This is a genomic window from Streptomyces sp. NPDC050388 (genome assembly GCF_040655635.1).
Lineage (GTDB): Bacteria > Actinomycetota > Actinomycetes > Streptomycetales > Streptomycetaceae > Streptomyces.
Window position 1 is genome coordinate 1 of the sequence record NZ_JBFAKH010000014.1, and the last position, 114934, is coordinate 114934.

General features: G+C 71.1%; 99 protein-coding genes, 1 tRNA gene and 3 pseudogenes (1 of these 103 cut by a window edge). 47 read left to right on the plus strand and 56 right to left on the minus strand.

All coding sequences use genetic code 11. From position 1 onward, the window contains the following. Window positions 1-64: 64 nt before the first annotated feature. Window positions 65-1018: a heme o synthase gene (locus AB0I73_RS10495; protein WP_363035807.1), complete on the minus strand. Its 954-nt coding sequence runs from the start codon at window positions 1016-1018 to the stop codon at window positions 65-67. Window positions 1019-1360: 342 nt separating this feature from the next. Between AB0I73_RS10495 and tkt the strand changes: the two genes are divergently transcribed. Genes tkt through pgl form a run of 5 tightly spaced genes read left to right on the plus strand, consistent with a single transcriptional unit; the run spans window position 1361 to window position 8104 of the window. Further along, window positions 1361-3463 (plus strand): transketolase, encoded by a 2103-nt coding sequence (gene tkt, locus AB0I73_RS10500; protein ID WP_363035809.1) that lies wholly within the window; start codon window positions 1361-1363, stop codon window positions 3461-3463. 37 nt (window positions 3464-3500) lie between these two features. Next, the gene (tal, locus tag AB0I73_RS10505; RefSeq protein WP_363035811.1) at window positions 3501-4619 is read left to right on the plus strand and encodes a transaldolase; all 1119 of its coding nucleotides are present in this window, start codon (window positions 3501-3503) and stop codon (window positions 4617-4619) included. Window positions 4620-4623: 4 nt separating this feature from the next. Further along, window positions 4624-6147, plus strand: coding sequence for a glucose-6-phosphate dehydrogenase (gene zwf / locus AB0I73_RS10510; RefSeq protein WP_363035813.1), 1524 nt, complete (start codon window positions 4624-4626; stop codon window positions 6145-6147). Next, window positions 6144-7322, plus strand: coding sequence for a glucose-6-phosphate dehydrogenase assembly protein OpcA (opcA, locus tag AB0I73_RS10515; protein ID WP_363035815.1), 1179 nt, complete (start codon window positions 6144-6146; stop codon window positions 7320-7322). The genes zwf and opcA overlap by 4 nt, the downstream gene beginning before the upstream one ends. Beyond that, window positions 7319-8104: a 6-phosphogluconolactonase gene (pgl, locus tag AB0I73_RS10520; RefSeq protein WP_363035817.1), complete on the plus strand. Its 786-nt coding sequence runs from the start codon at window positions 7319-7321 to the stop codon at window positions 8102-8104. Before opcA ends, pgl begins: the two co-directional genes overlap by 4 nt. A gap of 74 nt (window positions 8105-8178) precedes the next feature. Here the strand turns inward: pgl and AB0I73_RS10525 are convergent, their stop codons facing one another. From AB0I73_RS10525 to AB0I73_RS10545, 5 genes are all read right to left on the minus strand, one after another. Continuing rightward, window positions 8179-9018: a carbohydrate ABC transporter permease gene (locus tag AB0I73_RS10525; RefSeq protein WP_065003010.1), complete on the minus strand. Its 840-nt coding sequence runs from the start codon at window positions 9016-9018 to the stop codon at window positions 8179-8181. Next, window positions 9015-10385 carry an ABC transporter permease subunit gene (locus AB0I73_RS10530; protein ID WP_363035820.1) on the minus strand — a complete coding sequence of 457 codons (1371 nt, stop codon included), beginning with the start codon at window positions 10383-10385 and terminating at the stop codon, window positions 9015-9017. The genes AB0I73_RS10525 and AB0I73_RS10530 overlap by 4 nt, the downstream gene beginning before the upstream one ends. Before the next feature lie 5 nt (window positions 10386-10390). Next, window positions 10391-11725, minus strand: coding sequence for an ABC transporter substrate-binding protein (locus AB0I73_RS10535; protein ID WP_363035822.1), 1335 nt, complete (start codon window positions 11723-11725; stop codon window positions 10391-10393). Window positions 11726-11805: 80 nt separating this feature from the next. Next, entirely contained in the window at window positions 11806-13428 is a 1623-nt protein-coding gene (locus AB0I73_RS10540) for a glycoside hydrolase family 13 protein (protein WP_363036002.1), read from the minus strand. Between the two features lie 291 nt (window positions 13429-13719). Continuing rightward, the gene (locus AB0I73_RS10545; RefSeq protein WP_363035824.1) at window positions 13720-14994 is read right to left on the minus strand and encodes an ABC transporter substrate-binding protein; all 1275 of its coding nucleotides are present in this window, start codon (window positions 14992-14994) and stop codon (window positions 13720-13722) included. Between the two features lie 184 nt (window positions 14995-15178). On the opposite strand from AB0I73_RS10545, the gene AB0I73_RS10550 reads away from it, so the two are divergent. From AB0I73_RS10550 to AB0I73_RS10560, 3 genes are read left to right on the plus strand one after another with little or no spacing between them, the layout of a single operon-like run. Then, on the plus strand, window positions 15179-15694 hold the full coding sequence (locus AB0I73_RS10550; protein WP_363035826.1) for a PadR family transcriptional regulator: 516 nt from the start codon (window positions 15179-15181) through the stop codon (window positions 15692-15694). Continuing rightward, a complete protein-coding gene (locus tag AB0I73_RS10555) occupies window positions 15691-16440 on the plus strand; it encodes an ABC transporter ATP-binding protein (protein WP_363035828.1) in 750 nt (249 codons plus the stop codon). The genes AB0I73_RS10550 and AB0I73_RS10555 overlap by 4 nt, the downstream gene beginning before the upstream one ends. A gap of 54 nt (window positions 16441-16494) precedes the next feature. Next, window positions 16495-18777: an FtsX-like permease family protein gene (locus AB0I73_RS10560; protein WP_363035830.1), complete on the plus strand. Its 2283-nt coding sequence runs from the start codon at window positions 16495-16497 to the stop codon at window positions 18775-18777. Window positions 18778-18800: 23 nt separating this feature from the next. On the opposite strand, the gene AB0I73_RS10565 is transcribed toward AB0I73_RS10560, so the two are convergent. From AB0I73_RS10565 to uvrC, 11 genes are all read right to left on the minus strand, one after another. After that, window positions 18801-19745: a hypothetical protein gene (locus tag AB0I73_RS10565; protein WP_363035832.1), complete on the minus strand. Its 945-nt coding sequence runs from the start codon at window positions 19743-19745 to the stop codon at window positions 18801-18803. Between the two features lie 91 nt (window positions 19746-19836). Next, the gene (gene pgi, locus AB0I73_RS10570) at window positions 19837-21492 is read right to left on the minus strand and encodes a glucose-6-phosphate isomerase (RefSeq protein WP_363035834.1); all 1656 of its coding nucleotides are present in this window, start codon (window positions 21490-21492) and stop codon (window positions 19837-19839) included. A gap of 253 nt (window positions 21493-21745) precedes the next feature. Continuing rightward, on the minus strand, window positions 21746-22081 hold the full coding sequence (locus AB0I73_RS10575; RefSeq protein WP_078649359.1) for an RNA polymerase-binding protein RbpA: 336 nt from the start codon (window positions 22079-22081) through the stop codon (window positions 21746-21748). Between the two features lie 221 nt (window positions 22082-22302). Beyond that, window positions 22303-22533, minus strand: a complete 231-nt coding sequence (gene secG / locus AB0I73_RS10580) for a preprotein translocase subunit SecG (protein ID WP_181383631.1) — start codon at window positions 22531-22533, stop codon at window positions 22303-22305. 113 nt (window positions 22534-22646) lie between these two features. Beyond that, window positions 22647-23402, minus strand: a complete 756-nt coding sequence (tpiA, locus tag AB0I73_RS10585) for a triose-phosphate isomerase (RefSeq protein ID WP_219933638.1) — start codon at window positions 23400-23402, stop codon at window positions 22647-22649. Window positions 23403-23441: 39 nt separating this feature from the next. Then, window positions 23442-24653 (minus strand): phosphoglycerate kinase, encoded by a 1212-nt coding sequence (locus AB0I73_RS10590; RefSeq protein WP_363035836.1) that lies wholly within the window; start codon window positions 24651-24653, stop codon window positions 23442-23444. A 148-nt stretch (window positions 24654-24801) separates the two neighbouring features. Beyond that, a complete protein-coding gene (gene gap / locus AB0I73_RS10595; protein ID WP_109380029.1) occupies window positions 24802-25809 on the minus strand; it encodes a type I glyceraldehyde-3-phosphate dehydrogenase in 1008 nt (335 codons plus the stop codon). Window positions 25810-26113: 304 nt separating this feature from the next. Further along, window positions 26114-27103 carry a DNA-binding protein WhiA gene (whiA, locus tag AB0I73_RS10600; RefSeq protein ID WP_279336663.1) on the minus strand — a complete coding sequence of 330 codons (990 nt, stop codon included), beginning with the start codon at window positions 27101-27103 and terminating at the stop codon, window positions 26114-26116. Continuing rightward, window positions 27094-28164, minus strand: a complete 1071-nt coding sequence (yvcK, locus tag AB0I73_RS10605) for a uridine diphosphate-N-acetylglucosamine-binding protein YvcK (RefSeq protein WP_363035839.1) — start codon at window positions 28162-28164, stop codon at window positions 27094-27096. The genes whiA and yvcK overlap by 10 nt, the downstream gene beginning before the upstream one ends. Beyond that, entirely contained in the window at window positions 28161-29171 is a 1011-nt protein-coding gene (gene rapZ / locus AB0I73_RS10610; protein ID WP_363035841.1) for an RNase adapter RapZ, read from the minus strand. The genes yvcK and rapZ overlap by 4 nt, the downstream gene beginning before the upstream one ends. After that, entirely contained in the window at window positions 29168-31324 is a 2157-nt protein-coding gene (gene uvrC / locus AB0I73_RS10615; RefSeq protein WP_363035843.1) for an excinuclease ABC subunit UvrC, read from the minus strand. Before uvrC ends, rapZ begins: the two co-directional genes overlap by 4 nt. A 164-nt stretch (window positions 31325-31488) precedes the next feature. Between uvrC and AB0I73_RS10620 the strand changes: the two genes are divergently transcribed. Together AB0I73_RS10620 and AB0I73_RS10625 are read left to right on the plus strand one after the other, a co-directional pair. Beyond that, window positions 31489-31704 carry a hypothetical protein gene (locus tag AB0I73_RS10620; protein ID WP_363035845.1) on the plus strand — a complete coding sequence of 72 codons (216 nt, stop codon included), beginning with the start codon at window positions 31489-31491 and terminating at the stop codon, window positions 31702-31704. A gap of 286 nt (window positions 31705-31990) precedes the next feature. Further along, complete coding sequence (locus tag AB0I73_RS10625; protein ID WP_363035847.1) at window positions 31991-32938, plus strand: hypothetical protein; 948 nt, start codon at window positions 31991-31993, stop codon at window positions 32936-32938. 31 nt (window positions 32939-32969) lie between these two features. On the opposite strand, the gene AB0I73_RS10630 is transcribed toward AB0I73_RS10625, so the two are convergent. After that, the gene (locus AB0I73_RS10630) at window positions 32970-33389 is read right to left on the minus strand and encodes a Rieske (2Fe-2S) protein (protein ID WP_363035849.1); all 420 of its coding nucleotides are present in this window, start codon (window positions 33387-33389) and stop codon (window positions 32970-32972) included. Between the two features lie 223 nt (window positions 33390-33612). Here AB0I73_RS10630 and AB0I73_RS10635 point away from each other — a divergent pair, with 223 nt between their 5' ends. Together AB0I73_RS10635 and AB0I73_RS10640 are read left to right on the plus strand one after the other, a co-directional pair. Then, complete coding sequence (locus tag AB0I73_RS10635) at window positions 33613-34734, plus strand: LacI family DNA-binding transcriptional regulator (protein WP_363035850.1); 1122 nt, start codon at window positions 33613-33615, stop codon at window positions 34732-34734. After that, on the plus strand, window positions 34731-35639 hold the full coding sequence (locus AB0I73_RS10640; protein WP_363035852.1) for a carbohydrate kinase: 909 nt from the start codon (window positions 34731-34733) through the stop codon (window positions 35637-35639). The genes AB0I73_RS10635 and AB0I73_RS10640 overlap by 4 nt, the downstream gene beginning before the upstream one ends. Window positions 35640-35722: 83 nt before the next feature. Here the strand turns inward: AB0I73_RS10640 and uvrA are convergent, their stop codons facing one another. Beyond that, complete coding sequence (gene uvrA, locus AB0I73_RS10645; RefSeq protein ID WP_363035854.1) at window positions 35723-38704, minus strand: excinuclease ABC subunit UvrA; 2982 nt, start codon at window positions 38702-38704, stop codon at window positions 35723-35725. A gap of 223 nt (window positions 38705-38927) precedes the next feature. Here uvrA and AB0I73_RS10650 point away from each other — a divergent pair, with 223 nt between their 5' ends. Both AB0I73_RS10650 and AB0I73_RS10655 read left to right on the plus strand, forming a co-directional pair. Further along, window positions 38928-39623 carry a maleylpyruvate isomerase family mycothiol-dependent enzyme gene (locus tag AB0I73_RS10650; protein WP_363035856.1) on the plus strand — a complete coding sequence of 232 codons (696 nt, stop codon included), beginning with the start codon at window positions 38928-38930 and terminating at the stop codon, window positions 39621-39623. 10 nt (window positions 39624-39633) lie between these two features. Continuing rightward, the gene (locus AB0I73_RS10655; RefSeq protein WP_363035858.1) at window positions 39634-40290 is read left to right on the plus strand and encodes an MBL fold metallo-hydrolase; all 657 of its coding nucleotides are present in this window, start codon (window positions 39634-39636) and stop codon (window positions 40288-40290) included. Window positions 40291-40335: 45 nt separating this feature from the next. Here AB0I73_RS10655 and aroQ read toward each other — a convergent pair whose 3' ends face one another. From aroQ to AB0I73_RS10690, 7 genes are all read right to left on the minus strand, one after another. Next, window positions 40336-40809 carry a type II 3-dehydroquinate dehydratase gene (gene aroQ / locus AB0I73_RS10660; RefSeq protein ID WP_363035860.1) on the minus strand — a complete coding sequence of 158 codons (474 nt, stop codon included), beginning with the start codon at window positions 40807-40809 and terminating at the stop codon, window positions 40336-40338. Between the two features lie 253 nt (window positions 40810-41062). After that, a complete protein-coding gene (locus AB0I73_RS10665) occupies window positions 41063-42184 on the minus strand; it encodes an ionic transporter y4hA (protein WP_363035862.1) in 1122 nt (373 codons plus the stop codon). A 370-nt stretch (window positions 42185-42554) separates the two neighbouring features. After that, window positions 42555-43538 carry a TerC/Alx family metal homeostasis membrane protein gene (locus tag AB0I73_RS10670; RefSeq protein WP_363035864.1) on the minus strand — a complete coding sequence of 328 codons (984 nt, stop codon included), beginning with the start codon at window positions 43536-43538 and terminating at the stop codon, window positions 42555-42557. Between the two features lie 321 nt (window positions 43539-43859). Continuing rightward, window positions 43860-45875, minus strand: a complete 2016-nt coding sequence (locus AB0I73_RS10675; protein ID WP_363035866.1) for a TerD family protein — start codon at window positions 45873-45875, stop codon at window positions 43860-43862. Window positions 45876-45927: 52 nt separating this feature from the next. Further along, window positions 45928-46506: a TerD family protein gene (locus AB0I73_RS10680; RefSeq protein ID WP_109380045.1), complete on the minus strand. Its 579-nt coding sequence runs from the start codon at window positions 46504-46506 to the stop codon at window positions 45928-45930. Between the two features lie 158 nt (window positions 46507-46664). Further along, the gene (gene uvrB / locus AB0I73_RS10685; RefSeq protein ID WP_363035868.1) at window positions 46665-48809 is read right to left on the minus strand and encodes an excinuclease ABC subunit UvrB; all 2145 of its coding nucleotides are present in this window, start codon (window positions 48807-48809) and stop codon (window positions 46665-46667) included. A 62-nt stretch (window positions 48810-48871) separates the two neighbouring features. Beyond that, window positions 48872-49750 carry an MHYT domain-containing protein gene (locus AB0I73_RS10690; RefSeq protein ID WP_363035870.1) on the minus strand — a complete coding sequence of 293 codons (879 nt, stop codon included), beginning with the start codon at window positions 49748-49750 and terminating at the stop codon, window positions 48872-48874. A gap of 326 nt (window positions 49751-50076) precedes the next feature. On the opposite strand from AB0I73_RS10690, the gene AB0I73_RS10695 reads away from it, so the two are divergent. Next, window positions 50077-50949, plus strand: coding sequence for a glycerophosphodiester phosphodiesterase family protein (locus AB0I73_RS10695; protein ID WP_363035872.1), 873 nt, complete (start codon window positions 50077-50079; stop codon window positions 50947-50949). Between the two features lie 82 nt (window positions 50950-51031). Beyond that, window positions 51032-51595 (plus strand): methylated-DNA--[protein]-cysteine S-methyltransferase, encoded by a 564-nt coding sequence (locus tag AB0I73_RS10700; protein ID WP_363035874.1) that lies wholly within the window; start codon window positions 51032-51034, stop codon window positions 51593-51595. A gap of 37 nt (window positions 51596-51632) precedes the next feature. On the opposite strand, the gene AB0I73_RS10705 is transcribed toward AB0I73_RS10700, so the two are convergent. Then, complete coding sequence (locus AB0I73_RS10705; RefSeq protein WP_109380050.1) at window positions 51633-52061, minus strand: VOC family protein; 429 nt, start codon at window positions 52059-52061, stop codon at window positions 51633-51635. A 100-nt stretch (window positions 52062-52161) separates the two neighbouring features. Between AB0I73_RS10705 and AB0I73_RS10710 the strand changes: the two genes are divergently transcribed. Beyond that, the gene (locus tag AB0I73_RS10710) at window positions 52162-53100 is read left to right on the plus strand and encodes a pseudouridine-5'-phosphate glycosidase (RefSeq protein WP_363035876.1); all 939 of its coding nucleotides are present in this window, start codon (window positions 52162-52164) and stop codon (window positions 53098-53100) included. On the opposite strand, the pseudogene AB0I73_RS10715 reads toward AB0I73_RS10710, so the two are convergent. The 3 genes and pseudogenes from AB0I73_RS10715 to AB0I73_RS10725 form a co-directional block, all read right to left on the minus strand. Continuing rightward, window positions 53067-53456, minus strand: a pseudogene (locus tag AB0I73_RS10715) (SAM-dependent methyltransferase); the annotation flags it as partial. The gene AB0I73_RS10710 and the pseudogene AB0I73_RS10715 sit on opposite strands and share 34 nt — an antisense overlap. A gap of 136 nt (window positions 53457-53592) precedes the next feature. Next, window positions 53593-54021, minus strand: a complete 429-nt coding sequence (locus tag AB0I73_RS10720; protein WP_109380052.1) for a CBS domain-containing protein — start codon at window positions 54019-54021, stop codon at window positions 53593-53595. A gap of 161 nt (window positions 54022-54182) precedes the next feature. Beyond that, entirely contained in the window at window positions 54183-54815 is a 633-nt protein-coding gene (locus AB0I73_RS10725; RefSeq protein WP_363035879.1) for a uridine kinase, read from the minus strand. A 191-nt stretch (window positions 54816-55006) separates the two neighbouring features. On the opposite strand from AB0I73_RS10725, the gene AB0I73_RS10730 reads away from it, so the two are divergent. Beyond that, window positions 55007-55504 carry an anthrone oxygenase family protein gene (locus AB0I73_RS10730; RefSeq protein WP_363035881.1) on the plus strand — a complete coding sequence of 166 codons (498 nt, stop codon included), beginning with the start codon at window positions 55007-55009 and terminating at the stop codon, window positions 55502-55504. 166 nt (window positions 55505-55670) lie between these two features. Beyond that, window positions 55671-57203, plus strand: a complete 1533-nt coding sequence (locus AB0I73_RS10735; protein ID WP_363035883.1) for a glutamate synthase subunit beta — start codon at window positions 55671-55673, stop codon at window positions 57201-57203. An 88-nt stretch (window positions 57204-57291) separates the two neighbouring features. Here the strand turns inward: AB0I73_RS10735 and AB0I73_RS10740 are convergent, their stop codons facing one another. From AB0I73_RS10740 to AB0I73_RS10750, 3 genes are all read right to left on the minus strand, one after another. After that, entirely contained in the window at window positions 57292-58098 is an 807-nt protein-coding gene (locus tag AB0I73_RS10740; protein ID WP_363035885.1) for an SAM-dependent methyltransferase, read from the minus strand. A gap of 121 nt (window positions 58099-58219) precedes the next feature. Further along, window positions 58220-58501, minus strand: a complete 282-nt coding sequence (locus AB0I73_RS10745; protein ID WP_202278730.1) for a DUF397 domain-containing protein — start codon at window positions 58499-58501, stop codon at window positions 58220-58222. Window positions 58502-58531: 30 nt separating this feature from the next. Then, a complete protein-coding gene (locus AB0I73_RS10750; protein WP_363035887.1) occupies window positions 58532-59392 on the minus strand; it encodes a helix-turn-helix transcriptional regulator in 861 nt (286 codons plus the stop codon). A gap of 224 nt (window positions 59393-59616) precedes the next feature. Here AB0I73_RS10750 and AB0I73_RS10755 point away from each other — a divergent pair, with 224 nt between their 5' ends. Both AB0I73_RS10755 and AB0I73_RS10760 read left to right on the plus strand, forming a co-directional pair. Beyond that, entirely contained in the window at window positions 59617-60354 is a 738-nt protein-coding gene (locus AB0I73_RS10755) for an ATP-binding protein (protein WP_363035889.1), read from the plus strand. Window positions 60355-60368: 14 nt separating this feature from the next. Beyond that, entirely contained in the window at window positions 60369-60779 is a 411-nt protein-coding gene (locus AB0I73_RS10760; RefSeq protein WP_363035891.1) for a hypothetical protein, read from the plus strand. Here AB0I73_RS10760 and AB0I73_RS10765 read toward each other — a convergent pair. The 4 genes and pseudogenes from AB0I73_RS10765 to AB0I73_RS10780 form a co-directional block, all read right to left on the minus strand. Beyond that, window positions 60769-60975, minus strand: a complete 207-nt coding sequence (locus AB0I73_RS10765; protein WP_363035893.1) for a hypothetical protein — start codon at window positions 60973-60975, stop codon at window positions 60769-60771. The two genes, AB0I73_RS10760 and AB0I73_RS10765, sit on opposite strands and share 11 nt — an antisense overlap. A gap of 146 nt (window positions 60976-61121) precedes the next feature. Further along, on the minus strand, window positions 61122-63008 hold the full coding sequence (locus tag AB0I73_RS10770; protein WP_363035895.1) for an FUSC family protein: 1887 nt from the start codon (window positions 63006-63008) through the stop codon (window positions 61122-61124). 330 nt (window positions 63009-63338) lie between these two features. Further along, window positions 63339-63551 (minus strand): DUF397 domain-containing protein, encoded by a 213-nt coding sequence (locus AB0I73_RS10775; protein ID WP_363035897.1) that lies wholly within the window; start codon window positions 63549-63551, stop codon window positions 63339-63341. After that, a pseudogene (locus AB0I73_RS10780) lies at window positions 63548-64366 on the minus strand (helix-turn-helix transcriptional regulator). Before AB0I73_RS10780 ends, AB0I73_RS10775 begins: the two are co-directional and overlap by 4 nt. A gap of 209 nt (window positions 64367-64575) precedes the next feature. Between AB0I73_RS10780 and AB0I73_RS10785 the strand changes: the two are divergent. Continuing rightward, complete coding sequence (locus AB0I73_RS10785) at window positions 64576-65049, plus strand: ATP-binding protein (protein WP_363035898.1); 474 nt, start codon at window positions 64576-64578, stop codon at window positions 65047-65049. A 135-nt stretch (window positions 65050-65184) separates the two neighbouring features. Here AB0I73_RS10785 and AB0I73_RS10790 read toward each other — a convergent pair whose 3' ends face one another. Further along, window positions 65185-65808, minus strand: a complete 624-nt coding sequence (locus tag AB0I73_RS10790; RefSeq protein ID WP_363035900.1) for a TetR/AcrR family transcriptional regulator — start codon at window positions 65806-65808, stop codon at window positions 65185-65187. A 94-nt stretch (window positions 65809-65902) separates the two neighbouring features. On the opposite strand from AB0I73_RS10790, the gene AB0I73_RS10795 reads away from it, so the two are divergent. The 3 genes and pseudogenes from AB0I73_RS10795 to AB0I73_RS10805 all read left to right on the plus strand — a co-directional run. Continuing rightward, window positions 65903-66550 carry an NAD(P)H-dependent oxidoreductase gene (locus AB0I73_RS10795; protein ID WP_363035902.1) on the plus strand — a complete coding sequence of 216 codons (648 nt, stop codon included), beginning with the start codon at window positions 65903-65905 and terminating at the stop codon, window positions 66548-66550. Next, entirely contained in the window at window positions 66547-67950 is a 1404-nt protein-coding gene (locus AB0I73_RS10800) for a DHA2 family efflux MFS transporter permease subunit (RefSeq protein WP_363035904.1), read from the plus strand. The genes AB0I73_RS10795 and AB0I73_RS10800 overlap by 4 nt, the downstream gene beginning before the upstream one ends. 11 nt (window positions 67951-67961) lie before the next feature. Then, window positions 67962-68351 (plus strand): annotated as a pseudogene (locus tag AB0I73_RS10805) (DEAD/DEAH box helicase); the annotation flags it as partial. Here AB0I73_RS10805 and AB0I73_RS10810 read toward each other — a convergent pair. After that, a complete protein-coding gene (locus AB0I73_RS10810) occupies window positions 68327-69106 on the minus strand; it encodes a nucleotidyltransferase domain-containing protein (RefSeq protein WP_363035906.1) in 780 nt (259 codons plus the stop codon). The pseudogene AB0I73_RS10805 and the gene AB0I73_RS10810 sit on opposite strands and share 25 nt — an antisense overlap. A 381-nt stretch (window positions 69107-69487) precedes the next feature. On the opposite strand from AB0I73_RS10810, the gene AB0I73_RS10815 reads away from it, so the two are divergent. The 3 genes from AB0I73_RS10815 (at window position 69488) to AB0I73_RS10825 (ending at window position 74177) form a co-directional block, all read left to right on the plus strand. Next, window positions 69488-73048, plus strand: a complete 3561-nt coding sequence (locus tag AB0I73_RS10815) for a S8 family serine peptidase (protein WP_363035908.1) — start codon at window positions 69488-69490, stop codon at window positions 73046-73048. Window positions 73049-73227: 179 nt separating this feature from the next. Then, window positions 73228-73704 (plus strand): RidA family protein, encoded by a 477-nt coding sequence (locus AB0I73_RS10820; RefSeq protein WP_363035910.1) that lies wholly within the window; start codon window positions 73228-73230, stop codon window positions 73702-73704. Then, window positions 73704-74177: a GNAT family N-acetyltransferase gene (locus AB0I73_RS10825; protein ID WP_363035912.1), complete on the plus strand. Its 474-nt coding sequence runs from the start codon at window positions 73704-73706 to the stop codon at window positions 74175-74177. The genes AB0I73_RS10820 and AB0I73_RS10825 overlap by 1 nt, the downstream gene beginning before the upstream one ends. Before the next feature lie 9 nt (window positions 74178-74186). Here the strand turns inward: AB0I73_RS10825 and pip are convergent, their stop codons facing one another. Both pip and AB0I73_RS10835 read right to left on the minus strand, forming a co-directional pair. Continuing rightward, entirely contained in the window at window positions 74187-75152 is a 966-nt protein-coding gene (pip, locus tag AB0I73_RS10830) for a prolyl aminopeptidase (RefSeq protein ID WP_363035914.1), read from the minus strand. 37 nt (window positions 75153-75189) lie between these two features. Next, complete coding sequence (locus AB0I73_RS10835; RefSeq protein ID WP_363035916.1) at window positions 75190-75942, minus strand: uracil-DNA glycosylase; 753 nt, start codon at window positions 75940-75942, stop codon at window positions 75190-75192. Between the two features lie 126 nt (window positions 75943-76068). On the opposite strand from AB0I73_RS10835, the gene AB0I73_RS10840 reads away from it, so the two are divergent. Together AB0I73_RS10840 and AB0I73_RS10845 are read left to right on the plus strand one after the other, a co-directional pair. Then, window positions 76069-76230 carry a toxin-antitoxin system HicB family antitoxin gene (locus tag AB0I73_RS10840; RefSeq protein WP_279336625.1) on the plus strand — a complete coding sequence of 54 codons (162 nt, stop codon included), beginning with the start codon at window positions 76069-76071 and terminating at the stop codon, window positions 76228-76230. After that, window positions 76227-77459, plus strand: coding sequence for a transposase (locus AB0I73_RS10845; protein WP_363035918.1), 1233 nt, complete (start codon window positions 76227-76229; stop codon window positions 77457-77459). Before AB0I73_RS10840 ends, AB0I73_RS10845 begins: the two co-directional genes overlap by 4 nt. A gap of 79 nt (window positions 77460-77538) precedes the next feature. Here AB0I73_RS10845 and AB0I73_RS10850 read toward each other — a convergent pair whose 3' ends face one another. After that, window positions 77539-78864, minus strand: coding sequence for an MFS transporter (locus AB0I73_RS10850; RefSeq protein WP_363035919.1), 1326 nt, complete (start codon window positions 78862-78864; stop codon window positions 77539-77541). Continuing rightward, the gene (locus tag AB0I73_RS10855; protein WP_279336622.1) at window positions 78861-79514 is read right to left on the minus strand and encodes a winged helix-turn-helix domain-containing protein; all 654 of its coding nucleotides are present in this window, start codon (window positions 79512-79514) and stop codon (window positions 78861-78863) included. The genes AB0I73_RS10850 and AB0I73_RS10855 overlap by 4 nt, the downstream gene beginning before the upstream one ends. A 110-nt stretch (window positions 79515-79624) precedes the next feature. Between AB0I73_RS10855 and AB0I73_RS10860 the strand changes: the two genes are divergently transcribed. Then, entirely contained in the window at window positions 79625-80104 is a 480-nt protein-coding gene (locus tag AB0I73_RS10860) for an RNA-binding S4 domain-containing protein (RefSeq protein ID WP_363035922.1), read from the plus strand. Window positions 80105-80151: 47 nt separating this feature from the next. On the opposite strand, the gene AB0I73_RS10865 is transcribed toward AB0I73_RS10860, so the two are convergent. Next, window positions 80152-80856 carry a class I SAM-dependent methyltransferase gene (locus AB0I73_RS10865; RefSeq protein ID WP_363035924.1) on the minus strand — a complete coding sequence of 235 codons (705 nt, stop codon included), beginning with the start codon at window positions 80854-80856 and terminating at the stop codon, window positions 80152-80154. 132 nt (window positions 80857-80988) lie between these two features. Between AB0I73_RS10865 and AB0I73_RS10870 the strand changes: the two genes are divergently transcribed. After that, window positions 80989-81252, plus strand: coding sequence for a DUF6343 family protein (locus AB0I73_RS10870; protein WP_363035926.1), 264 nt, complete (start codon window positions 80989-80991; stop codon window positions 81250-81252). 33 nt (window positions 81253-81285) lie between these two features. Here AB0I73_RS10870 and AB0I73_RS10875 read toward each other — a convergent pair whose 3' ends face one another. The 4 genes from AB0I73_RS10875 to rpsA form a co-directional block, all read right to left on the minus strand. After that, complete coding sequence (locus AB0I73_RS10875; RefSeq protein ID WP_109380614.1) at window positions 81286-81666, minus strand: tetratricopeptide repeat protein; 381 nt, start codon at window positions 81664-81666, stop codon at window positions 81286-81288. 50 nt (window positions 81667-81716) lie between these two features. Continuing rightward, window positions 81717-82337 carry a dephospho-CoA kinase gene (coaE, locus tag AB0I73_RS10880; protein ID WP_363035929.1) on the minus strand — a complete coding sequence of 207 codons (621 nt, stop codon included), beginning with the start codon at window positions 82335-82337 and terminating at the stop codon, window positions 81717-81719. Between the two features lie 50 nt (window positions 82338-82387). Next, a complete protein-coding gene (locus AB0I73_RS10885) occupies window positions 82388-83326 on the minus strand; it encodes a PAC2 family protein (RefSeq protein WP_363035931.1) in 939 nt (312 codons plus the stop codon). Window positions 83327-83563: 237 nt separating this feature from the next. Beyond that, a complete protein-coding gene (gene rpsA, locus AB0I73_RS10890) occupies window positions 83564-85063 on the minus strand; it encodes a 30S ribosomal protein S1 (RefSeq protein WP_363035933.1) in 1500 nt (499 codons plus the stop codon). Between the two features lie 404 nt (window positions 85064-85467). Between rpsA and AB0I73_RS10895 the strand changes: the two genes are divergently transcribed. Together AB0I73_RS10895 and hrpB are read left to right on the plus strand one after the other, a co-directional pair. Further along, a complete protein-coding gene (locus AB0I73_RS10895; protein WP_363035935.1) occupies window positions 85468-86289 on the plus strand; it encodes a class I SAM-dependent methyltransferase in 822 nt (273 codons plus the stop codon). Between the two features lie 4 nt (window positions 86290-86293). Then, the gene (gene hrpB, locus AB0I73_RS10900) at window positions 86294-88816 is read left to right on the plus strand and encodes an ATP-dependent helicase HrpB (RefSeq protein WP_363035937.1); all 2523 of its coding nucleotides are present in this window, start codon (window positions 86294-86296) and stop codon (window positions 88814-88816) included. 12 nt (window positions 88817-88828) lie between these two features. On the opposite strand, the gene AB0I73_RS10905 is transcribed toward hrpB, so the two are convergent. Then, the gene (locus AB0I73_RS10905; protein ID WP_363035939.1) at window positions 88829-90625 is read right to left on the minus strand and encodes a lytic murein transglycosylase; all 1797 of its coding nucleotides are present in this window, start codon (window positions 90623-90625) and stop codon (window positions 88829-88831) included. Window positions 90626-90895: 270 nt separating this feature from the next. On the opposite strand from AB0I73_RS10905, the gene AB0I73_RS10910 reads away from it, so the two are divergent. Continuing rightward, the gene (locus tag AB0I73_RS10910) at window positions 90896-91756 is read left to right on the plus strand and encodes a DUF4184 family protein (protein ID WP_363035941.1); all 861 of its coding nucleotides are present in this window, start codon (window positions 90896-90898) and stop codon (window positions 91754-91756) included. Here the strand turns inward: AB0I73_RS10910 and AB0I73_RS10915 are convergent. Continuing rightward, complete coding sequence (locus tag AB0I73_RS10915) at window positions 91674-92096, minus strand: hypothetical protein (RefSeq protein ID WP_363035942.1); 423 nt, start codon at window positions 92094-92096, stop codon at window positions 91674-91676. The genes AB0I73_RS10910 and AB0I73_RS10915 overlap by 83 nt on opposite strands. A gap of 153 nt (window positions 92097-92249) precedes the next feature. Continuing rightward, window positions 92250-94976: a DNA polymerase I gene (polA, locus tag AB0I73_RS10920; protein ID WP_363035944.1), complete on the minus strand. Its 2727-nt coding sequence runs from the start codon at window positions 94974-94976 to the stop codon at window positions 92250-92252. A 186-nt stretch (window positions 94977-95162) separates the two neighbouring features. Here polA and AB0I73_RS10925 point away from each other — a divergent pair, with 186 nt between their 5' ends. The 7 genes from AB0I73_RS10925 to AB0I73_RS10955 all read left to right on the plus strand — a co-directional run bounded on the left by AB0I73_RS10925 (window position 95163) and on the right by AB0I73_RS10955 (window position 105118). Next, window positions 95163-97475: an FdhF/YdeP family oxidoreductase gene (locus tag AB0I73_RS10925; RefSeq protein WP_363035946.1), complete on the plus strand. Its 2313-nt coding sequence runs from the start codon at window positions 95163-95165 to the stop codon at window positions 97473-97475. 86 nt (window positions 97476-97561) lie between these two features. Then, complete coding sequence (locus AB0I73_RS10930) at window positions 97562-98065, plus strand: hotdog fold thioesterase (RefSeq protein WP_363035948.1); 504 nt, start codon at window positions 97562-97564, stop codon at window positions 98063-98065. A 1263-nt stretch (window positions 98066-99328) separates the two neighbouring features. Continuing rightward, window positions 99329-100561, plus strand: a complete 1233-nt coding sequence (locus AB0I73_RS10935; RefSeq protein ID WP_363035950.1) for a branched-chain amino acid ABC transporter substrate-binding protein — start codon at window positions 99329-99331, stop codon at window positions 100559-100561. A gap of 110 nt (window positions 100562-100671) precedes the next feature. After that, entirely contained in the window at window positions 100672-101604 is a 933-nt protein-coding gene (locus AB0I73_RS10940; RefSeq protein ID WP_279336606.1) for a branched-chain amino acid ABC transporter permease, read from the plus strand. Window positions 101605-101609: 5 nt separating this feature from the next. Beyond that, window positions 101610-103439: a branched-chain amino acid ABC transporter permease gene (locus AB0I73_RS10945; RefSeq protein WP_363035952.1), complete on the plus strand. Its 1830-nt coding sequence runs from the start codon at window positions 101610-101612 to the stop codon at window positions 103437-103439. Between the two features lie 3 nt (window positions 103440-103442). After that, window positions 103443-104405, plus strand: a complete 963-nt coding sequence (locus AB0I73_RS10950; RefSeq protein WP_363035954.1) for an ABC transporter ATP-binding protein — start codon at window positions 103443-103445, stop codon at window positions 104403-104405. Beyond that, window positions 104402-105118, plus strand: a complete 717-nt coding sequence (locus tag AB0I73_RS10955) for an ABC transporter ATP-binding protein (RefSeq protein WP_363035956.1) — start codon at window positions 104402-104404, stop codon at window positions 105116-105118. The genes AB0I73_RS10950 and AB0I73_RS10955 overlap by 4 nt, the downstream gene beginning before the upstream one ends. Window positions 105119-105194: 76 nt before the next feature. Here the strand turns inward: AB0I73_RS10955 and AB0I73_RS10960 are convergent, their stop codons facing one another. Then, window positions 105195-105854 (minus strand): response regulator, encoded by a 660-nt coding sequence (locus tag AB0I73_RS10960; protein ID WP_363035958.1) that lies wholly within the window; start codon window positions 105852-105854, stop codon window positions 105195-105197. Between the two features lie 104 nt (window positions 105855-105958). Between AB0I73_RS10960 and AB0I73_RS10965 the strand changes: the two genes are divergently transcribed. Next, window positions 105959-106033: transfer RNA gene (locus AB0I73_RS10965), tRNA-Leu, on the plus strand. A 105-nt stretch (window positions 106034-106138) separates the two neighbouring features. Further along, window positions 106139-106894 carry a helix-turn-helix domain-containing protein gene (locus tag AB0I73_RS10970; protein WP_363035960.1) on the plus strand — a complete coding sequence of 252 codons (756 nt, stop codon included), beginning with the start codon at window positions 106139-106141 and terminating at the stop codon, window positions 106892-106894. Between the two features lie 18 nt (window positions 106895-106912). Here the strand turns inward: AB0I73_RS10970 and pyk are convergent, their stop codons facing one another. The 3 genes from pyk to AB0I73_RS10985 all read right to left on the minus strand — a co-directional run bounded on the left by pyk (window position 106913) and on the right by AB0I73_RS10985 (window position 111541). Then, the gene (gene pyk / locus AB0I73_RS10975; protein ID WP_363035962.1) at window positions 106913-108349 is read right to left on the minus strand and encodes a pyruvate kinase; all 1437 of its coding nucleotides are present in this window, start codon (window positions 108347-108349) and stop codon (window positions 106913-106915) included. Window positions 108350-108560: 211 nt separating this feature from the next. Then, window positions 108561-111074 carry an aminopeptidase N gene (pepN, locus tag AB0I73_RS10980; protein WP_363036005.1) on the minus strand — a complete coding sequence of 838 codons (2514 nt, stop codon included), beginning with the start codon at window positions 111072-111074 and terminating at the stop codon, window positions 108561-108563. Between the two features lie 104 nt (window positions 111075-111178). Continuing rightward, window positions 111179-111541, minus strand: a complete 363-nt coding sequence (locus tag AB0I73_RS10985) for a chorismate mutase (protein ID WP_363035964.1) — start codon at window positions 111539-111541, stop codon at window positions 111179-111181. A gap of 125 nt (window positions 111542-111666) precedes the next feature. On the opposite strand from AB0I73_RS10985, the gene AB0I73_RS10990 reads away from it, so the two are divergent. The 3 genes from AB0I73_RS10990 (at window position 111667) to AB0I73_RS11000 (ending at window position 114591) form a co-directional block, all read left to right on the plus strand. Then, complete coding sequence (locus tag AB0I73_RS10990; protein WP_363035966.1) at window positions 111667-112584, plus strand: hypothetical protein; 918 nt, start codon at window positions 111667-111669, stop codon at window positions 112582-112584. Window positions 112585-112759: 175 nt separating this feature from the next. Then, window positions 112760-113689 (plus strand): rhomboid family intramembrane serine protease, encoded by a 930-nt coding sequence (locus tag AB0I73_RS10995; RefSeq protein WP_363035968.1) that lies wholly within the window; start codon window positions 112760-112762, stop codon window positions 113687-113689. Between the two features lie 53 nt (window positions 113690-113742). Further along, window positions 113743-114591 (plus strand): chitosanase, encoded by an 849-nt coding sequence (locus AB0I73_RS11000; protein WP_363036007.1) that lies wholly within the window; start codon window positions 113743-113745, stop codon window positions 114589-114591. 160 nt (window positions 114592-114751) lie between these two features. On the opposite strand, the gene AB0I73_RS11005 is transcribed toward AB0I73_RS11000, so the two are convergent. After that, window positions 114752-114934, minus strand: the end of a protein-coding gene (locus AB0I73_RS11005) for a glutamate synthase subunit beta (RefSeq protein ID WP_363035970.1). Its footprint extends 1281 nt past the window's final position; the window shows 183 of its 1464 coding nt (coding positions 1282-1464); its start codon lies beyond the right edge, outside the window — the gene reads right to left on this strand; it ends in the stop codon at window positions 114752-114754.

A 114934-nucleotide genomic window follows, 5' to 3' on the forward strand; every position in this document is an offset into this window, starting at 1 on the left:
GGTCCGTGGCCTTGGCCACGGACCCCGCCCCTCGGAACGTCTCTGAGGTCGCCTGCCGCAGGAACTACCGCAGGAAAGGGTCCACCGCGACGGCCACGAAGAGCAGCGACACATAGGTGATGGACCAGTGGAACAGGCGCATCTCCTTGAGCTTGCTGCCGGTCACCTCGGCCTTGGCGCGGTTGAGGAGCGCGTGCGCCTCCCACAGCCACCAGCCGCCCGCGGCCAGCGCGACCGCGGTGTAGAACCAGCCGGTGTAGCCGAGCGGGGTGAGCAGCAGCGACACCGCGACCATGACCCAGCTGTAGAGCACGATCTGCTTGGCGACGGCCTTGTTGCCGGCGATCACCGGGAGCATCGGCACGCCCACGCGCGCGTAGTCCTCCTTCACCTTCATGGACAGCGGCCAGTAGTGCGGCGGCGTCCAGAAGAAGATGACGAGGAAGAGGATGACCGGTGCCCAGGACATCGAGTTGGTGACCGCGGACCAGCCGATCAGCACCGGCATGCAGCCGGCGATGCCGCCCCACACGATGTTCTGCGCCGTACGCCGTTTGAGGATCATCGTGTAGACGACGACGTAGAAGAGGAGCGCCCCGAGGGAGAGCCAGGCGGACAGCCAGTTGACGGTGAGGCCGAACAGCAGCGTCGAGACGACGGCCAGGGTGATGCCGAAGGCCAGGCACTCGCGCGGGCTGACCATGCCGGTGACCAGGGGGCGCTGCGAGGTGCGGTCCATCAGCGCGTCGATGTCGCGGTCGAGATACATGTTGAGCGCGTTGGCGCCGCCCGCCGACAGGTAGCCGCCGACGCAGGTCAGCAGCACCAGTCCCAGGTCGGGCACACCCTGCTGCGCCAGGAACATCACCGGGACCGTGGTGATGAGCAGCAGTTCGATGATCCGCGGCTTGGTCAGCGCCACGAACGCCCCGACACGGGCCCCGAACGGCCGGTGACTCGGGCTCTGGCTGGTCCCGACAATCCCCGCAGGACGGGATTCAACGGCCGTCACTCGCACCCCTGACAGAGTTCCCAGCAAGCCCTCCCGTATGAGGTGTCGGTAAAGGCTCGCGCGTACCACGCCACCTTAGACGTTGCCCAGACCCGGACAATCGCGGGGGTCCGGTCGTGTTGGCGGCGGCCGCTCACAACGGAGTTCCGAGCTCGATTGAGCAACCGGATGAGCGGCTCCGTATTCATCTGCCGAACAGGAAGACTTCCCGGTCAGGAGGCGGATCGCCGGGACTCCCGGCAGTCTGGAACGGCTCGGGGGATGCACGCCCTCCAGGGGTAGGCTCGACCTCGCCGGTGAGCACTCATCCGGCATCCGAAAACATGTGGAGAGGAGCCCTGACTCAGGGTGAGCACCAAGCCGACCACCACAGACCTCGAGTGGACCGAACTGGACCAGCGGGCCGTGGACACCGCCCGCGTCCTGGCCGCCGATGCCGTACAGAAGGTCGGCAACGGCCATCCCGGTACGGCGATGAGCCTGGCGCCCGCCGCGTACACCCTCTTCCAGAAGGTGATGCGGCACGACCCCGCGGACGCCGACTGGGTCGGGCGGGACCGTTTCGTCCTGTCCGCCGGACATTCGTCCCTGACTCTCTACACCCAGCTGTACCTGGCCGGTTTCGGTCTGGAGCTGGACGACCTGAAGGCGTTCCGCACCTGGGGTTCGAAGACGCCGGGCCACCCGGAGTACGGGCACACCACCGGCGTGGAGACGACGACCGGGCCGCTGGGCCAGGGTGTCGCCAACGCGGTCGGCATGGCCATGGCCGCCCGCTACGAGCGCGGGCTGTTCGACCCGGAGGCCGCCCCGGGCGAGTCCCCGTTCGACCACTTCGTCTACTGCATCGCCGGTGACGGCTGCCTGCAGGAGGGCATCTCCGCGGAGGCGTCCTCGCTGGCCGGCCACCAGAAGCTCGGCAACCTGGTCCTGCTGTGGGACGACAACCACATCTCGATCGAGGGCGACACCGAGACGGCCGTCTCCGAGGACGTCACCAAGCGGTACGAGGCCTACGGCTGGCACGTGCAGCGGGTGGCCCCGAAGCCGGACGGCGACCTGGACCCGAACGCGATCTACGACGCCGTCCAGGAGGCCAAGAAGGTCACCGACCGGCCGTCGTTCATCGCGATGCGCTCGATCATCGCCTGGCCGGCCCCGAACGCGCAGAACACCGAGGCCTCCCACGGTTCGGCGCTCGGCGACGAGGAGGTGGCGGCCACCAAGCGGGTGCTGGGCTTCGACCCGGAGCAGACCTTCGAGGTGACCGACGAGGTCCTCGGCCACACCCGTGGCGCGCTGGAGCGCGGCAAGCAGGCGCGGGCCGAGTGGGAGAAGTCGTTCCAGGAGTGGCGGAGCAACAACCCGGAGCGCGCGGCCGAGTTCGACCGGATCGCGGCCGGTGAGCTGCCCAAGGGCTGGGAGGACAAGCTTCCCGTCTTCGAGCCGGGCAAGGCGGTCGCCACCCGTGCCGCCTCCGGCAAGGTGCTCCAGGCGCTCGGCGCGGTCGTCCCGGAGCTGTGGGGCGGCTCGGCCGACCTGGCGGGCTCCAACAACACGACGATCGACAAGACGTCCTCGTTCCTCCCGGTCGGCAACCCGCTGCCCGAGGCGAACCCGTACGGCCGCACCATCCACTTCGGTATCCGCGAGCACGCCATGGCCGCGGAGATGAACGGCATCGCGCTGCACGGCAACACCCGGATCTACGGCGGCACCTTCCTGGTGTTCTCCGACTACATGCGCAACGCGGTGCGGCTGTCGGCCCTGATGCACCTGCCGGTGACGTACGTGTGGACGCACGACTCCATCGGTCTGGGCGAGGACGGCCCGACCCACCAGCCGGTCGAGCACCTGGCCTCGCTGCGCGCCATCCCCGGTCTGAACGTCGTCCGCCCGGCGGACGCCAACGAGACCGCGATCGCCTGGCGGGAGATCCTCAAGCGCTGGACCAAGGAGTTCGGCAAGGGCCAGCCGCACGGCCTGGCCCTCACCCGGCAGGGCGTGCCGACGTACGAGCCCAACGAGGACGCGGCGCGCGGCGGCTACGTGCTGTTCGAGGCGGAGGAGGCCTCCGGACAGAGCACGGAGCCGCAGGTCGTGCTGATCGCCACCGGTTCCGAGGTGCACGTCGCCGTCGAGGCCCGTGAGCGGCTCCAGGCCGACGGGGTGCCGACGCGCGTGGTGTCCATGCCGTCGGTGGAGTGGTTCGAGGAGCAGGACCAGGGGTACCGGGACAGCGTCCTGCCGCCCTCCGTGAAGGCGCGCGTCGCGGTGGAGGCCGGTATCGGTCTGACGTGGCACAAGTACGTCGGGGACGCCGGGCGCATCGTGTCCCTGGAGCACTTCGGCGCGTCCGCCGACGGCAAGGTGCTGTTCAAGGAGTTCGGCTTCACCGCCGAGAACGTGGCGGCCGCGGCCCGGGACTCACTCGCCGCTGCCCGGCGCTGACGCTCACATACGACACGTAGTAGGAGATGGAATTTCCATGACAGACGCATTGAAGCGCCTTTCCGACGAGGGCGTCGCGATCTGGCTGGACGACCTGTCGCGCAAGCGGATCACGTCCGGCAACCTCGCCGAGCTGATCGACCAGCAGCACGTCGTGGGCGTCACCACCAACCCGTCGATCTTCCAGAAGGCGATCTCCGAGGGCGACGGCTACGAGCAGCAGCTCGCCGACCTCGCCGCCCGCAGGGTCACGGTCGAAGAGGCCATCCGGATGATCACCACGGCGGACGTCCGGGACGCCGCCGACATCCTGCGCCCGGTCTTCGACGCCACCGACGGCAAGGACGGCCGGGTCTCCATCGAGGTCGACCCGCGGCTGGCGCACGAGACGCGCGCCACCGTCGCCGAGGCCAAGCAGCTGGCCTGGCTGGTGGACCGGCCCAACACCCTGATCAAGATCCCGGCGACCGAGGCCGGCATCCCGGCGATCGCCGAGGTCATCGGCCTGGGCATCAGCGTCAACGTCACGCTGATCTTCTCCCTGGAGCGGTACCGCAAGGTCATGGACGCGTTCCTGACCGGTCTGGAGAAGGCCAAGGAGCGCGGCCTGGACCTGTCGAAGATCCACTCGGTGGCGTCGTTCTTCGTGTCCCGCGTGGACACCGAGATCGACAAGCGGATCGACGCGCTCGGCACCGACGAGGCGAAGGCGCTGCGCGGCAAGGCCGCCGTCGCCAACGCGCGCCTGGCCTACCAGGCGTACGAGGAGGTCTTCGCCACCGACCGCTGGAGCGCGCTGGAGCGTGAGGGCGCCAACAGGCAGCGTCCGCTGTGGGCCTCCACCGGTGTGAAGGACAAGGCGTACAAGTCCACGATGTACGTCGACGACCTGGTGGCGCCGAACACGGTGAACACCATGCCGGAGGCGACGCTGTTCGCCACCGAGGAGCAGGGCGAGATCAAGGGCAACGCCGTCGCCGGCACCTACGAGCAGGCCCGCGCCGACCTCGACGCCGTGGAGCGGCTGGGCATCTCGTACGACGACGTGGTGCAGCTGCTGGAGGAGGAGGGCGTCGAGAAGTTCGAGGCGTCCTGGAACGACCTGCTGAAGTCGACCGAGGCGGAGCTCGCGCGCCTCGCCCCTTCGGAGGGCTGACACCTTGTCGAGCAGCAACCCGCTGCGTGACCCCGCGGACCGACGGCTCCCGCGTATCGCGGGGCCGTCGGGCCTGGTCATCTTCGGCGTCACGGGCGACCTCTCCCGCAAGAAGCTGATGCCGGCCGTGTACGACCTCGCCAACCGGGGTCTGCTGCCGCCGGGCTTCTCGCTGGTCGGGTTCGCCCGCCGCGAGTGGGCGCACGAGGACTTCGCGCAGGTGGTGCACGACGCGGTCAAGGAGCACGCCCGCACTCCGTTCCGCGAGGAGGTCTGGCAGCAGCTCATCCAGGGCATGCGCTTCGTCCAGGGCACCTTCGACGACGACGAGTCCTTCGAGCGGCTGCGCGGCACCATCGAGGAACTGGACAAGGCACAGGGCACGGGCGGCAACTTCGCGTTCTACCTGTCGGTGCCGCCGCGGTCCTTCCCGGTGGTCATCCAGCAGCTGAAGAAGCACGGGCTGGCCGACCAGAGCAGTGGTTCCTGGCGGCGCGCGGTGATCGAGAAGCCCTTCGGCCACGACCTGAAGTCGGCCGAGGAGCTCAACGCGCTCGTCCACGAGGTGTTCGCCCCGGACCAGGTCTTCCGGATCGACCACTACCTGGGCAAGGAGACCGTCCAGAACATCCTGGCGCTCCGCTTCGCCAACACGATGTTCGAGCCGATCTGGAACCGGTCCTTCGTGGACCACGTGCAGATCACCATGGCCGAGGACATCGGCATCGGCGGCCGGGCCGGCTACTACGACGGCATCGGCGCCGCCCGTGACGTCATCCAGAACCACCTGCTCCAGCTGATGGCGCTCACCGCCATGGAGGAGCCGGCCTCCTTCGACGCGGACGCACTGGCCGCGGAGAAGACCAAGGTGCTCGGCGCCGTGCGGCTGCCGAAGGACCTGGGCCGGGACACCGTGCGCGGGCAGTACGCGGCGGGCTGGCAGGGCGGCGCGAAGGCGGTCGGGTACCTGGAGGAGGAGGGCATCGACGCCTCCTCGAGGACCGACACGTACGCCGCGATCAAGCTGGGGGTGGACAACCGCCGCTGGGCGGGTGTCCCCTTCTACCTGCGCACCGGAAAGCGGCTGGGCCGCCGGGTCACCGAGATCGCGGTGGTGTTCCAGCGGGCGCCGCACTCGCCGTTCGACACGACGGCCACCGAGGAACTGGGCTCCAACGCGATCGTGATCCGCGTCCAGCCGGACGAGGGTGTCACGGTGCGGTTCGGCTCCAAGGTGCCGGGCACGTCCATGGAGATCCGGGACGTGTCGATGGACTTCGCCTACGGCGAGTCGTTCACCGAGTCCAGCCCGGAGGCGTACGAACGGCTCATCCTCGACGTCCTGCTCGGTGACTCCAATCTCTTCCCGCGCACCGAGGAGGTCGAGCTGTCCTGGAAGATCCTCGACCCGATCGAGGAGTACTGGGACAACCACGGACGGCCGGCCCAGTACCCGGCCGGCACCTGGGGGCCCGTGGAGGCGGACCACATGCTCGAGCGAGACGGACGGAGCTGGCGGCGGCCATGAAGATAGACCTCACGGACACCACGGCCGGCGAGATCAACAAGGCGCTGGTGCGGGCCCGCCGGGCCATCGGCACTCCGGCGGTCGGCATGGTGCTCACCCTGGTCATCGTGACCGACGAGGAGAACGCCTACGACGCCCTGAAGTCCGCCGGCGACGCCTCGCGCGAGCATCCCTCGCGCACCCTGGTCGTCATCAAGCGGGTGTCCCGCTCCCCCCGCGACCGTACGCAGTCCCGGCTGGACGCCGAGGTGCGGGTCGGCGCGGACGCGGGCACCGGTGAGACGGTGGTGCTCCGGCTGTACGGCGAGGTCGCCGACCACGCCCAGTCGGTGGTGCTGCCGCTGCTGCTGCCGGACGCCCCGGTGGTGGTCTGGTGGCCGGTCAACGCCCCGCTGAACCCGGCCGGCGACCCGCTGGGCGCGCTGGCCCAGCGCCGGGTGACCGACACCTACGCCTGCGAGCAGCCGGTGCGGGAGCTCGCGGCCCGCGCCGAGGCCTACGCCCCGGGCGACACGGACCTGTCCTGGACCCGGATCACGCCCTGGCGTTCGATGCTGGCCGCGGCTCTGGACCAGGTGTCCTGCGAGGTGCAGGGCGTGGAGGTCGAGGGCGAGGAGTTCAACCCGAGCTGCGAGCTGCTGGCCATGTGGCTCGCAGCTCGGCTGGGCGTGCCCGTGAAGCGTTCGCTGTCGAGCGGCCCGGGGCTCACCGCGGTCCGGCTGTCGACCGACTGCGGCCCGATCGTGCTGGACCGTGCCGACGGTTCGCTCGCGACGCTGTCCATCCAGGGCCAGCCGAAGCGGGCGGTGGCGCTCAAGCGCCGGGACACCGCGGAGCTGATCGCGGAGGAGCTGCGCCGGCTGGACCCGGACGACACGTACGCGTCGGCCCTGCGGTACGGGGTCGAGCGGCTGAGGAGTCCGGCGACGGGGGCGGGCGCGACGAAGGCGTCGTCCGGTGCGCTGGACGAGGTGTCGCGCGGGCTGACCGAGGCGACGACCGCGCTCGACGAGGTGTCGCGTGCGCTGGACGAGGCGTCGGACGACTCCGGGAAGCCGGCGGGTGAGCCGCCGGCCAAAGGAGCGTCGGGCACCGCTGCCGGCGGACCGGCTGCGAAAGGTCCCGCGGTCGAGGCACCGGCGCAGGCACCGCTGAGGAAGGTGGAGGCGAAGTGAGTACGGCACCGCAGCTGGTCGTGCACCGCGACAAGGAGCTGATGGCGCAGGCCGCGGCGGCCCGGCTGATCACCAGGGTCGTGGACGCGCAGGCCTCGCGGGGTTCGGCGTCCGTGGTGCTGACCGGCGGCCGCAACGGCAACGGTCTGCTGGCCGCGCTCGCGGACGCGCCCGCCCGGGACGCGGTCGACTGGAGCCGGATCGACCTGTGGTGGGGCGACGAGCGGTTCCTACCGGACGGCGACCCGGAGCGCAATGTCACCCAGGCCCGTGAAGCGCTGCTCGACGCGGTGCCGCTGGACCCGAAGCGCGTGCACGCCATGCCCGCGTCCGACGGACCGCACGGCGCCGACGTGGACGCGGCGGCGGCCGCGTACGCCGAGGAGCTGGCCCGTGCCGCGGGTCCGACGGACCACGGCGCGGTGCCGACGTTCGACGTGCTGATGCTGGGTGTCGGCCCGGACACGCATGTGGCGTCCCTCTTCCCGGAGTTGCCCGCGGTGCGGGAGACGGAGCGCACGGTGGTCGGCGTCCACGGGGCGCCCAAGCCGCCGCCGACCCGGGTGACGCTCACCCTCCCGGCGATCCGTGCGGCCCGGGAGGTGTGGCTGCTGGCGGCCGGCGAGGACAAGGCGGAGGCCGCGGCGATCGCCCTGTCGGGCGCGGGCGAGATCCAGGCCCCGGCGGCGGGCGCGTACGGCAGGGCCCGCACCCTGTGGCTCCTGGACGCGGCGGCGGCCTCGCAGCTGCCGCGGGCGCTGTATCCGCCTGCTTCCGCGTGACCGCGTGAACACGCACGGACCCCCGCCTCGTGAGGAGGCGGGGGTCCGTGCGTTTCCGGGTGGGACGGTGGCCGTCACTTCACCGACCCCGCCATCACCCCCTGCACGAAGTGCCGCTGGAAGGCGAAGAACACGGCCACCGGCACCACCAGCGACAGGAACGCCCCCGGCGCGAGCACATCGATGTTGCTGCCGAACTGGCGGATCTGCGACTGGAGTTCCACCGTCAGCGGCTGTGAGGAGCTGTCCGCGAACAACAGCGCCACCAGCATGTCGTTCCAGACCCACAGGAACTGGAAGATGGCCAGGCTGGCGATCGCCGGCCGCCCGACGGGCAGGATCAGCCGGGTGAAGATGCGCCACTCGCTGCCGCCGTCCATGCGGGCGGCCTCCAGCATCTCCTTGGGCATCTCGGCGAAGTAGTTCCGCAGCAGGAACACCGCGAACGGCAGTCCGTACGCCACGTGGAACAGCACGACCCCGGGGATGGTGCCGAACAGGCCCAGCTGGCCGAAGAGTTTGGCCACCGGCAGCAGCCCGATCTGCACGGGCACCACCAACAGGGCGACCACGACGAGGAAGATCGTGTCCCGGCCGGGGAAGTCCAGCCAGGCGAAGGCGTATCCGGCGAGCGCCGCGACGATCACCACCAGCACCGTGGTCGGCACCGAGATCAGCACGGTGTTCCAGAACGCCTGGGTCATCCCCGAGTTCTTCAGCAGGGCCGCGTAGTTGTCGAAGGACAGCTGCCCGGGGCTGGTGAACACCGTCCACCAGCCGCCCTTGGCCGTGTCCTCGGCGGAGCGCATCGAGGACAGGAACAGGCCGGCCAGCGGGGTCATCCACACCAGCCCGATCACGACCAGGAAGGCCTGCACGACCGCGTTGCCCAGGCCGCGCCGGATCGCGTTCATCGCTGGCTCCTTCTGAAACGGCGGACGTTGAAGGCCATGGCGGGGACGACCAGCAGCAGGAGCAGCACACCGAGCGCGCTGCCCAGTCCCTGGTCGTTGCCGCCGCCGAACGACACCAGCCACATCTGGGTCGCGAGCACGGTCGCGTCCTCCTGCACGGGTCCGGGCGCGATGATGTAGACGAGGTCGAAGACCTTCATCACGTTGATCACCAGGGTCACGAAGACGACGGTGAGGACCGGTGCGAGCAGCGGGACGGTGATCCGGCGGAAGATCTGCCACTCGTTCGCGCCGTCCATCCGCGCCGCCTCCAGCGCGTCCCGCGGCAGCGCGGCGAGGCCGGCGCCGATCAGCACCATCGCGAAGCCGGTCCAGATCCACAGGTAGGCCCCGATGATGGCCGGGGTGACGAGCGTCGGTCCGAGCCAGGAGATGCCCTGGTAGGGGGGCGCGAAGTTCTCGGCGGGCAGTTTCAGCGCGTAGGGGCCGTCGTCCAGTCCGGTGAAGCGGAACGAGCCGTCGGCCCCGGTGGTCGTGGTCGCGACCGTGCGTCCGTCGCGGAGCGCCTCGACCTTCATGCCGGGCAGTCCGCTCTCCCCCTCGTCGACCCGGCCCGGCTCTCCTCCCCCGCCGGGGGTGAAGTCCAGGTACACCACGCCGCCGACCTCGTCGGAGGCCGCCTCGCGGGAGGCCGCCGGGGAGGCGGGTGCCGCCTCCCCGGGCAGGTCCTTGGGTGCCACGCCGACCAGGCCCAGCGCCGCCGTGCCGCCCGGCGACACGTCCGCCCCGGTCACGTACGAGCCGTCCGCCTCCTTGGTCAGGCCCGCCCCGTCGCCCTCGCGGGCGCGGGCCGTCGGGTAGGACGAGCTGCCCTTGAAGGTGTCGTGGACCGAGACGACGGCCGCGTTCAGCACGCCCTTGTCCGGGTCCTCGTCGTAGGCGAGCCGGAAGACGATGCCGGCCGCCAGGAAGGACACCGCCATCGGCATGAACAGCAGCAACTTGAAGGCGGTGGCCCAGCGGATCTTCTCCACCAGCACGGCCAGGATCAGGCCCAGGCCGGTGAGCAGGGTGGGGGCGATGACGACCCAGATCGCGGTGTTCCGGACGGCCTTGAGGGTGACCGGGTCGCGGAACATCTCGAGGTAGTTCTCGCCGCCCACGAACCGGGTGCCGGAGGCGTCGAAGAGGCTGCGTCCGACGGAGAACAGCACCGGGTAGACGACCAGCGCGCCCAGCAGGAGCAGGGCGGGCAGCACGAACAGCACGGCGACGATCCGCCCCCGCCGGCGCAGGCGCCGGCGGGGGGCACGATCGGGGTGCGAAGGAGCCGGAGGGCTCGCCTCTTTCACCAGGGTGGCGGTCATGACCGTCAGTTCCCGTAGGCCTTGGCCGCCGCGTTCTCCAGCTCGGCCGCGGTCTTCTTCGGGTCGGACGGGTCACGCAGGAAGTCCTGGAGGATCTTCCACTCGCCCTTGCCCTGGGTGCCGCCGAAGGCCGCCGGGGCCTGGTCCGACATGTCGAAGCGGACCGAGTCGCCGGCCTCGATCAGGGACTCGGCGGTGGCGCGGGTGACGTCGTCGCCGTAGGAGGAAAGGTCCAGCTCCTTGTTCGGGGAGAGGAAGCCTCCGGCCTCGGCCCACACGGCGGCGGCCTCCGGCGTGGCGAGGTACTCGAGGAGCGCCATGCCGGCCTCGGCGTTCTTGCCGTCCTTGAGCACCACGGCCGCGTCGCCGCCGCTGACCACCGGGGCCTCGCCGTCGCCGACCGGCGGGAACGGGAAGAAGTTCGCGTCGGTGCCGATGTTCTTGCCGAACTGGTCCTTGGCGACGCCGGCCACGAAGTCGCCCTCGTAGACCATGGCGGCGTCCGGCTCGGGGCCGAAGACCTTCTCCACCGAACCGGGGAAGTCGGTGTTCAGGGCTTCCTTCTGGCCGCCCGAGACGAGTTGCTTGTCCTTGAAGAGTTCGCCGAGCGTGGTGAGCGCCTTCACCACCGTCGGGTCGGTCCACTTGATCTCGTGCGCGGCGAGGGCGTCGTACTTCTCGGGCCCGGCCTGGGAGAGGTAGACGTTCTCGAACCAGTCGGTCAGCGTCCAGCCGTCCTGTCCGGCGACCGAGAAGGCGGCGAGGCCGGAGTCGGAGATCGTGCGTCCGTCCTTCAGCATGGCGTCGTAGGTCTTCGGCGGGGTGATGCCCGCCTGCTCCAGGGCCTCGGGGCTGTACCAGACGGTCGACTTGTGGGCGGCCTTGAAGTAGAGGCCGTACAGCGTGCCGTCGACGCTGCCGTAGTTCTGCCACACCTCGGCGAAGTTGTTCTCCACGGTGCCCTGGACCTTCTTGTCCAGCGGCTTGAGCCAGCCCGCCTCGGCGAACTGCTTCAACACGCCGACCTGGGGGACCATCACGACGTCGGGGGCGTTGCCGCCCTCGATCTTGCTGCCGACGACGGTGGAGACGTTGTCGCCGGTGGAGACGAACTCCGTCTTGGCGCCGGTCTTCTCGGTGAAGGCGTCGAGCACCTTCTGGAAGTTCTTCTGCTCGCTGCCGGACCAGACACCGGCGACGGAGACGGTCTGGCCGTTGAGCGCCTTGTCACCGTCACCGCCGCCGGCCGAGACGGGCTCGCCGGAGCCGCAGGCGGTGGCGCCGAGGGCGAGCACGAGGGCGGTGCAGCCGGTGAGCAGGGTGGTACGTCGTCGCATCATCGTTGATGTCCCTTCAGAAGCGTTCGGAGATGTTCAGAAGTGCGTCCGGAAGACTTTCGGGTGCGTGAAGTGAGCGGGCGTCAGGAGTCGTCGATCCACCAGGCGGCCGTGGCACCGGGGAGGACTCCGTCCGGGCAGGGGCCGCTGGCCAGCAGCGGTGTGCCGGGGACCGGCGCGGGTACGGGGGCGGTGCCGAAGTTGACGGCGCACACCAGGCCGTCGCCGCGGACGAAGGCCAGGACGTCCGGTTCGGTCTCCAGCCAGCGCAGCGTGCCCTCGCCCAACTGGGGCAGCGTGGAGCGCAGTTGCAGACCGTCGCGGTACAGGTGCCAGAAGGAGCGGGTGTCGGCGAGGGCGCGGTCGGTGGCGTGTTCGGCGAACCACTCGGGCTGCGGCAGCCAGGGCGTGGCCCCCTCGGTGCCGGAGGTGAAGCCGAACGGGGAGGCCTGTCCCGACCAGGGCAGCGGCACCCGGCAGCCGTCGCGGATCCGAGCCCGGCTGCCGGTGCGGCGGAAGATCGGGTCGGTGAGCACCTCGTCGGGCAGGTCGACGACCTCGGGCAGGCCCAGCTCCTCGCCCTGGTAGACGTAGGCGGCGCCGGGCAGCGCCAGCATCAGCAGCGCGGCGGCGCGGGCCCGGGCGGGGCCGAGACCGCTGCCCTCGGGGGTGGGTTCGCCGTAGCGGGTGACGGTGCGGACCTGGTCGTGGTTGTTGAGGACCCAGGTGACGGTCGATCCGGTGCCGGCGATGTCCTGCATGGCCTCGGAGATGACCTTGCGGAAGGCGTCGGCGTCCCAGGGGGCGCCGAGCAGGTCGAAGAAGAAGGCCTGGTGGAGCTCGTCGGGGCGGACGTAGCGGGCGTGTTCGCGGGCGGTCGGCACGGAGACCTCGCCGACCAGGAGCCGTTCGCGGCCGTCGCGGGCGGTGTACTCCTCGCACACCGCGCGCCAGTGCCGCCACACGTCGTGCACCTCGGGCTGGTTCCAGGCCAGCGGGTTGACCGAGTCCCGGGTGCGGGCGTCGGCCTCCGGGTCCGGGGAGTCGGGCAGCTCCGGGTGCTTGAACAGGCCCGCGGCGACGTCGATGCGGAAGCCGTCGACGCCCCGGTCCAGCCAGAACCGCAGGGTCCGGTCGAAGTCGGCGGCGATCTCGGGGTTGCGCCAGTTCCAGTCCGGCTGTTCGGGCGTGAACATGTGCAGGTACCACTGGCCGGGCCGGCCGTCCGGCTCGGTGACGCGGCTCCAGGCGGGCCCGCCGAACATGGCGTGCCAGTTGTTGGGCGGTTCGGCGCCGTCGGGGCCACGGCCGTCGGTGAAGTGGAAACGGGCGCGTTCCGGGCTGCCGGGGGCCGCGGCGAGTGCCTCGCGGAACCAGGGGTGCTCGCTGGAGCAGTGGTTGGGGACGACGTCCAGCAGCACCTTGATGCCGAGCCGCCGGGCGGCCCCGACCAGCAGGTCGAACTCGGCGAGGTCGCCGAAGACCGGGTCGACGTCGCGGTAGTCGGCCACGTCGTAGCCGTGGTCGTGCTGCGGCGAGGGGTAGAAGGGGCTCAGCCAGATCCCGTCCACGCCGAGCTTCTTCAGGTAGGGCAGGCCCGCCCTGACCCCGGCGAGATCGCCGATGCCGTCACCGGTGCTGTCCAGGAAGCTGCGGACGTACACCTGGTAGATCACTGCGTCGCGCCACCAGCGGTGGGTTTCGATGTGCTTGGAGCTCACCGCGTCGACCTGTCTGTGCGTGCGGAGACCCGGGACTCCCGGGCCGACGGCGCCGTCGCCGTTATGCATGCATGTTAGGTAGGTACGTCGTGAGGGTGTCAATGAACGAACGCAACCTGTCGGGCACTTACCGCGGATGAATGCCTACCTATCAGGGCACATCGGGCACAGTTGAGACATCCGCGTTACTTAACGGGTAACTAGAGGCAGCCGGTTGGGGTGCGAGATCCGGGGTGGCCGCGGAGCGGCGGTCCGGGGAGGGGTCCGAAGGACCGTCTAGCGCGTGGAGACGGCGGCGAGTTCGCGCGCCAGCCGCCGCACCGCCGCACCGGGCGTCTGCCGCCCGGCCATCGCGTCGTGCACCACCGCCTGCACGACCAGGCTCACCTGGTCGTAGTGCGGGCTCTTGGGGCGCGGGGCGGCGGCGAGCACGCTCTCGCGCAGCGTCGGCAGATAGGGGAACCGCCGGATCAGTTCCGGATCGTCGTACAGCGCGGCCCGTACGGGCGGCAGCGCGCCCCGGGTGATGACCTGGCGCTGGACGCCCTCGCTGGTGAGGTACGCGATCAGCCGTGCGGCGGAGTCGGGGTGCCGCGCATGGGTGGCGACGGCCAGGTTGGAGCCCCCCAGGACGCTCGTTCCCGGCCCGTCCGGCCCCGGCAGCGGTACGGCACCGACCTTCCCGGCGACCGCGGAGTCCTCGGCGGACGCGGCGACGTAGGCGTAGGGCCAGTTGCGCAGGAAGAGCAGCCGGCCGTCCTGGAAGGCCTGCTTGGACTCCTCCTCCTTGTACGTCAGCGCCTCCTCCGGGATCCAGCCCTCGCTGACCCCGCGGGCGAGGAACCCGATGCCCTCGCGGGCCGCCCGGGAGTTCACCGTGACGCGCTCGCCCTCGTCACCGAGGATGGTGCCGCCCGCCGAGTAGACGGCCTCGGCCGCGTTGACGGTCAGGCCCTCGTAGGGCAGGAACTGGCCCGCGTAACCGTCGAGGCCGTGCCGCGGGGCGAGGGTCTTCGCGGCCCGCTCCAGTTCGACCCAGGTGCGCGGAGGCGCCACGCCCTCCGCGTCGAGGACGTCCTTGCGGTACAGCAGCAGACCCGCGTTGGTCACGTACGGGACGGCGTACAGCCGGTCGTCGTAGGTCGCGGTGTCCACCACGCGCGGCAGGAACGTGTCCAGCGGGAAGCGGTCGCGCGGCAGCGGGCGGATCCAGCCGGCCGCGGCGAACTCCGAGGTCCAGCTGACGTCGATGTTGAGCACGTCGAAGCGGCCGCGGCCGGCGCCGCGCAGCTCGGTGATCATCTGCGCGCGGGTCTCGTCGGCCGAGTCGGGCAGTTCGACGAGGGTGACCTCCTCGCCGGGGTGGGTGCGGTTCCAGCCCTCGAGCAGCGGGCCGAGATAGCCGGTGAGGTCCCCGGCGGTGGCCAGGGTGAGCGGACCGCGACCGCCGGCGGGAGCGGCCTGCTCGGCCCGCGCACCGGAGGCCACGCCCACGGTCAGGAGCACGGCGAGGACGAGGAGGCCCCTACCCGCGGCATGGATCCACCGCATAGGTTCCTCCCTGTGCACCGGCACCCGGGCACCCTTGCCGGGGTCAGAGGCCATGTATACCTGTTAGGTATGGGCGATACTAGGGCCCGCGACACATTGCGCCGGGTGAGACCTCTCGCCGGGCGGGACGCCCGGCATCAGGCACGTGGCACACGGCACGAAGGACGCGGGGAGGAGAGCACGAGTGCGGCAGTCCCTCCTGGCCCTGCTCGCCCGCGGTCCGGCCCACGGCTACGAGCTCAAGCAGGACCTTGAGCAACTGCTGGGCGCCGCGTACCCTCAGCCGAACGTCGGCCAGATCTACGTCACCCTGGGCCGCCTCGAGAAGTCGGGGCTGATCGAGGGCGAGGACGTCGAGCAGTCCAGCCGGCCCAACAAGAAGGTCTACCACCTCACCGACGCCGGGCGGGAGGCGCTGCGCGCCTGGTTCGAGGAGACCGCGAACGAACCACGGGTGCGGGACGAGTTCTTCATGAAGCTGGCCCTCGCACCGCAGAGCGGGCTCGCCGACCAGATCGCCCTGATCAACCGGCAGCGGCGCCAGTACCTGAACACCATGCGGCAGTTGTCGAAGCTGGCCGCCGCCGAAGACCGGGACAACCGGGTCGCCCAGCTGCTGATCGAGGGCGCGATGCTGCACCTGCAGGCCGACCTCGACTGGCTGGAGCGGTGCCAGGAAGAGCTGGAGGAGCTGGAGTGAGCGAGAGTACCGCTCCCGTGCTGCGCGCCGAAGGCCTCGTCAAGACGCACCACGGAGAGGGAGCCCCGGCGCACGCGGTGCGCGGGGTCGACCTGCGGGTGAGGCGCGGCGAGTTCGTGGCGGTGACCGGGCCGTCCGGCGCCGGCAAGTCGACCCTGCTGCATCTGCTCGGCGGGCTCCAGCGGCCCGACTCCGGCAGCATCTGGCTGGACGGCGAGCGCACCGATGCCTACAGCGAGGCACGCTGGGCGGTGGAGCGCAGGAAGCGCATCGGGATCGTCTTCCAGTTCTTCAACCTCGTCTCCGACCTGTCGGTCGCCGACAACGTGGAACTGCCGGCCCTGCTCGCCGGGACACCGCCGAAGAAGGCCCGTGCCGAGCGGGAGGAACTGCTGGCCGAGCTGGGCCTGACCGGCAAGGAGCGGAGCATGCCCGGCGAGCTGTCCGGCGGTGAGCAGCAGCGGGTCGCGCTGGCCCGTGCCCTGGTCAACCATCCGCCGCTGCTGCTCGCCGACGAACCCGCGGGCAGCCTGGACAGCAAGGGCACCCGCGAGGTGATGCGGCTGCTGTCCCGCTTCCACCGGCGAGGCCAGACGATCCTGCTGGTCACCCATGACGCCCGGCTGGCGAGCGCCGCCGACCGGGTGATCAGTTTCTTCGACGGGCGGATCGCCGACGACGCGGAACTCGACGGAGCGCCCTCACGCGGCCGGGGCATCTCCGGGGTGCTGGAGCTCAAGGACTGACATGCGGGTGTACGACGGTCCGGGCGTCCGGCGTGAGCGAAGGGGCTGACACCAGTGCGAGCGACCCTGCGCTGGGCGCACTCCGATCTGCGCACGCACCGCGGTGAGGCGCTGTTCCTGGTCCTCGCCACCGCGGGCGTCGTCGCCTCCCTGCTGCTGGCCACGGCCCTGTTCGGGTACGCGACCAACCCCTGGCAGCGGATCTTCACCCAGGCGCGCGGCGCCCACGTCACGCTGCACACCACCGCCCCGGCCGACGCCGCGAAGCTGGCCGGCCTGGACGGCGTGGAGTCCGTCGCCGGCCCCTACCCCACCGCCGCCGTCACCCTCGCCGCCCGCGGCAGCCGTGCCTCCGCCGAACTGCGCGGCACCGCCGAACAGCCCGGCACCGGCCGCCCGCTGATCACCTCGGGGCGCTGGCTGGACCCCGGCACCCCCGACGGCGTGGTCCTGGAGGGCAGTCTCGCCCGTGCCCTGCTCACCACGCCGGGCGACACCCTCACCGTGCCCGGCACCGCGCGGACCCTGACCGTGGTGGGCGTGGCCGACAGCGCCGAGCCGCGCTACCGGCCGGGGGAACAGCCCGGCCTGGTGTGGGCGCTGCCGTCGGCCGTGACCGACCCCGACGGGCAGGTGACCGGGCTGCGGCTGACCGACCCCGCCGACACCGGGTACGCGGTGCAGCGGGCGGTGACGGTACTGGGCGCGGGCGCCATCGGCGAGGTCTCCACCTGGCAGCAGGCACGGGCCGAGGCGCAGGGCGACAACCGGCTGCTCGGCCAGGTGCTGGGGCTGTTCGGTCTGGGCGCGCTGGTCGCCGCCGGTTTCGCCGTGCACGGGGCGATCAGCACCCGGATCCGGGGGCATCTGCGGGACATCTCCGTCCTCAAGGCGATCGGCTTCACCCCGGGACAGGTCGTCCGCGTCTTCCTGCTCCAGCATCTCGGCTACGCCCTGCTGGGTGCCGTGGCCGCCGCCGCGCTGACCGAGGCGCTGGGCAGCGGCATACCCGGGCGGCTCGGGGAAGCGGTCGGCGTGTGGCAGGGGCTGCCCGGACACACCCTGGCGCTGTTCGTGGTGCCCGTGGGGGCGGTGCTGTTCATCGGCGCCACCACCGGGCTCGCGGCGTGGCGGGCGGGCCGGGTGCCGCCGGTGCCGGTGCCGCGGCCGGCGGCGCCCGAGGCGGGCGGGTTGGCGGGCGTGGCGCGGCGGGCGCTCGGGGCACGGGTGCCGCCCGCACTGGTCCTCGGCTGGCACAAGGCGTTCACCCGCCGCCGGCGTGCGCTGGGCACGGTGGCCAGGCTGACCCTGCCGCTGCTGCTGATCGTGGTGGCGCTGAGCGCGTGGACCACCATCGACCGCTTCCAGGGCAGCCCGGAGCGGATGGGGCTGCCCACCGCGCTCAGTGTCCGTGCGGACACCTCGCTCAGTGACGGGGAGGCCCGCGCCCTGCTGGAGCGCGATCCGCAGGTCGCCGCCGCCCACCCGGGCGTCGAGGTGGCCGCCCTGGTGCCCGGCCAGACCGCCACGATCGCCCTGCGCGGCTACGGCACCCACCAGGAGCCGTACCCGTTCGCCCTGGCCGAGGGCCGCGCGGCGCGCGGACCCGACGAGGCGGTGGCCGGGCAGGGGCTGCTCGACCTGCTGCACGTCCAGGTCGGCGACTGGGTGCGCATGACCGTCGGCGACCGGCCGCAGATCCTGCACATCGTCGGTCGCAGCATCGAACCGGAGAACGCAGGCCGGACCATCTCCACCTCGCTCGACACCCTCCGCGGCAACGACCCCGACCTGCGGCCGACCCTCTACCAGCTCCAGCTGGACCCCGGCGCGGACCCGCGGGCCGTCGCCGACCGGCTGACCGGGGCCGGGGACGGCCTGCTCGACGTGCACACCGTGACCAACCCGGCCGACGGGCTGTCCCCGTTGCGCGCGGTCGTCCTCGGTCTGATCGCCGTCCTCGCCCTGATCGGGCTGATCGAACTGCTCACCGCGATCGGCGGCACGGTCCGCGAGGGCGAACGGGACCTGCTCGCGCTCAAGGCCATCGGCCTCTCCCCGCGGCAGATCACCGCGATCACGGTCACCGCCACCGCCGGTACGGCGCTGGCCGCCGTGCTCGTCGCGCTGGCCCTGGGGCTGCCGTTGGCGCACTGGCTGATCGACGAACAGGGCAGGTCGAGCGGCATCGGCGCCGGAATCGCCCAGGGGCCCTCCCCCGCGCTCCTGCTGCTGCTGGGCGCCGCCGCCGTGCTGGGCGCCGCCGCCCTGGCCGCCCTCCCCGCCGCCCGCGCGGCCCGCCGCCGCCTCGCGGACACGCTGAGCGCGGTGGCCTGACGCCGGTGCCGGGCCCCGGCCGGTCAGCCTCCGTAGGGGTGACGCCGCGGGGGGTACGACGGCTGCGGGGGCGGCGGGGCGTACGGGTGCCGCGGGCCGGGCGCGTACGGGTTGCCACCCGGCGCGGGCGGGTGCGGGTGGCTGTAGGGGTTCCCCCGCGGCGGTACGTGCGGCAGCCCGGCCGGCGGCGTCGGCGGCATCGGCGGGGTGGTGCCGGGGGCGGGCGGAAGGCCTGCCGGGTGGGTGCCGAGCCGGATGCCGTAGTGCCGCCTGAGACGGCTCGTCTCCAGCAGCGCGATGGCCGTGACGGTGACCGGGGCGCCCAGGATGAAGACGACGCCCATGGTGAGGCTGAGCCCGTGCAGATCACCGGTGACCAGGTCGGGGACGGCCATCAGCCAGCTGGTGACGGTGGCGAGCAGGGCCGGCAGCGAACGGTGCACGGCGGCCGTGCCGAAGAAGTTGCCGGAGACCCGCACGGCACCCCAGACCACGAAGACGACCATCCACAGCAGCACCCCGGCGGTGACCAGGGACAGCAGCACGCCCCCCGAGGTGCCCGACCTCTGCGCCAGCAGGACCAGCGCCACCACGCAGCCGATGAACAGCAGGAGCAGCTTGAGGGAGTTGAGCAGCGGGGCCCGCAACTGCCGTACGGTACCGGTGCGCCGCCAGACGAGGAGCATCACGCCGACCGTGAGCGGGGTGAGGACCAGCAGGACCGCGGAGGCGGTCATCGTGTTCTCCAGCAGCTCCGTGAAGTCGAAACCGCCCTGGACGAAGGTGTAGACACCGAGCGACGCGACCACCCCGGCGACGACCCGCATGCGTTTGAGCCGCTCGATGGACGGATCGAGCGAGTCCGGTATCCACGCGGGGTGGAACAGCACCCGGGCGATCTTGTGGGGCTTCAGGAAGGACCCGGCTGTCAGCCTGCCGCCCGTCCAACTACCGCTTGTACGTACCACTTCGTGTTCCCCCGCGAGCACCCGTCTGCATGATCGCCGGGGATTCTACGGGAAGCGGACGGCGCCCTGCCGTCCGCTTCCCGCACCGTGCTCACCGCCGTCCGCGCAGCTCCCGGTAGGTGGCGACCAGGGCCTGGGTGGAGGCGTCCAGGCCCGGCACGTCGGCGCCCTCGGTGAGCGCGGGCTCGACGCGCTTGGCGAGCACCTTGCCCAGTTCGACGCCCCACTGGTCGAAGGAGTCGATGTTCCAGATCGCGCCCTGCACGAACACCTTGTGCTCGTAGAGGGCGACGAGCTGACCGAGGACGGACGGCGTCAGCTCACGCGCGAGGATGGTGGTCGTGGGGTGGTCGCCCTTGAAGGTCTTGTGCGGCACCAGTTCCTCGGGCACGCCCTCGCTCCGCACCTCGTCCGGGGTCTTGCCGAACGCCAGGGCCTGCGTCTGGGCGAAGAAGTTGGCCATCAGCAGGTCGTGCTGCGCCTTCAGGTCGTCGCTCAGCTCGGCGACCGGCTCGGCGAAGCCGATGAAGTCCGCCGGGATCAGCTTCGTGCCCTGGTGGATCAGCTGGTAGTAGGCGTGCTGCCCGTTGGTGCCGGGCGTGCCCCAGACGACGGGGCCGGTCTGCCACTGGACCTCGCGCCCGTCCCGGCCGACGTACTTGCCGTTGGACTCCATGTCGAGCTGCTGGAGATAGGCGGTGAACTTCGACAGGTAGTGCGAGTACGGCAGCACCGCGTGCGACTGGGCACCCAGGAAGTTGCCGTACCAGACCCCCAACAGGCCCAGCAGGAGGGGCACGTTGGACTCGGCGGGAGCCGTCCGGAAGTGCTCGTCGACGAGCCGGAACCCGTCGAGCATCTCCCGGAAGCGGTCCGGCCCGATGGCGATCATCAGGGACAGGCCGATCGCCGAGTCGTACGAGTAGCGCCCGCCGACCCAGTCCCAGAACTCGAACATGTTGGCCGTGTCGATGCCGAAGTCGGCGACCTTCTCCGCGTTCGTCGACAGGGCGACGAAGTGCTTGGCGACGGCGGCCTCGTCCCCGCCCAGCGCGTTCAGCAGCCAGGTCCGGGCGGAGGTGGCGTTGGTGACCGTCTCGATGGTGGTGAAGGTCTTGGACGCGATGATGAACAGCGTCTCGGCCGGGTCCAGGTCGCGGGTGGCCTCGTGCAGGTCGGCGCCGTCCACGTTGGACACGAAGCGGACCGTGAGGTCGCGGTCGGTGTAGGCGCGCAGCGCCTCGTACGCCATCGCGGGGCCGAGGTCCGAGCCGCCGATGCCGATGTTGACCACGGTGCGGATGCGCTTGCCGGTGTGGCCGATCCACTCCCCGGAGCGGACTCGGTCCGCGAAGTCGGCCATCTTGTCGAGGACCTCGTGCACACCCGGTACGACGTTCTCCCCGTCGACCTCGATCACCGCGTCCCGCGGCGCCCGGAGCGCGGTGTGCAGCACGGCCCGGTCCTCGGTGGTGTTGATCCGCTCACCGCGGAACATGGCGTCGCGCAGTCCGAACACGTCGGTGGCCGAGGCCAGTTCGCGCAACAGCCGGAGGGTCTCGTCGGTGACGAGGTGCTTGGAGTAGTCGATGTACAGGTCACCGACCCTGAGGGTGTACGCGGTGCCGCGGTCGGGACCGGCGGCGAACACCTCGCGCAACCGCACGTCCCCGAGCTGCTCCCGGTGCTTGGCCAGTGCGGTCCACTCGGGGGTCTGGTCGAGCCTGGTACGGCCGTCTGCGTTCATCTCGGACTCAGCCTTCTTCCTTGCTGCATGTGCTGCGTATCCGCCCCGCTGCCGGTTCCAACCTAACGGAGCAGCGGTGGACGTAGCCTGTCGTGCCGCCGTCGTGGGACACGACAACAGATACGGCCGTCCGGCCTCCGGGTATCAGCACGGCGACGGGCGGGACGGCGGGCGGGGGCGCGGGCAGGAGGAAGAAGCCGGCCGTGAACAGCGCGACCGACCGTTGGTGCGACTGCGGTGACTACCGCAACTGTCAGATCTCGCCACGCAGTTTGGCGAGCGCCTCGGCGAGGATCGCCTCACCGTCCGCGTCGCTGCGCCGCTCGCGCACATAGGCGAGGTGCGTCTTGTACGGCTCGGTGCGGGGCGGGTCCGGGGGGTTCTCACGGTCCTGACCGGCCGGAAAGCCACAGCGGGGGCAGTCCCAGGTATCGGGCACCTGCGCGTCGCTCGCGAAGCTCGGCTGGGTCTCGTGCCCGTTGGAGCACCAGAAGGAGATGCGCAGCCGCGGCGCGGACTCACCGCGCTCGGCCTCGCCCATCGGCCCCGCCCCGACCCGGCTTCCCCGGATCGCGTTGCCACTTGCCACGGTCGTAACTCCCTGCGTGATGGTGCGGCGAAACGAGTCGGCGTTCCGCTTCGCTGCGAGCGCCTCAGTCTACGTAAGGCCCAACGCGCGTCCAGTCATTGGAGTTACCGCTCCCCCATCCAGACGCAAGCCCCATGATAGGCCGCGCTGTGCTGCGCGTACCGGACATGGGGCCTTACGCGGGGAATGCGTACCCGATGCGTACGGATCGTTCTCCCGGGTCAGCTGTTCGTCTTCATCATGATGCCCAGCACGATGATGCACGCGACCCAGAGCAGACCCACCACGAGGGTGATCCGGTCGAGGTTGCGCTCGGCGACCGAGGAGCCGCCGACGGAGGACTGCATGCCGCCACCGAACATGTCGGAGAGGCCGCCGCCCTTTCCCTTGTGCATCAGCACCAGCAGCATCAGCAACAGGCTGAAGACGATCAGGGCGATCGAGAACCCCAGAACCACGGCTGGACCAACTTCCTCGGATTCGGATGGACGACGCGGGGTCCAGTACAGGACTGGACCCCGCAAGGGTACGACGGATCGCCGCTAGCGCATACTCACTGCTCGGCTCACTGGTCGCGGAACCGGACGATCTTGACGAACTCGTCCGCGTCCAGCGAGGCACCGCCGACCAGGGCGCCGTCGATGTCGGCCTGCGCCATGATCTCGGCGACGTTGCCGGACTTGACCGAGCCGCCGTACTGGATGCGGACCTGGTCGGCGACGTCCTGCGAGTACAGCTCGGCGAGCTTGCCGCGGATGGCGGCGCAGACCTCCTGGGCGTCCCCGGCGCCGCAGACCTTGCCGGTGCCGATGGCCCAGACGGGCTCGTAGGCGATCACGACGGACTCGGCCTGCTCGGCGGGGAGGTCCTTCAGACCGCCCTCGACCTGGGCGAGGGTGTGGGCGACGTGGTTGCCGGCCTCGCGGACGGACAGTTCCTCGCCGACGCACAGGATCGGGGTGATGCCGTGCTTGAACGCGGCCTTGACCTTGGCGTTCACCAGTTCGTCGGTCTCGCCGTGGTACTGCCTGCGCTCGGAGTGCCCGACCGCCACGTACGTGCACTTCAGCTTGGACAGCATCGGGCCGGAGATCTCGCCGGTGTAGGCGCCGCCGTCGTGCGCCGAGATGTCCTGGGCGCCGTACTTGATCTTCAGCTTGTCGCCGTCGACGAGGGTCTGGACGGAGCGCAGGTCGGTGAAGGGCGGCAGGACGGCGACCTCGACGGCCTCGTAGTCCGTGTCGGCCAGGGCGAAGGCGAGCTTCTGGACGTGGGCGATGGCCTCGAGGTGGTTGAGGTTCATCTTCCAGTTGCCCGCCATCAGCGGCGTGCGGCCTTTTTCAGCAGCGGTCATTGAGGGTCAGTCCTCCAGTGCGGCGAGGCCGGGGAGCGTCTTGCCCTCGAGGTATTCGAGGGAGGCGCCGCCTCCGGTCGAGATGTGGCCGAATGCCTTTTCGTCGAAGCCCAGGATGCGTACGGCCGCGGCGGAGTCGCCGCCGCCGACCACGGTGAAGCCCGGGGAGTCGAGAAGGGCCTGGGCGACCGCCTTGGTGCCCTCGGCGTAGTCGGGGTGCTCGAAGACGCCCATGGGGCCGTTCCAGAAGACGGTGGCCGCGTCGGCGAGCTTCGAGGCGTACAGGGTGCGGGTCTCGGGGCCGATGTCCAGGCCCTCCTGGTCGGCCGGGATGGCGTCCGCGGCAACGGTGGCGGGGTGGGCCGGCGCCTTGGTCTTCAGGTCCGGGAACTCCCCGGCGACCAGCGTGTCGACCGGCAGGACCAGCTCGACGCCGGTCTTCTCGGCGCGCTCCAGGTACTCCCGGACGGCCGGGATCTGGTCCTCCTGCAGCAGCGACTTGCCGATCTCGTGGCCCTTGGCCTTGAGGAAGGTGTACGCCATGCCGCCGCCGATGAGGATGCGGTCGGCCTTGCCGAGCAGTTCGTCGATGACGGCGAGCTTGTCGGAGACCTTGGCACCGCCGAGGGCCACCACGTAGGGTCGCTCGACCTCGTCGGTGAGCTTCTTCAGGACGCCGACCTCGGTGGCGATGAGGAAGCCCGCGGCGTGCGGCAGGCGCGCCGGGAGGTCGTACACGGACGCGTGCTTGCGGTGCACCGCGCCAAAGCCGTCGCCCACGTAGAGGTCGGCGAGCGCGGCGAGCCGGTCGGCGAAGGCCCCGCGCTCGGCGTCGTCCTTGGCTGTCTCGCCGGCGTTGAAGCGCAGGTTCTCGAGGACCGCGACCTGTCCGTCGGCGAGGCCCGCGACGGTGGCGGTGGCGGAGTCGCCGACCGTGTCCGTCGCGAACGCCACGTCCGCGCCGAGGAGTTCACCGAGGCGCGCGGCGGCCGGGGCGAGCGAGAAGGCGGGGTCCGGGGCGCCCTTGGGGCGGCCCAGGTGCGAGGCGACGACCACGCGGGCGCCCGCGTCGGCGAGTGCCTCGACGGTGGGCAGCACGGCGCGGATGCGGCCGTCGTCGGTGATGGTGGTGCCGTCCAGCGGCACGTTGAGGTCGGCGCGGACGAAGACCCGCCTGCCCGCGACCCCTTCGGAGAGGAGTTCGTCGATCGTCTTCATGAGGGGACTCCTGGAGAAGAGCTGAAGAGAGCTTGTGTTCGCTCGTGATCGGAAGAGGTCGACCCCTCCGATACGTGCGTCAGGGCTCGGACAGCGCTGTGGCGCGCCGGCCGAGCCCTGCACTCATATCAGGCGGTCTGCTCCACGATCAGAGCTGGTTGCCGACGAAGACCGTGAGGTCGACGAGGCGGTTGGAGTAACCCCACTCATTGTCGTACCAGCCGATGATCTTCACGCTCTTGCCGTCCTGGACCATGGTCAGGGACGAGTCGAACGTGCAGGACACCGGGGCGTTGACGATGTCGGAGGAGACGATCGGGTCCTCGGTGTACTCGAGGAGGCCCTTGAGCTCGCCCTCCGCGGCCTTCTGGAAGGCGGCGTTGACCTCTTCCTTGGTGACCTCGCGGCTGAGCTCGACGACCAGGTCGGTGACCGAGCCGGTCGGGACCGGGACGCGCATCGCGATGCCGTCCAGCTTGCCCTTGAGTTGCGGCAGCACCAGGGCGGTGGCCTTCGCGGCGCCGGTGGTCGTCGGGATGATGTTCTCGGCGGCGGCACGGGCGCGGCGCAGGTCCTTGTGCGGGAAGTCCAGGATGCGCTGGTCGTTCGTGTACGCGTGCACCGTCGTCATCAGGCCCTTGACGATGCCGAAGTTCTCGTCGAGCACCTTCGCCATCGGCGCCACACAGTTGGTGGTGCAGGAGGCGTTGGAGATGACGTGGTGGTTCGCCGGGTCGTACTTGTCCTGGTTGACGCCCATCACGATGGTGACGTCCTCATCCTTGGCCGGAGCCGAGATGATGACCTTCTTGGCGCCGCCGGCGATGTGCTTCTCGGCGTCCGCCTTCTTGGTGAAGATGCCGGTCGACTCGATGACGACGTCGACGCCCAGCTCGCCCCACGGGATGTCCGCGGGGTTGCGCTCCGAGAGCACCTTGATCGTCTTGCCGTCCACGGTGATCGTGTCGGCGGTGTGGGAGACCTCCTGCTTGAGGCGCCCCAGGATGGTGTCGTACTTCAGCAGGTGGGCAGTGGTCGCGGTGTCACCCAGGTCGTTGACCGCCACGATCTCGATGTCTGCGCCCTGCTCGAGCAATGCGCGGAAGTAGTTCCGACCGATGCGGCCAAACCCGTTGATGCCTACGCGGATCGTCACGAACCGATCTCCTCGTTGGTGCGCCGGCTCAAGTCGCCGGCGAGCTGTATGGGATGTCCCCGACCACCCCCGACCCTACCTCTCCGGGGCCCCGGTCGTGACATTGAGTCCACGCATACCCGGCACGACGCCCTTTATCCGCCAGTAGTGCACGGACCGCCCAGCCCGGTGCGCCTCGTCGGACCCGCCACCGGGGCCCCGCGGTCCCCTCCGGCTCGACCGGAAACCTCCGGGCCCCCTTGACGACCGCCGACCTGCCGTGCACACGTCCGTCGCCGGTCGGTCGATCGGTCGGGGGGGGAGGTCAGCCGACGAGGTTGTCGGCGAGCTCCTCGCCGATGTTGGCCTCCGTGCCCGGGATGCCGAGGTCGGCGGCGCGCTTGTCCGCCATGGCGAGCAGCCTGCGGATCCGCCCGGCGACGGCGTCCTTGGTCAGCGGCGGGTCGGCGAGCGCGCCCAGTTCCTCCAGGGAGGCCTGCTTGTGCTCCATGCGCAGCCGGCCGGCCGCGGCGAGGTGCTCCGGGACGTCGTCGGCGAGGATCTCCAGGGCGCGCTGCACCCGGGCACCGGCGGCGACGGCCGCGCGGGCCGAGCGGCGCAGGTTGGCGTCGTCGAAGTTGGCCAGCCGGTTCGCCGTGGCGCGCACCTCGCGGCGCATCCGGCGCTCCTCCCAGGCCAGCACCGAGTCGTGGGCGCCGAGTCGGGTGAGCAGGGCACCGATCGCGTCGCCGTCGCGGACCACGACCCGGTCCACGCCGCGCACCTCGCGGGCCTTGGCCCCGATCGACAGCCGACGGGCGGCGCCGACCAGGGCGAGCGCCGCCTCGGGGCCGGGGCAGGTCACCTCCAGGGAGGAGGAGCGGCCCGGCTCGGTGAGGGAGCCGTGCGCCAGGAAGGCCCCGCGCCAGGCCGCCTCGGCGTCGCAGGTGGCCCCCGAGACCACCTGCGGGGGCAGGCCGCGGATCGGGCGGCCCCGGCCGTCCACCAGGCCGGTCTGGCGGGCCAGCTGGTCGCCGCCCGCGACCACCCGGACGACGTAGCGCGAACCGCGGCGCAGCCCGCCCGGTGCCATCACGATCAGTTCGGAGCTGTGGCCGAAGATCTCCAGGACGTCCCGCTTGAGGCGGCGGGCGGCCATCGCCGTGTCCAGCTCCGCCTCGATCACGATGCGCCCGCTCACCAGGTGAAGGCCGCCGGCGAACCGCAGCATGGCGGAGACCTCCGCCTTCCTGCAGCAGGTCCGGGTGACGGGGAGCCGGGAAACCTCGTCCTTCACCGCTGCCGTCATCGCCATGGGCCGATCCTTCCATGCATCCGAAAAATACGGTCGTACGCGGCGGCCAGCAGCTCCGGGTCGTGCCGGGGGCTTCCGTCGGGCCGGGCCACCGGTGCCAGCTCGACCGCGGCGCCGCCGAACCCCTTCGCGGCCTCGGTCAGCACTTCGCGGTCGGGTACGGCGGCCTCGTCGGCCAACACCACGTCCAGGGCGAGTTTAGGGGCGTGTCGCCCCAAAACCTCCAAATGACGCTGCGGGGAGAAGCCCTCGGTTTCTCCGGGCTGCGGGGCGAGGTTCAGGGAGAGCACCCGGCGCGCCTTCGTCTCGACGAGCGCCTCCAGCAGTTCGGGCACCAGGAGGTGCGGGATGACCGAGGAGAACCAGGAACCGGGGCCGAGCACCACCCAGTCGGCGTCGAGGACCGCCGCGACCGCCTCGGGGACGGCGGGTGGGTCGTTCGGCACGAGGTGCACGGACTGCACCTCGCCGGGGGTGAGGGCGACGGTCGCCTGGCCCCGGACGGTGTCCACGGCGTCCGGACGCTCGGGGTCGTGCCCCTTGACCAGCGCCTGGAGTTCCAGCGGCACGGCGGACATGGGCAGCACGCGCCCGTGCGCGCCGAGCAGCCGGCCGACCAGGTCCAGGGCCTGGACGTGGTCGCCGAGCTGCTCCCACAGGGCGACGATCAGCAGGTTGCCGACCGCGTGCTCGTGCAGGTCGCCCTTGGACTGGAAGCGGTGCTGGATGACCCGGGCCCAGGTCTGGCCCCAGTCGTCGTCGCCGCACAGCGCGGCCAGCGCCTTGCGCAGATCGCCGGGCGGCAGCACGCCCAGTTCGTCGCGCAGCCGCCCGCTGGATCCGCCGTCGTCGGCCACGGTGACGACGGCGGTGAGGTCGCCGGTGATCCGGCGCAGCGCGGCGAGCGAAGCGGACAGTCCCATGCCGCCGCCGAGGGCCACCACCTTGGGCTGGGTGCCACGGCGTCGCGGCTTGGCCCCACGCGCCTCGACCGGCCGGCCGGGGCGGCCTTCGGGCTGCGCCCGGCGCAACCGGTGCAGCCGCGGAGTACGTGCTGTCATTCCCGGCCCATGTCCCGGTGGACGACCACCGTCTCCACGCCCTCCGCGGCGAGGCGGGCGGCGAGCTTCTCCGACATGGCGACCGAACGGTGCTTGCCACCGGTGCAGCCGACGGCGATGGTCACGTAGCGCTTGCCCTCCCGGCGGTAGCCCGCGGCGATCAGCCGCAGCAGCTCGGCGTACCGGTCGAGGAACTCCTTGGCGCCGGGCTGGTTGAAGACGTACGCGGCCACCTCCTCGTTCCGGCCGGTGAAGGGGCGCAGCTCGGGGACCCAGTGCGGGTTGGGCAGGAACCGCATGTCCACCACCAGGTCGGCGTCGACCGGGAGGCCGTACTTGAAGCCGAAGGACATCACGGTGGCCCGCAGCTCGGGCTCCTCGTCACCGGCGAACTGGGCGTCCATCTTGGCGCGCAGCTCGTGCACGTTGAGGCTGGAGGTGTCGATCACCAGATCGGCGTCGCCGCGCAGTTCGCGCAGCAGTTCCCGCTCGGCGGCGATGCCGTCGACGATGCGGCCGTCGCCCTGGAGGGGGTGCGGGCGGCGCACCGACTCGAAGCGGCGCACCAGGGCTTCCTCGGAGGACTCCAGGAACACGATCCGCCGGGTGACGCCCCGGGTGTCGAGGTCGGCGAGCGACTCGCGGAGGTTGTCGAAGAAGCGCCGGCCGCGGACGTCGACGACGACCGCGATCCGGGCCACATTGCCCTGGGAACGGGCGCCGAGCTCCACCATGGTGGGGATCAGCGCGGGCGGGAGGTTGTCGACGACGAACCAGCCCAGGTCCTCCAGACACTTCGCGGCCGTGGAACGGCCGGCCCCGGACATGCCGGAGATGATCACCAGCTCGGGGATCGCCGCCTCGGAGGCCCCGGCCTTTTCCTTGCCCGTACTCACCTGTGCTCCGTCGTCCTGACGCGTTTCGTCGTGTGTGCCCCGGCCCGCGTCCTGTGCGGCGTCACGGGGTGTGTCATGGCCTGTGTTCCGGCGTGTCTCGTGCTCGGTCATCTCTCCAGCCCCCGTCGGTCGTCCGGGGCGCCCGCGGGCACGGGCTCCCCGGGGGAACCCGGCGTCTTCCCGGGTTCTTCCACGTCATCCATGATCTCGCCCGTCGCGGTGTTCACGGCGGGGGCGGCCGGGGCCGCCCCGGCTAGGGCCGCGGCGATCACCTCGGCCGTTTTGCGACCTATACCCGGAACCTCACAGATCTGCTCGATCGTCGCCGAGCGAAGCTTCTTCACCGACCCGAAGTGCTTGATCAGTGCCTGCTTGCGGGTGTCGCCGAGGCCCGGCACATCGTCCAGCGGACCGGACCGGAAGCGTTTGGCCCGCTTGACCCGCTGATAACCGATGGCGAAGCGGTGGGCCTCGTCCCGGACGCGCTGGAGCAGGTAGAGGCCCTCACTGGTGCGGGGCAGCACCACCGGGTCGTCGTCGTCCGGCAGCCACACCTCCTCCAGCCGCTTGGCGAGGCCGCACACGGCGATGTCGTCGATGCCGAGCTCGTCCAGGGCCCTGCGGGCCGCCGCCACCTGGGGGGCGCCGCCGTCGACGACCACGAGCTGGGGCGGGTAGGCGAAGCGCTTGGGGCGGCCGTCGTCCTCGGTGAGCGTGCTCGCGGACGGTTCACCGGGGCCGGCGGCGGGGGTGCCGTCCGCTCCGTCGGTCACGCCGGTGGCCGCCCCGGTGCCGTCGGTGACCCCGGTGCCGTCGGTCATGCCGTCGGTCGCCCCGGTGCCGTCGGTCCACTCGCCGGTCCTCTCCTTGTCGGCGAGGTAGCGCCGGAAGCGGCGGGTGATCACCTCGTGCATGGAGCGGACGTCGTCCTGGCCGGCGAAGCTCTTGATCTGGAAGCGGCGGTACTCGCTCTTGCGGGCCAGCCCGTCCTCGAAGACGACCATGGAGGCCACGACGTCGTCGCCCTGGAGGTGCGAGATGTCGTAGCACTCGATCCGCAGCGGGGCACTGTCCAGGCCGAGGGCGTCGGCGATCTCCTCCAGCGCGCGCGAGCGCGTGGTGAGGTCGGAGGCGCGCCTGGTCTTGTGCAGGGCGAGGGCCTGCTGGGCGTTGCGCTGCACGGTCTCCATCAGGGCCCGCTTGTCCCCGCGCTGCGGGACCCGCAGGGAGACGCCCGACCCGCGCCGCCCGGTGAGCCACTCCTGGACCGGCTCCACCGGGTCGGGCAGCGCGGGGACCAGGACCTCCCGCGGCACGGCGTCGCCGGTCTCCTCGCCGTACAGCTGCTGCAGGGCGTGTTCCACGAGGGCGCCGGTGGTGATCTCCTCCACCTTGTCGGTGACCCAGCCGCGCTGGCCGCGCACGCGTCCGCCGCGGACGTGGAAGATCTGGACGGCCGCCTCCAGCTCGTCCTCGGCGACCGCGATCAGGTCGGCGTCGGTCGCGTCGGCGAGCACGACGGCGCTCTTCTCCATGGCCTTCTTCAGGGCGCCGATGTCGTCACGCAGCCGGGCGGCCCGCTCGTACTCCATGTCCTCGGCCGCCTCGGTCATCCGCTGCTCCAGGCGGCGCAGATGGGTGCCGGTGCGGCCGGCCATGAAGTCGCAGAACTCCCCGGCGAGCTCGCGGTGCTCCTCGGCGGAGACCCGGCCCACGCAGGGCGCCGAGCACTTGCCGATGTAGCCGAGCAGGCAGGGGCGGCCGGTGCGGGCGGCGTTCCTGAACACACCGGCCGAGCAGGTGCGCACCGGGAAGACCCGCAGCAGCAGGTCCACGGTGTCACGGATCGCCCAGGCGTGCCCGTACGGACCGAAGTACCGGACGCCCTTCTTCTTGTGACCCCGCATCACCTGCACGCGCGGGAACTCCTCGTTCATCGTCACCGCGAGGTACGGGTAGCTCTTGTCGTCGCGGTACTTGACGTTGAACCGGGGGTCGTACTCCTTGATCCAGGAGTACTCCAGCTGGAGCGCCTCGACCTCCGTGGACACCACCGTCCACTCCACGGAGGCGGCCGTGGTGACCATGGTGCGGGTGCGCGGGTGGAGTCCGGCGAGGTCCTGGAAGTAGTTCGCCAGGCGCTGGCGCAGGCTCTTCGCCTTTCCGACGTAGATCACCCGGCGGTGCTCGTCGCGGAACCGGTAGACCCCCGGCGAGTCGGGGATCTCACCCGGTTTGGGGCGGTAGCTGGAGGGGTCGGCCATGTCTCACACCCTACTGGCGGAGACCGACACCGGGGCGGGGCCGCGGAGCCACCGGCCGGGCGTCGCTCCGGAAGGTTACGGCCGCCGGGAAGCGGGAAGGGGGGAGGTCCGGCCTGATGACAGGCCGCAGGACGGGACGCGGTCACGAGTCGGAGGCTGGTCGAATGCGACAGACGCGACGGACACAGATCGAGAAACGACGGCTGCCGGCCCGCGCGCGCCGGTACGCGGACGAGACGGCTCCACTTCTCGATTCCTTCGATTCCTTCGACTCCTTCGACTCCCTCGGCCCCTTCGACCCGCGCGATCCCGCCATCGTGCGCGCCAAGCGCCTGCGCGCGCGCCTTGCGGACGACCACGGACGAACCGGCCGCTCCTAGGGGGCTCGGCCGCGGCGGAGCCGCAGCTCAGGGGCCGTACCGACCTTCGGGTCCGGTACGGCCCCTGAGCTGTGTGCTCCGCGCGTACATACCGTGCGGGTGCGCCTCTGTTGGGCATCAGGTGTTGTCGGGAATTGGTCAACACGCTTCAATGCGGGGGAACTCGGGGCCCTGAACGACGGCGTACGGATGTGAACGCTCCGCCGCGCCGACGGGGGGCGGACCCGGGGTGCCCCGAGCGAACGGTCTGACCAGCCGTTGTGGACATTCAGAGAAAGGCCCCTGCATGCCGCACGCCACACCGCACACGGACACCACCACCGCGGAACTGGACTCGGTCCTGCGTGGCGGGCCCTTCCATGTCGCCCTGCGGGCCGCGATAGCCGCCCGCGGACTGCCACTGCAGCGTGTGCAGCACCACCTGTCGCGCCACGGCGTGAAGGTGGGCGTCACCAGCCTCAGTTACTGGCAGCAGGGCGCCCGCCGCCCGCAGCGCCCCGAGTCGCTGCGCGCCGTACGGGCCCTGGAGGAGATTCTGCAGTTGCCGGAGGAGTCGCTGATCCGCCTGCTCGCGGATTCCGGCGACCGGACGGCGGACCGCGGCCCGGCGGGCCGCTCCTACCGCTCACTGGTGGAGGCCTCGGGCGTCCTGGCGGGGCTGCTGGCCGAGCTCGGCGTCACGCGGGACAACGGGCTGCACACCCTGGCGCACCACGAGCGGGTCCTGATCGGGGCACACCGCGAGCTCGCGGAGCGCGAGTCGCACCACATCGTGCGCGCCCACCGGGACGGCGTCGACCGCTTCGTGGCCGTCCACCACGGCGACCCCGGTTCCGCGCCGGCCCGGATGACCGTGCACGCCCTGGAGAACTGCCGCACCGGCCGGATCCGCCTCCAGCAGGACACCGGCGTGCTCGCGGCCGAGCTGCTCTTCGACACCCGGCTGCGGGCCGGTGACACGTTCCTCTTCCGCTACGCCGTCGAGGACGGCACGGCCGGCGTCTCACGGGAGTACGTGCACGGGGCGGACTCCCCCGGCGGCCAGTACGCGCTCCAGGTGTGCTTCGACGCCGGGGTGCTGCCCGCGCGCTGCCACCGGTTCACCCAGCACTCCGCGGCGGCACCGCGCGGCGGTCACCAGGAGCTGGCGGTGAGCGACCTGCACCGTTCGGTGCACCTGGTCGAACCGCGGCTGCGGTCGGGGTACGTGGGGATCGGCTGGGACTGGGACTGAGGCCGGGCGGGGACCGGGCCGGGCGGCTCGGTCAGGCCTGCGGGCCGGCGACGATCGTGCCGTTCCGCACGTCCACGGAGAGCGGTGTCAGCGGCGCCACCGCGGGCTCGCGCAGCACCTTGCCGGTGGTGGCGTCGAACTCGCTGCCGTGGCAGGGGCAGATCAGCTTCGTCCCCTCCAGCTTGCCGATGGCGCAACTCGCGTGCGTGCAGACGGTGCTGTAGGCCGTGAAGGAGTCGTCCGCGCCCCGGCTGACGACGATGTTGTGGTCCCGGAACAACTTGGTGCTCCCCGGAGCGATCTCGCTCTCCGCGCCGAGCTCGACGGGCCCGGTCGGCGGCGCGGGCCTCTCCTCGGGGGCCCCGCAGGCGGTGAGGCCGAGTCCGGCGACTGAAGTGAGGGCCACGCCTCTGAGGACGGTACGACGGCTCGCGGCGGGTCGGCCGGGCATGGGAACTCCACTGGTCGGACGGTTGTACGAGGTCGACCATACCGGGGGCGGTCGTTCCGGTTTTCGGGCGGGGAGCGGGTGAGCCGCCCGGCGGGCGGGCTTCCGGCGCCGGACGTAAACGTTTACGCAAGCGTTTACGTCCGGCGCCGGATGGGATACCTTCCTCGTCACGGTGGAGCGGGGACGGCCGGCAGCCGGTACACGGAACGGGAAGGGGCGGGCGATGGCGACCATGACGGACGTGGCGCGGAGCGCCGGTGTCTCGGTCGCGACCGTCTCGCACGTCCTGAACGGCACCCGGCCGGTGCTCCCGCACACGCGCCAGGCGGTCCTGGACGCCGTGGAGGAGCTCGGCTACACCCCGAACACCCTGGCCCGCTCGCTGGTCACCTCCCGCACCCGCTCGATCGGGCTCGCGGTGTCGGCGATCAGCAACCCGTACTTCACCGAGATCCTCCAGGGTGTCGAGGCGGCTGCCCTGGAGAGCGGCTACAGCCTGCTCATCGCCGACCCGCACGACGACCCGGAGCACGAGCGCAAGGTCGTCCAGCTGCTGCACGAGCGCCGGGTGGAAGGCATGATCGTCGCGCCTTCCGCGCATCCGCGCGAGCTCCTCGCCTACCTCGGGCGTCACCGGGTGCCGGCCGTGTTCCTCGACCGGGTGGTCGAGGACCCGGGGGACGGCGGCCCGCGCTTCGACCAGGTCTGCGCCGAGAGCGCGGAGCCCGTGGCCCGCCTGATCACGCACCTCGCCGGACTCGGTCACCGCCGGATCGCCCTGGTGGCGGGGCTGCCGGGGCTCAGCACCACGTCCGAGCGGATCAGCGGGTACCGGCACGGCCTCGAGGGCGCGGGGCTGCCGTTCGACGAACGGCTCCTGGTGCACGGCGACTCCGAGTCGGACGGCGCCGAACGGGCCACCGGTGCCCTGCTGTCCCTCGACGCTCCCCCGACCGCGCTGGTCACCGCCAACAACGCCATGACGATCGGCACGCTGCGCGCCCTGCGCGCCCACGGTCTCTCGGTGCCCGAGGACATCGCGCTGTGCTGCTTCGACGACTTCGCCTGGGCGGACCTGTTCTCGCCCCGGCTCACCGCGATCGCCCAGCCCAGCAGGGAGATCGGCGCCCGGGCCGTCCAGGTGCTCCTGGACCGTCTCGCCGCGCCGGACCGACCCGCGCGGACGGTACGGCTGCCCTGCGCCTTCGTGCACCGCACTTCCTGCGGCTGCCCGGACCGGCCGGAGCAGCGCGCACGGCCCCCGCAGCCGCCACGGACACGGCGGCCCGAGCAGAAGACCCAGCAGTCCGAGAACCAGCGGCCCGAGAAAGGGAGCCCCTCGTGATCGTCGTAGCCGGTGAGGCACTGATCGACCTGGTACCGCGGGGCGCGGGTGCGCTCGCGGCACTGACCCCGGCGCTCGGCGGCGGCCCCTTCAACACGGCGGTGGCGCTGGGCCGTCTCGGCTCGCCCGCCGCGTTCTGCTCCCGGGTGTCCCGCGACGCCTTCGGCGAGGCGCTGCTGGACCGGCTGCGCGGGACCGGCGTGGAGGTCTCGGCGGTGCAGCGGGGCGACGAACCGACGACACTCGCCGTCGCCACGGTCGGCGCGGACGGCTCCGCGGCCTACTCGTTCTACGTGGAGGGGACCGCGGACCGGTTGTTCACAGCGCCCCGGGCGTTGCCGCCCGGTACCCGCGCGGTGTCCTTCGGCACCTGCTCGCTCGTGCTGGAGCCGGGGGCGAGCGCGTACGAGGAGCTGATGCGCGCCGCTCACGCGCGCGGCGTGTTCACGACGCTGGATCCCAACATCCGGCCGGGGCTGGTTCCGGACGCCGACGCCCACCGGGCCCGGTTCAGGAGGTGGCTGCCGTCGGTGTCGCTGCTGAAGCTGTCGGAGGAGGACGCCCGGTGGCTCGGCGGCACTCCCGAGGAGTGGCTGGCGGCCGGTCCGGCGGCGGTCGTGGTCACCCGGGGCGGTGACGGGCTGACCGCCTTCACCCGGGACGGCGGCGAGTACTCCGTGCCGGGTGAGCCGGTCGAGGTGGTGGACACGATCGGCGCGGGCGACACGGTCAACGCGGCGCTGCTGCACGGCCTGGCGACCCGGGACGCGCTCAGCGAGCGGGGGACGTCCGCTCTGGGCGCGGACGGTTGGAAGGACGTGCTCGGTTTCGCGGCCCGCGCGGCGGCGATCACCTGCTCACGCGCGGGCGCGGAACCCCCGTACGCCCACGAACTGGCGGGCTGAGCGCACCGTCCGAGCCGTCGGTCCGTGCCGTCGCGCGGTGCCCCGCGGGACGTTCCCGCCGGGCACCGCGGGGCACCGCGGGGTCAGGCCTTGGCCGCCCGGGGCGTTCCCTTGGCGCCGGCTTTGACGGTCGCCGTGGTCTTCCGGGGGGTGGCCTTGGCGGCGGCCGTCTTCTTCGCCGCCGTCTTGCGAGGGGCGGGCACCGAGGCGGCGTCGCTGGTCCTCTCCGCTCCCAGGACCTCGCGGAGGAACTTACCGGTGTGGCTGGTCGAGACGGCCGCGACCTGCTCGGGGGTGCCCTCCGCGACGACCAGGCCGCCACCGGCACCGCCCTCGGGGCCCATGTCGACGACCCAGTCGGCGGTCTTGATCACGTCGAGGTTGTGCTCGATGACGATGACCGTGTTGCCCTTGTCGACCAGGCCGGAGAGGACCGCCAGCAGCTTGCTGATGTCCTCGAAGTGCAGGCCCGTGGTCGGCTCGTCCAGGACGTAGACCGTGCGGCCGGTGGAGCGCTTCTGCAGTTCGCTCGCGAGCTTCACCCGCTGCGCCTCGCCGCCGGACAGGGTGGTGGCGGCCTGGCCCAGCCGGACGTACCCGAGTCCGACGTCGTGGAGCGTCTTCATGTGGCGGGAGATCGCCGGGACGGCCTCGAAGAAGTGCATGGCCTCTTCGATCGGCATGTTCAGGACGTCGGCGATGGACTTTCCCTTGTAGTGGACCTCCAGGGTCTCCCGGTTGTAGCGGGCTCCGTGGCAGACCTCGCACGGGACGTACACGTCCGGGAGGAAGTTCATCTCGATCTTGATGGTGCCGTCGCCCGCGCAGTTCTCGCAGCGTCCGCCCTTGACGTTGAAGGAGAAGCGGCCGGGCAGGTAGCCGCGGACCTTGGCCTCGGTCGTCTCGGCGAACAGCTTGCGGACGTGGTCGAAGACGCCGGTGTACGTCGCCGGGTTGGAACGCGGGGTGCGGCCGATGGGCGACTGGTCGACATGCACGACCTTGTCGACGAGATCGTCGCCGTCCACCCGCGTGTGCCGGCCGGGGACGCTGCGGGCGCCGTTCAGCTCGCGGGCCAGATGGGTGTACAGGATGTCGTTGACCAGGGTGGACTTGCCGGAGCCGGAGACTCCGGTGACCGCGGTGAACACCCCCAGCGGGAAGGACACGTCGATGTCCTGGAGGTTGTTCTCGCGGGCGCCGTGCACCGTGAGTCGGCGTGCCGGGTCGTGCGGGCGGCGGACGTCCGGCAGCGGGATGGCCTTCTTGCCGGACAGGTACTGGCCGGTCTGCGACTCCGCGTTGTCCAGCAGTTCCTTCAGGGCGCCGCTGTGCACGACATTGCCGCCGTGCTCACCGGCGCCCGGACCGATGTCGACGATCCAGTCGGCGACCTTGATGGTGTCCTCGTCGTGCTCGACGACGATGAGCGTGTTGCCCATGTCGCGCAGCCTGACCAGGGTCTCGATCAGCCGGTGGTTGTCGCGCTGGTGCAGGCCGATGGACGGCTCGTCGAGGACGTACAGGACGCCCACCAGGCCGGAGCCGATCTGGGTGGCCAGGCGGATGCGCTGGGCCTCGCCACCGGAGAGCGTGCCCGCGGCGCGGTTCAGCGAGAGGTAGTCGAGGCCGACGTCGACCAGGAAGCGCAGCCGCTCGTTAACCTCCTTCAGCACGCGCTCGGCGATCTTCTTGTCGCGGGCGGTGAGCTTCAGGGCGCCGAGGAAGTTCGCGCACTCGCTGATCGACATGGCCGAGACCTCGGCGATCGACTTCTCCATGACGGTGACGGCGAGAACGATGGGCTTGAGGCGGGTACCCGCACAGGAGGGGCAGGCCACCTCGCGCATGTAGCCCTCGAAGCGCTCGCGGCTGGAGTCGCTCTCGGCCTCGCTGTGCCGGCGCTTGACGAAGGGGATGGCGCCCTCGAAGGCCGTCGTGTACCGGCGCTCCCTCCCGTACCGGTTGCGGTAGCGGACCTCGACCTGGGTCTTGTGGCCGTTGAGCAGGGCCTTCTTCGCGCGCTGCGGCAGACCGGCGAAGGGGATGTCCGTCCGGAAGCCCAACGCGTCGGCGAGGGCGCCGATCAGACGGGCGAAGTAGTCCTTGGTGTGGCCGTGCGACCAGGGGTGGATGGCGCCCTCGTCGAGGCTCTTCTCCTCGTCGGGGACGATCAGCTCCGGGTCGACCTCCATGCGCGTGCCGATGCCGGTGCACTCGGGGCAGGCGCCGAAGGGCGAGTTGAAGGAGAAGGAGCGGGGCTCCAGCTCCTCGAAGGACAGGTCGTCGTACGGGCAGTACAGGTGCTCGGAGAACATGCGCTCGCGCTCGGGGTCGTCCTCCGGGAGGTCGACGAAGTCGAGCACGACCATGCCGCCGGACAGGCCGAGCGCGGTCTCGACGGAGTCGGTGAGACGGCGCTTGGCGCTGCCCTTCACCGTGAGGCGGTCGACGACCACCTCGATGGTGTGCTTCTCCTGCTTCTTCAGCGTGGGCGGGTGGGAGAGCTGGACGGTCTCGCCGTCCACCCGCGCGCGGGAGTAGCCCTTGGTCTGGAGGTCGGCGAAGAGGTCGACGAACTCGCCCTTGCGCTCACGCACCAGTGGGGAGAGCACCTGGAAGCGACTGCCCTCCGGCAGCTCCAGCACCCGGTCGACGATGGCCTGTGGCGACTGGCGCGAGATGGGCCGGGCGCACTCGGGGCAGTGCGGCTTGCCGATGCGCGCGAAGAGCAGCCGCAGGTAGTCGTAGACCTCGGTGATGGTGCCGACCGTGGAGCGCGGGTTGCGCGAGGTCGACTTCTGGTCGATGGAGACCGCCGGGGACAGGCCCTCGATGAAGTCGACGTCCGGCTTGTCCATCTGGCCGAGGAACTGCCGGGCGTACGAGGAGAGCGACTCCACATAGCGCCGCTGGCCCTCGGCGAAGATCGTGTCGAAGGCCAGCGAGGACTTGCCCGACCCCGACAGACCCGTGAAGACGATGAGCGAGTCGCGGGGGAGGTCGAGCGAGACGTTCTTGAGGTTGTGCTCGCGCGCTCCACGGACGATGAGACGGTCGGCCACGCCGGTCCGCACCTTTCTTGAGAGAAGTGACAGGGGCGGGACCCCCGTGCTTTCTCACACTAGGGCGAGCCACTGACAACGCCGGTCGGATTCACGGGTTGACAACAATCCCCGGCTCTCCAGCATGCCCGACGCCAGGCACGACCTTATAGCACGTGCATTCGATTTACGGTCCTTCTTCGCCACCTTCACCCGAAGGTGTGGCGAGACTAGGGTCGACCCCATGACCGATCACGCTCATGACCTGGCGTCTGTACATGACGCGACCGAACGGCTGCTCAACGCGCTCGGCGCACTGGACAACGCCGCTGTGACCCAGTCGTCACGGCTTCCCGGCTGGACGCGTGGACATGTGCTGGCTCACCTGGCCCGCAACGCGGACGCCCTCGTGAACGTCCTGGAGGGGCGTCCGATGTACCCCTCCGCCGAAGCCCGGGAGGCCGACATCGAGCGGGACGCCCCGCGCCCCCTCGACGTCCAGCTGGCGGACCTGCGGGACACCGGCGCCCGCTTCCAGGAGGTGGGCGCGGCGCCTGCGGACTGGTCCCGCACCGTGGCACTGCGCAACGGGGTCACGGACCGGGCGGCCCGGGTGCCGTTCCGGCGCCTGATCGAGGTGGAGCTGCACCACGTGGACCTCGGCATCGGCTACGAGCTGGAGGATCTTTCGGCGGAGTTCACCGAACGGGAGATCCGCTTCCTGGTGGCGCGGTTCAGGGGCCGCCAGGACGTGCCCACGACGCGGCTGACCACGAGTGACGGCCGGGCCTGGACCACCGGCGGCGGGGCGCCGGACGGCCCGGTCGAGGTCGAGGTGGAGGGCCCGGCCGCCGACCTGCTCGGCTGGCTCGCCGGACGCCGCGACGGCTCCGGCCTGACGGTGAAGAACGGCCCGCTGCCCACCCTTCCTCCGATATAGGCTGGCCGCCATGACCTACAGCGGGCAGGTGACGGTCGGCGGACCGGCCGACGTGCACGAACTCAAGGACCTGATGATCACCAAGATCGCGGTCGGGCCCATGGACAACAACGCCTATCTGCTGCGTTGCCGGGCCACCGACGAGCAGTTGCTGATCGACGCGGCCAACGACGCGGACACCCTGCTGGGCTCGATCGGTGACGACGGCATCGCGTCCGTCGTCACCACCCACCGGCACGGCGACCACTGGCAGGCGCTCGCCCAGGTCGTGGCGGCCACCGGCGCGCGCACCCACGCGGGCCGGGACGACGCCGAGGGCATCCCGGTGCCGACGGACGTCCTGGTCGACGACGGCGACACGATCCGGGTGGGGCGGGTGGAGCTCACCGCGCGCCGTCTCGTCGGCCACACGCCCGGCTCGATCGCCCTCGTCTACGACGATCCACACGGGCACCCCCATGTGTTCACGGGGGACTGCCTGTTCCCGGGCGGTGTGGGCAACACCCACAAGGATCCGAAGGCGTTCGCCAGCCTGATCCACGACGTGGAGACCAAGATCTTCGACGTGCTCCCGGACGAGACCTGGGTCTACCCCGGACACGGCGACGACACCACGCTGGGCGCGGAACGCCCGCATCTGCCGGAGTGGCGCGCCCGGGGCTGGTGAGCGCCACCGGGCGACGCGGCGGACGGGCGGTACGGGTTGCGGGGCCTACGCCGGTGCCCTGCCCGGGCCGGCCAGCGCAGCGATGCGCTCCACGGCGAACACGTAGCCCTGCACCCCGCACCCCGCGATGACCCCGTCGGCCCGCAGCGAGACGTAGGAGTGGTGCCGGAAGGACTCGCGCCGGTGGATGTTGGAGATGTGGACCTCCACCACGGGCAGGCCGTCACAGGTGTTGAGGGCGTCGAGGATCGCGACGGAGGTGTGCGAGTAGGCACCGGGGTTGATCACGATGCCGCAGTGGTTCAGCCGCGCCTCGTGGATCCAGTCCACCAACTGGCCCTCGTGGTTGGACTGCCGCAGGTCCACCGTGCCCCCGTGCGCGCCCGCCGCCTCGACGCACAGCGCCTCGACGTCGGTGAGTGTCTCGGAGCCGTAGATCTCCGGCTGACGCTGCCCGAGCAGGTTCAGATTGGGGCCGTTGAGAATCATGATCGGGGCATCGGCCAGGTTGCGGCGCACAGTTCCTCCGGTCCGGAAGGTTCGCGATGAAACGGGCATGAAATGTTCATGAACCGGCGTGAAGCCGGTCACAGCGGCCGGTCGTCGCCGGAACGCTGCTCGGACCGGTCTATCACGGTGTCCCGGGCGCATGCCGGGCCCCCGGGGGTGCCGACGGAACCGCCTCCGGGCGGGGGTGCGCCCGCGCGTGTGCCGCGGGGCGCGCGCCCGCCCGGAGGCGGTTCCGCGATCGGTGCCACGGGTCGGATCGGTGTTACGGGTTGAGCGCCAGTTCGAGATAGGCGGCCAGGATCACCAGGTGCACCCCGCCCTGGAGCGGTGTGGCCCGGCCGGGGCGTACGGTCAGGACGCCGACCATCACGGTCAGGGCGAGCAGCACCATGTGGGTGTTGCCGAGGCCCAGAACGAGCGGACCGGAGAGCCAGAAGGACGCGATCGCGACCGCGGGGATGCTCAGTCCGATACTGGCCATCGCCGAACCGAGCGCGAGATTGACACTGGTCTGCACGCGATTGCGCCGCGCGGCCCGCACGGCCGCGATGGTCTCGGGGAGCAGGACCAGCAGCGCGATGATCACACCGACGACGGCATGGGGCAGCCCGGCAGCCGATACGCCGGACTCGATGGCGGGCGAGACTCCTTTGGCAAGGCCGACCACTCCGACCAGGGCCAGGCCGAGCAGACCGAGGCTGATCAGCGCGGTGCGGTTGGAGGGTGCGACGGCGTGCTCGTCCTCGTCCTCGACCTTCGTGACCGGCATGCCCTGCTTGCCCAGCTTCTGTACGGGCAGGAAGTAGTCACGATGTCGAACGGTCTGGGTGGCGACGAACAAGCCGTAGAGGATCAGTGAGGTGACCGCGGCGAAGGTGAGTTGCACCGCGGAGAACTCCGGCCCGGGCTTGCTGGTGGTGAACGTCGGCAGCACGAGGGTGAGCCCCGCCAGCGTCGCCACCGTGGCGAGCGCCGCACTGGCGCCTTCCGGATTGAAGACGGCCATGCCGTGACGCAGTGAGCCGACCAGAAGACTCAGGCCGAGAATGCCGTTACAGGTGATCATCACGGCTGCGAAGACGGTGTCCCTGGCCAGGGAAGCGGTCTCGGGCCCCCCGTCGATCATCAAGGTGACGATCAGCGCGACCTCGATGATCGTGACGGCGACCGCGAGGACCAGCGAACCGAAGGGTTCACCGACCCGGTGGGCCACCACCTCCGCGTGGTGCACGGCGGCCAGCACCGCTGCCGCCAGCACGACGACCGCCACGGCGACGACCGCTCCGGGCAGTTCGCGTCCCCAGGTGAACAGCAGGAGCACCCCGGCGAGCACCGGCACCACGGTCGTCCACCGGTCCGTCAGCCCTTTGACCCACCTGTTCATGAAGCAAGGCTCTCGGAGGTGCACGAGCGTCGCATTCCGGTCTCTCCGAACTCTGCCGACCCGCTCGTCACACGGGCTGCTTCGATGTCCGTGCTGCCGGTGGGTCTCGGGCAGTACGGCCGGCCCCGCCGGTGTCCGGCGAGCCCCATCGCTTCCACGTTCCTCGTCGTTCTGGGGTGGTCGTTGTCGCGCATGATCTCCTCTACTGCTGGAGGGATGGTCGGTGACGGGCGGCAGCGAGTGTGGCTGCGATTCCTTCCGCTGAGGTCTTCTGTCGTGATCCGGCGGGAGACAGGCAGACACCGGGAGCGGTGCTCGGCTGTGGGCCGCGCCCCGCTCCCGGAGATTTCCTGTTCGGTTACGGACTGGGTCAGACGTCGATGCTGTTCTTGTCGGCGGAGCCCTCGGCCTGGGCCTGCTTCTTGGAGGCCCGCAGGCTGGTGATCGTGGTGACGATCAGGACGGAGCAGATCACGCCCAGCGACACCGGGATGCTGATCACGGGAACGTGCACCCCGGACTCGTGCAGCGCGTGCAGCACCAGCTTCACGCCGATGAAGCCGAGGATGATCGACAGGCCGTAGGCCAGGTGGACCAGCTTGCTCAGCAGGCCGCCGAGGAGGAAGTACAGCTGCCTGAGGCCCATCAGGGCGAACGCGTTCGCGGTGAACACGATGTACGGGTCCTGGGTCAGGCCGAAGATCGCGGGGATCGAGTCGAGCGCGAAGAGCACGTCGGTGGTGCCGATGGCGAGCATCACGACCAGCATCGGGGTCATGACCCGCTTGCCGTTCTGCTCGATCCACAGCTTGGTGCCGTGGTACCGGTCGGCCACGCCGAACCGGCGCTCGGCGGCCTTGAGGAGCTTGTTCTCCTCGAACTCCTCCTCCTCTTCGGGGGCGCGGGCCTCCTTGATGAGCTTCCACGCGGTCCAGATGAGGAAGGCGCCGAAGATGTAGAAGATCCACGAGAAGTTGGCGATGATCGCGGCGCCCGCGGCGATGAAGACGGCCCGCAGCACCAGGGCGATGAGCACACCGACGAGGAGCACCCGCTGCTGGTACTGCGAGGGCACCGCGAATTTCGTCATGATCAGAACGAAGACGAAGAGGTTGTCGACGCTCAGCGACTTCTCGGTGATGAAGCCGGCGAAGAACTCACCGGCGGGCTGGCCACCGCCGAAGACCAGCAGGCCGAGCCCGAAGAGCACGGCCAGGACGATCCAGACGATGGTCCAGATCCCGGCTTCCTTGATCGACACGTCGTGCGGCTTGCGGCCGATGAAGAAATCGACCGCGATGAGGGCGGCAAGGCCCACGATGGTCAGGACCCACAGGGTCAGGGAAACATCCACTACGCCTCCGGCAGATACGTCTCACGGCAAAAGTCAGCGTCGTCGCTGCCGGAGGTCTCTTCCACCCGGGTTCCGGCCTTCGAAAGCAGCGCCGGACAACACCTCGGGCCGACGCCCCGGGATCAGGTCGGTCTGATCCGTATTGACGGGGTCGCCGCACAGGCAGGGAGTACTCCCCTCCGTGCGGAAAACTTTACCCTCATGCCCAAGGATTGGTAAAGAGGTGGGTAAAAGAAAGACCAAAGTGCCAGATGGGAGGTGGTGCCATGGGCACTCGTTCCAAGGGGCGGAACACGCCCGCCCGGGCGGACCGGGGCGCGGTCAGGGCCCCCAGGCGCGGCGGGCCTCGGCGACCCGGGTGAGCACCTGCTGGAGGACCTGGCTGCCGGGCGGCACCGACGGGGGCTCGTACGTCCAGGCGTGCCCGACCCAGGGGTCGGCCAGATGGCTGTCGGCGACCGGTGTCAGCCGCAGCAGCGCACGCCACAGCGGGTCGAGCAGCGGGCCGTAGCCGGCGGACTCCTCACGGTCGGCGACCATCATCAGGTGGACGCCGACGGACGGGCCCTCGTCGGCGAGGTACCGCAACTGGTTCACGGCACGGTCGTCGAAGCCGTGCGGGAAGTCGTTGACGATCAGCAGGTGCTGGGAGGTGTCGAAGCCGGGCGGCAGCGAGTCGGCCGCTCCGCCGCGCAGTGCCATCTGCACCAGGTCGACCCGCTGGGTGAGCCGGCCCAGGACCTCCGCGACGCCCGCGGCGCCCCGGGCGGGCGGGGCCGCCAGCACACCCGTCCGCGTCAGCGGTGCCAGCGGCTGCGCGCCCGACCCGGCCGGGTCGATGACGTGCACGGTGAACTCGCCCGCCGGATGGACGGCGAGCAGCCGGGCCGCGTGGGACACGGCCGTCTCCACGGCGAGGCGTCGCATGTCGTGGGGGTCGGTGAACGACTCGGCCTGCGCGTCGGCCCGTCCGCTGTCGATCCACAGACCGCGTTCCAGCGGCAGCCGGAGCAGCATCGGGATGCGGAGGCGGTCGGCCTCGGGCAGCCGGAGGTCGCCCAGGCGCAGCGCCATGGGGATCTCCATCGGCACCCGGTAGGCGTGCCAGACGGGGTTGTCCCAGCGCGCGTAGGCCGGCGGGAGGGCGGGCTCGACGACCTCGGCCTCGGCGACGAGCTGGGCGAGGTCCCGGTCGAAGACCTCCCTCGCCTGGTCGACGAGCTGGGCCTGCCGTGCCCTGGCCGCCTCGCGCGCGGCGTCGCCCTGGCTCCCGATCCGGCTGCGCGGGTCGGACAGGACCTGTTCCAGCTCCTTGTCCATGCGTGACTCGGCGAAGTCGACGGCGCTGCGGTAGGCGGCGGTGGTACGGGCCAGGTCCTCGAACATGCCCCAGACCTGGTTGTAGAGGCGCTCGTCCATGGACCAGCCGGTCGCGTCACCGGCGACGGGCTGGGCGGGTCGTCCCGGCTGGGCCGGGGGCGCGGCCGGCGGGGGCGGCGGCGGAGCGGCGTTCCGCCGGCGGGGGTGGCTGTAGTCGATCGGACCGCCGGTGGTCGCCGCGGACGGGTCGGCGGCTCCCCCGGGGTACGCCGGCTGCGGTCCGCCCTGCCCCGGCGGGCCGGCAGCCTGACCGCCGTACGCGGGCGGCACGGGGTCGGGGGTGCCCTGTGCCTGTGGTGTGCTGCCGGCGCCCTGGTCGGGGTGGCGGGCCGGGGCGGCCGTCTGCCGGGAGCGGTCGCCGTCGGACGGACGGGACGGGGGTGCCTGGACGGAGCGGACGAGGCCCCGCGCGACCGCTTCGTCGATGTCGCCCGCGAGCTGCCGCGCCCGGGGCAGGCCCTGGTCGGTGAAGAGTTCGGTCAGGCCCCCGGCGTAGCCCTGGCCGACCGCACGGACCTTCCAGGCGCCCTGGCGCCGGTAGAGCTCCAGGGCGACGACGGCCGACTCGGTGTCCAGGCCGGTGACGGTGTAGCTGGCCACTTCGGTGCCGTCCGGTCCGGTGACCGCGACGAAGGGGGCGGCGACGGCGCCGAAGCGGGTGGGGCCCCGGCCGTCGGCCGCGGCGGGCAGGGCGAGCAGCACGCTGACACGGTGGACCGCGTCCGCCAGCGCGTCCAGGTCCACCGCGAGGCGGTGGTCGGCCGCGGCCTGCCGCGACACCTCCAGACCGGGCCGGGTGGGCGCGCCCGGGTGGGCCACCCACTCCACCCCGTGGATCCGGCCGCTCTCGTCGCCGAGCGCGGCCGCGGTCACGATCGGCGTACCGGCCGAGACCCGGATCTCGAGACGGGACCGGGAGAGCGGGTGGTTCTGCCCCCGCACCAGCTCAGCCGTCATTGCCCTCGTCCCCCTGTGTCGCGTGCGGTGCGGTGGTCGCGTGCGGTGCTGGTCAGAGCACCGGCAGGATCGCCGGCATCAGGTCCTGGAAGGTACGGCCGTTGGCCGGGTTGCCGAGGGCCGTCATCGTCCAGCCCGTGCCCGAGCGGTGCACCTTGGCCATGAGCTGGGCCGTGTAGGCGCCGCCGCCGGCCAGCGTGTAGCGGGCCAGTTCCTGGCCGTTGGTCTCGTCGACGAGCCGGCAGAACGCGTTCTGCACCTCCTGGAAGGTCTGGCCCGTGAAGGAGTTCACGGTGAAGACGATCTGGTCGATGTGGACCGGGACACGGGACAGGTCGACGAGGATGGCCTCGTCGTCGCCGCCCTGGCCGACGCCGCCGACGAGGTTGTCGCCGGTGTGGCGCACGGAGCCGTCGTCGCTCACCAGGTGGCGGAAGAAGACGACGTCGACCGGCTGCTTGTCGGCGAACAGGACGGCGGAGGCGTCCAGGTCGATCTCCCGGGTACGCGAGCCGAACAGGCCGCGGCGGGGGGCCGCCTGCCAGCCGAGACCCATACGAACCGCGGTCAGGCTGCCGCCGTCGTTCTTCTGCAGACTGATGGCCTGGCCCTTGGTCATGTTGACGGTCACGCGCTGATTCCCCTCTCGGACTTCCCCTGTTGCCGCGAAACCGCGGTTGCCCAGAACCCTACGCAGGGGCACGGACGGTGACGCACCCCGGTCCGCACTTTGTGTCGGTGTTGCAACACAGTCCGTGCGGGGCGGAGAACCGCACGAGCCCGGCGCCCTCAGGACAGGCCGGCCTCGCGCATCTGGCGCAGTTCCTTCTTCATCTCGGATACCTCGTCGCGCAGCCGGGCCGCGATCTCGAACTGGAGGTCGGCGGCGGCTGCCCGCATCCGCGAGGTCAGCTCCTCGATCTGCTCGGCGAGTTCGGCCGCGGGGCGGTCGGTGGGCACCGGCTCGGCGCCCTTGGCCCTGCCCTTCGCACCCTTCGTGCCCTTGGTGGCCTTGCCGAGCGCGGGCACGGGCGCCTTGGCCGCGCCACCGTCCTTCTTGGCCTTGCGGTAGCCGGAGTCGAGCAGCTGCTCGGTGTCGATGTCCTCGCGGGCGATCTGCGCGACGATGTCGTTGATCTTCTTGCGGAGCGGCTGGGGGTCGATGCCGTTGGCCTGGTTGTAGGCGACCTGCTTCTCCCGGCGGCGGTTGGTCTCGTCGATGGCCTTCTCCATCGCCGGGGTGATCTTGTCGGCGTACATGTGGACCTGGCCGGAGACATTGCGCGCGGCCCGGCCGATGGTCTGGATCAGGGAGGTGCCGGAGCGCAGGAAGCCCTCCTTGTCGGCGTCGAGGATCGCCACCAGGGACACCTCGGGCAGGTCGAGGCCCTCCCGCAGCAGGTTGATGCCGACGAGGACGTCGTAGTCGCCGCTGCGCAGCTCCCGCAGCAGCTCGACCCGGCGCAGGGTGTCGACGTCGCTGTGGAGATAGCGCACCTGGATGCCGAGTTCGAGGAAGTAGTCGGTGAGGTCCTCGGCCATCTTCTTGGTGAGCGTGGTGACCAGGACGCGTTCGTCCTTCTCCACGCGGGTGCGGATCTCGTGCACCAGGTCGTCGATCTGGCCCTCGGTGGGCTTGACGACGACCTCCGGATCGACCAGGCCGGTGGGGCGGATGATCTGCTCGACGACCCCGTCCGAGCGGGAGAGCTCGTACGGGCCGGGGGTGGCCGACAGGTACACGGCCTGGCCGATACGCTCCTGGAACTCCTCCCACTTCAGCGGGCGGTTGTCCAACGCGGAGGGGAGCCGGAAGCCGTGGTCGACGAGGGTGCGCTTGCGCGAGGCGTCTCCCTCGTACATGGCGCCGATCTGCGGCACGGTGACATGCGACTCGTCGATGACCAGGAGGAAGTCCTCCGGGAAGTAGTCCATCAGGGTGTTCGGCGGGGAGCCGGGGAGGCGGCCGTCGAAGTGCATCGAGTAGTTCTCCACGCCGGAGCAGCTGCCGATCTGGCGGAGCATCTCGAGGTCGTAGGTGGTGCGCATCCGCAAACGCTGGGCCTCCAGGAGCTTGCCCTGCTTCTCCAGCTCGGCCAGGCGCTCGGTGAGCTCCTTCTCGATGTCGCCCACGGCCCGCTCCATGCGCTCGGGACCGGCGACGTAGTGGGAGGCGGGGAAGACGTACAGCTGCTGGTCGTCGCTGATGATCTCGCCGGTGACCGGGTGGAGCGTGGAGAGTGCCTCGATCTCGTCGCCGAACATCTCGATGCGGACGGCGAGCTCCTCGTAGACCGGGAAGATCTCGATGGTGTCGCCGCGGACGCGGAAGGTGCCGCGGGTGAAGGCCAGGTCGTTGCGCGTGTACTGGATGTCCACGAAGCGGCGCAGCAGCTCGTCCCGGTCGAACTCCTCGCCGACGCGGAGCGGCACCATGCGGTCGACGTACTCCTGCGGGGTGCCGAGGCCGTAGATGCAGGAGACGGAGGCGACCACGACGACGTCGCGGCGGGTGAGCAGGGAGTTGGTCGCGGAGTGGCGCAGCCGCTCGACCTCCTCGTTGATCGAGGAGTCCTTCTCGATGTAGGTGTCCGACTGCGGGACGTACGCCTCGGGCTGGTAGTAGTCGTAGTACGAGACGAAGTATTCGACCGCGTTGTTCGGGAGCAGTTCGCGGAACTCGTTGGCCAGCTGGGCGGCCAGCGTCTTGTTCGGCGCCATCACCAGGGTGGGGCGCTGGAGCTTCTCGATCATCCACGCGGTGGTGGCGGACTTGCCGGTGCCGGTCGCGCCCAGGAGGACGACGTCCTTCTCACCGGCTTCGATGCGCCGGGCGAGGTCGGCGATGGCCGCCGGCTGGTCGCCGCTGGGCTGGTAGGGGCTGACGACCTCGAAGGGCGCCACCGTGCGTTCGATCTGGGAAACGGGCCGCATGTCACCCACCGTACGACCCGCCACTGACAACGGGTGCCGGTCAGCCCGGCAGAGGGCTGCGGTCAGCGCTTCTGCGGGGTGCGGGAACGGTGCTCGGCGGGGCCGCGGGTGCGCGGCCGAAGACGGGTCGGAATGGAGGAGGCGGAGGCGGAGTGGTGCCGGTGGTGGGCGGGGACGCCGGGCTTGTGCTCGGCGGGGGCCGGGCTGCGCCGCCCCATGATCAGCAGTGGATCGAAGATCACCACGACGCCGGCCAGGACGAGGAGGACGAGCGGGCCGAGCATCATGGGCGCGAGCAGGGAGGCCGCGGACTCTCCCTCGGCGGGGGCGGCCGTTCCGTGGACGTGGACCTCCAGGGCGGCCATGCCGGTGTAGTGCATGCCGGTGACCGCGAGGCCCATGACGAGACTCGCCCCCACGCCCCACAGGAAGCCTTTGACCTGTCCGGCCGCCCACAGGGCGGCGGTGGCGGCGACCATGGCGATGGCGACGGAAGCGGCGACGGTGAGCGTGTCGTACTCCAGCGTTCCGTCGAGGCTCATGCTGGCCATGCCCAGGTAGTGCATGGAGGCGATGCCGAGACCGGTGATGGTGCCCCCGGTGAACAGCGGCGTCCCGGTCGCGCCCCGGTAGCCGACGATGAAGATCCCGATGCCCACCATGACGAGGGCGACGCCCAGGCTGGCGAGCGTCATCAGGCGGTCGTAGTGGATGGGCGTTCCCTCGATCGTGAAGCCCATCATCGCGATGAAGTGCATCGTCCATATGCCGGAGGCGATGGCCGCCGCGCCCAGGGCCAGCCAGCCGGGGCGCCAGGACCGGGCCACCACGAGGGGCCTGGTGGCGCACCGCAGGCCCAGGGCGCCGCCGAGGCAGGCCATGAGGAAGGCCGCCACCGGTGTGACCATGCCGTAGCTGAATCCGTCGACCGTGCTCTGCATGCTCGGCTGCCCTTTCCCGCCGTTCGCGTCCCGGAATCGTGTGTCGTGAACCCCCCTCCCAGGACCGCTCGGCGGTCAGGGTTGACGCAGAGAGTATGACTGCCACCGGAACGGCCGAACGACTGCCCGGGCAAAGAAACACGCCCTTGCCTCACTTGTGCGGCTCCAGTGTGCGGAGTTGGGACAAGGCCGTTCAATTCGTGGTCATCCTGCGCCCGTCCCGCGTTGACCTTCTGCTGTCAGAGTTGAACTGTCCGTGTTGCTTGAGATGTCTGAAATATCTGAAATGACCGGAACGACCTGATCGCTCGACGCGAGGAGTCCGCATGCACATGCGCGCCGTTGTCGCCTCGACCACCGCGCTCCTGGGAACCACCGCTCTCCTGCTCCCCCTCTCCCCCGCGCGTGCCGCCGGCAGCGGCACACCGCCCGTGGTGGTCGCCCACCGGGGCGCCTCCGGATACGCGCCCGAGAACACACTGGCAGCCGTCGACGAGGCCGCCGCACTCGACATCGAATGGGTGGAGAACGACGTCCAGCGCACCAAGGACGGTGAACTCGTCGTCCTGCACGACGACAGCCTGGCGCGCACCACGGACGTCGAGACGGTCTTCCCCGGCCGGTCGCCGTGGAAGGTGAAGGACTTCACCGCCGCGGAGATCGCCCGTCTCGACGCGGGCAGCTGGTTCGACCCCGCGTACGCGGGCACGCGGGTGCCGACGCTGGAGCAGGTCGTGCGGCGCGTGGAGCAGCACGACCAGAAGCTGCTGCTGGAGCTCAAGAGCCCGGAACTGTATCCCGGCATCGAGCAGGAGACCTTGAAGGTCCTGAGCAACGAGGGGTGGCTCGACCGCGCGCACCTGAGCGACCGGCTGGTCGTGCAGAGCTTCAGCGCGGACAGCGTGCGGACCGTCCATGAGCTGAAGCCCGGGGTGAAGACCGGTTTCATCGGTGCGCCCCCGATGAGCGACCTGCCCGCGTACGCGGACTTCGCCGACCAGATCAACCCCCCGCACACCTCGCTGTCCGGCGCCTACGTCGCGGCGGTCCAGGCCTTCCACGGGCCGCACGACGAGCCGCTGGAGGTCCTCACCTGGACCGTGAACGACGCGGCGGCGGCCCGGCGGGTCGCGGGATTCGGGGTCGACGGGATCATCAGCAACAAGCCCGACGTGGTGCGGGACGCGGTGGACGGCTGACGGCTGACGCACGGTGCCCTTCGCGGTTCTTCGCCGTTCTTCGCGCCCGGCGTTGTCAGTGGCGGGTCGTACGGTGGGGCGCATGGACAGCCATGGGCAGTACGAGCAGCGGGTCGTGTGGGCGGTCGTCGGCACCGGCATCGGCCCGCTGCTGCTGGCCGCGACCCGTGAGGGCCTGGTCAACGTCGTGTTCCACGCCACCGACGAGGTGCGCGACGGCGCGCTGGAGCGGCTGGCGTCCCGGCTCGGCACCGAGCCCGTCGAGGACCCCGGCTCCCCGCTGCTGACCGAGGCGATACGCCAGGTCGAGGCGTACTTCGCGGGCGAGCTCCACGACTTCGACCTGCCGCTGGACTGGTCGCTGGTCTCGGGGAGCTCGGGCTTCAACCGCGAGGTCCTGCGGGAGCTGGCCTCCGGTGTTCCGTACGGCACGGTCGTCGGGTACGGCGATCTGGCCGGACGGGCCGGTCAGCCCGGCGGCGCCCAGGCCGTCGGCATGGCGATGGGCGCCAATCCGCTGCCGGTGGTCGTGCCCTGCCACCGGGTGGTGGAGAGCGACGGCGGCATCGGCGGGTTCGGGGGCGGGGTGGAGACCAAGCGCCGGCTGCTCGCGCTGGAGGGCGTGCTGCCCGAGCCGCTCTTCTGACGGGCTCGTCGGTCGTGTCAGCCCGCGTCAGGCTGCGTCAGTCATAGTGGCGCGCTTCGAGCACGTTGCCGTCGGGGTCGCGGAAGTAGAAGCTGCGCCTGGCCGGGCCGCGCGCCCCGAAGGAGTCGTGCGAGAAGTCCGTCACCGGTACGGAGCGTTCCGCGAGGCGGCCGCGCAGTGCCTCGAAGTCGTCGGCGGGCAGGGACAGGCAGACGTGGTTGACGGGGTGGCCGGAGCTGTCGGCCGCGCCGGGGAGCATCGTCATCCGTTCCGCCATGGTGAGCGGCATGAGGTCGAGGAGGGTCTCCTCGTTGACCCGTACCGAGGGGAAGGGCACCTCGCCCGCGGCGAAGTCGGTGAGCCTGACCGGTTCCAGGCCGACCGCCTCCTCGTAGAAGCCGGTGGCGGCGATCGGGTCGCGCACCCAGAGGACGACGTGGTCGAGACGTGCCGTGCTGTCCGTCATGGGTCCCAGGCTCGGTGACGTCCGTGGCGGGGCGCAAGAGGTTTGTCCCGGCGCCCGGCCCGCCAGGGATGGGGGAGGAGCGACAGACGGGAGACGGCGCGTGACCCTGACGGTGTCCGAAGAGGTACGGGAGGCCATCGCCGCGCGTCGGCCGGTGGTGGCCCTGGAGTCCACGATCATCGCGCACGGGCTGCCCCGGCCGCGCAACCTCCGGGTGGCGACGGAGCTGGAGGCGGCGGTGCGGCAGGAGGGTGCCGTACCCGCCACGATCGCGGTGCTGGACGGGCGGCCCCGGATCGGCCTGGACGAGGAACAGCTGGAGCGGGTCGCCCATGAGAACGGCATCCGCAAGCTCGGCCATCGTGATCTGCCGCTCGCGGTGGCCTCCGGGGCGAGCGGCGCCACCACGGTGTCGGCCACCGCCCTGCTCGCGGCGCTGGCGGGCGTACGGGTCTTCGCGACCGGCGGGCTCGGCGGGGTGCACCGCGAGTGGACCGTGACGCAGGACGAGTCGGCCGACCTGGGGCTCCTCGCCCGGACCCGGATCACCGTGGTGTGCGCGGGGGTGAAGTCGATCCTGGACGTACCGGCGACGCTGCAGCGACTGGAGACCCTCGGGGTCGCGGTCGCCGGGTACGGCACGGACCGCTTCCCCGGCTTCTACCTGTCGGACTCGGGGCACCCCGTGGACTGGCGGCTGGACACCCCGGAGCAGGTGGCCGGGGTCATGCGGGCACAGGACGCGCTCGGTGGGCCCGGGTCGGCGCTGATCGTGGCCAACCCGGTGCCCGAGAAGGAGCAGTTGGACCCCGGGGTGCACGCGCGCGTGCTGGACGAGGCGCTGCGCGCGTGCGAGGCGGAGGGGGTCACCGGCCAGGCCGTCACTCCGTTCCTGCTCGACCACCTGGGGCGCCACACCGACGGCGCCTCCCTCGCCGCCAACCTCGCGGCGGTCCGGGGCAACGTACGACTGGCGGCACGCGTCGCGGCGGCCTGGAGCGGGGCGGCCCCGATCACCGACCGCACCGCACGCTCGTGATGCGCCGCGTCGATGAGCGGGAGCCGGAGGTGCACCAGGTCGAAGCCGCCCGCCGGCGGCTCCTCCGTGCCGATGTCGTGGACGCGTACCTCCACCGGCGGGCGGTCGACCGGGGCGAGCCGGGCGGTGTCGGTGGAGGTGACCAGCACCCGTCCGGTCGGCCCGACCTTCTTGGCGAGCCGGGACACCACGGAGGTACCGTCGGCGCCGACCTCCCAGCAGCCCCAGCCGGGTCCGACGCCGACCGTCTCGAGGTACCGGAACGTGAGGGGATCGAACAGATCGGCGAAGGCGTCGAGGCGCTCCGCCGCCTCGGCCTCCCGGTGATCGAGCGGGTACCCGTCGGTTCGCATCATGCCGCGATCATCCCGGTTGCCCGTCTTGTCCGGCACGGGTGACGCTCCGGCCCGTGCGTGTCCACAGCCGGGAACCGGGCGGACCGGACGGGGGGACGAGGAGACGGAGGAAGGAGGAAGGAGGGGAGAGGAGGAATCAGCCTGTCGCGGTCCTGGCGTAGACGTTCTCGGCCCAGGTGGCGAGCTGGTCGTCCGTCAGGTGCCGGGCGAGGTCGGCTTCGCTGATCATGCCGACCAGGCGCTTGTCGTCGATGACGGGAAGCCGGCGGATCCGGTGCGTCTCCATCTCATGGAGGACCTCGCTGATGTCGGCGCCCGCCTCGATCCAGCGCGGTGTCCCCTTGGCCATCTCGCCCGCGGTGGTCCTGGCCGGGTCGTGGCCCATGGCGACGCAGCCGACGACGATGTCGCGGTCGGTGAGAATGCCGCAGAGCCGCTCGTTCTCGTCGCTGATGGGCAGCGCGCCGACGTTCAGGTCGCGCATCAACTGGGCTGCGCGGTCGAGCGTCTCGTGGGCGGGGATCCACTGGGCGCCGCGGTGCATGATGTCTCCGGCGGTGGTCATGAGGTGCCTCCCGATACCGGACGGCCGGCGCGGCACGGGACGCACCGCGAGTACCGGCGCTCTCCATTGTCCGCCGCACCACCCGGGCCCCGCACTTCCGCCCGGCCCGGCGCATGTGCGCGCGACGCCCCGACCCGCGGCGTCCCGGCCGCCGCCAAGTCTCAACCGTGCCAGGCCGGATGGCGGGGGTCGTCGGCGCGCACCAGGACGTCGGCGGTGCCGGCCGGGTCGGTCTCCTGCTCGTAGCGCTCGAAGGCGGGCAGGGTCCAGTACCCGGACTCGGGGGTGCGACGGCGCAGGGCGCCCGGGGAGAGCGAGACGTGGACGCTCAGGTCGAAGGGGAACCAGTGCCGCAGGAGGAGCGGGCCGTGCAGCAGCAGTACGCCGCCGGGCGGCAGCGGGACACGGGGGCTGCGGGTGGCGCGGTCGGTGACCGGGTCCCACAGGTCGGGCAGGACCCGTCCGCTCCCGCCCGGTTCGAGGGGCCCGAAGACCTCACGCCAGAGGGCGCCGGTGTCGTACCAGCCGTCGTAGTAGGACTCCGGGTCCTGACGGCCGTGCTCCAGCCGGACCGAGGCGGGACGCAGGAAACCGTCCGCGCTCACGACGAGGGAGGGGCGCCCGAGGACGCGCAGGGAGGCGGCGACGCGTTCGGCGAGGTCTCCGGGGCGGCCGGCCGGGGCGCCGTCGAGGGCGACGCGCGGCCAAGGGCTGCCGTCGGCCGTCCGCAGCGTCGTCAGGCGCTCGGCGAGGAGGTCGCCGAGCCGGTCCCAGGTGATCGCTTCGAATCGCACACGGCCATGATGCGCCGTCCGCCGGCGGCGACACCCACCTGCCCCGGGTTCTCCGCCGGAGGCGTGCTGGACGTCCGCGTATGGTCCCGCGACGCTCGGCCATGGGCACCGGGCCCGTGTCCGGCTTCACTGGGGACGGTGGTGGGCGGCGGGAAGGGATCCCGGCCGCCGGACGGGCGGGAGTCGACGACGTGATCGAGGGACCATCCTCCGGGCTGACGGCGCTGACCGTGCTGACGGTGCTGGGGGTGCTCGGAACCGGGCTGGTGGCGGGAGCCTTCTGCGCCTTCTCGACGTTCGTGATGAGAGGTATCGCGGCGTTGCCGCCCGCGCGGGGCGTGGCCGCGATGCAGTCGGTCAACGTGGCCGCGGTGCGGGCGCCCTTCATGCTGGTGTTCCTCGGCTCGGCACTGCTGTGCGCGGCGATCGCCGTGGTGACCTCGGTGAGGTGGCCGGGCGAGGGCGCGGTCGGGCTGCTGGTCGGCAGCGCGCTGTATCTGTTCGGCGGGTTCGGGGTCACCGTGGTCGCGAACGTGCCGCGCAACGACGTGCTGGCCGGGCTCGCCCCGGGTACCGCCGAGGCCTCCGCGTACTGGACCGCCTATGTGCGCGAGTGGACGCTGTGGAACCACGTGCGCACGGCCGCCTCGGCGGGTGCCGCGCTGTCCTACGTACTGGCCCTCACCTGACGGAGGCGAGAAGCGCTGTCCGCAGGCCTGCGTGCGCGCAGGAGCAGTCGTATCGTGGCCAAGGAGCAGACGCCGGGGAGAGCGCACCCGAGGGGTGCCGCACCGCCGCCGAGGAGCGCCGCCCCACGACGCCTGGCCCGTCACCGCGTACGCAAGGAAGACGGCCATGGCCGATCCCAAGGGTTTCCTGACCACGCCGCGCCAGGACCGGCCGCGCCGGCCCGTCGAGGAGCGGGTCCGCGACTGGGACGAGGTCTACGTCCCCGGCGCGCTGCTGCCCATCGTCAGCAAGCAGGCCGACCGCTGCATGGACTGTGGTGTCCCCTTCTGTCACGAGGCGTGCCCGCTGGGCAATCTGATCCCCGAGTGGAACGACCTGGTCTCGCGCGAGGACTGGCGGGCCGCGGCGGAGCGGCTGCACGCCACGAACAACTTCCCCGAGTTCACCGGCAGGCTCTGCCCGGCGCCCTGCGAGGCGGGATGTGTGCTGGCCATCAACCAGCCCGCCGTCACCATCAAGGACGTCGAGTGCGCCATCGCCGACCGCGCCTGGGCGGAGGGCTTCGCCGCACCGGCCCCGCCGGACCGGCTCTCCGACCGGACGGTGGCGGTGATCGGCTCGGGTCCCACCGGCCTGGCCGCGGCCCAGCAGCTGACCCGGGCCGGTCACACGGTCGCCGTGTACGAGCGGGACGACCGGATCGGCGGGCTGATGCGGTACGGCATCCCCGAGTTCAAGATGGAGAAGCGCCATCTGGAGCGGCGTATCGAGCAGATGCGGGCCGAGGGGACGAAGTTCCGTACGTCCACGACGGTCGGGCGCGATGTCGACGCCGCCGAGCTGCGGGCGCGTTACGACGCCGTGGTGATCGCCACCGGGGCGACCGCGTGGCGCGAACTGGCCGTACCGGGACGGGAACTGACCGGCGTTCACCAGGCCATGGAATACCTGCCGCTCGCCAACCGGGTCTGTGCGGGGGACCTGGAGACGTCCCCGCTGTCCGCCGCGGGCAGGGATGTCGTCATCGTCGGGGGCGGCGACACGGGCGCCGACTGTCTGGGCACGGCCGTGCGGGAGGGAGCGGCGTCCGTGACCCAGCTGGACATCTACGAGCGGCCGGGCACCGTCCGCGACGAGGACACCGAGCCCTGGCCGACGTACCCGAAGCTCTACCGGCTGTCCCCGGCGCACGAGGAGGCCCGCGCCCTGCGGACGGCACCTGCGGTCGCCGAAACCGCTGAGAACGCTGAGAACGCTGGGAACGCAGAGAACACCGACGTGCGGCTGTTCGCGGCGTCCACGCTGCGCCTCACCGGCGACGCGGAGGGGCGGGTCCGGGCGGTGCACCTGGTCGAGGTGGACGCGGAGCGCCGCCCCGTACCGGGCACCGAACGCGTCCTCCCGGCCGGCCTCGTCCTCCTCGCGCTCGGCTTCTCCGGACCGGACCGGTCGGACGGGCTGGTCAGCGGGCTCGGTCTGGAGCTGGAGCCGCGCGGCACGATCGCGCGCGACGCCGGCTTCGCCACGAACGTGCCGGGCGTGTTCGCGGCGGGGGACGCCGCCCGTGGGCAGTCGCTGATCGTGTGGGCGATCGCCGAGGGCCGGGCGGTGGCGGCGGCCGTCGACCGCCACCTGACCGACGGCACCACCCGTCTCCCGGCTCCCATCGGCCCGTACGACCGCCCGATGAGGGCATGACGCACCGACGGGAACTGCCCCGGACGACCGGCGACCGGCGATCCGCGACCCGCGCGAGCTGCGCCCAGCGGGCCCCGCGGCCCCCGGCTTACGCCTTGCGCCCCACCGCCCCGTACCCCGGGATCACCCCGTCGTCCTGGCCGGGCACGGGCTCGCCCAGCTCGGGGTGCCACAGGTGGGGCACCTGGACACCGGGTTCGACCAGTTCGAGGCCGTCGAAGAAGCGGGTGAACTCCTCGCGGGAGCGCAGGGCCAGGGTGACCCCCGCGGCCTTGAGCTTCTCGGTGGCCGCCTTCGACTCCTCCGGGGTGAAGTCCGAGGTCGCATGGGAGATCACCAGGTGGCTGCCGGAGGGCAGCTCGGCCAGGAGCCGGCCGACCAGCTCGTGGGCGCCGTCCTCGTCGGAGACGAAGTGCAGCAGCGCGATGAGGGAGAGCGCGACCGGCTGGTCGAAGTCGAGGATCTTCCGCGCACCCTCCAGGATGGCTTCCGGCTCGCGCACGTCGGCCTGGATGTACTCGGTCACCCCCTCGTCGGTGCCGCGCAGCAGCGCCCCGGCGTGGGCCAGCACGATCGGGTCGTTGTCGCAGTAGACGACGCGCGCGTCGGGTGCGATCTCCTGGGCGACCTGGTGGAGGTTGGGCTCGGTGGGGATGCCGGTGCCGATGTCGAGGAACTGGCGTGTGCCCTGGCCGGCCAGCCAGCGCGTGGCGCGCTGCATGAAGGCGCGGTTCACCCGGGCCATCACCGGCACTCTCGGGTCGAGGGCGAGCATCTGCCGGCCCATGGCCTCGTCGACCGGGTAGTTGTCCTTCCCGCCGAGGTACCAGTCGTACATCCGCGCGGTGTGCGGCTTGCTCGTGTCGATCTCGACGGGGGGCTGCTGCCCGGTCATGACGAACTCCGTAAGTGTCTGCAACTGTTAGTGATCAATTTCAGGGCCGGACCAGGGTGTGGGGGGGGACAAGCGACATCGGCTGTACGCCGGAAGGCAACAGTAGAACGGTCAACAAGCGTCAGGACAGCAGGAAATCCGCCTCTCCCGCCTTCGCTCCCTCGATGAAGGCCGTCATCTCGGCCGAGGTGTAGATGAGCGCCGGTCCGTCCGGGTCGGTGGACTGCCGTACCGCGATCCGGCCGTCGTCGAGCTTCATCGCCTCCAGGCAGTTGCCGCCGTTGCCGCCGCTCCACGGCTTGTGCCAGCCCTCGCTGCCCAGTTCCCGCGCGGGCATGCCGTTGTAGATCCGCTCGGTGCGGACCCGCGGCCGGGGCAGCGGGAGGGAGGAGCCCAGCGCCATGGACAGGGACAGGGACGTGAGGTGGTTCATTCACAGCTCCTTGCGGAGATCCCTGAGGATCACCTTCGTGCGATGTGCTGAGGCGGCCTGCGCCGCCATGCGGTCCATGACCTCGAGGTGGGTCGCCACCTCGGTACGCGCGTCCAGGTAGACGGCGCCGGTCAGGTACTCGCTGTAGACCATGTCCGGCAGTTCCGGCATGCCGAACCGGAACAGCACGAACGGCCCGTACGTGCCGGGGTGCGGGCCGCCGGCGAACGGGGCGACCTGCAGCGTCACGTTGGACATCTTCGTGGCGTCGAGAAGTCTGTCGACCTGGGCACGCATCACCTCCGGGCCGCCGACCGGGCGGCGCAACGCCGTCTCGTCCATGACGACCCACAGCCGGGGCGCGTCGTCACGGGTGAGCAGTTCCTGCCGTCGCATGCGCAGGGCCACGTGGCCCTCGATGTCCTCGGGACTGGTCTGCCCGATGGCACCCGAGCGCAGCACGGCACGCGCGTAGTCCTCGGTCTGGAGCAGTCCGGGGACGAAGTGGGGCTCGTAGCTGCGGATGAGGGTGGCCGCGCCCTCCAGGCTGACGTACATCGAGAACCAGCCGGGCAGGATCTCGTGGAAGCGCTGCCACCAGCCGGGCCGGTTGGCGTCCTCGGCCAGTCGCACGAAGGCGTCGGTCTCCTCGTCGGAGACGCCGTACGCCTTCAGCAGCAGCTGGAGGTACGGGATCTTGAGCGCGACCTCGGCCGTCTCCATGCGGCGGATCGTGGCGGGGGCGACGTGAAGGACGCGGGCGGCCTCCTCGCGCTTGAGGCCGGCGCTCTCCCGCAGATCCAGCAGCCGCCGGCCGAGGACGACCTGGCCGACCGTCGGCGCGGACCGCGGTTCACTCACGCTCCACCTCCACGAAAAGGATTCCTGACAGCCCGGCGGCGCCAATCCGAGAGCTCCTCGAAGATCCGCCCACCCATGGGAACGTTTCTTCGACAGCCTCAACTGGCGCCGTGCGGGGTGCTGTTGCGAGCAGTGTGCCATGGCCGTCCAGACCGTCACACAGCACTCTGGATTTTTCAGAGTGATGCTTGCCAAGTGTGCACGGCGGGGCGATAGTGGCAAGCGTGATTCCGCCCGCGCCCTTAGAAACAGACGCCGCTGCGAGCCCCTCCGGCCCCGGCCCCGCCCCGGGAGCCGCCGACGCCGCGGGGGCTGCCGCCCAGCGCCGGTTCCGTTTCGAACTGGCCGCCCATCCGGGTTCTCCCGCGCAGGCCAGACGCCTGACGAGGGCCCGGCTGACCGGCTGGTCGGTCGGCGCGGACACCTGCGACACGGCGGCCCTGGTCGTCTCCGAGCTCGTCACCAACGCCATCGTGCACACGGCCGGCCGCCACATAGTCTGCGAGCTGCACGACGGCGCCGACCTGGTGCGCATAGCCGTGCGGGACGAGGGCTGCGGCCCCGACCAGCCCCGGGCGAACACCCGGCGGCAGCCGGAGGACGAGCACGGCAGGGGCCTGCTCCTCGTCGACGCCATGTCCCACGCCTGGGGCGTCCGTGAACACGGTCCCGGTCTGCTGGTCTGGGCCGACCTGCCCCGCACGGCGGACAAGGCGCGCCCTCCCGACGAACCGCACAACGACCTCGGCTGGGGCGAGCGGCCCAAGCCGGACCCCGCCGACGGTTCGGACGGCGGCCCGGACGGCCCGGATGGCCCGGACATCGAGGAATCCCAGCAGCGGCACCACGCCGCGGCGGCCCCGAGGCCCGCGGCATCCACGGTGTCGGCGGCAGCCCCGCACGCACATCAGCGCGAGTACGTCCCCGCGCCCCGGCCCGGCCGCGACGGAGGACGGATGTGACGGGCGCTCGCACCATGAGCCTGGACACGCTGGTCCGCCTCCAGCGCGGACGGCACACCCCGGCCGTACCGCCCCGGCGGCTGCCCGTCCCCGACGGGATGACGGCGCCGATGGGCTGCGACGCGGTGGCGGTACCGGCCCGCTTCGGGCCACTGGTCATGCCCCGGCTGCCCCGGGTGGGGTGCGTCTACGCCGACGAGGCGCACTGGTGGTGGCTGGTTCCGTCCGACTCCGACTACGCCCTGGAGTGGCCCGCCCCCTCGCGCTACGACACCGGCGCCCTCGTGCCGGACGCCCCGCGCCTCCCCGACCTGATCCACCGCCCCGACTGCACGCTCCCGTACACCCCGCCGATACCGCTCTACCTCGCGGTGTGCCGCCTGACGGACACCACCCCGAGCTGGTCCCGCCCGATCACGGCCTAGGCACCGGGCCCCACGCGACCGCGTGGGCGCCGCCCTCGCCGCCGCGGACGATCACCAGGAACATGTCGGTCGCGAGGTCCATGACGACCTCGGCGGGCAGGCCCTCCAGACGCCGCGCCCGCGCGAACTCCTCCGCCGGCCAGGACCCCCGCGGCCCGCCCGCGGGAAAGCGTTCAAGCACCGTTCTCCCGTTCACCTGCTGCCTCCCGTTCGGCGTCGCACTCGTGGAGTCAAACGCCGACGACAGGGGAACGCCTCGCCCGGTGACGCTATTGAGACCTTCTCGTCACCCGTTCACCGTCAGAAGCGGGTGACCTCGGTGCGTCGGGGGTCACCGGCCGCTCACGGCCGCACGGACCGCGCCCCGTCATCGGCTCGCCCGGCGCCGGGCAGCTCCGGCAGCCGGACCCCGACGTGCTCGCGGCGCCGGTCGAGGGCGTCCCGGAGTTCGGCGAGCTGCTCGGTGTGCCGGGCGTCGAGCCGTCCCGTGTCGTCGAGGTGGACGGCGCAGGCGGTGGTGGTGTCGACGAGCCGCTCGAGGAGGGCGGCGTACTCGTCCGTGCCGTCGGCGTGCCGGGCGAGCGCGGGCAGCTCCGCGGAGGCGAGCGCGATGGCGCCGCGGGCCTCGGCGAGGGCGCGGTAGGCCTCACGTCGCAGGACCCAGCGGGCCGCACGGTCGCCGGACCCGTCCAGCACATGGGCGAGGTACGCGTGCGCGGCCTCCTCCGCCTCCGTGAGCCGGACCCGGATGGCACCGCCGCGCCGCACGGGCATCGGCAGGTGTCCGACGACGAGCACGATGACACAGGCCAGCAGCGTCTCGCCGATCCGTGCCACGGAGGCCTGCGGTTCACCGCCCACCATCACCAGGGCGAGCACGAGCACGGTGATGACGGTGGTCTGCGCGGCGAAGTGCCGGGCGGCGACCGGGATGAGCGCCCCGCTGAGCGCCACCAGCGCGATGAGCCCTTCCGGCCGGGGCAGCACGGCGGCGAACCCGGCGAACAGGAGCGCCCCGAGCACGGTTCCGGCAGCCCGGTTCAGCACCCGCGAGGCGAGCGGTCCGAGGTCGGGCTTGACGAGGAAGACGGCGGTGACGGGCAGCCAGTACCAGTACTCGTGTTGCCCGTACCAGCGGGCGTGGTACAGGGCCTGGGCGACGGCGACGCTCACGCCGAAGCAGAGGGCGACCCGCAGGCCGTACTCCTGTCCCCGGGGGCCGAGGAGGGTGCGGGTGAGAGCGGCGCGGGACCGGCGGCGCGTGTGCAGGTCGCCGCCGTCGGCCCGGTCGAAGGCCACGGCGGCGCGCAGGAGGGCGTCGTCGAGGGCGCGCAGCGCGGGAACGGACCGGGAGGGCGCGGGCAGCGGCCCGCCGGGGACGCCGTCGCGTACGACGGCGGCGAGCCGCCGGGGCCCTTCGGACGCACGAGCCGGTACGGCCTCCCCCGCCCAGGCCAGCGCGGTCGCGGCCTCCGCCAGCGGCAGCGCGGCGGCGTACTGCGCGTGCAGTCGCCGTTCGGCCGCGGAACCGGCGTACCGCCGCAGCCGGGGTCCGGCGAGCGCGTCCTGCGCGTGGTCGAGGGCGGCGGTGAGTGCGGCGCGCCGCGCGGTGGCGGTGGGTGAGCCGGCGGCGTCGAGCAGCGCGGCGACGGCCTCGTACACGCCGGCCACGGCATGCCGCTCGCCGTCGAACCGGAAGTCTCCCGCGAGGGACCCCGGAGCAGGCAGCGCCAGCCGCAGCAGGAGCAGCCACGCGGCTCCGGCGAGGAAGGCGAGCGCCCGCTGCCCTCCGGGTTCGGGCAGGGGCATTCCGGCGCCGACGGCGGCCCCGACGAGCAACTGGATCCCGGCGGCGGAGCCGGTGGGACTCAGCGCGCTGACCGCGCCGGCGACCAGCCCGCACCCTGTCAGGATCAGGGTCAGCGGTACGGCCGGCAGGTGGCCCCCCGCGTACGTCCCGACGAGGAGCCCGGCCGCCCCGGCGAGCGCGGGCGCTCCGATCCGGCTGACGGAGGCGCGTCGGCTGCCCGGCAGGTCGTTGATCCCGGCGAACATGGCGCCGATGGCGGCGACGACACCGAGGGCGGGATGCCCGGCGAGGACGGCGGCGACCAGCAGGGGCCCGCCGCCCAGTACTCCCCGCGTGACCGCGCTCCACGGGACCGGTCCGCGCTGGGCCCGCAGGGCGTGGGCGAGCCAGAGGGGTACGGCGGGCGTGGTGCGGGACACGGTGCTCCAGTCGTCTCGTCGGGGGCGGGGCGGGCTCGCGGGCGACGGTGACCGGGCTGGGGACGTGGTGTCCACCGTAAACGGGATTGTCGGAAGGAAGGGAACAGTCTCGTTTCCGGGATGTGACGATGCGAGCGAAAGGGGTGTTCTCGAAGGAACACAGTCCGCGGTGCGCTTGTTCCGTGAGATTCCCGCAGGACCGGGGTCGGCCCTCCCTCCCGTGGGCCACGGATGCCGGGATCGCGGCCGGCCGCCGCCGCAGTCCTCGTGGGTACGCCGGTGCCCCATGATCCAGGTCGGCGGTCACGGGGCACCGGGGTGCTCTTCGCCCTACGCGGTGTGCCAGGCGGCGAATCCGACGAACTCCGCCCATGCACCCGGTGTAAGGCTGACCAAGGCACTCGCCTTGTCCTTCGAGTCGCGTACGCACACGACACCGCTCCCGGCGGCTACCTCAACGCACTCTCCACCGTCCCCGGCGCTGTAACTGCTCTTGAACCACGCCAGGTCGTCGAAGTCTCGCCCAGTCGTTTCCCCGCTCATCCCTCTCCCAACAACTTCTCGATCAACGAGAGCGATTCAGCCGGTGTGAGCGCCTGCACTCGGAGACTCCCGTACGCAGCCTCAAGCTCCCGGACCTTCCCGCGCTCGGTGTGGACGTGGCTATCACCTTGCACCTCTGTGTAGGCGATCCTCCGCTCATCCTTGGTCTCCATCAAGGTGAACGGGCCGGCCAGTCCTGCGTGTTCCTTACGGGAGAGGGGCATCACCTGGATCTCGACGTTCCGCTGCTCCCCGACCAGCAGCAGATGCTCCATCTGGCCCCGCCAGACGGTCTCACCACCGAGCGGACGGTGCAGCACCGCCTCCTCGATCACAAAGGTCAGGTGCGGCGCCGGGCGCCTGGCGAAGATGTCCTTCCGTGCCATGCGGGCGGTCACGCGCTGTTCGATGACCTCCACGTCCAGCAACGGACGTCACATCGCGCACACGGCACGGGCGTACTCCTCCGTCTGCAACAGTCCAGGAACGGCCCGGGTGGCATACACATGGAGTTCGACCGCCTGCGCCTCCAACCGCGCCGCGTCCCGAAAGAACGCCGGATACTGAGCCCTTGCCACCTCTTCCTTCCCTGCCTTCAACAACCCACCCGCATCGAGCAGTTCATCCGCGTTGTCGATGAACTTCGGCGGCGGGATCCGCCTCCCCTGTTCAAAGGAAGCGATCGTCGACGCGGAGTACCCCGCCTTGCTCCCCAACTCCGCCCGATCCAGCCCCGCCCGCTCCCTGCACAGCTTCAACTGCCGCCCGAAGACGTGCAGGATGCCCGCGCTTGCCTCCTGCTCCTGGCCGTCCACCTGCTGCCGCTGTTCCTCCACGCCGGCACCTCCCGTACGTACTCACCGCCGAACACCCCGCACAGTCCTCGCGTACGCGACCAACCCGCCCCGCAGGGGACCCGTCACGGCTCACCCCGTGTACAAGCCCCGCGTCGGCGACGTACAGCCACCGCCGGTCAGCACGTCACGCCTGTTCAACGCTACGCACAGTTCGCCACGGTTACCCCATGAAGTCAGCAACTCCCCCGCAAAGGCGTACGCCACAGCCGACCCGCACGTTCGCGATGCAGTTCACCTCGGCCCCGCGCGGCGCGCGCCTCGCCCGCCGACTGGTTTCGCACCGCCTGGACGCGTGGGGCCACCCGTACGCCTCCCCGGCGAACGAGACGGTCACCCTGATCGCCGCCGAACTCACCGCGAACGCCGTCCGGCACGGACACGTACCGGGCCGCGACTTCCACGTCCGCCTCACTCAGGCCGAGGACGGCACGCTGCGCATCGAGGTCACGGACACCCGCACGGAGCGACGACCGGTCGCCGGAACACCGGCCCCGGACGGCGAGTCGGGCCGGGGCCTGCTCCTGGTGGACGCCCTCGCGGACGACTGGGGCGTCCTGCCCCGCCCCACCGGCCCCGGCAAGACCGTATGGGCGGAGTCGGCACCACCACCGGAACCGGCGGCACCTACTCCAGTCCCGTGAAGGAGACGAAGGCTCGCCCCCGTGCTCCGGCCGGCCCCGGCCGGTCGAGAGCCGTGAAGAGGGCCGTGGACCCCAGACGGATCAGCTCGCCCGGCGAACCTCGGCGCGGTCCGGGGCCGTCGTGCGTGTGCGGCCTCAGCGCGGCTCGTACCCCCGCAGGAACGCGCGCACCCCGGAGGCGATCAGCTCGTCCCGCTCCTCCTCCGGCATGGACAGGATCCCCTGGTAGGTGCGGTCGCTGATCACGCCGGCGGTCAACTGCAGGAAGTGGACCGCGGCACGATCCGGGTCCGGGGCGTCGAGCAGCCCGTCCTCGGCCAACTCGCGGAAACGGGCAGCCACCTCCCCGAGGGCACGGTCGGGACCGGCGGCACGCCACGCGTCCAGGAACTCCCGCGGGACGTGGCCGACCTCGGCCCGCAGCTGCCGCACGACGGCGAAGTGGTCCTGGTACCGGTACATCGGCGACATCCAGGCGTGCGCGAAGCCGATGAGGTCGGCCTCCAGGTCCGTGACCTTGTGGAGCCGTCGGTCGATGGCGTCGATGTGGGCCCGTACGACCTCCTCCGAACCCTCCACGACCACGACGCGGAAGAGCTGCGTCTTCCCCTCCGGGAAGTGGTTGTAGATCGTGCGGGTGGAGACTCCGGCCTCCTTGGCGATGGAGTCCATGCCGGCGCGGGTGTAGCCGTCGCGCCCGAAGACACGGCGCGCTCCCCGCACGATCGCCTGCCGCTTCTCCGCCAGCCCTTGTCTCACGCGTCCTGCCCCTTCCTGTCGACCGCCACGGTATCCGGCCGAAAAAGTACAACGGCCATTGCATTGATTGCCACGCTCGTTGTACTTTCTCGGCATGACGAACTCATCGGCCTCCTCCCCCAGTTCGGACGCTCCCTCCACGACCGGTGTCCTCCCGGGCGATCCTCCGGCGAACACCCCCCTGCGCGTCGTCGTTCTGACCGGCTCGACCCGCGAGGGCCGTTTCGCCCCTGTCGTCGCCGACTGGTTCCTGCGGTTCGCCGCCCAGCGCGGCGACCTCGAACTGGACCCCGTCGACCTGGCCGAGCACCCCCTGCCCGACGTCGTCTCCGCCGTGCCCCACCCGGAGGCCGCCGAGGTCACGGAGCGCCTGGCGGCGGCCGACGCCTTCGTTGTGATCACCCCCGAGTACAACCACAGCTTCCCCGCGCCCCTGAAGAACGCCATCGACCTGCACTTCACGCAGTGGCAGGCCAAGCCTGTCGGCTTCGTTTCCTACGGAGGCCTGGCCGGCGGCCTGCGCGCGGTCGAGCAGCTGCGACTGGTATTCGCCGAACTGCACAGCGTCACGGTGCGGGACACGGTGAGCTTCCACAACGCATGGGAGAACTTCGCCGAGGACGGCTCACCACTGCGGCCCGAGATCCCCGAGGGAGCGGGCAAGGCGATGCTGGACCAGCTGACCTGGTGGGGGCGGACGCTGCGAGCCGGGCGCGCCCACGCCGCGTACGGAGCGCGATGAGCACCGCCCTCCCGGCACGGACCGGGGGAAGAGGCGGGAGCGGGAGGCCGCCCCTGCCCGCCGTCCCCCGGCACGCCCTGGCCCTTGCGGGTGTCGTGGTGCTCGGCTCGTTCATGACGGTGCTCGACATGACCATCGTCAATGTCGCCCTGGGCCACCTCTCGCGATCCTTCGACGCGCCCCTGTCCGTCGTCCAGTGGACGGTGACCGGCTACTCGCTGGCGCTGGCGACCGTCATCCCGGTCACCGCGTGGGCGGTGGGCCGGTACGGCGCCAAGCGGGTCTTCCTCACCGCCGTCGCGCTCTTCACCCTCGGCTCGGGGCTCACCGGCCTCGCCTGGAACGTCGGTTCGCTGATCGCGTTCCGCGTGGTGCAGGGACTCGGCGGCGGCATGATCGTGCCCGTCGCCATGACGGTCGTCCTGCGCGCCGCCCCACCGGAACGCAAGGGCACGATGATGGGCATCCTCGGCATCCCCGTCCTCGTCGGCCCCATGGCGGGTCCGGTCCTCGGCGGCGTCCTCACCGACGCGCTGTCCTGGCGCTGGATCTTCTTCGTCAACGTCCCGGTCGGCGCCCTCGCCCTGCTGCTCGGAGCCCGGGTCATGCGCGGCGACGGCGAGCGGACCGGCCGCCCGCTGGACCTGGCCGGACTGCTGACGCTCCCCCCGGGCCTGGCCCTCCTGCTGTACGGGCTGACCCTGGGCGGCGAGCGCGGCGGTTTCGGCACCCCCGGGGCCGTCGTCCCGGTCGTCGCCGGTGCGGTACTGGTGGCCGCCTTCGCGGTGCGGGCGCTGCGGACGGCCCACCCCCTGCTCGACCTGCGGCTGCTGCGGAGGGCGTCGGTCGGCCGTGCGGTGGCGACCATGGTGCCGTTCTCGGCCGCGTACTTCGGTTCGATGATCCTCGTACCGCTGTACTGGCAGCAGGAGCGCGGTCTGTCCGCCACGCAGGCCGGACTGCTGATGGTGCCCCAGTTCCTGTGCAGCGGCACGGTGATGCAGATCTCCAGCCGGATCTCGGACCGTGTGGCGCCGCGCGTGATCGCCGTACCGGGCGTCCTGGTCGCCGTCACGGGCTTCCTTGCCTTCGCCGTCCAGGCCGACTCCGACGTCCCGCACTGGCGCCTGGTCGCCTCCCTCGCCGTCATGGGCACCGGGGTCGGCATGACGAACATGCCCGTCATGGCCTCCGCCACGCGCGGTCTCGCGGACACCGAGGTCGCCGCCGGCAGCACGGCGTTGAACATCGTCTCCCAGGTGGCCGCATCCGTCGGCACGGCACTGACGGCTTCGCTCCTGACGGCGACGGACGGATTCCGTACGACGCTGCTGTGCGGGGCGGGCCTGATGGCGTTGGCGCTGCCGATGGCCGTGCGCCTGCCGAAGCACCGGCCGTGAACACGAACGCCGGGTCGTCGGGGAGACCGAGTCGTTCCTGGTTCCGGTGCTGGACCACTGCCGACGGGAGAAGGCACGGGGTCAAGGCCGTGCTGCTGTATCCGGTGAACGCGCTCGCCACCGACCAGGCGGTGTGGATCGGCGAGTACCTCGCCGATCCACACCTCGCGCAGGTCACCACGGGCCTCTCCGCCGGAGACCGGCCGGACACCGACTTCCGGCGGGTGCTGACCCGGCGCGAAGAGACGCGCGTCCCGCCGCCGGACGTGCTGATCACCGGCTACAAGGTGCTCGACCTGCTGCTCCAGCGCGGCGGGGACCGGCCGTTGCAGCAGGACGCGGAGACCGCGTACGTGGTACTGGACGAGTTCCGCACCTACGACAGCGCGCAGGGCACGGACCGGCGCAGCAACGCTTCGGCGTCCACGACCGCCCGGGCGAGAGCGCCCGGGCTCCGCGACAGGCCTTCCGTCAGTGCGTCCACGTCGGTCAGCCCCGCCCGCTCGACCAGCCCCTTCTCATTCGTCACCCACTCCCCGCGCGCCGCCATCACCGCGTGCGCGGTCTGGGTCGCGGCGACGGCGATGCTCCCGGCAACCTGGGTGAGGGCGCCCCTGGGGGCGTGGCCGGCCTTGGCGTAGGCGAGGGTGGCGGTGGCCGTGCCGTACCAGCGGGGCGGGGCGCTCTCGCGCAGGGCCCGCGGGTAGGCGGCGGGGCGGGGGAGGTCGCCGCGCAGCACCTTGTTGATCGCGAGCTCCGCGACGAGCAGGTACGTCGGGATGCCGGCGAGGTGGAACATCAGCGGCTCGACGCGGAAGCGGCCGTGTTCCGCCTCGGTCAGCTCGTGCTCGACGACGTCGAGGTCGCGGTAGTGGACGTCGACGCGGCGCCCGTCGACGGTCAGCCAGGCGCCGCCGTTGAAGACGCCGCCGCCCCAGCCGCCGATCTCGGAGACCTCGCCCTCCCAGCCGACGGCGCGCAGGTCGTCGGGATCGAAGGGGCCCCGGTAGTACACAGCCAAGTCCCAGTCGCTGTCCGGCCGTTCGGTGCCCTGGGCGCGTGATCCGCCGAGGGTGACGGCCCGGACGCCGGGGAGGGCGGCGAGCCGGTCGGCGGCCGTGTCGAGGAAAGCCCGGTCGGACGCAGAGGGCGACACGGTGGCGGCTCCTGGCGGTCTGCGGGGCGACGGACGGCGCGGGTGTGACCCGCGGGAAGGGTACGGGGACGGCTGCGCGGGGTCGAACGGTACGCGACGCGGCGCCGTGTCGCGGCGCGCGTGCCGGTCGGCGCGTCCGGCCGAACGCGAGCCGGGGCACGCGGTCGTGACGCCCAGTCGCATCCACACGCGTGGCGCATTCACATCCGACCACTCCGCCCTCTTGTCATGCTCGATGCAACATAGTCATCATAAGTCGCCGTCACTTTCCGCACCCGTCTCCTCACCCACAGGTGATGGGGCGCTTCGGGCGGCACGCCGTTCCGCGAAAGCCCTTGCCTTCCCGGGTGGGCGAACCCCACCCCCCGATCAAGGAGACCCGTGGCATCCTCTCGAAGATCTCCACGCCGAGTCGCTCTGGCTTCCCTGGCAGCCCTGGTGTTGCTGCCCTGGGGTGCCGGGGTCGCGGCGGCCGCCGAGCCGAGCGCACCCCCGGCACAAGAGCTGCTGAGCGCCAAGGCCGAGCAGAAACTGCTCAAGCAGTGGGACGAGAAGGACAAGACGACCTTCTGGGTCGTCATGAAGAAGGAAGCCGACCTTTCCGTCGCCGAACGCGCCGAGGGCAAGACGGCCAAGGCCAAGGCCGTGCTCACGGCCAAGAAGAAGGTCGCGCAGGACACCCAGTCAGGCGTCCTCAAGGCGGCCAGGGCGGCCGGATCGGACGCCGTCTCGTTCTGGATCGACAACTCCGTCAAGGTCGTCGGCGACATCGAACTCGCCACGAAGATAGCCGAGTTGCCCGAGGTGCAGGCGATCGAGGCCGACCGGACGATCAAGCTCGACACACCGGTCAAGGGCAGCAATGAGCCGACCGTCGACGGCGTCGAGTGGGGTGTCGACCGGATCAACGCCCCGCAGGTGTGGAGCACGTACGGCGTCCGCGGTGAGGGCGTCGTCATCGCCAACATCGACAGCGGCGTCCAGTACGACCACCCGGCGCTCAAGAACCAGTACCGGGGCCGCAACGCCGACGGCTCCTTCTCCCACGACCACAACTGGTTCGACCCGGCAGACGTCTGCGCGGGCGACAGCCCGTGCGACAACAACGGCCACGGCACCCACACCATGGGCACCATGGTCGGTGCCGACGGCGACGCCAACCAGATCGGTGTCGCACCCGGCGCCACCTGGATCGCCGCCAAGGGCTGCGAGAGCAGCAGCTGCTCCCGCGATTCCCTGCTCGCCTCCGGGCAGTGGGTGGTCGCGCCGACCGACGCGAACGGCGCCGACCCCCGGCCCGACCTGGCCCCGGACATCGTGAACAACTCCTGGGGCTCGAGCGTCCAGGACCCCTGGTACCAGGATGTGGTGGACTCCTGGCGGACCGCGGGCATCTTCCCCGCCTTCTCCAACGGCAACAGCGGCCCCGGCTGCAACACGGCGGGCTCACCCGGCTCCTACGTCAGCAGCTACGCGAGCGGCGCGTTCGACAGCAACAACGCCATCGCGAGCTTCTCCTCGCGCGGAACGGGCGAGAACGGCACCGTCAAGCCGAACCTGGCCGCGCCCGGCGTCAACGTCCGCTCCGCCTACACGGGCGGCGGCTACAGCGCGCTGAGCGGTACGTCGATGGCGTCCCCGCACACCGCCGGCGCCGTCGCCCTGGTCTGGTCCGCGTCGGCCTCCCTGCACGGCGACGTCGCGGCCACCGAGGCGCTCCTCGACGACACCGCGATCGACGTGTCCGCCCTGACCTGCGGCGGTACCGCGGACGACAACAACGTCTTCGGTGAGGGCCGGCTCGACGCCTACGCCGCGGTGAGCGACGCCCCGCGCGGCGCGACCGGTTCCCTGACGGGCACCGTCACCGCCGGCGGCAACGCCGTCGCGGGCGCCCAGGTCGTCGCCGACGGACCGATCGACCGCACGGTCGTCACCGACGCCGAGGGCGACTACACCTTCCCCGCCCTGTCAGTGGGCGACTACGACCTGACGGTCAGGAAGTTCGGCCACACCGACGCGACCGGCACGGCCGCCGTCAGCGACGGCCAGGCCACGGTGCGGGACTTCATCCTCACCGCCGCTCCGTCCGCCAAGGTGTCCGGCACCGTCACCTCCTCGGCGGGCCCCGCGGGCGGCGCCGAGCTGTCCTTCGCCGGCACGCCGGTGACCACCACCGCGGACGCCCGGGGCCGCTACGAGGCGACCCTGCCGCACGGCACGTACACGCTGAACGCCACGCACGACTCGCGCTGTGTGGCGCCGGGGAGCGCGGAGGTGTCGGTGTCCGGTGACACGGTCGCCGACGTGCGCCTGCCCGACCGCCTCGACGCCTTCGGCACGGCGTGCGCCTCCGGAGCCGAGTCCTGGGTGTCCGGTACCGACAAGCTGAACGTGACCGGCGACTCCGGCAACGTCAAGATCGACCTGCCGTTCCCGGTCCCGTTCTACGGCAGGACCTACCAGTCGGCCTGGGTCAGCACCAACGGGTACCTGAACTTCCTCGCGGCCAACTCCAGCAACTCCAACAGCGTGCTGCCCGGCACGGCGGCCCCGAACGCGGCTCTCTACCCGTTCTGGGACGACCTGCTGGTCCGCGCCGACGCCGGCGGCGTCTACACCGCGGTCCGGGGCGAGTACCCGAACCGTTCGCTGGTCGTCGAGTGGCGGTCCATCGTGAACTGGTACGACCAAGGTGTCCCGTTCTCCTTCTCCGCCGAGATCGGCGAGGACGGCTCCGTCACCTACCGGTACAAGGACATCGCCGACACCCCCGGCGGCTACTCCACCGGCAGGAGCGCCACCGTCGGCGTCGAGAACGCCACCGGTACGGACGCCCTGCAGTACTCCTTCAACACCGAGGCGATCTCCGACGGCCTCAGCGTCGCCTTCCGCACGACGAAGTCCGGTGTCGTGCTCGGCACGGTCACGGACGGCAACGACGACAAACCGGTCTCCGGCGCCGAGGTGACCACGGGCTCGACGAACACCACGACGGACTCCAACGGCAGGTACGCGCTGCAGCTGGGCACCGGCGAGCACGCGCTGGCGTTCTCGGCCACGGGGTACGCCGGCGAGGAGAAGACCGTCACCGTGGAGCCGGGCCGCACCGCCGGCGCGAGTGCCTCCCTGGCCACCGGACGGGTCGCGCTCGACCAGAAGCAGATCACGGTCGTCGCCCCCGCCGGCCAGACGCGGGAACGGTCGGTGACCCTGTCCAACACCGGTTCCGCGACCCCGTACACGATCGTCGAAGCCGTCGACGGCGCGGCGCGGGACGTACCGTGGCTCACGGTCTCGCCCGCCCGGGGCGACCTGGCGAAGGGCGCCGAGCAGACGGCGAAGCTCGGCTTCGACACCACGGGCCACAAGCCCGGTGACGTGCTCTCGGCGGACCTGCTGGTGCGTTCCGACAGCGGGCGCGCCCCGGAGCTCAAGGTCCCGGTGAAGCTGGTCGTCCCCGGCTACCAGCAGGCGCTCGACAGCGGCGCCGGCTCCTCGTCGACGGACGCCCGCGGCGACGGCTGGCAGCCGGACCGGGCGCACGTCAAGGGGTCCTTCGGGTACCTCGGCACCACGAAGACGACGTCCACCAAGAAGGGGATCAACGGCACTCAGGACCCACAGCGGTTCACGACGGCCCGTGAGGGCATGTACGAGTACCGCTTCGACAACGTTCCGAACGGCGTCTACACCGTGGAGCTGGACTTCGCGGAGCTGTCGTCGACGAAGCCGACCGCCCGGGTCTTCGACGTGATCGCGGAGGGCAAGGAGGTCGAGCCGAGTCTGGACATCGCCCTGGAGGCCGGCGCCTACACGGCTCTGCAGCGCACCTACACGGTGACGGTCACCGACGGAGTGCTGAACGTCCGCTTCGTCGCGAACTCGGGCAAGACACTGGTGAACGCCGTCCGCGTCACCGAACGGCCCGACCTTTCCTGAGCCGTACGCGGCACTGAGCACCACGGCCCGTCCCGCGCCCGCCGCGGGACGGGCCCCGTTCCTGCTCCTCTTCTCCTCTTCTCGTCCTCTCGTCTTCTCGGACTCCGCTCACGCCTGTACCGAACCCCGGGGTTCGGTACAGGCGTGAGCGGAGCGAAATAAGGATGCGGCGGCGCGTCATGTGCCCCCATGCTCGGTGGTTGTCCGCCCCGTCCCTTTCGAAGACCGGAGCCCCTGTGATCCAGCGCGTCACCGTCCCGAGTCTCTTCCCGCCCCCCGCCTACTCCCACGCCTCCGTCGTCGAGGCGGGCACCAGACTGGCGTTCCTCGCCGGGTCCGTTCCGCTCGACGCCGACGGGAAGCTCGTCGGGGAGGGCGACCCGGTGCGGCAGGCCGAGCGGGTGGTGGCCAATCTCGAGGAGCAACTGCGGTCGGTGGGCAGCGACTTGCGGCACGTCGTGGTGACGGACGTGTACGTCGTGAGCAGCGAGCCCGCCGTGCTCTCCGCCGTGTGGGACGTGGTGGAGGCGTCCGGACTGAGCGCCGGGCCCCACTCGTCGACCCTGATCGGTGTGGCCTGCCTCGGCTACCCCGGGCAGCTCGTCGAGATCACCGCGACGGCCGTCGTCCCGGACACGACCCCGGCGGTCTCCTGATGGCCGGCGAACGGGCCGTGGTGCTGCGCCGAGCCGTTTCGCCCGCCGACGCCGACGCCGCGGCCGGCGTCTGGCTGCGGTCCTTCGCCGCCGCGCTGCCGAGCGTGGTCCGGCCGCGGACCGACGACGAGGTGTACGGCTACTTCCGTCACGTCCTCGTGCCGCTGCACGAGACATGGGTGGCGGAGACGGAAGCGGAGGGTGGGGGCGTCGTCGTCGGGGTGATGGTGCTGGAGGGTGAGGAGCTGGCGCAGTTGTACCTCGCCCCCGAGTGGCGGGGGCGCGGGCTCGGTGACCGGTTCGTCGCGCTGGCCAAGGAGCGCGGCCCCGAGGGGCTTTCCCTGTGGACCTTCCAGGTCAACGCGCCCGCACACCGCTTCTACGAGCGGCACGGCTTCGAGGCCGTGGAGTGGACGGACGGCGGCGGGAACGAGGAGCGGGAGCCGGACGTGCGGTACGTGTGGCGGCCGTAGGGCGGACCGTCAGCCGTGGGGGCGCGCGTACCGGTCGGTCGCCGCCACCAGTACGTCGTTCCCGGCCGCTCCGGCGTCGTGCCCGGCCTCGTCCACGATCACCAGCTCGCTGTCCGGCCAGGCGTGGTGGAGGCGCCAGACGGTGCCGAGGAGGTTGCCGAAGTCGAGGCTGCCCTGGACCAGGGTGCCGGGGATGCCCTTCAGCAGGTGCGCGTCGCGGAGGACCACGCCCTCGTCGTTGCCCTCGCCCAGGAAGTGGTCGTGGCCCCAGTAGTGGGTGACGGTGCGGGCGAAGCCCTTGCGGAACTCCGGGTCCTCGAACCGCGCGACCGAGCCGGGCGGGGCGGGGATCGTCGCCGTCTCCCAGTCGGTCCAGGCCCGCGCGGCCCGTTCCCTCACCTCCGGGTCGGGGGACTCCAGCAGCCTGCTGTACGCGGCGGCCGGGTTGCCGTCGCGCTCGTCGGCGGGCAGTTCGGCGAGGAAGCGGGCGAAGGCCTCCGGGAAGATCTTTCCCAGTCCTCGGGTCAGCAGGGCCACTTCGGGATCGGAACCGGTGGCCACTGCCGTCAGCACCAGCTCGGTCACCACCCCGGGGTGCGTCTGCGCGTACCGCAGTCCCAGCACCGACCCCCATGACGCGCCCCACACCAGCCACCGCTCGATCCCCAGGTGGGTGCGCAGCCGCTCCAGGTCGGCCATGAGGTGCGCGGTCGTGTTGACGCCCATGTCGGTGGCGGGGTCGGCGGCGTGCGGGGTCGAACGTCCGGCGCCGCGCTGGTCGAGCAGCACGATGCGGTACGCGGCCGGGTCGAAGTAGCGCCGGAGGGTGGGGCTCGCGCCGCTTCCCGGTCCGCCGTGCAGCACCAGCGCGGGCTTGCCGTGCGGGTTCCCGCAGGTCTCCCAGTACACGCGGTTGCCGTCGCCGACGTCGAGCATGCCGTGGTCGTACGGTTCGATCTCCGGATACAGGCCCATCGCCGCACCCTAGCGGGGCGTGCCGCGCGGGCTCATCTCATTTCCGTGGAGGCAGCCCGGCCGCCTCGGCTGCCGTGTGCAGCACCTCCCGGAGCATGTCGGGGGTGAGTTTGCCGGTGAAGGTGTTGCGCTGGCTCACGTGGAAGCAGCCGTACAGGTGCAGGTCGTCGCCGTCCGGGGCGGGGAGCGGGACGTGGGCGCCGTGGGCGAAGGCCGGGCGGGGGCGGGGCACGGTCCAGCCCGCCTCGGTGAACGCGGGCAGCGCGGCCTGCCAGCCGAAGGCACCGAGGACGAGCGCGGCCCGCAGCGTCGGCCGCAGCAACCGCAGTTCCCGGACTAGCCAGGGCCTGCAGGCATCCCGCTCCCCGGGGGTCGGCTTGTTGGCGGGCGGGGCGCAGTGCACGGGTGCGGTGATGCGTACGCCGTACAGTTCCAGGCCGTCCCCGGCGTGCGTGGAGGTCGGCTGCGAGGCGAGTCCGACGTCGTACAGCGCTTCGTACAGCACGTCGCCGGAGCGGTCCCCGGTGAACATCCGGCCGGTGCGGTTGCCGCCGTGCGCGGCGGGCGCCAGCCCGACGATCAGCAGCCGGGCGTCCGGCGGCCCGAATCCCGGCACCGGCCGGCCCCAGTACGTCCAGTCGGCGAACGCGGCGCGCTTGGTACGGGCGACCTCCTCCCGCCAGTCCACCAGCCGCGGGCAGGAGCGACAGCCGGCGATGCGCCGGTCGAGGTCGAGAAGGCCCGGGAGGTCTTGGGTGTCGGGTGGGCCGGGCAGGCCGCTGGGGTCCATCAGTGTCCTTTCGAGGGGACCACCGGCTGTAGCCGGTGGGGGAATCGAATCCTTCGCCGGGCCACGGAGTGGCCCGGCGACGGGTCGCTAACATGATCCTTCGTCAGAAGTGGTAGCATTTTGGTTGTGGCTAGAGGAGATGTCCGGGAGTCGCTGAACCTGCGTGTCCCCCCGGAGCTGAAGCGGCAGGTCGAGGAGTACGCCCACCGGGCGGGCATCTCGATCAATGCCGCTGCGTGTGTCCTCCTGGCCGACGCCTTGCGCCTGGAGCGGAGGCGCCAGGCGTGATCCGCGCGCACAAATTCCTCCTGCGTCCCACGAAGAAGCAGGAAGCCGCGCTCGGCGAGATGCTGCGGGACCACTGCTCCCTGTACAACGGCGCGCTCCAGGAACGGCGGGACGCCTACCGGCACTCGTCGAAGACAGACATCGGGTACGGGCAGCAGTCCGCGCAGCTCAAGGAGATCCGCGCCTTCGACCCCGAGCGTCAGGGGCGTTGGTCGTTTTCCTCCCAGCAGGCCACCCTGCGTCGCCTGGACAAGGCCTTCCAGGCGTTCTTCCGTCGTGTGAAGGCTGGCCGGACGCCCGGATACCCGCGTTTCAAGGGTGGCGGGCACTTCGACACCGCCGTCTTCCCGAAGAACGGCGACGGCTGCCGCTGGAACTCGACGCCGAAGGACGCGCAGACCCGTCTCCGTATCCAAGGCGTCGGGCACATCCGTGTCCACCAGCACCGCGAGGTGCAGGGTCGGGTCAAGACCGTCACGGTCAAACGTGAGGGCAAACGCTGGTACGCCGTACTCGCCTGCGACAACGTCCCCGCCGAACTGCTTCCCAGCACCGGCGCGGTCGTCGGGATCGACATGGGCGTCACACACTTCCTCACCACCAGCGACGGCGGACACGTCCCCAACCCTCGCTTCCTCGGAGCAGCGGCCGACGAACTGGCCCAAGCGCAGCGGCACCTCGCGACATTCCCGAAGCGAACGAAGCAGCGCACGAAGAAGCACCGCGCCGCCGCCCGCAAGGTGGCGAAGATCCACGCGAAAATCCGCCGCCAGCGCCTCGACCACGCCCACAAGATCGCAAACGATCTCATCCACGGCAACGACGTCATCGTCCACGAGCGGCTGAACACCGCTGGAACGGTCAAGGCCCCCAAACCCAAGCCCGACCCCGAACAGCCCAGTGTGTTCCTCCCGAACCAGCGGGCCGCGAAGGCGGGTCTCAACCGATCGATCTTTGATGCGGGTTGGGGGGTGTTCCTCGATGCGGGTTGGGGGGTGTTCCTCGCGATCCTCGCCAACAAGGCTGAAAGCGCCGGTCGGACCGTCATCGCCGTGGACCCCACCAACACCTCCCGTACCTGCCCCGAATGTGGGCACTGCGCCAAGGAGAACCGCGTCACCCAAGCACTGTTCCAGTGCACGGCGTGCGGATTCACCGCGAACGCGGACCATGTCGGCGCCACGAACGTACTCGACAGGGCCGGGCTGGCCCTCTGCACGGCGGCATAGCCACCGACGCAGGAAGCCCGCCGCTTTAACGGTGGGTGGAGTCACGGCTCCACGGTAGGACGGACCGCCGCCCGCGGGCTCACGGCACCGGCTGGGTGACGCTGCGCGCCGCCGTCTTCACGGCGGGCCGGTCGGGCTCGCGCAGCCACAGGAGAGTTCCCGCGAGCAGCATGGCCGCCGTCAGCAGCCAGGGCAGCGGCCCGGGGCTCATGGCTCCCACGGCCACGCCGGTGAGCGCGCCGACCGACTGCTGGGCGAGGGACTGGACGGACAGCGCGGTGGCCCGGCCGGTACTGGAGACGCGCTGGTGCAGCAGGTCGTTCTCGTTCGGGCCCGCCACGCCGAACCCGAGGTAGACCAGTCCGAAGCCGACCACGACGAAGCCGGTGGCGAGGGGATGGGAGAAGGTGGCGGTCACACCGAGCAGCGCTAGCCCCGTCGCACTCGTGCCGAGGCCGGCCAGCACCGCCCGCGCTCCGCTGCCGGTGACCCGGGCCGTGAAGGGTGCGAGGTGGCTGCCGACGCCCGCGCAGACGAACCCCCCGAAGGCGAGCACGGCGAACAGCATGGCTCCGGACTCGGAGGCGCCGGTCAGCGTCACGGCCCGCCCCGGCATGAGCAGTTCGATCGCGGCCAGGGCGCTGCCCGCCGCGGCGGCGCTGAGCAGGATCCGGCGGACCAGGGCATCCCTGCCGCCCAGGCGCACTCCGTCCAGGGCGGCGCCCGGGACGCCGCGCAGCACCGAGCGCGCAGTGGCTGGCGGCCGGGGTGGCTCGCGCAGGGCGGTCAGGACGTAGCAGGCGAAGACGATCTCGACCGCCGCACCCAGTAGTACGGGGACGGACAGGGGCAGTACCGCCCGGGACGTCGCCTCGGCCAGGCGTGCGCCGAGGTCGAGGCCCCGGCCCAGCAGCCAGGGCAGGGCCCCGCCGAGCAGAAGGCCGGCGGCGAGCGCCGCGGAGGTCGCGGAACTGCCGCGCGCAAGGCCGGTGCGCAGGTCGGCGTCGGGGCCGGCGGACGCTTGGACGATGTCCACGTACCAGGCTTCCGCCGGACCGCTGGCCAGTGCGCGGGCGGTACCCATCAGGGCCATGCCGAGGGTGAGGGCCCAGACGGTGGTGCCGAGGGCATGGATCAGCAGCGCGATCGCGTTGAGCCCGCCCGCCACGGCCAGGACGGGGCGCCGCCCGAGGACGTCGGAGAGTCCCCCGGTGGGCAGTTCCAACGCGGCCACGGTGAGGGAGTGAGCGGCGTAGAACCCCGCGATCGCGGCGAGGGCCATGCCCCGCTCGGTGAACAGCAGCACCAGCGGGGCCATCGTCAGGCCCGGGGGCAGCCAGAACAGCGCGCAGACGGTGACGTAGCGGCGCCGGGCCGTCCGGATCTCCGGCGACTCGGCACTCACGACGTTCCCTCGGGGTCGGCGGGCGCATCGGCGGACGCTGAGACAGTCGGATCGGCGGGCGCATCGGCAAGGGGTGCGAGGGGCAGCCCGGCGGTGACGAGCACGACCCGTGCGGCGCGGGGGTCGTCGGCGTCACGTGCGGTGAGTTCGGCCAGCTTGCCGTCGACGACGTCCCACAGTTCGGCGAGCGACTCGGGGGTGAGCCGGGGCATCAGGTCGCCGATCCCGGACGGCTCGACCCACTCCTGCCCCAGTCGCCCGGCGGCGAGGTCGGCCTCGTGCCGGACGAGGGACACCTCCAGGTGCTCGATCTGCCGCCGCCGCGCCATGCCGACGTAGGCGCGGCCCGCCGCCGAGGACTCCATCGCCTCGTTACTCCAGGAGGTGAGAGTGTGCACGGCCCGCCAGCGCCGTTCCCGTCCGTCGCGGTGTTCGGCCTCGGCGATGAACTCGTACTTCGCCAGCACCCTCAGGTGGTAGCTGGCCGACGCCGACGACTCCCCCGTCCGCTCGGCCAGTTCGCTGGCGGTGGCTGGCCCGTCCTGCCGCAGCAGCCCGAGCAGCCGGATCCGCAACGGGTGCGTGAGCGCCTTCAGCGCGGCGGTGTCCCGCTCGGGGTCCAGTACTCGCCTCTGCCCGTCGTTGACCATGCGGCGAGCGTAGGCCGATTCCCCAACATTCCAAAAGAGTTTTTGCAAAACTTTCTTTGGAATCTCGGGCTCCGGCGAAATCCCTTCCCGCCCGGCCGCCCCGGACGGCTATGGTCGGGACCATGGCTTCCGAGGACCCGAAGACCGCCGCCGCTGTGGCCGCTGCCGAGGCTGCCGGACCGCAGGCCGGCGAGACCGTTCGCACCGACAGCTGGATCTGGTCCGTGCGCCTGCTCAAGACGCGTTCCCTCGCTTCCACCGCCTGCCGGGGCGGCCATGTGCGGGTCAACGGCGAGCGGGTGAAGCCCGCGCACTCCCTGCGCGTCGGTGACGAGGTGCGGCTGCGGCACGAGGGCCGGGAGCGGGTCGTCGTCGTCAAGCGGCTGATCCGCAAGCGGGTGGGTGCCCCGGTGGCCGTCCAGTGCTATGTCAACAACTCCCCGCCGCCCCCGCCCCGCGATGCCGTCGCCCCCGCCGGTGTCCGGGACCGCGGCGCCGGCCGCCCGACCAAGCGCGACCGCCGCGAGCTGGAGCGCCTGCGAGGCCTGGGGGGTCCCGGCGCCCCCGGCGGCACGGCTCCGCGCCCCTGAACTGACGGCGCCGGTCCGGGGCGGGCCCACGGTCGGGACGAGCGGTGTCACCGCGCCTTCGGCGCCACCGCTCTCACCCAGATCCTGTCCCTTGTCAGGTACCGGTCCACTGCCAGGCCCGCCTCCTCCAGCTCCTCCTCGAACTGCTCCTTCGTCAACCGCCGCGACCGGAACGTCTGCGTCCATACCGCGTCCGGGAACACGTACTCCGCGCACACGGAGTCGACCCCGTCGCCGACCGGATCGACCGACACGATCCGCACGGTGAAGCCGGCCGGGTCCACCCGCTCGCGCGGCACGTTCGTGTGGTAGTCCTCGCCCTCCCGCTGGATCAGTACGCACCCTCCCTCCGCCAGATGCCGCGCACAGGTACGCAGCAGTCCCCGCCGCACCTCCGGGTCGCCCGCGTGCACCAGGAACGACGCGAGGAGCACCACGTCGAACGTCTCGTCCAGCCGCAGCTTCTCTATGGGGCTGCATATGGTCCGGGCTCCGCGGACGCGCTCCAGCATCTCGGCGGACTCGTCCACCGCGGTGACCTCGAATCCGCGCGCCAGCAGTGCGTGGGTCATCCGCCCCACTCCGCTGCCCAGCTCCAGGATGCGCGCGCCCGCCGGAACGGCGGCGGCGATGATGTCCGGCTCGTCACCGACGGGCAGTCGCGAGTACAGCTCCACCGCGCAGCCGTCCGGGGTGATCGCTCCGGGGCCCGCCCCCTCGTACCCCTCACGCTCTTCATGTCCTTCACGCATTTTCGACTCCATGTCCGCCCAACGGACCGGACTCGCAAGCCCGTTCCCTTCCTCCCCCGATTCGCTCGATCGAGTGAAAACGCCCTCCTCGTCGTCCTGGCGTACGGTGAAGTCGGGAGGGGTGGTGACGAGATGCGTACGGGCAGTGAGCCGAGGACCGCACGCAGTGCGCTGCGCGCGCGGTTCTGGCTGAGTGTCTGGGGCGAGGTGTGGACGCTCTCCGGGACGGTGGCGTTCGCGCTCTCCGGCCATCCGGGCTGGGCGCTCCTGTGCGGGGTGCTGTGGCTGGTCGTCACGACCGATCTGATCGTGGTCCTCCGGCACCTCCGTCAGGGGCCGCACTACCAGCCGGGCCGCGACGTCCCCCCGTACGAACCGCCCCGGGGCCCGTGGTGACCGTGTGACCGGGGGGCAGCGCGGGCTGCCCCCTCAGGTGTCGAAGCTCGCGGCCTTCAGGTACTCCGGGTTCGGGTCCAGCGCGGCGGCCAGCCGGAAGTGGCGCCTGGCCGGTTCGGGGCGGCTCTGCCGCTGGTAGGTACGGGCGAGCGCGAAGTGCGCGAAGGCGTTGTCCGGCTCGCGCTCCAGGACGATGGAGAACTCGAGCTCGGCCGGCCTCAGCTGGGCCGCCGCGAAGAACGCACGCGCGCGCAGCAACCGCGCCGCGGTGTTCTCCGGGTACGCGTCGATGACCCCGTCGAGCAGCTTCACCGCACCCCGCGGGTCCCGCGAGGCGAGCAGTTGCTCGGCGGCACGGAAGTCGATGACATGTGTCTCCGGCGTACGTCCGGTCGAACCACTGAGCTCGGGCACAACCGCATCCTTCCCTCGTCGAACCGGTTCAACGCCCCGGACGGGGACCCCTATTCCTGCGCGGGCCGACGGGCCGCCCGCTCCCTGCGCACGAGTTCGGCCCATACGTCCTTCACCCGCCGCGCCAGCTCCTCCAGGGGGACGTCGTTGTCGATGACGACGTCCGCGATCTCCCGGCGCTGCTCGCGCGTCGCCTGGGCGGCCATCCGCGCGCGTGCGTCCTGCTCGCTCATGCCGCGGCGGCCCACGAGGCGGTCGAGCTGGGTCTCGGCGCTCGCGTCGACCACGATCACGAGGTCGTAGAGGGGAGCGAGGCCGTTCTCCGTGAGCAGGGGTACGTCGTGGACGACGACGGCGTCCTCGGCGGCGGCTTCCTCCAGCTCACGGGAGCGGGCGCCCACCAGGGGGTGGACGATCGAGTTGAGGACGGCGAGCTTCTCCGGGTCGGCGAAGACGATCGCTCCCAGTCTCGGCCGGTCCAGGCCGCCGTCCTCGGCGAGTACGTCCTCGCCGAAGGACTCCACGACCGCCGCGAGTCCGGGCGTCCCCGGTGCGACGACCTCGCGCGCGATGCGGTCCGCGTCGATCAGTACGGCCCCGCACTCGACGAGCAGCCGCGACACCTCGCTCTTGCCGGCTCCGATCCCGCCGGTCAGGCCCACCGTCAGCATGGCCCGAAGCTTAGGGCCTGCCACCGACGGCGCCGGTGGCGGCCCCTGTCTCAGTTGTCGCCTTCGCGTTCCGCGAGGAACCGCTCGAACTCGAGCCCGATCTCGTCCGCCGACGGGATCTCCACCGGCTCGGCGAGCATGTTGCCCCTGGTCTCGGAGCCCGCGGCGGCGTCGTACTGGTGCTCGAGGCCCTGGATGAGGGCCGTGAGCTCGTCGTCGCCCTCCCGGACCTGGCGGTCGATCTCGGTCTGCGTGCGGTGGGCGTCGGTGCGCAGGGAGTGCGCCACACCCGGCAGGACCAGGCCGGTCGCGGCCGTGATGGCCTCCAGGGCGGTCAGTGCCGCGTCCGGGTAGGCGGAGCGGGCGATGTAGTGCGGCACGTGCGCGGCGACGCCCAGCACGTCGTGCCCGGCCTGCATGAGCCGGTACTCGACGAGTCCCTCGGCGCTGCCGGGCACCTGCGCCTCCTCGAAGGGGCCGGTGTGGCCCGGGACGAGGTCGGTGCGGTTGCCGTGCGGGGTGATGCCCACCGGTCGCGTGTGCGGGACGCCCATCGGGATGCCGTGGAAGTTCACCGAGAGGCGGACGCCGAGCCGCTCCACGATCTGCCGCACCGCGGCGGCGAACCTCTCCCACTCGACGTCCGGTTCGGGGCCGGCCAGCAGCAGGAACGGCGCCCCGGTGGCGTCCTGGACCAGCCGCACCTCGAGGGCGGGCACCTCGTAGTCGGTCCAGCGGTCGCGGGTGAAGGTCAGCAGCGGGCGCCGGGCCCGGTAGTCGATGAGCCGGTCGTGGTCGAACCGGGCGACCACCTGGTGGGGCAGCGAGGCGAGCAGCCGTTCGGCGATCTGGTCGCCGGTCTCGCCCGCGTCGATGTACCCGTCGAAGTGGTAGAGCATGACCAGTCCGGCCGATTCCTGGGCGAGCGCCATGTCGACGACGGCCAGCCCCTTCGGCTCCCATGCGTACAAACCCTGCGGATCAAGCACCGTGACCGCTCCTCCTCGTGTTCCTAGGGGACAACGTGACGCGCGGCACCGGCATTCCCGGGTGAGGACAACTCCCCGGGGAGCGCGGGGCCGTGTCGACATGCGGCTCCGCCGCGCGGGCGCGACGAACTCCCCACCGGTCCGCGGTCGACGCCCGCCCCCGAAGCGCAGCACTGAGGGGCCGCACCTCGAAAGGTGCGGCCCCTCAGTCACCGGCTAGAGTTCAGCGGCCGGATTTCAGCTCTGGCCGCCGGCCAGCTTCTCGCGCAGCGCGGCCAGCGCCTCGTCCGAGGCCAGGGCGCCGGAGTTGTCGCCGCCCTCGGAGGAGTACGAGCCGCCACCGGACGCGGCCGGAGCCGCACCCGCGGTGTCGCCACCCTCGGCAGCGGCCTTCTCGTCCGCCTCGCGGGACTTGATGACCTGCGCCTGGTGCTGCTCGAAGCGGGACTGCGCCTCGGCGTACTGGGTCTCCCACGCCTCGCGCTGAGCCTCGTAGCCCTCGAGCCAGTCGTTGGTCTCGGGGTCGAAGCCCTCGGGGTAGATGTAGTTGCCCTGGTCGTCGTAGGACGCGGCCATGCCGTACAGGGTCGGGTCGAACTCGACCGCCGTCGGGTCGGCGCCGAAGGTCTCGTTGGCCTGCTTCAGCGAGAGGCTGATGCGACGGCGCTCGAGGTCGATGTCGATGACCTTGACGAAGATCTCGTCGTTGACCTGGACGACCTGCTCCGGGATCTCCACGTGGCGCTCGGCCAGCTCGGAGATGTGGACCAGACCCTCGATGCCCTCGTCCACGCGGACGAACGCACCGAACGGAACCAGCTTCGTGACCTTGCCGGGCACGACCTGGCCGATCTGGTGGGTGCGGGCGAACTGCTGCCACGGGTCTTCCTGGGTCGCCTTCAGCGACAGGGAGACACGCTCGCGGTCCATGTCGACGTCGAGCACCTCGACGGTGACTTCCTGACCGACCTCGACGACCTCGGAGGGGTGGTCGATGTGCTTCCAGGACAGCTCGGAGACGTGCACCAGGCCGTCGACGCCACCCAGGTCCACGAAGGCACCGAAGTTGACGATCGAGGAGACGACGCCGGAACGCACCTGACCCTTCTGGAGGGTGGTGAGGAACGTCTGGCGGACCTCGGACTGGGTCTGCTCCAGCCAGGCACGGCGGGACAGGACCACGTTGTTGCGGTTCTTGTCCAGCTCGATGATCTTCGCCTCGAGCTCCTTGCCCACGTAGGGCTGGAGGTCGCGGACACGGCGCATCTCGACCAGGGAGGCCGGGAGGAAGCCGCGGAGGCCGATGTCGAGGATGAGACCACCCTTGACGACCTCGATGACGGTACCGGTGACGATGCCGTCCTCTTCCTTGATCTTCTCGATGGTGCCCCAGGCACGCTCGTACTGGGCGCGCTTCTTCGAGAGGATCAGGCGGCCTTCCTTGTCCTCCTTCTGGAGAACGAGGGCTTCGATCTCGTCACCGACGGCGACGACCTCGTTGGGGTCGACATCGTGCTTGATCGAGAGCTCGCGGCTCGGGATGACACCTTCGGTCTTGTAACCGATGTCGAGCAGGACCTCGTCCCGGTCGACCTTCACGATGACGCCGTCGACGATGTCGCCGTCGTTGAAGTACTTGATCGTCTCGTCGATCGCGGCGAGGAAGGCTTCCTCGTTACCGATGTCGTTGACCGCAACCTGCGGGGTGGTGGCGGTGGTCTCGGTGCTGCTCGTCATGTGGGAAAGGGCTCCGGTACGGACAGTGAGTCGTAGGTACTGCTACGCCGGAGCCCGTTTCGCTCTGCAGAAGCCGGACAGCAAAAGAAGCGCCGTTCCAGACACCGGGTGTCCCGGTGGCGCCTCGAGAACCGAGGGGACATACAACAGATGCGAGCGCAGCCTGCTACGTCTGAGGTGCGCAGGCTCGCAGCGCAACTTGTAGCATACGGGGGCAGCCGAGCAGGGTCAATGCGCGAAGCCCCCCACCGGGGGCGGATCGCCGCATAACCGGCACAATTCCCCCTTCTGGGGGTAGCGCCGCACGTCAGACGCCGCCTCGAGGCCGCTCGGGACCCGCGCCACGCAGGACCTCGCGCGCCCCCGCGGCGACAGCCGGGGCAACTTGACGGAAGAGTACGACGATGGAGCCGATCATCCAAGAGCCCGAAGCGTCCGAACCCGAGGCGACCCGACGGAACGCCGGCGTCACCGAGAGCTCCCGCGCCAACCGGGGCTGGTGGGACCGCAACGCGGACGAGTACCAGGTCGAGCACGGCACGTTCCTCGGCGACGACCGCTTCGTGTGGTGCCCCGAGGGGCTGGACGAGGTGGAGGCCGAACTGCTCGGCCCGCCGGAGGACCTGAAGGACCGCGACATCCTGGAGCTCGGCGCCGGCGCGGCCCAGTGCTCACGCTGGCTGGCCGCGCAGGGCGCGCGCCCGGTGGCCCTGGACATCTCGCACCGGCAGTTGCAGCACGCGCTGCGCATCGGGGGCCCGTTCCCGCTGGTGTGCGCCGACGCGGGCGCCCTGCCGTTCGCGGACGGTTCCTTCGATCTGGCCTGCTCGGCGTACGGGGCGCTGCCCTTCGTCGCCGACCCGCGGCTGGTGCTGCGCGAGGTGCACCGGGTGCTGCGGCCCGGGGGCCGGCTCGTCTTCTCCGTCACGCATCCGGTGCGCTGGGCGTTCCCGGACGAGCCCGGCCCGGAGGGACTGAGCGTCTCCGGGTCCTACTTCGACCGCACGCCCTACGTCGAGCAGGACGAGCAGGGCCGCGCGGTGTACGTCGAGCACCACAGGACGCTGGGCGACCGCGTCCGCGACATCACCGCCTCGGGCTTTCGCCTGGTGGACCTGGTGGAACCGGAGTGGCCGGAGTGGAACACCTCCGAGTGGGGCGGCTGGTCCCCGCTGCGCGGACACCTGATCCCGGGCACGGCGATCTTCGTGTGCGTACGGGACTGAGTGCGTGGTCCGTCACGACGCTCTCGACGCCCTCCCGGTGCGCGAGGCCCTTCCCGCGCTGACCGACGCCCTGGAGGCGCACGGCACCGCCGTTCTCGTCGCACCGCCCGGCACCGGCAAGACGACCCTCGTTCCGCTGGTGCTGGCCGGGCTGGTCGGTGGCGGGCCCGCGCGGCGGGTGGTGGTCGCCGAGCCCCGGCGGATCGCGGCGCGGGCGGCGGCCCGGCGGATGGCCTGGCTGCTGGGCGAGAGAGCCGGCGGGTCCGTGGGTTTCACGGTGCGCGGGGAGCGGGTGGTCGGGCGCCGCACGCGCGTGGAGGTCGTCACGACCGGCGTGCTCCTGCAGCGGCTGCAGCGGGACCAGGAACTGGCCGGGGTGGACGCGGTGGTGCTCGACGAGTGCCACGAGCGGCATCTGGACGCGGACACGGCGGCGGCGTTCCTGTGGGACGTGCGCGAGACCCTGCGGCCGGAGCTGCGCCTGGTGGCCGCGTCGGCGACGACCGACGCGGCGGGCTGGGCGCGGCTGCTGGGCGACGCGCCCGTGGTCGAGGCGCACGGCACGGCCCATCCGGTGGAGGTGGTGTGGGCCCCTCCCGCGCGTCCGGTACGCCCGCCGCACGGCATGCGGGTCGACCCGGCGCTGCTGACGCATGTGGCGTCGGTGGTGCGGCGGGCGCTGGCCGAACGGGACGGTGACGTCCTGGTGTTCCTGCCCGGCGTGGGCGAGATCGCCCGGGTCGCCGCACAGCTGGGACAACTCGGAGCGGTCGAGGTGCTCCAGGTCCACGGGCGGGCGCCGGCATCGGTGCAGGACGCGGTGCTGGCCCCCGGGCAGCGGCGCCGGGTGGTGCTGGCGACCTCGGTGGCGGAGTCGTCGCTGACGGTTCCGGGGGTCCGGGTGGTCGTGGACGCGGGACTCGCGCGTGAGCCCCGCGTCGACCACGCGCGCGGGCTGAGCGCGCTGACGACGGTACGGGCCTCGCAGGCGGCGGGCAGGCAGCGGGCGGGGCGGGCCGGACGTGAGGCGCCGGGCGCGGTGTACCGGTGCTGGGCGGAGGCCGAGGACGCGCGGCTGCCCCGGTTCCCCGCCCCCGAGATCAAGGTGGCCGACCTGACGGCGTTCGCGCTGCAGGCGGCCTGCTGGGGCGATCCGGACGCCTCCGGGCTCGCGCTGCTCGATCCACCGCCGCACGGGGCGATGGCGGCGGCCGGGGCCGTCCTGACGGCGATCGGGGCCGTCGGCGCCGACGGGCGGGCCACGGAGCGGGGCACGCGGCTGGCCCGGCTGGGCCTGCACCCCCGGCTGGGGCGGGCGCTGCTGGACGCGGCACCGGCCGTGGGCCGGGCGCTCGCCGCCGACGTGGTCGCGCTGATCGGCGAGGAGGCGCCGCGCGGCTACGGGGACGACCTCGCGGAGGCGCTGCGCGCCGCGCGGCGCGGGGACGACGCCTATGCGCAGCGGTGGCGGACGGAGGCGCGTCGGCTGCGGTCGCTCGCCTCGGAGGTCTCCCCGGAAGCCGTCCACGCCGCGCCGCCCGTGCTGACGGGCGGGGAGGGCGCCCGTGTCGGGCTGGTGGCCGCGCTCGCGTTTCCCGAGCGGATCGCCCGCGCGGAGGGCGGTTCGTATCTGATGGTGTCCGGGACGCGCGCCGAGGCCGGCGAGGACACCGGGCTGCGGGGCGCTCCCTGGATCGCGGTCGCCGCCGCCGACCGGCCGGTGGGGCAGGGGCACGCGCGCGTGCGGCTCGCCGCGGCCGTCGACGAGCGGACCGCGCGGTGGGCGGCCGGGACCCTGCTGGAGACACGCGAGGAGGTGCACTGGGCCGACGGTGACGTCGTCGCCCGCCGGGTCGAGCGGCTGGGGGCGGTGGAACTGGCGGTACGGCCCCGCACCGACGCGGAGCCCGCCCTGGTGCGGGCCGCGCTGCTGGACGGGCTGCGGCAGGAGGGGTTCGGGCTGCTGCGGTGGCCGACGGGAGCGGTCGTGCTGCGGCAGCGGCTGGCCTTCCTGCACGGCCGGCTCGGCGACCCCTGGCCCGATGTGTCCGACGACGCGCTCCACGCGCGCGCGGAGGAGTGGCTGGAGCCCGAGCTGAGCCGCGCCCGGCGCCGGGCCGACCTGGCGCGGATCGACGCCGGCCAGGCCCTCGGCCGGCTGCTGCCGTGGGCGTCCGGGCAGGCCGCCCGGCTGGACGAGCTGGCCCCCGAGCGGATCACCGTCCCCAGCGGGTCCGCGATCCGGATCGACTACTCCGACGCCGGGCAGCCGGTGCTCGCGGTGAAACTCCAGGAGATGTTCGGGCTCCAGGAGTCGCCGCGGGTGGCCGGGGTGCCCCTGCTGGTGCACCTGCTCTCCCCGGCCGGACGGCCCGCAGCCGTCACCTCCGACCTCGCCTCCTTCTGGCAGGACGGATACAAAGGCGTACGGGCCGAGCTGCGCGGTCGTTACCCCCGGCACCCGTGGCCCGAGGACCCGGCCGCGGCCGAGCCGACCCGGCACACCAACGCGCGGCTCAGGCGGTGACCCTGCTCCCGACTATGAGTCGGTGGCGGGGTCGGGGGATGCCGACGTGCCGGGGGACTCCGTCTCGGCGGCGGCCACGGTCAGTTCGACCGTGAGGGTCGCGCCGCCCGCGGTGGTGACGCGGAGCAGGAAGGTGCCGGTGGTGTCGTCCGCGTAGAGCTGCGGCAGCGTCAGGAGACCGTCCGCGTCCGTCTCCAGGCCGCTCAGGGTGCGGACGGCCTTGCCGTCGCCGTCCTCGAAGTAGGGGCCCTCGTCGTTGACGGCCGGGTCGTCGGCCGACGTGATCAGCATGGCGGTGGCCGCGACCTTGCCGGCCGGGGCGCCGCCGCGGGTGGCCCGTACCTCGACCCGGTGGGCGAACTCGCCGCCCGGGGTGCAGGTCAGTGCCTCGTCCCCGGTGCGCACGACGGTGTCGGCGGTGCGCTCGGTGACGGTGGCCCGGTAGTCGAGGCCCGGGACGACGCGGCCGACGACGGTGGCGCGGACGGTGACGTCGCCCGTCTTCTCGCCCGCCCGGAGCGCGGGCGCCACGGCGACACCGGCGCTGTCGGTGACGACGGTGGCCACGCTCTCGCCGCCGGTGAAGGTGGTGTCGGTGTCGCCGAGGACGGTGAAGCGGATCCGCACCTTCGCGACGGCCTTGCCCTCGTCCGTCTCCGCGCGGGCGCGGATCCTCTCGGTGAACGCGTCGCCCGCCATCGCGGTGAGCTTGCCCGTACCGGCGTTCTCCAGGTGGTCCACCGTGTCGGTGGGCGTGGGGGGCCTGCTGGACGGTGGTGTCGTCGGGGGCTGTGTACTCGGCGGTGCGCTCGGCGTGCCCGGGGAGGAGGCCGGCGGTTCGGAGCCGGTGCCGCTGCCGCCACCCGGCTTGTCGGGGCTGGGGCTGGGCTTCGGCGACGTGCCCGGTGCCGAGGGGGTGGTGCCCGAAGGCGACGGCGGCGTCGACGCCGCCGGGGTGGGACGCGTGGTGTGGTCGTCGCTGCGGTCGCCGGGCAGGGCGCCGGTGCCGTCCGGGATCTCGTGCGTGCCCTTGCGGTAGTACTCCAGCCACGACAGGACGGTGTTCAGGTAGTCCGTCGACTGGTTGTAGCTGAGGATCGCCTTCTCGAGGTCCGCCCGGTCGGACAGGTCCCAGCCGAAGCGGCACAGGTAGTGGCCGGCGGCCAGGGCGGCGTCGTAGATGTTGTTGGGGTCCTTGCGGCCGTCGCCGTTGCCGTCGCGGCCCGCCCACGCCCAGGTGGACGGGATGAACTGCATGGGGCCGACGGCGTTGTCGTAGGCGCTGTTGCCGTCGTACACGCCGTTGTCGGTGTCCCGGATGAGCGCGAAGCCATTGCCGTCGAGCTGCGGGCCGATGATCGGGGAGAGGGTGGTGCCCTCGGCGTCGACGCGCCCGCCGCGGGCCTGGCCGGACTCCACCTTGCCGATGGCGGCGAGCAGTTGCCAGGGCAGGTTGCAGCCGGGCTTGGACTCGCGCAGCGCCGCCTCGGCCTTCTTGTAGGCGTCGAGGACGGTCGCGGGTATGCCCGCCTCGGAAGCGCCCGGCGTGAGCGGGTCGGTGCCCGCGGACGGGGAGGGGTTGGGGCTGTTGAGCGGCGGCAGGTCCGTGTAGTAGGGCGAGTTGCCGGTCGCGCCGGGGCCGTCGGCGCTCTCCTCGGGCGCCGAGGCGGCGTCCGGGGCGGCCCGGCCCGCCGGGTCGTCGATCGTCGCACCCGGAGCCTGGGACGCGGACAGGGCCGCCACCGCGGCCGCCGCCACGGCGGTGGTTGCCGCCCCCTTGCGCAGCCTCCTGCCGAAATGCGCCGCCATAGAGTGAACCCCTCCCCGCGGACGCCGGAGCATCCGTCAACGTCTGCCACACTCGCCCAGTTGTGACGATTCAGCCCGCCGGTTGCACCTGACACGGCGACTCTCGCGACCCTACGGCAACATCCTTTGCCCGCACACCCGTTCATGCCCGGTATTCACCGGTTGGCCACAGTCGTCTCCGCACGAGCACGGACGGGGTGTCGCGCATACTGGGGTCCGCCGAGCGCCGGGACCGACCAGCCCGGTCAACGAACCTTCCGGGGAGTCGAGTTGCCCTTCACGTTGAGCCATGCGGCGGCGGTCCTGCCCGCCGTACGAACCGACGGGACCGGCCGGGGCCCCCTGGTGCCGGCCGTTCTCGTGGCGGGCAGTCTCGCCCCTGACCTGACCTACTACGCGGCCAGCGTCCTGTCCGGGGCGATGGAGTTCGGAGACTTCACCCACTCGTTCCCGGGCGTCCTCACCGTGGATGTGTGCATCGCCTGGGCGCTGGTGGGTCTGTGGCTCCTGATCCGCGAACCGCTCGTGGCGCTGCTGCCGCGGCCCCGGCAGGGGCGGACGGCCGCCCTGCTGCGTTGCGGCACGCCCCCCGCGCGCGTGCGGGCTTCCCTGGTGGCGCGCTGGTACGTCTCGGCCGTGCTCGGTGCGCTGACGCATGTGGTGTGGGACGCGTTCACGCACCTCGACCGGTGGGGGATGCGGGTCTTCCCCATCCTGGGACGGGAGATCGCGGGCTCACCGCTGTACTGGTACCTGCAGTACGGCGGTTCGGCGGTGGCCGCGGTGGTGATCGTCGTGTTCCTGGCGCGGGCGCTGAAGCGGGCGGCGCCCCGGTCCGCGCCGGCGGGGGTGCCGTCGCTGTCCGCGGCCGACCGGTGGGCGGCCGCCGCGCTGCTCGGCGGCTGCGCGCTGGTGGGGTCCGTGCATCGGGCCTCGCGGTGGTGGGACTACTGGGGTGCGACCGCGAAGCCCTGGGAGTTGATCCCCACGGTGTGCTTCGGGGCGGGCGCCGGGCTCGTGGTCGCGCTGCCGCTGTACGCCGTGGCGGTCAGGGCGCTGCGTCCGGCCCCGGCCACCGGGGACCTTGATGACGCCGGTACGGGGCGGCCGAGCCGTACGGCCGCGCGCTGAGGGCCTCCCCGGCCGCCACGAACACGGTGACGGTACGGACGGGGCGGGGGCGGGGCAACAGGGTGAGGGCGAGCGCCAGATAGCCGCGGGTCAGCTCGGCCCACACCCGCCACGGGGGCGGCTCGCCGACGCCGGGCGGTGGTGCGGGCGGTACGGCGGTGGCCCCGCGGCCGGTGCACCGTCGGCCGGCACGGCGCAACGCGGTCGTGAGGGGGGCGGGAGTACGGGCGGTACTCGCGGTGGCCGCGAAGACCGGAACCGGCGAGAACGCCTCGAGGGTGGGTCCGTCGGCGTCGGTCGGCGGGGGCCCCGCTCTGCGGTGCAGCATGCGTATACCCATGCCCCGCATCCTGGCGCCCGGCCCCCGCCACGGCCCGCCCGCGAGGTCCACGCGAGTGAGACCCCTCAGGGGACCGGAGACGAGGACGGGGCCGTGACGGGGGGCACCCGTCGAGCGCCCTCCGTCGCGGCCCGCCGCCTCCGCCCCGCAGGGCTAGTGCGCCGCCGACTCCCAGTCCGGGCCCGCGCCGATCGAGACGCCCAGGGGGACGCGGAGCCGGACCGCTGCGGCCATCTCCCGGCGGATCAGCTCTTCCGCGGCCGGGCGCTCGCCGGGGGCGATCTCCAGGACGATCTCGTCGTGGACCTGCAGGAGCATCCGGGACGTGAGGTCCGCCTCGCGCAGCGCTCGGTCCACGTTCAGCATGGCGATCTTGACGATGTCCGCCGCCGTGCCCTGGATCGGTGCGTTCAGCGCCATCCGCTCGGCCGCCTCGCGGCGTTGGCGGTTGTCGCTGTTGAGGTCGGGCAGGTAGCGCCGGCGGCCGAAGAGCGTCGCCGTGTAGCCCGTCGCCCGAGCCTCCTCGACCACGCGGCGCAGATAGTCCCGTACCCCGCCGAACCGCTCGAAGTACGCGTCCATCAGGGCGCGGGCCTCGGCCGCCTCGATGTTCAGCTGCTGGGAGAGGCCGAAGGCGGACAATCCGTACGCGAGGCCGTACGACATCGCCTTGATCTTGCGGCGCATCTCCGCGTCGACCGCGGACTGCTCGACCCCGAACACCTGCGCGGCGGCGGTGGTGTGCAGGTCCTCGCCGGAGGTGAACGCCTCGATGAGGCCGGCGTCCTCGGAGAGGTGGGCCATCACCCGCAGTTCGATCTGGCTGTAGTCCGCCGTCATCAGCGACTCGAAGCCTTCCCCGACGACGAACCCGCGACGGATCGCGCGGCCCTCGTCGGTACGGACCGGGATGTTCTGCAGGTTCGGGTCGGTCGACGACAGGCGGCCGGTGGCGGCGACCGTCTGGTTGAACGTGGTGTGGATGCGGCCGTCCGCGGCGATGGTCTTGATCAGCCCCTCGACGGTGACGCGCAGCTTCGCCTGCTCACGGTGCCGGAGCATGATCACCGGCAGCTCGTTGTCGGTCCGGCCCGCCAGCCAGGCCAGGGCGTCGGCGTCGGTGGTGTACCCGGTCTTGGTCTTCTTCGTCTTCGGCAGGCCGAGTTCACCGAAGAGGACCTCCTGGAGCTGCTTGGGCGAGCCCAGGTTGAACTCGTGTCCCGCCGCCGCGTGCGCCTCCTTCACGGCCTGCTGCACGGCGCCCGCGAACATCTGCTCCATGCCCTCGAGGTGGGCCCGGTCCGCCGCGATGCCGTGCCGTTCCATGCGGGCCAGCAGGACGGACGTCGGCAGTTCCACGTCCCGCAGCAGATCCGCGGCGCCCACGTCCTGGAGGCGGCCCTCGAAGGCCTCGCCCAGGTCGAGGACCGCGCGGGCCTGCACCATCAGCGCCTCGGCCTCGGCGGTGTCGTCCGCGCCGAAGGCCAGCTGGCCGTCGGCCGTGGCGGCGGGCGCCAGCTCGCGGTGCAGGTACTCCAGGGACAGTGCGTCCAGGTCGAAGGAGCGGCGGCCCGGCTTGACCAGGTAGGCGGCGAGCGCGGTGTCCATGGAGACGCCCCGGATGCTCCAGCCGTGCTCGGCGAAGACCCGCATCGCGCCCTTGGCGTTGTGGAACACCTTGGACCGGTCCTCGTCGGCGAGCCACGCGGCGAACGCCCGCTCGTCGCCCTCGTCCAGCTCGGCCGGGTCGAACCAGGCGGCCGGCCCCGCGGCCGCGGCCAGGGCGATCTCGGCGACCGAGCCGGTCCCCAGCGCCCAGGTGTCGACCGTGGCGACGCCGAGGGGCGCGGTGCCGTGCTCGGAGAGCCAGCCGGCCAGCTCGCCCGCGCCCAGGACGGTGCCGTCCAGCTCCACCCCGTCCGCGACGACCGGGGCTGCCTCGGACTCCTGCGCGCCCGGGTCGACGGCGAAGAGCCGCTCACGCAGCGACGGGTTCCTGATCTCCAGGGTGTCCAGGATCACCGCGACGGCCTTGCGGTCGTAGGCGGTCCGCTCCAGGTCGGCGACGTCCCTGCCCAGCTCGACCTGCCGCTCCAGCTCGGTGAGGCGGCGGTTGAGCTTGACCGACTCCAGGTGGTCGCGCAGGTTCTGCCCGGCCTTGCCCTTGACCTCGTCGACGCGCTCGACGAGGTCCGCGAAGGAACCGAACTGGTTGATCCACTTCGCGGCCGTCTTCTCGCCGACGCCGGGGATGCCGGGCAGGTTGTCGGACGGGTCGCCGCGCAGCGCCGCGAAGTCCGGGTACTGCGCGGGCGTCAGCCCGTACTTCTCGACCACCTTCTCCGGGGTGAACCGGGTCAGCTCGGAGACGCCCTTGGTCGGGTACAGCACCGTGGTGCGGTCGGAGACCAGCTGGAAGGAGTCCCGGTCGCCGGTGACGATCAGCACGTCGAAGCCCTCGGCCTCGGCGCGGGTGGCGAGCGTGGCGATGACGTCGTCCGCCTCGAAGCCCTCGACGGCGAAGCGCGGGGCGCGCATCGCGTCGAGCAGCTCACCGATCAGCTCGACCTGTCCCTTGAACTCGTCCGGTGTCTTGGAGCGGTTCGCCTTGTACTCGGGGAACTCCGCCGACCGCCAGGTCTTGCGGGAGACGTCGAAGGCCACCGCGAAGTGGGTGGGCGCCTCGTCGCGCAGCGTGTTCGCCAGCATCGACGCGAAACCGTAGATCGCGTTCGTCGGCTGGCCCGTCGCGGTCGTGAAGTTCTCCGCGGGCAGCGCGAAGAACGCGCGGTAGGCCAGCGAGTGCCCGTCCATGAGCATCAGTCGCGGACGGGTCTCGCCGGAGGTCTGGTCGGTCTTCTTCGCTGCTGTCTCTGCCACGCCCCCGATCCTGCCACGCGTCACTGACACTCGGCCCCGCCCCCGCACCCGGGGCCGCCCCGCGGCACCGGGACCGCCCCGGCCGGCCCCCGGATCCCCCGGCCTCCGCCCGGCCCTCTTCATGGTCACCGCCGCGTGCGAGGATCAGAGGCCCACGTCACACGTGTACGCGAAGAGGAGTGCGCGATGGCCACCAAGCCGCCCAAGGGTGATCCGGTCCAGGACGCGCCGCAGGTCACCGAGCCGAAACACGCGGCCGCGGGCCTCACGGCGATCGGCCACAGCCTGCGTATGGCGCACCGGCAGATGGGCGTGAAACGGACGGCGCTGACCCTGCTCAACGTCAACCAGAAGGACGGCTTCGACTGTCCGGGCTGCGCGTGGCCGGAGCCCGAGCACCGGCACACCGCGGAGTTCTGCGAGAACGGCGCGAAGGCCGTGGCCGAGGAGGCCACCCTGCGCCGGGTCACCCCCGAGTTCTTCGCCGCGCACCCCGTCGCCGACCTGGCCGGCCGCAGCGGCTACTGGCTGGGCCAGCAGGGCCGCCTGACCCACCCCGTGTACCTCCCCGAGGGCGGCGACCGCTACGAGCCCGTCACCTGGGAGCGCGCCTTCGACATCGTCGCCGAGGAGATCGCCGCCCTCGGCTCCCCCGACGAGGCCCTCTTCTACACCTCCGGACGCACCAGCAACGAGGCTGCCTTCCTCTACCAGCTCTTCGCGCGCGAGCTCGGCACCAACAACCTGCCCGACTGCTCGAACCTGTGCCACGAGTCCTCCGGCTCCGCCCTGTCCGAGACGATCGGCGTCGGCAAGGGCAGCGTCCTGCTGGAGGACCTCTACAAGTCCGACCTGATCATCGTCGCCGGACAGAACCCCGGCACCAACCACCCCCGCATGCTGTCCGCCCTGGAGAAGGCCAAGGCGAACGGCGCGCGGATCATCACCGTCAACCCGCTGCCCGAGGCGGGCCTGGAGCGCTTCAAGAACCCGCAGACCCCCAAGGGCCTCACCGCCGGCGCCGCCCTGACCGACCTGTTCCTGCAGATCCGCCTCGGCGGCGACCAGGCCCTCTTCCGCATCCTCAACAAGCTGATCGTCGACACGCCCGGCGCCGTCGACGAGGACTTCGTCCGCGAACACACGCACGGCTACGAGGAGTTCGCCGAGGCCGCCCGCGCCGCCGACTGGGACGCGACGCTCGCCGCGACCGGCCTCACCCGCGGCGACATCGAGCAGTGCCTGCGCATGGTCCTCGAATCGAAGCGCGTCATCGTGTGCTGGGCGATGGGCCTCACCCAGCACAAGCACTCCGTGCCCACGATCCGCGAGATCGTCAACTTCCTGCTGCTGCGCGGCAACATCGGCCGCCCCGGCGCGGGCGTCTGCCCGGTGCGCGGCCACTCCAACGTGCAGGGCGACCGCACCATGGGCATCTTCGAGAGACCCGCACCGGAGTTCCTGGACGCCCTGGAGAAGGAGTTCGGCTTCGCGCCCCCGCGCGAGCACGGCTACGACGTCGTACGGGCCATCCGCGCGCTGCGCGACGGGCGGGCGAAGGTGTTCTTCGCCATGGGCGGCAACTTCGTCTCCGCCTCCCCCGACACGGAGGTCACCGAGGCCGCGATGCGCCGGGCCCGGCTGACCGTGCACGTGTCGACCAAGCTGAACCGCTCGCACGTCGTCACCGGCGCGCGCGCCCTGATCTTGCCGACCCTGGGCCGCACCGAACGCGACCTGCAGGACAGCGGCGAGCAGTTCGTCACGGTCGAGGACTCCATGGGCATGGTGCACGCCTCCCGCGGCCGCCTCGAACCGGCGAGCGGGCACCTGCTGTCCGAACCGGCCATCGTGTGCCGGCTGGCCCGCCGGGTCCTCGGCGCGGACAGCAAGGTCCCGTGGGAGGAGTTCGAGAAGGACTACGCGACGATCCGCGACCGCATCGCGCGCGTGATCCCCGGCTTCGAGGACTTCAACGCGCGCGTGGCGCACCCCGGAGGGTTCGCCCTCCCCCACGCCCCGCGTGACGAACGGCGCTTCCCCACGGCCACCGGCAAGGCCAACTTCACCGCCGCGCCGGTGGAGTACCCCGAACTGCCCGAGGGGAGGCTGCTGTTGCAGACGCTGCGCTCGCACGACCAGTACAACACCACGATCTACGGCCTGGACGACCGCTACCGGGGCATCAAGAACGGCCGCCGCGTGGTGCTCGTCAACCCGCAGGACGCACGGGAACTGCGGCTCGCGGACGGCTCGTACGTCGACCTGGTCAGCGAGTGGAAGGCCGACAAGGACAACGCCGACAACGCCGACAAGGACATCGTGGAGCGCAGGGCGCCCGGTTTCCGCGTCGTGCACTACCCGACGGCCCGCGGCTGCGCCGCCGCGTACTACCCGGAGACCAACGTCCTGGTGCCGCTGGACGCGACCGCGGACACCAGCAACACCCCGGCCAGCAAGTCCGTCGTGGTCCGTCTGGAACAATCGGCGACCGACTGAGCGTTTGCTCAGTGGCCGCCGCCGCGGTCGCGGCGGCGCCGCAGTGCCGTATGCCGTAGTGATCACGACGAACGGAGCCGGGCCCCATGGGAGAGCAGCAGCACGTGAAGTTCCCGCAAGAGGTCATCGACGAGTACGCCGCGCTCGGCGTGGATCTGCAGGCACTCTTCTCCGCGGGCCATCTCGGTACCCGCATGGGCGTGCAGATACTGGAGGCCTCGGCCGAGCGGGTCGTCGGGACGATGCCGGTGGAGGGCAACACCCAGCCCTACGGACTGCTGCACGGCGGCGCCTCCGCCGTACTGGCCGAGACCCTGGGCTCGGTGGGGTCGATGCTGCACGGCGGCAGCTCCAAGATCGCCGTGGGCGTCGACCTCAACTGCACCCACCACCGGGGCGCCCGCTCCGGCCTGGTCACCGGCGTCGCCACCCCGGTGCACCGGGGGCGGTCCACGGCGACGTACGAGATCGTCATCAGCGACGAGGCGGACAAGCGGGTGTGCACCGCGCGGCTGACCTGTCTGCTGCGGGACGTGAACCCGGGCGACAACCCGGGCGACACGGAGCGGGTGGCCGGCGCCACGAACTGACCGGTGGGTGAGGGTGCGGGGGCGGCCGTGCGGCCGCCCCCGCACCCGTTTCCCGGCACGACCACGGGACCGGCGTCATCACGTCATCACGGCCCCGCACCGCCGTTGCCCGCGGGCGGCGGGCGCCCTGCCGCTTCGGACACGAAGCGGCAGGGCGCCTTTCGACCCGCCGGGCGGGCTCTCGACCCCCTGCCCACCGCGGTACCGCTCCTGACGGTCGTCCCGGCCGCCGGCTGCGGCCCGTCCGGAGCCGGCCCCACCGGCACCCCGCCCCGCCCACACCCCGGCCGTCACCCTCGGCGACCCCCGCCGAGGACGTCTGCGTGCGCCTCGTCGCCCACCGGTCCCGCGAGGTACTGGAGGGCACCGCCCACGGCGACCACCGGTCGACGGGCCTGTCCAACGGCCGGTACGACATCCTGCGCGCAGCGGTGGACGCCGCACGCCCCGTCAGAAAACGCCAAGGCCTCCAGGCCGCACATGCGGTGATCGACCGTCAGGTACGCGAGGCCCGCACCGGCGGTACCGCACCGGCGCACCGGGCCCGGGCCCGGGCGATGAGCGGGACGGCCCCGTGGAACCACGCTCACCGCTCTCCCCGCCGCCCGCTGAAACCGCAGGTCACACCCCTCGAAACAGGGAAACGGAACCTCATATTCAATACCGACCTCCGGGCGGAATCCGGCACTACGGCCATCGTTACGGTGATATCCCGGCCGTACACGGCCTTTCCGTGATCCCCGCCCCACGCAACCCCCTTTCCGGACAAAGAATCGGCCTTCTTCCGCAAGATCACTATCAGGCCCGCACGCCGCGGAGGGAAGAAACGTTTCACTGAACGTCGTGCCCCCCTCTCCGGCCGTAACTCTACGTATTGCGTGTGCAATACAGGTATTCCGCTTCGCCTCCGGATCACGCCACACGCAGGACTTCTCCCAGGCCACACAGGTCGCCTGCAGCAACGAATTCGAGTAATCACCAAAACGGCTGATACACCTGAACGTCCCCCGCCGGGTCCTGCGGTTTCTCATGATGCGGACGGGGCAAAACGGCGAGAATTCAGCCGTTCCCCCCACCGAGTACCGCTCTGCAATACGTCGTGTCATAACAAGAGAGTCACAGCCTTGGCCAGACCCTCCTCCATATTCCCCACGCCCGCTTAGAGTCACGGCCAGTCACCGCGCCGCCTGATTGTCACTTCGGCCCAGCGCTCGACTCGGCCGTTTCCACCGGGAAACGACCGTCAGGGGAAAGGACTGGATCGTGCGTCAACGTTCGCTCATCGCCATCACCGCCACACTGGCGGCGGGAGCACTCACCCTCACCGCCTGCGGCTCACGAGGCGGAGACGAGGGATCGGACTCCGGCAACGGCGGCACCACCACCGTCACCATCGGCGTCGACGCCCCGCTGACCGGCGACCTGTCCGCACTGGGTCTCGGCATCAAGAACTCCGCCGACCTGGCCGCCAAGACTGCCAACAAGCAGAACTTCGTCAAGGGCGTCACCTTCAAGATCCTGGCCCTCGACGACCAGGCACAGCCCTCCTCGGGCCAGCAGAACGCCGTCAAACTCGTCGCCGACGAGACCGTCCTCGGCGCCGTCGGCCCCCTCAACTCCTCCGTCTCCGAGTCCATGCAGAAGGTCTTCGACGACGCGAAGCTGGTCCAGGTCTCCCCCGCCAACACCGGCCCCTCCCTCAGCCAGGGCCCCGACTGGCAGACCAAGAAGGTACGCCAGTACAAGGCCTACTTCCGCACCTCGACCACGGACGCCGTCCAGGGCCCGTTCGCCGCGCAGTACGTCTACAACGACGCCAAGAAGAAGAAGGTCTTCGTCATCGACGACAAGAAGACCTACGGCGCGGGCCTCGCCGGCACCTTCACCGAGGAGTTCAAGAAGCTCGGCGGCAAGGTCGTCGGCACCGAGCACATCAACCCCGACACCAAGGACTTCTCCGCGGTCGCCACCAAGGTGAAGAAGTCCGGCGCGGACGTCGTCTACTACGGCGGCGAGTACCCGCAGGCCGGCCCGCTCAGCAAGCAGATCAAGGCAGCCGGCGCCAAGATCCCGCTCGTCGGCGGCGACGGCATCAACGACGCCGACTTCGTCAAACTGGCGGGCCCCGACAGCACCGGCGACCTCGCCACCTCCGTCGGCGCCCCGGTCGAGGAACTCGACTCCGCCAAGCAGTTCGTGGCCGACTACAAGGACGCCGGCTACAAGGACGAGTACTCGGCCTACGGCGGCTACTCCTACGACTCCGCCTGGGCCATCATCGAGGCCGTCAAGAAGGTCGTCGAGGACAACGGCGGCGAGCTGCCCTCCGACGCCCGCGCCAAGGTCACCGAGGCCATGCAGAACGTCTCCTTCGACGGAGTGACCGGCAAGGTCTCCTTCGACGAGTTCGGTGACGCCACCAACAAGCAGCTCACCGTCTACAAGGTCGAGGACGGCGCCTTCGTGCCCGTCAAGTCCGGTACCTTCACGGGCTGACCAAGCCCTACCGCTCACCAGCCGCGCGGGGCGCTGTTCCACTGGCGCCCCGCGCGTGCCCGCATCCGGCCACAATCCGTCGAACATCCGAACGTCTCGGAGGACATGCGGTGAACGAACTGCCGCAGCAGCTGGTCAACGGCCTGCTACTGGGATCCATGTACGGGCTGGTCGCCATCGGCTACACAATGGTCTACGGCATCGTCCAGCTCATCAACTTCGCCCACGGCGAGATCTTCATGACCGGCGCCTTCGGCGCACTCTCGGTCTACCTGTGGGTACTTCCGAACGGCACGTCCATGTGGATCGCGCTGCCGCTCATGCTCCTCGGCGCCATCATCGTCGCCGTCCTCGTCGCCATGGGGGCGGAACGGTTCGCCTACCGCCCCCTGCGCGGCGGCCCACGCCTGGCGCCCCTGATCACCGCCATCGGTCTCTCCCTCGCCCTGCAGCAGGCGGTATGGGCCTGGTACCCGGAAGCCAAGTCCGCCCGCACCTTCCCGCAGATCGACGGAGGCCCCTTCGAGATCGGCAGCGTCACCATCCAGACCGGTGACATCTTCGTCTTCTGCGCCGCCCCGATCAGCATGGCCATCCTCGGCTACTTCGTCATGAAGACCCGTACGGGACGCGGCATGCAGGCCACCGCCCAGGACCCCGACACCGCCAAGCTCATGGGCGTCAACACCGACCGCATCATCGTGGTCGCCTTCGCCCTCGGCGCCACCTTCGCCGCCGTCGGCGGTGTCGCCTACGGCCTCAAGTACGGCCAGATCGAATTCCGCATGGGCTTCATCCTCGGCCTCAAGGCCTTCACCGCGGCAGTCCTCGGCGGCATCGGCAACATCTACGGAGCCATGATCGGCGGCCTCGTCCTCGGCGTCGCCGAAACCCTCGCCACCGCCTACATCTCCGACATCCCCGGCATGCACCAGTTCGGCAGCCAGTCCTGGGCCGATGTCTGGGCGTTCGTACTCCTCATCCTCGTGCTGCTGTTCCGGCCCCAGGGCCTGCTCGGCGAGCGCGTCGCGGACAGGGCGTGACACCGATGACCACACAGACCACCGCACCCGAAACTCCCAGCGCCCCCACCACCGGTGGCAAACCCACCGGACTCATCCCCCTTCCGGAACACATCGGCCGCGCCCTGGCCACCGGCGGCGCCCTCCTGACCGTCGTCTCCGCCTTCCTCGCCTGGACCTGGACCTCCGCCTTCCCCGGCGACCTCACCGTCTACGGCTACCCCGGCGGCCTCCAGGTACTCGTCCTCATCAGCGGAGCCCTGACCGCCCTCTTCGCTCTCTCCTCCTACAACATCAAGGGCCTCGGCTGGGCCACCCCCGCCGGCGCCGACGCGGCCGTCAAACTCGCGGCCCTCGCCACCTTCGGCACCACCTGGTACACGGTGCTCGCCATCAGCGTGAAACTCGGCGGCGTCGTCAACCTGGAACCCGGCGGCTACCTCGCCGCCACCACCAGCCTCACCGCCCTCCTCGGCGCCCTGGCCCTCCCCTTCGAGCACCCCGACCCCGACCCCATCGACCCCGACGACAGCGGCTGGAACCAGTTCAAGCACAAGACAGCCCACCGCAAGAAGCAGCTCCAAGCAGCCTTCGCCACCGGCACCACCCGCCCCCTCGGCAAACTCCCCTCCTACGCCGAGATCCTCATCATCATCGCGGCCATGGCCATCGGCCTCACCGTCTTCACCTACGGCATCGGCACCGCGTACGACGAACTCTTCATCGGCTTCCTCATCACCGTCGGCTTCTGCTTCACCGCGCTCCTCAAGGCCGGACTGGTGGCCCGCGTCTCGGCGATCACCTCCAAGCACCGCAACATCACCATGATCGGCGCCTTCGTCGCGGCCGCCGCCTTCCCCTTCACCCAGTCCGACGACCAGTACGCGACCATCGGCGTCTACATCCTCATCTTCGCCACCGTCGCACTCGGCCTGAACATCGTCGTCGGCCTCGCCGGTCTTCTCGACCTCGGCTACGTCGCCTTCCTCGGCGTCGGCGCCTACACCGCCGCCCTGGTCTCCGGCTCACCGTCCTCACCCCTGCACATTCAGATGCCGTTCTGGGCCTCGGCACTGCTCGGCGCCCTGGTCTCCATGATCTTCGGCGTCCTCATCGGCGCCCCCACCCTGCGGCTGCGCGGCGACTACCTCGCCATCGTCACCCTCGGCTTCGGTGAGATCTTCCGTATCGTCGTCCTCAACACCGACGGCACCTCCGGACCCGACGTCACCAACGGCTCCGCCGGCATCTCCTCCATCCCGAACCTGAACATCCTCGGCTTCGACTTCGGCCAGGAACACACCCTCCTCGGATTCACCATCGGCCGCTTCGCCAACTACTTCCTGCTGATGCTGCTCATCACACTGGTCGTCGTGGTGGTCTTCCGGCGCAGCAGCGACTCCCGCATCGGCCGCGCCTGGATCGCCGTCCGCGAGGACGAGACCGCCGCACGCGCCATGGGCATCAACGGCTTCCGCGTCAAGCTCGTCGCCTTCGCCCTCGGCGCCACCCTGGCCGGCCTCGCCGGCGCCGTCCAGGCCCACGTCACCTACACCGTGACCCCCGAGCAGTACATGTTCGCCCACGTCGTCCCGCCCAACTCCGCCTTCCTGCTCGCCGCGGTCGTCCTCGGCGGCATGGGCACCATCAGCGGCCCCCTCGTCGGCGCAGCCCTGCTCTACCTCATCCCGGCCAAGCTCCAGTTCCTCGGCGACTACCAACTCCTGGCCTTCGGTCTCGCACTCGTCCTGCTCATGCGCTTCCGCCCGGAGGGCCTCATCCCCAACCGGCGCCGCCAGCTCGAGTTCCACGAGAACACGGAAGCGCCCGCAGCCCTCAGCAAGGCAGGGGTCTGACCCATGACAACCGACACCACCACCAAGGGCACCACACCCGACGCGACCGCCCCCCGCAAGACCGTCCTCGACGCACGGGGCGTCACCATGCGCTTCGGCGGCCTCACCGCCGTACGCGGAGTCGACCTCACCGTCAACAGCGGCGAGATCGTCGGACTCATCGGCCCCAACGGCGCCGGCAAAACCACCTTCTTCAACTGCCTGACCGGCCTCTACATCCCCACCGAGGGCGAAGTCCGCTACAAGGACAAGATCCTGCCGCCCAAGTCCTTCAAGGTCACCGCGGCCGGCATCGCCCGCACCTTCCAGAACATCCGCCTGTTCGCCAACATGACGGTCCTGGAAAACGTGCTCGTCGGCCGGCACACCCGCACCAAGGAAGGACTCTGGTCCGCCCTGCTGCGCGGCCCCCGCTTCCACAAGGCCGAAGCCGCCTCCCGCGAACGCGCCATGGAACTCCTCGAGTTCGTCGGCCTCGCCCACAAGGCCGACCACCTCTCCCGCAATCTGCCCTACGGCGAACAGCGCAAACTCGAGATCGCCCGCGCCCTGGCCAGCGAACCCGGCCTGCTGCTCCTCGACGAGCCCACCGCCGGCATGAACCCGCAGGAAACCCGCGCCACCGAAGAACTGATCTTCGCCATCCGGGACATGGGCATCGCCATCCTCGTCATCGAGCACGACATGCGGTTCATCATGAACCTCTGCGACCGCGTCGCCGTACTCGTCCAGGGCGAAAAACTCATCGAAGGCGACAGCGCCACCGTCCAGCAAGACGAACGCGTCATCGCCGCCTACCTCGGCGAGCCCTTCGAGGGAGCACCCGGCGAGGAGGAGATCGCCGAGGTCGAGAGGGCCGAAGCACAGGCCGAGACGCAGGCCGAGGCAGAGGTCGAAACCACGACAGACGCCGATGCCGCCGAGGCCACCACGGACGCCGCGCCCGGCAAGGAGAACGACCGATGACCGCACTCCTCGAAGTCGAAGACCTCAAAGTCGCCTACGGCAAGATCCAAGCCGTCAAGGGAATCTCCTTCAAGGTCGAAGCCGGCGAAGTCGTCACCCTCATCGGCACCAACGGCGCCGGCAAAACCACCACCCTGCGCACCCTCTCCGGCCTCCTCAAACCCATCGGCGGCCAGATCAAATTCAACGGAAAATCCCTCAAGAAGATCCCGGCACACGACATCGTCGCCCACGGCCTCGCCCACTCCCCCGAAGGCCGCCACATCTTCCCCCGCATGACCATCGAGGACAACCTCCGCCTCGGCGCCTTCCTCCGCAACGACAAAGCAGGCATCGAGAAAGACATCCAACGCGCCTACGACCTCTTCCCCATCCTCGGAGAACGCCGCAAACAAGCCGCAGGGACCCTCTCCGGCGGAGAACAGCAAATGCTCGCCATGGGCAGAGCACTCATGTCCCAGCCCAAACTCCTCATGCTCGACGAACCCTCCATGGGCCTCTCACCGATCATGATGCAGAAAATCATGGCCACCATCGCCGAGCTGAAATCCCAGGGCACCACCATCCTGCTCGTCGAACAGAACGCCCAGGCCGCCCTCTCCCTCGCCGACCACGGCCACGTCATGGAAGTCGGCAACATCGTCCTCTCCGGAACCGGACAGAAACTCCTCCACGACGAATCCGTCCGCAAGGCCTACCTCGGCGTCGACTGACCCGCCCACAACGCACCACAGCACAGCACTGAGGCCCGGCTCCCCCTCGGGAACCGGGCCTCAAGCGCACAACCCCTCACTGACCCTTCGACGCCTTCTTCTCCGCCGCGTCATCGATGACCGCCTGCGCCACCTGCTGCATCGACATCCGACGATCCATCGACGTCTTCTGGATCCACCGGAACGCCGCCGGCTCCGACAACCCGTACATCGTCTGCAACACCGACTTCGCCCGGTCCACCAGCTTCCGCGTCTCCAACCGCAGACTCAGATCCGCGACCTCACGCTCCAGCTCCCGCAACTCCGTGAACCGCGACACCGCCATCTCGATCGCCGGCACCACATCACTCTTCGAGAACGGCTTCACCAGATACGCCATCGCCCCCGCGTCCCGCGCCCGCTCCACCAGATCACGCTGCGAGAACGCCGTCAGCATCAACACCGGCGCGATACTCTCCTCGGCGATCTTCTCCGCCGCCGAGATACCGTCCAGCTTCGGCATCTTCACATCGAGGATCACCAGATCCGGCCGGTGCTCCCGCGCCAGCTCCACCGCCCGCTCACCGTCACCGGCCTCACCGACGACGGTGTACCCCTCCTCCTCCAGCATCTCCTTGAGATCGAGCCGGATCAGCGCCTCGTCCTCGGCGATCACGACACGGGTCGTCATCGGAGGCACGTGCGACTTGTCGTCGTCGGACGCGTCTACTGGCTGGGGCGACTCGGGGACGCTCACGTGGGGGCTCCTTGGTGCGGGGCAGACCGGTACTGCTGACAAGAGCGTACCCAGCTGCGGTAGGGTGGGGGCACGGCGGGTGACTGCCAGCCTTCGTTTCGCAGGCCCCGGTATTCCAACTGGTTAGAGAAGCGGTGCTCAAACCACCGACAGTGTGGGTTCGAATCCCACCCGGGGCACTTTTCCTTCGATTCCAAGATTTCCGCCCCACGTGGATGTCCACGTTCTCGTGAACATCCGCCTTTTGCTGCGTGTCACTGTGATCGCTGGCACACGGTGTGCACATGTACGGCATCAGCACCCGCAAGCAAGCACTCGCATTGGTGGCTCAGGGCCGCAGCCTCAATTCGGTGAGCCGTGAGACGGGCATCTCGCGCGCCGCGCTCCGATCCTGGCAGCGGCACCTGGAGCCCTCCCCACGCATGGCGGCCCCAGATCCGGGGCCCCCTGCTGATGCGCCTGCGTACGCCTATCTCCTCGGCCTCTACCTCGGCGATGGCTGCATCAGCGCGCACCCGCGTTCCGGCTACTACCTGCGGATCACCTGCGCGGACGTGTGGCCAGGGTTGATCGAGCGGTGCCGTGAAGCCATTCTTCGAGTCCGCCCCGGCATCGGCGTCTACGTCCAGCCGAAGCAGGGATGCGTGGCGGTCACCAGCTACTCCCCCTACTGGCCACGGCTCTTCCCCCAGCACGGCCCCGGCAAGAAGCACGAGCGGCCGATCGTCCTCGAGCCCTGGCAGCAGGCCATCGTCGACGCTCACCCGTGGGAGTTCGTCCGCGGTCTCGTTCACTCCGACGGGTGCCGGATCACCAACTGGACCACCCGCGTGGTCGGCGGTGAGCGGAAGCGCTACGAGTACCCCCGGTACTTCTTCACCAACAAGTCGGACGACATCCGGAGGCTGTACACCGACACCCTGGACCGGCTCGGTGTCGAGTGGACGCACTGCACCCGGGGCGGCGCCCCCTTCAACGTCTCCGTCGCCAAGAAGGCGTCCGTGGCCCTGATGGACCGCCACGTGGGCCCCAAGTACTGAACCGGGACCCTGTGAAGGCTACTTGGGGGTGTCGTCCTCGCCGACGTGGTGGACTCGGACGAGGTTGGTCGAGCCGGGGACGCCGGGTGGGGAGCCGGCCGTGATGACGACCGTGTCGCCCTTCTCGCAGCGGGCGTACCGCAGCAGGAGTTCGTCGACCTGGTCGACCATGGCGTCGGTGGTGCCGACGTGGGGGCCGAGGAAGGTTTCGACGCCCCAGGTGAGGCTGAGTTGGGAGCGGGTGGCGGGGTCGGTGGTGAAGGCGAGGAGGGGGATGGGTGAGCGGTAGCGGGAGAGGCGGCGGGCGGTGTCGCCGGAGCGGGTGAAGGCGACGAGGAACTCGGCGCCGAGGAAGTCGCCGATTTCCGCTGCCGCGCGGGCCACGGCGCCGCCTTGGGTGCGGGGTTTGTTGCGTTCGGTGAGGGGTGGGAGGCCTTTGGCGAGGAGGTCTTCTTCGGCTGCTTCGATGATGCGGGCCATGGTGCGGACGGTGTGGATGGCGTGTTTGCCGACGCTGGTTTCGCCGGAGAGCATGACGGCGTCGGTGCCGTCGATGACGGCGTTGGCGACGTCGGAGGCTTCGGCGCGGGTGGGGCGGGCGTTGTCGATCATCGAGTCGAGCATTTGGGTGGCGACGATGACCGGTTTGGCATTGCGTTTGGCGAGTTTGATGGCGCGTTTTTGAACGATGGGGACTTGTTCGAGTGGCATTTCGACGCCGAGGTCTCCGCGGGCGATCATGACGGCGTCGAATGCGGCGACGATGTCGTCGATGTTCTCGACGGCTTGGGGTTTTTCGATTTTGGCGATGACGGGGAGGTGGCGGCCTTCTTCTTCCATGATGCGGTGGACGTCCTTGATGTCGCGTCCGCTGCGTACGAAGGAGAGGGCGATGATGTCGAAGCCGGTGCGCAGGGCCCAGCGGAGGTCGTCCTCGTCCTTTTTGGAGAGGGCGGGGACGGAGACGGCGACTCCGGGGAGGTTGAGGCCTTTGTGGTCGGAGACCATGCCGCCTTCGATGACGGTGGTGTGGACGCGGGGGCCGTCGATGGCGGTGACTTCGAGGGTGACTTTGCCGTCGTCGATGAGGATGCGTTCGCCGGGGGTGACGTCGTCTGCGAGGCCGGCGTGGGTAGTGCCGCTGGTGTGGCGGTCGCCTTGGGCGCCGTCTTCGACGGTGATGGTGAAGGTGTCGCCGTGTTCGAGGAGTACGGGGCCTTCGGTGAAGTGGCCGAGTCTGATTTTCGGGCCTTGGAGGTCGGCGAGGAGGCCGACGCTGCGGCCGGTTTCGTCGGCGGCTTTTCGTACGCGGTGGTAGCGCTCCTCGTGCTCGGCGTGGGTGCCGTGGCTGAGGTTGAATCGGGCGACGTCCATTCCGGCGTCGACCAGGTCTTTGATCTGGTCGTATGTGTCGGTGGCGGGCCCCAGCGTGCAGACGATCTTTGCTCGGCGCATGGTGTTGAGCCTAGGGCTTACCGATGGGTAGTGATGAGGTCGTATGTGACCGTTCGGCGGACTGCGCATGAATGGTTATGGACAAGAGTTGAATTGTGCGACCGGTTGCTCGTATGAGCATTCATGATTGCCGTTCATATGTCGGTCATGAGTTCGCATTGTCGGGGGGTACCGTGAGGTGCGGCGCCCCCGACAGCGAAGCGTCCGCAATTCATGCCTGGCGTACGCGCAGTGCCCGGGCCAGGTCGTCGAGCTGGTCGACGAGTTTGCGGCGGAGGGCGGGGGTCGGGTCCGCCTTGCGGAGGCATTTCTCGCCGAGGCGGCGGTTCTCGGGGTCGACGGCGTGGGCGGGGAAGGCCCAGCGGCCGGCGGCTTCGGCGAGGGCGGGGCCGCGGCGGGCGGCGAGGGCGACGGCGTCCTTGTAGTAGCGGGCGACGTAGGGGCGTACGAGGTCGGCTTGTTCGGGTTGCCAGAAGCCCTGGGCGGTGGCGGTGAACAGGTAGTTGGACAGGTCGTCGGTGTGGAACATGGCGTCCCAGGCGCGGGCCTTGGCGTCTTCGTGGGGCAGGGCGGCGCGGCAGCGGGCGGCGCCTTCCTGGCCGGTGGCGCTGGGGTCGTGGGCGAGTTCGGCGGCGATGGCGGTTTCGTCGGTGGCGTCGAGGACGGCGAGGCGGGTGAGGATGCGCCAGCGGAGTTCGGGGTCGAGTTCGGGGCCGCCGGGGACGGTGCCGTCGGCGAGCCAGGCGGCGATGGTGTGGGGGTGGGCGGCGGTGTCGATGCGGTGGCGTACGGCGATGAGGCGCAGGTCGGGGTGGTCGCCGTCCTCGGTGCGGCGGATGAGGTCGCGGCACAGGTCGGTGAGGGTGGTGAGGGCGGCGGGCCGTTGTTCGGGGGTGACGTAGCGGTCGGCGATGTGGGTGGTGGCGAAGGCGAGGGCGCCTTGGACGAGGGCGAGGTCGGTTTCGTGCGGGAGGTGGGTGCGGGCGATGTCCAGGTAGGTGGTGGCGGGGAGGTCGCCGTCGCGGACGGCGTCGCGCAGGGCGTTCCAGGTGACGGCGCGGGTGAGGGGGTCGGGCAGTCCGGACAGGCGGGTCTGGATGGTCCGGAAGGACTCGTCGTCGAAGCGGATCTTGGCGTAGGTGAGGTCGGCGTCGTTGAGGACGAGGAGGGCGGGGCGTGGGCCCGGGGTGCTGATGGTGGTGTCGCCGTGGGTGGGGAGGTCGGCTTCGAGGCGGGTGCGGAGGGTGAGGCCGCGGGTGTCGTCGAGGTCGTGGTCGTAGAGGCCGAGGGTGATGCGGTGGGGACGGTTGTCGCCGTCCGCGTGGCGGATGGTGAGGTGCCAGTGTCCGTTGTCGGTGTGGAGTTGGGGGGTGAGGGTGTCGACGCCGGTGGTGCGGAGCCAGGCGTCGGCCCAGGCGTGGACGTCGCGGTCGGTGGCGGAGGCGAGGGAGTCGATGAAGTCGGCGAGGGTGGCGTTGGCGAATTTGTGCCGGTCGATGTGGGTGTTGATGCCGGCGAGGAAGTCCTTTTCGCCGAGCCAGGCGACGAGTTGGCGTAGTGCGGAGGCGCCCTTGGCGTAGGAGATGCCGTCGAAGTTGAGGAGGGCGGAGGCGGTGTCCTGGACGTTCTCGGGGGCGACGGGGTGGGTGGAGGGGCGTTGGTCGGCGTCGTAGCCCCAGGGTTTGCGGGTGATGCCGAAGTCGGTCCAGGTGTCGGTGAAGCGGGTGGCTTCGGCGGTGGTCTGGTAGCCCATGTATTCGGCGAAGGACTCGTTGAGCCAGATGTCGTCCCACCAGGTGAGGGTGACGAGGTCGCCGAACCACATGTGGGCCATTTCGTGGGCGATGACCATGGCGCGGGTCTGGCGTTGGGTGTCGGTGACGGCGGAGCGGAAGACGAATTCGTCGCGGAAGGTGACGAGTCCGGGGTTCTCCATGGCGCCGGCGTTGAATTCGGGGACGAATGCCTGGTCGTAGGAGTCGAAGGGGTAGGGTTCCTGGAATTTTTCGTGGTAGCGGTCGAAGCAGGAGCGGGTGATGTCGAGGAGTTCGTCGGCGTCGGTGTCAAGGTGGGGTGCGAGGGAGCGGCGGCAGTGGAGGGCGAAGGGCAGGCCGCGGTGTTCGGTGCGTACGGTGTGCCAGGGGCCTGCGGCGACGGCGACGAGGTAGGTGGAGATGAGGGGGGTGGGGGCTGCTTTCCAGCGGCCTTGGCCGAGGTGTTCGGTGATGCCGTTGGCGAGGACCGTCCAGTTGTGGGGGGCGGTGACGGTCATCTCGAAGACGGCTTTGAGGTCGGGCTGGTCGAAGGCGGCGAAGACGCGTTGGACGTCGTCCATGAAGAGCTGGGTGTAGGCGTAGGTCTCGCCGTCGGCGGGGTCGGTGAAGCGGTGCATGCCTTCGCCGGTGCGGGAGTAGTGCATGGTGGCGTCGACGCGTAGTTCGTGTTCGCCGGGGGTGAGGCCCTTGAGCGGCAGTCGGTTGCCGTGGAGGGTGCCGGGGTCGAGGGGGTGTCCGTCGAGGGTGACGGAGCGCAGCTCGGCGGGCTTGACTTCGACGAAGGTGTCCGTGTCGTCCTGGTCGGTGAGGACGGTGAAGCGGATCAGGGTGTGGGAGTCGAAGGTGTCGTCACCGGTGGTGAGATCGAGTTCGATCGTGTAGCGGTGGACGTCGAGGAGCTGTGCTCGGTTGTGCGCTTCGTCGCGCGTCAGTACGGACATGCAGGCCATGCTGCCCGATGCCGCCGGTGTGGCACAGAGGCGGATCGGTACGTGGTCCATGTCCGGTGTTGTCGGGGCTCTCCGGTGCGCGCCTCTGCGGGTTTTCGGGGGTGTCAGTCGGTGGTGGGTGTGGAGTTGCCGGTGGTGTTCCTGGTGGTGGTGTCGGCGATGTGTTCGTGGTGGCGGATGACTTCGGCGATGATGAAGTTGAGGAATTTCTCGGCGAAGGCCGGGTCGAGTTTGGCGTTCTCGGCGAGGGTGCGCAGTCGGGTGATCTGTCGGCTTTCGCGGGCGGGGTCGGCGGGTGGCAGGTGGTGGCGGGCTTTGAGGCGGCCGACCTGCTGGGTGCATTTGAAGCGTTCGGCGAGCATGTGGACGACGGCGGCGTCGATGTTGTCGATGCTGTCGCGCAGCCGGGCGAGTTCTTCGCGGACTGCGGGGTCGATGTCTCCGGTGCCGGTGTTGCTGGTGGTCATGGGGTGGCAGCCTACGGGGCGGTGGCGGGTGGGGGGTGGGGTGTTCGGGGTGTGGACGGCCGGGGGCGGTTGTCGGGGCGGGGCCGTAGGGTGGAATCGGTTTCTGGGCGTCCTGGGGGTGAGGCGTGGCGAACGGCGGGCCGGTGGAGCACGGCTTTCCGCATCTGGAGACGGTGCGGTCGGCTCTCACGGCGGTGTACCGGCGTTTGTCGTGCGACACGGTGCGGTCGTTCTCGACCAGTGTGGCTCCGGTGGATGTGGCGTTCGGTGATATGGATGATCTTCATCTGGGGGCGCAGCGGGTGGCGCGGGAGTTGGTGCGGCATTACCGGTTGCCGGATGCGCGGTTGATCATCGGTTTTCGTGAGATGCGGCATGCGGCGAATGTCGAGCTCGCGGCCGGTCCGGAGTACTTCGTGGAGCTGAATGATCGGTTCCGGACGCATCGGCGGGATATCGGGGCGGCGCTGGCGCACGAGGTGATGCATGTGTATCTGCATCGTCTGGGGTTGTCGTTTCCCGGTACGCGGGACAACGAGATCCTGACGGACACGGCGGCGACGTATCTGGGGGCGGGGTGGCTGCTGCTGGACGCGTTCCGGGAGGACGGGGTGTCGTCGCAGAAGCTGGGGTATCTCACGCCGGAGGAGTTCGGGTATGTGCTGGCGAAGCGGTCGCTGGTGTTCGGTGAGGATCCGTCGGTGTGGTTCACCAGTGCGCAGGCTTATGCGGCGTATGTGAAGGGGATGGAGTTGGCGCGGCGGGACGGGCAGCAGCCGCCGTTGGCGGCGGCCGGCTGGGTGGGGCGTCGGCGGTACGCGCGGGACCGTCGGCAGGCTCGGGAGCGGCGGCAGGGTCTTGTGGCGGTTCCGTCGGCGTCGGGGGGTGTGCCGTACAGCTTCACGTCCGGCGGGGATGGTGAGGGGGCGTTGCGGGTGTCGTTCCCGTGTCCGACCTGTCATCAGCGGATCAGGGTCGCGGTGCGGGGGCGGGTGCGGGTGCGGTGCGGGTTGTGCCGGGCGGTGCTGGAGTGCGACACGTAGGGGTGGGTGTCCGGGGCGGGTCCGGGGGGTGTCTGCGGCTCTCCGGGGTGCGGGCCGTGGCGCGTGGTGCGGGCACTTCGACCCCGCTTCCCCGTGACTGCACCGGTGTTCGATACTTTTGTTCGCCGTCGTCCCCGCCGGCTCGTCCGTCCCGTCCCTCACAAGGAGCCGGCTCGTGGATTCCGAGTCCACCGTCACCACCTGTTACCGCCATCCCAAGGTGGAGTGTCACGTCAGCTGTGTGCGCTGCGAGCGGTACATCTGTCCGGATTGCATGCGGGAGGCGGCCGTGGGCCACCAGTGTCCCGAGTGCGTGAAGGAGGGCGTGCGGTCGATGCGGCAGGCCCGCACCGTGGTGGGTGGCCGGGTCTCGGCGGTGCCGGTGGTGACGTACGCACTGATCGTCGTCAATGTGCTGGCCTATCTGGCGGAGGTGGCGCTGCCGGAGGTCGTGGACCGGTTCGCGATGCTGGGTGCGGGGCTGGTCGGGCCGGACGGCGGGCACTACGTGTGGGTCGAGGGCGGGTACTTCGGGGACTTCCGTCCGGAGGGTGTGGCGGGCGGGGAGTGGTACCGGCTGCTGACCGGTGCGTTCCTGCATCTGCCGCCCACCGGGGGGACGTTCGGCGTCCTGCACATCGTGATGAACATGGTGGTGCTGTGGAATCTGGGCCGGGCCGTCGAGCCGATGCTGGGGCGCGTCCACCATCTCGCCCTGTATCTGCTGTCGGCGCTGGGTGGTTCGGTGCTGGTGCTGCTGCTCGCGCCGCAGGACGTCGTGGTCGGGGCGTCCGGTGCGATCTTCGGGCTGGGGGCCGCGTACTACGTCATGGCGCGTCGGATCGGTGCCGACATGAGCGGGGTCAACCGGTTCATGGCGGGGCTGCTGCTGTGGCTGGTGGTCTCCGCGGTGTTCACGTCGTGGGAGGGGCACCTGGGCGGGTTGTTGGCGGGCGGTGCGGTGGCGGTGGCCTTCGCGTACGTGCCCAGGGGCAGGCACCGTGCGTTGTTGCAGGCGGGGGCGTGTCTGGCGCTGTTCGCGCTGCTCGTCGTCCTGGCGGGGGTCAAGGTGGCGGATCTGACCGGTGGAGGTGTTTTCCAGTGAGGCGTCCAGCGCTGCTGATCGCAGCCGTGCCCGTGGTGGCGACGGCCGTGTACATGCTGATGCCCGGGGGGTCGGACGGTTCGGCCGCCGGCGACGGTCCGGCCGTGTCCGCCTCGTCGAACGCGCGTGAGCAGGCCAAGGAGCGTGCCGAGTCGGAGTCGGCCAAGGACGACGCGCTGGTGGCGAGCCGGCCGCCGGGCCTGGCCGACCCGGTGAAGAAGGAGCTCGCCCAGCAGCTCGTGGCGAGTGCCGAGAACTCGACGCTGCGCTGGCGTGAGACCTACGGCACCATCGAGGACGTCGGGGACGGTGTCGGCTACACGGCCGGCATCGTCGGCTTCACCACCGGCACCCACGACCTGCTCGCCCTCGTGGAGGGCTACACGAAGGACCACCCGGACAACGGGCTGGCGGAGTTCCTGCCCGCGCTGCGTGAGGTGGACGGCACGGACTCGCACGAGGGTCTGGACCCGGGCTTCACGGAGGCCTGGCGGGCGGAGTCGGAGAAGCCCGCGTTCCGCACGGCCCAGGAGGCCGAGCGCGACCGGGTCTACTTCGATCCGGCGGTGCGCATGGCCAAGTTGGACGGTCTCGGCACGCTCGGCCAGTTCGTGTACTACGACGCGATGGTCCGGCGTGGCCCCGACACCGGCCCGGACGGTTTCTACGGCATACGGGAGCGGGCCATGCGCAAGGCGGAGACGCCGGGGCAGGGCGGCGACGAGAAAACGTTTCTGGAGGCGTTCCTCGAGGTGCGTCGCGCGGCCATGCTCGCGAGGAAGCCGGACGCCGACACGTCCCGGGTGGACACCGCCCAGCGCCGGTTCCTGCGGGAGGGGAACCTGGAGCTGGCGACGCCGCTGACGTGGCAGGTGAACGGGAGCACCTTCCGGATCCCCTGACCGGGGTGCGGCGGCGCCTGCCCGGTTTCGTCCTGGTCGGGGACGGCTGGCAGGCGCCACCTGGTGTTCCGTACGCCGTTGTACGGGACCTCTGTGGGGGACCGTCAGGTCCCTTGTGCGGGGCGGTCCGCCACCGGGTGGTGGCGGGCGGGGCGGTCCGTCACACCGTCAGTGAGCGGTCCGTGGGGCGGATCGGTGCGGGCAGGTCGCTCGCGCCGGTGAGGTGGCGGTCGCAGCCGCGCGCGGCGGAGCGGCCCTCGGCGATCGCCCACACGATGAGGGACTGGCCACGGCCTGCGTCACCGGCGACGAAGACACCCGGCACGCTGGTCTGGAAATCTGC

Excerpts from the sequence above, each read along its gene's own strand:
- tal (WP_363035811.1), top strand. The coding sequence starts at position 3,501 with ATGACAGACGCATTGAAGCGCCTTTCCGACGAGGGCGTCGCGATCTGG.
- opcA (WP_363035815.1), top strand. The coding sequence starts at position 6,144 with ATGAAGATAGACCTCACGGACACCACGGCCGGCGAGATCAACAAGGCG.
- AB0I73_RS10525 (WP_065003010.1), bottom strand. The coding sequence starts at position 9,018 with ATGAACGCGATCCGGCGCGGCCTGGGCAACGCGGTCGTGCAGGCCTTC.
- AB0I73_RS10530 (WP_363035820.1), bottom strand. The coding sequence starts at position 10,385 with ATGACCGCCACCCTGGTGAAAGAGGCGAGCCCTCCGGCTCCTTCGCAC.
- AB0I73_RS10535 (WP_363035822.1), bottom strand. The coding sequence starts at position 11,725 with ATGATGCGACGACGTACCACCCTGCTCACCGGCTGCACCGCCCTCGTG.
- AB0I73_RS10545 (WP_363035824.1), bottom strand. The coding sequence starts at position 14,994 with ATGCGGTGGATCCATGCCGCGGGTAGGGGCCTCCTCGTCCTCGCCGTG.
- pgi (WP_363035834.1), bottom strand. The coding sequence starts at position 21,492 with ATGAACGCAGACGGCCGTACCAGGCTCGACCAGACCCCCGAGTGGACC.
- tpiA (WP_219933638.1), bottom strand. The coding sequence starts at position 23,402 with ATGGCGGGCAACTGGAAGATGAACCTCAACCACCTCGAGGCCATCGCC.
- AB0I73_RS10590 (WP_363035836.1), bottom strand. The coding sequence starts at position 24,653 with ATGAAGACGATCGACGAACTCCTCTCCGAAGGGGTCGCGGGCAGGCGG.
- whiA (WP_279336663.1), bottom strand. The coding sequence starts at position 27,103 with ATGGCGATGACGGCAGCGGTGAAGGACGAGGTTTCCCGGCTCCCCGTC.
- yvcK (WP_363035839.1), bottom strand. The coding sequence starts at position 28,164 with ATGACAGCACGTACTCCGCGGCTGCACCGGTTGCGCCGGGCGCAGCCC.
- rapZ (WP_363035841.1), bottom strand. The coding sequence starts at position 29,171 with ATGACCGAGCACGAGACACGCCGGAACACAGGCCATGACACACCCCGT.
- uvrC (WP_363035843.1), bottom strand. The coding sequence starts at position 31,324 with ATGGCCGACCCCTCCAGCTACCGCCCCAAACCGGGTGAGATCCCCGAC.
- AB0I73_RS10620 (WP_363035845.1), top strand. The coding sequence starts at position 31,489 with ATGCGACAGACGCGACGGACACAGATCGAGAAACGACGGCTGCCGGCC.
- AB0I73_RS10625 (WP_363035847.1), top strand. The coding sequence starts at position 31,991 with ATGCCGCACGCCACACCGCACACGGACACCACCACCGCGGAACTGGAC.
- AB0I73_RS10630 (WP_363035849.1), bottom strand. The coding sequence starts at position 33,389 with ATGCCCGGCCGACCCGCCGCGAGCCGTCGTACCGTCCTCAGAGGCGTG.
- AB0I73_RS10635 (WP_363035850.1), top strand. The coding sequence starts at position 33,613 with ATGGCGACCATGACGGACGTGGCGCGGAGCGCCGGTGTCTCGGTCGCG.
- AB0I73_RS10650 (WP_363035856.1), top strand. The coding sequence starts at position 38,928 with ATGACCGATCACGCTCATGACCTGGCGTCTGTACATGACGCGACCGAA.
- AB0I73_RS10655 (WP_363035858.1), top strand. The coding sequence starts at position 39,634 with ATGACCTACAGCGGGCAGGTGACGGTCGGCGGACCGGCCGACGTGCAC.
- AB0I73_RS10665 (WP_363035862.1), bottom strand. The coding sequence starts at position 42,184 with ATGAACAGGTGGGTCAAAGGGCTGACGGACCGGTGGACGACCGTGGTG.
- AB0I73_RS10675 (WP_363035866.1), bottom strand. The coding sequence starts at position 45,875 with ATGACGGCTGAGCTGGTGCGGGGGCAGAACCACCCGCTCTCCCGGTCC.
- uvrB (WP_363035868.1), bottom strand. The coding sequence starts at position 48,809 with ATGCGGCCCGTTTCCCAGATCGAACGCACGGTGGCGCCCTTCGAGGTC.
- AB0I73_RS10690 (WP_363035870.1), bottom strand. The coding sequence starts at position 49,750 with ATGCAGAGCACGGTCGACGGATTCAGCTACGGCATGGTCACACCGGTG.
- AB0I73_RS10695 (WP_363035872.1), top strand. The coding sequence starts at position 50,077 with ATGCACATGCGCGCCGTTGTCGCCTCGACCACCGCGCTCCTGGGAACC.
- AB0I73_RS10700 (WP_363035874.1), top strand. The coding sequence starts at position 51,032 with ATGGACAGCCATGGGCAGTACGAGCAGCGGGTCGTGTGGGCGGTCGTC.
- AB0I73_RS10705 (WP_109380050.1), bottom strand. The coding sequence starts at position 52,061 with ATGACGGACAGCACGGCACGTCTCGACCACGTCGTCCTCTGGGTGCGC.
- AB0I73_RS10720 (WP_109380052.1), bottom strand. The coding sequence starts at position 54,021 with ATGACCACCGCCGGAGACATCATGCACCGCGGCGCCCAGTGGATCCCC.
- AB0I73_RS10735 (WP_363035883.1), top strand. The coding sequence starts at position 55,671 with ATGGCCGATCCCAAGGGTTTCCTGACCACGCCGCGCCAGGACCGGCCG.
- AB0I73_RS10740 (WP_363035885.1), bottom strand. The coding sequence starts at position 58,098 with ATGACCGGGCAGCAGCCCCCCGTCGAGATCGACACGAGCAAGCCGCAC.
- AB0I73_RS10745 (WP_202278730.1), bottom strand. The coding sequence starts at position 58,501 with ATGGCGCTGGGCTCCTCCCTCCCGCTGCCCCGGCCGCGGGTCCGCACC.
- AB0I73_RS10760 (WP_363035891.1), top strand. The coding sequence starts at position 60,369 with ATGAGCCTGGACACGCTGGTCCGCCTCCAGCGCGGACGGCACACCCCG.
- AB0I73_RS10775 (WP_363035897.1), bottom strand. The coding sequence starts at position 63,551 with ATGAGCGGGGAAACGACTGGGCGAGACTTCGACGACCTGGCGTGGTTC.
- AB0I73_RS10785 (WP_363035898.1), top strand. The coding sequence starts at position 64,576 with ATGAAGTCAGCAACTCCCCCGCAAAGGCGTACGCCACAGCCGACCCGC.
- AB0I73_RS10795 (WP_363035902.1), top strand. The coding sequence starts at position 65,903 with ATGACGAACTCATCGGCCTCCTCCCCCAGTTCGGACGCTCCCTCCACG.
- AB0I73_RS10800 (WP_363035904.1), top strand. The coding sequence starts at position 66,547 with ATGAGCACCGCCCTCCCGGCACGGACCGGGGGAAGAGGCGGGAGCGGG.
- AB0I73_RS10820 (WP_363035910.1), top strand. The coding sequence starts at position 73,228 with ATGTGCCCCCATGCTCGGTGGTTGTCCGCCCCGTCCCTTTCGAAGACC.
- AB0I73_RS10825 (WP_363035912.1), top strand. The coding sequence starts at position 73,704 with ATGGCCGGCGAACGGGCCGTGGTGCTGCGCCGAGCCGTTTCGCCCGCC.
- pip (WP_363035914.1), bottom strand. The coding sequence starts at position 75,152 with ATGGGCCTGTATCCGGAGATCGAACCGTACGACCACGGCATGCTCGAC.
- AB0I73_RS10835 (WP_363035916.1), bottom strand. The coding sequence starts at position 75,942 with ATGGACCCCAGCGGCCTGCCCGGCCCACCCGACACCCAAGACCTCCCG.
- AB0I73_RS10855 (WP_279336622.1), bottom strand. The coding sequence starts at position 79,514 with ATGGTCAACGACGGGCAGAGGCGAGTACTGGACCCCGAGCGGGACACC.
- AB0I73_RS10860 (WP_363035922.1), top strand. The coding sequence starts at position 79,625 with ATGGTCGGGACCATGGCTTCCGAGGACCCGAAGACCGCCGCCGCTGTG.
- AB0I73_RS10865 (WP_363035924.1), bottom strand. The coding sequence starts at position 80,856 with ATGCGTGAAGGACATGAAGAGCGTGAGGGGTACGAGGGGGCGGGCCCC.
- AB0I73_RS10870 (WP_363035926.1), top strand. The coding sequence starts at position 80,989 with ATGCGTACGGGCAGTGAGCCGAGGACCGCACGCAGTGCGCTGCGCGCG.
- coaE (WP_363035929.1), bottom strand. The coding sequence starts at position 82,337 with ATGCTGACGGTGGGCCTGACCGGCGGGATCGGAGCCGGCAAGAGCGAG.
- rpsA (WP_363035933.1), bottom strand. The coding sequence starts at position 85,063 with ATGACGAGCAGCACCGAGACCACCGCCACCACCCCGCAGGTTGCGGTC.
- AB0I73_RS10895 (WP_363035935.1), top strand. The coding sequence starts at position 85,468 with ATGGAGCCGATCATCCAAGAGCCCGAAGCGTCCGAACCCGAGGCGACC.
- AB0I73_RS10905 (WP_363035939.1), bottom strand. The coding sequence starts at position 90,625 with ATGGCGGCGCATTTCGGCAGGAGGCTGCGCAAGGGGGCGGCAACCACC.
- AB0I73_RS10915 (WP_363035942.1), bottom strand. The coding sequence starts at position 92,096 with ATGGGTATACGCATGCTGCACCGCAGAGCGGGGCCCCCGCCGACCGAC.
- AB0I73_RS10925 (WP_363035946.1), top strand. The coding sequence starts at position 95,163 with ATGGCCACCAAGCCGCCCAAGGGTGATCCGGTCCAGGACGCGCCGCAG.
- AB0I73_RS10930 (WP_363035948.1), top strand. The coding sequence starts at position 97,562 with ATGGGAGAGCAGCAGCACGTGAAGTTCCCGCAAGAGGTCATCGACGAG.
- AB0I73_RS10945 (WP_363035952.1), top strand. The coding sequence starts at position 101,610 with ATGACCACACAGACCACCGCACCCGAAACTCCCAGCGCCCCCACCACC.
- AB0I73_RS10950 (WP_363035954.1), top strand. The coding sequence starts at position 103,443 with ATGACAACCGACACCACCACCAAGGGCACCACACCCGACGCGACCGCC.
- AB0I73_RS10955 (WP_363035956.1), top strand. The coding sequence starts at position 104,402 with ATGACCGCACTCCTCGAAGTCGAAGACCTCAAAGTCGCCTACGGCAAG.
- AB0I73_RS10970 (WP_363035960.1), top strand. The coding sequence starts at position 106,139 with ATGTACGGCATCAGCACCCGCAAGCAAGCACTCGCATTGGTGGCTCAG.
- pyk (WP_363035962.1), bottom strand. The coding sequence starts at position 108,349 with ATGCGCCGAGCAAAGATCGTCTGCACGCTGGGGCCCGCCACCGACACA.
- pepN (WP_363036005.1), bottom strand. The coding sequence starts at position 111,074 with ATGGCCTGCATGTCCGTACTGACGCGCGACGAAGCGCACAACCGAGCA.
- AB0I73_RS10985 (WP_363035964.1), bottom strand. The coding sequence starts at position 111,541 with ATGACCACCAGCAACACCGGCACCGGAGACATCGACCCCGCAGTCCGC.
- AB0I73_RS11000 (WP_363036007.1), top strand. The coding sequence starts at position 113,743 with ATGCTGATGCCCGGGGGGTCGGACGGTTCGGCCGCCGGCGACGGTCCG.